Origin of the sequence: Streptomyces sp. NPDC017056 (assembly GCF_044332485.1) — a bacterium.
In the GTDB taxonomy this organism is placed as follows: domain Bacteria; phylum Actinomycetota; class Actinomycetes; order Streptomycetales; family Streptomycetaceae; genus Streptomyces.
This window is the reverse complement of sequence record NZ_JBIRPD010000005.1, coordinates 169128-282654: the sequence shown is the minus strand read 5'-3', so window position 1 is coordinate 282654 and position 113527 is coordinate 169128. Positions and strand designations below refer to the sequence as shown.

Here is a 113527-nt window from a genome sequence, read left to right as displayed (position 1 = left end):
GCCGGGTCAGGCGGACGCGGGGTGCTCCGCCGCGTGCACGCGGAGCAGGAAGGCGATCCAGCTCCGGTAGGGCTTCCACCGGTCGGCGATCCGGGCCAGCCGGGCCACGTCGCCGGGGGCCGGGAGGCCGAGCCCGTACGCGGCGGCGACGGCTTGGTGGACGCGGGGTTCGTGGCGGGGGAAGACGTCGGGGTGTCCCGCTCCGCGGATGAGGATCAGCTCGGCGGAGAAGGGCCCGATGCCGGGCAGGGCACGCAGGTCGGCGAGGGCGTAGTCGGTGGGCAGGGCGCGCAGGCGGGCCGCGTCGAGCTGTCCGTCGAGGGCTGCTTCGGCCAGCGTGTGCAAACGCTGGATCTTGATGTCGGTCAGGCCGGGCACGTGGGTGACGGCGCGCAGCGCGGCGGGGGTGGGGAACGCGTGCAGGGTCTGGCCCGCCACGTGAACGGGGAGCCCGTACCGGCGGGCGATGTGGGCCTTGACGGCCGCTGCCTGCGTCTTGCGGACGCGGTTGCCGATGACGGCCCAGGCGGCGGCTTCGTAGGGCGAGTGGAAGCACACCGGGCGCAGTCCCGGGTGGTCCGCCATGAGCCGGGCCGCCACCGGGTCCGCGGCCAGGGCCGGGAATCCGGTGCCGTCGACGTCGAGGGAGAGGATCCGGGCGAGCTGGGCGCGTACCGCCTCGTCGGCCGCGGGCCCGGAGGCCGCCGCCTGCCCCGGGGCGCCGGGGTGCACGGTGAATTCGGCCCGGACCGTGCCCGTGCCGCCGTCCGCCCCCGCCTCCTGCCGGACGGCCGCCGCGACGACGGATGCCGTGTCGTCGGCGGGGAAGGCCAGGCGCAGGATCCCGTCCGCCGCGCCGCGGTAGCTCGCGGGGGTGAAACTCTCCAGGAACCGGATGCCGGAGGCGAGCGAGAAGGGCCCGGCCGGGGCGAGGGAGACGGCGTTCACGGTCAGCCTCCGTGCGCGGTGAGCACGTAGCCCTCGGGGCCTTCGAAGGAGAACTTCGGCCCGAAGGGGCTGTCCTCGATCGGGGTGAGGACGGTGACCCCGGCGGCGGTGAGCCGGTCGTGGAGCTGGTGGGCGTCCGGGGTCGGGAACCAGAGCACCACGCCGAGGCCGGGCCGCGCGGTGCCGGAGAGGTCGACGCCCGGGAGGGGCTCGCGGACGGCGAACGCGACGGGCTTGGTGTCGAACACGACCGCGTGCGGCGGCGAGACCGCGGCCCGGCGCAGACCCAGGTGCTGCTCGCAGAATGCTGCCGCCGCGTCCAGGTCGCGGACTTGCAGGGCGATGAAGTCGGGTCCTTCGATGCTGGCAGACATGGGTCTTCCTCGTTCCTAGTGTCAGGATTTTGACATGCCTGACAGTAGGGTGCCGGGGTTCCTATGTCAAAGTACTGACATGTGAGGGGTGGGGCGCCGGCCGGTCCGCTCGGCCGGCGCACGGGTGGTCACGGCTCAGGAGGCCCCTCGTCCGCCGGGTCCGCCACCTCGCTCATCTCGGCGGCCGCCGGGTCGAGCACCCGGGCCAGGAACGTCCGCGTCCGCTCGTGCCGCGGCCGGCCCACCACCTGCTCGGGGGAGCCCTCCTCCACGATGACCCCGCCGTCCATGAACACCACCCGATCGGCGACCTCCCGCGCGAAACTCATCTCGTGGGTGACGACGAGCATCGTCATGCCCTCCTGGGCCAGCGAGCGCATCACCGCCAGCACGTCGCCGACCAGCTCCGGGTCGAGGGCCGAGGTCGGCTCGTCGAAGAGCATCAGCTCCGGGTCCATGGACAGCGCGCGGGCGATGGCCACCCGCTGCTGCTGGCCGCCCGAGAGCTGCGCCGGGTACGCGGACTCCTTGTCGCGCAGGCCGACCCGGTCGAGGTTGGCGCGGGCGATCCGCCCGGCCGCCGCCCGGTCGCGGCGCAGCACCCGACGCTGGGCGAGGGTCAGGTTCTCCAGCGCGGTCAGGTGCGGGAAGAGGTTGAAGGACTGGAAGACCATGCCGATACGGCGCCGTACCCGGTCGATGTCCACGTCCGGGTCGGTGACCTCGGTGCCCGCCACGGTGACCCGTCCGGCGGTCGGCTCCTCCAGCAGGTTCACACAGCGCAGCAGCGTCGACTTGCCGGACCCGGAAGGACCGATGACGCACACCACCTCGCCCCGCTCGACGGAGAAGTCGATGCCCTTGAGGACCTCCAGCGCGCCGAAGGACTTGTGCAGCCCCTCGACCTCGATCGCACGGCCGGCTGCCGCCGGCGCCCCCTCGGTGCCCACGGCACTCACCTGGCCTTCGCGGTACGGGCCTCCATCCGCCGGACCAGCTGGCCCAGGGGGAGGGTGATGACGAGGTAGAGCAGGCCGGCGATGAGGATCGGCGTCAGGCTCTTGTGTTCGTTCAGGGCGTCCCGCCCGAAGTTGGCCAGCTCGAACTGGCCGAGCGACAGGCCGAGCAGGTACACCAGGGAGGAGTCCTTGGTGAGCAGGATCAGCTCGTTGGTCAGCGGCGGCAGCACGATGCGGAACGCCTGCGGGATGACGACCGACCGCATCGCGCGGCCCTGCGACATGCCCAGCGAACGCGCCGCCTCCGTCTGCCCCTTGGGTACGGCCTGGATGCCGGCCCGGATCGTCTCCGCCATGTAGGCGGCGCCCACCAGGCCGAGCGAGAGCATCACGGTGATGTTCATGTCGAGCGCGACCTCGAAGGCGAGCGGCACGCCGAAGCCGAGCGCGATGAACACCAGCAGCGCCGGAACGCCGCGGAAGAACTCGATGTAGGTGACGGCGATCCAGCGGTACGGCGGCACCTGCGACAGCCGCATCAGGGCCAGCACCAGCCCCAGGCCCAGGCCGAAACCGAAGCCGAGCAGGGTGTACAGAACGGTGTTGACCAGCGCGGTGGTGATGATGTCGGGGAACAGCGCCTTGGCGACCGCCACGTCGAAGAAGGCGTGGCGCAGCGTTCCCCAGTCGGCGACCAGGGCGAGGACGAGCACGGCGGCGGCCAGTACGGCGTACTGGCCGCCCCGGATCAAGCGGGCGCGCCGGCGTCGGGACAGGGGCATCGGTGTGCGGCTCCTCTTGCTGGCTGCGGGGTCAGGGCGCTTCTGATGGCTCTCCGCGGCATCGCGACGCCCGGCACGCACCCTCGCCGCACGGCGCAAAGGGACAGGTGGCTCCGCCACATGACCCTTCACACCGCACTCCCCCAAGCTCTTCGGGCAGGGGGGACCCCCAGCGCACGCACCGAACGCCGCTCCGTCCTCCACGGAGACCCATCAGAAACGCCCTAGCCCTGCTGCGGCGCGGTGCCGAACCACTTCTTGTAGATCCGGTCGTAACTGCCGTCGGCCCTGGCCTTCTTCAGGACCTCGTTGATCTTCTTGCGCAGCGCGTCGTTGCCGGTGCGCACGCCGATCCCGTAGTGCTCGCCGGTGTCGAACTCGGCGGTCACCGCCGTGTCGGGGTTCTGCTTGACGTAGTCGAACAGCACGCCGTTGTCGTTGATGCCCGCGTCCACCTGCCCGGCCTTCACGGCGGTGAGCAGCAGCCCCAGGTCCTCGTACTCGACCAGTTCGACGCCCTGGCCGTGCTTCTTGGCGTACTCGGCTCCCGTGGTGGCCTTCTGGTAGCCCAGCTTCTTGCCCTTGAGGTCCTCGACCTTCTTGTAGGGCTTGCCCTTCTTGGTGATGAGTGCCTGGGTGGCGTTGAAGTACGGGTCGGAGAAGTCCATGACCTTCTCGCGCTGGGCGGTGATCGTCATGCCGGCGGCGGCCAGGTCGCACTTGCGGATGTTGAAGTCCTGGCCGGTCTCGATGCCTTCGAAGGGCGTGTTGACGATCTCCTGGGGCACCTTGAGCGCCTTGGCGACCAGGTCGACCAGGTCCACGTCGAAGCCGACGATCTTGCCTTCCTTCTTCACCTGGAAGGGCGCGTACGGCAGATGGGTGCAGGTCTTGAGGGTGCCGGGGGACACCAGCTGGATGCCCGAGGCCGACTCTCCGCCGGAACTCCCGCCGGCCTTCGTGCTCGTGCACCCCGCGGCGAGCAGGGCGGCGGCCGCCGCGAGGGCGGCCGTGGCGGACGTCGATGAGCGAACGGACACGGGTCCTCCGGGTCGGTATGCAGCTCAACACTCTCCGGGCGGAGATGAGTTGGCTGCATCCTGCCACCGGCCAGGGCCGCTGTCGCCGCCGCTCGGGTTGCGACCGGGTAACGACGCCGCCCCGCACCCGCCGGGTGCGGACGCGGCCCCTCAGCCCGCCAGCAGCCCGGCGAGCGCCGCCACCGCGTCCGGCCCCACCCGGCAGCAGCCGCCGACGAGCCGGGCGCCCCCGGCGGTCCAGGCCGCGACCCGGTCCGCGTCGAAGGCCGGCGTACCGCACCAGGCACGCGCCCGCGCGTCCCAGCTCTCGCCGCTGTTCGGGTAGACGACCACCGGCTTGCCGGTCGTGCGGGCCGCGACCGCCACGGCCAGGTCCGCGTCGTGCGGGGTGCAGCAGTTCACGCCCACCGCGATCACCTCGGGGACGTCCGCCGCGAGCGCGAAGGCTTCCGCCAGCGGCTGCCCGGCCCGGGTGCGCTCCCCGGCGGCGCTGAACGACAGCCAGGCCGGTACGCCGAGACCGCGGACCGCCCGCAGCAGGGCGCGCGCCTCGTCCGCGTCCGGCACGGTCTCCAGCGCCAGCACGTCGGGGCCCGCCGCGGCCAGCACCTCCAGCCGCGGGCGGTGGAAACGTTCCAGCTCGGCCACCGACAGCCCGTAGCGGCCCCGGTATTCGGAGCCGTCCGCGAGCATCGCGCCGTACGGGCCGGCCGAGGCGGCGACGTACAGCGGCCCGGTGGCCGTCCCCGCCGTTGTGGCCTGCCGCGCCGCCTCGCGCGCCAGCTCCACGCTGCGCCGCAGCAGCCCGGCGGCCTCCGCCGCACCGATGCCCCGCGCGGCGAACCCCTCGAAGGTCGCCTGGTAGCTGGCGGTGATCGCCACCCGCGCACCCGCCTCGTAGTACGCGCGGTGCGCCGCGACCACGGCCGCCGGCTCCTCGGCGAGCAGCCGCGCCGACCACAGCGCGTCGCTCAGGTCGTGCCCGGCGGACTCCAGCTGGTTGGACAGCCCGCCGTCCAGGACGAGCGGGCCCGCGGCGAGGGCGGCGGCGAACGAAGGGGGAGAAGAGACGCTCATGGCGTCCACCCTCGCACCCTTGCCGGGCTCACTGGTCCTGGACGGCCTGGATGTCCAGCTCGACGCGGATCGTGGCGCCGATGGCCGCGATGCCCCTGGCGAGCATCTTGCGCCAGTCCAGCGTGAAGTCCTCGCGGTGCAGTTCGGTCACCGCGCTGCACGCCGTACGGGTCTCGCCGCCCATGCCGGTGCCGATGCCCAGGTAGCGGGTGTCCAGCTGCACCGACCGGCTGACGCCGTGCAGGTGCAGCACGCCCTGCACGGCCCAGCGGGCGCCGCCCTTGTGCACGAACCGCTCGCCGGCGAACTGGAGGTACGGGTAGCGCGCCACGTCCAGGAACTCGGCCGACCGCAGGTGGTCGTCGCGCATCTTCACGCCCGAGTCGATGCTCGCCGCGTCGATGGTCACCTCCACCCGCGAGTCCCGCATGTCCGGCGCGATCCACAGACCGCCCTCGAAGTGGTTGAACCGGCCGTGGATCTCGGCCAGCCCGATGTGCCGGGCGGTGAAGCGGATCGAGGAGTGGTCGGGGTCCAGCCGCCACCGGCCCGGCGTGGGCATCGGCACCGCGGGGGCCGGCTCCAGGCCCAGCGGCCGGGGCGCGGTGCGCTCGCCCGCGGTGACCAGGCTGTCGAACCGCTCGGGGCGGAAGCCGTCGCAGGTGATCACCACGTGGTAGGCGGCGGGCGCCAGCGTCGCGGTGAACATGCCGTTCGGGTCCGTCTGCCCGCGCGTCACCTCGGTGCCCTCGGCGTTGCGCACCGACACCCCCGCGCCGGCCATCGGCAGGCCGACGGGGTCCTGGACGCTGAGGTCCAGCGCCCCGGCACCGCGGGGCATCGGGGCCGGTGCGGAGGCGGTGCGGGGGGAGCGGTCACGAAGACGGTTGAGGATGGCGAGCGCCATGGCAGGACGGGGCCTCTCGGTCAGTTGCGTCGAAAAAGGTGCATCTCCATCCTGTCATTGGTTTAGACCGCCGAGGACAACCGCTGTCAATACCCGATGAAACGTGAAATTCATCGCAGTGGATGCAAGATGACGGCGAACCGGGCGGGGGCCGCCGTCAGCTCGTACTGCGGCAGCACTCCCGGGCCGCAGGAAGCGCTGCCGATGCCGTGCAGGGCGTGGTCGAGGTGGAGCCAGACATGGTCGCCGGGAACGAGATCAGTGGTGTGCCGGGCAGCATCCAACTGCTCGCTCGTCCAGCGGCGCGCGGAGAACCAGAAGGCCGGCTCGCCTTCGGCGCGCAGCCCCGAACCGTCGCTGCGGGCCAGCTCCACCCACCGCACGTCCGCGCGCGCCCCGTTCTCCTGCGGCCGTACGTACGGCGTCTGCAACGCCTCCACCGGCATGGTCCACAGCCCCGTCCGCGCTGCCGCCCTCGTGTCCGGATACGCCTCGCCGGGCCCGCCGCCGTACCAACGCGCCGTCGCGAAGCTGGCGCACAGGCCCATCCGCAGGCCGAGCCGCGGCAGCGGGCAGGGCCAGTCGCCGTACGGCCGTACCGACACCTCCAGCCGCAGCCGCTCGTCGTCCGCGCTCCAGCGGTAGTCGGCGCCGAGGGCCAGGTCCGTGCCGGCGGGCGCCACCCGGGTCCGTACCACCAGGGCGTCGCGGCCGCGCTCGACGGACTCCACCCGGTGCCGCATACGGTGCAGCCCGATGCGGCGCCACTGCTCGGCGCGGTGCGGGCCCGGCTGCCAGGGCGCGCCCTCGTCGTTGTCGGTCGGCGCCCGCCACACGTCCAGCCGCGGGCCCGCCAGCCGGCAGCCGTGCAGGTACCGGAGCACACCGGTGGTGGCGTCGAAGGCGCCGGGGCCGAGGAGGATGAGATTGCCCTCGCCGCGCCGGGGCGTCGCGCTCGGTACGAGCGGGCGGGACACGGTACGCCGCGGCGCCGGCGTGGCGGGCAACTGCCCCCAGGCGACCTCGTGGCCCGCCGCGCCCCAGGCGGTGTCCCCGGCCAGGACGGCACGCACGGTCCACAGGGCTTCGCGCCCGCACCGGCCGGCGGGCTCGGGGGGCAGCGCCACCTCGGCGGACGCTCCGGGCGCCAAGGGCGGTAAGTCCAGCGGGCCTTCGGCCAGCACCTCGCCCTCGGCCTCGTAGGACCAGCGGAAGGCGAGGTGGGAGAGGTCGGCGAAGTCGTGCAGATTGGTGACCAGGACCGCGCCGGGCGCGCCGTCGCCCCGCTCGTCCGCTGCGCCGATCCGTACCGGCTCGACCACCTTCTTGAACTCCGCCAGCCCGGGTGACGGCGTCCGGTCGGGGAAGACCAGCCCGTCGCAGACGAAGTTGCCGTCGTGCAGCTCCTCGCCGAAGTCGCCCCCGTAAGCGTGAAACAGCTCGCCCCGCTCGGTGCGCTGCCGCAGCCCGTGGTCGATCCACTCCCACACGAAGCCGCCCTGGCAGCGCTCGTACGTCTCGAACAGCCGCTGGTACTCGCTCAGGCCGCCGGGACCGTTGCCCATCGCGTGCGCGTACTCGCACAGGAGGAACGGCAGGGCGCGGCGCCGGGCGTCGGCGGCCGGGTCGGCGAGCGGCTCCTCCTCCCGCCGGCCGATCCGGGCGACCTCGGCGTGGTCCGCGTACATCCGGGAGTACACGTCGGTGTCGGCGCACCCCGGGTCGCCCTCGTAGTGCAGCGGGCGGGACGGGTCGCGGTCGCGCATCCAGGCGGCCATGGCGGACAGGCCGCGGCCGGTGCCGCACTCGTTGCCCAGCGACCACATGATCACGCTGGGGTGGTTCTTGTCGCGTTCGACCATGCGGCGCGCGCGGTCCAGCAGCGCCGGCGTCCAGGCGTCGTCGTCGACCGGGTTGTCCCGCCAGCCCTGCTGCTTGAAGCCGTGCGTCTCCAGGTCGCACTCGTCGACGACCCACAGGCCCAGCTCGTCGCAGAGGTCGAGGAAGGCGGGGTGCGGCGGGTAGTGGCTGGTGCGGACCGCGTTGACGTTGTGCCGCTTCATCAGCAGCAGGTCGCGGCGCATCGCCTCGGGGCCGATCGCGCGCCCGTACCGCGGGTCGAACTCGTGCCGGTTGACGCCGCGGAACAGGATCCGGCGGCCGTTGACCTTCAGCAGGCCGTCCTCGACGCGGACGGTACGGAAGCCGACGCGCAGCGGGACGCGCTCGCCGGGCGTGCGCAGCTCGGCGTCGTACAGGTGCGGCGTCTCGGCGGTCCAGGGCGTCACCGGCACCGTGGCGCTCTCGCCCGTCGCCAGGTCGAGGCCGAGCGCGGGCACGGTGACCCGGCCCGCCGGCGCGCAGTCCACGCGCAGGGTGCCGCGGCCGGTGCGGTGGTCGTAGGAGGCGTGCACGAAGTGGTCGAGGACCGCGCCAGGGGGCCGCTGGTGCAGCGTGACGTCACGGAAGACGCCGGGCAGCCACCACTGGTCCTGGTCCTCCAGGTAACTTCCCGAGGACCACTGGTGGACGCGGACCGCGAGCACGTTGCGGCGCTCGCGCAGCAGGTGCCCGACCTCGAACTCGTGCGGCAGCCTGCTGCCCTTGAAGTGCCCCAGCTCCCGGCCGTTGAGCCACACGCGGGCGCAGGACTCCACACCCTCGAAACGCAGCAGCGCGGGCCCGGGTTCCCACCCCGCCGGGAGGTCGAAGGCGTGCCGGTGGTCCCCTGTCGGGTTCTCGTCGGGCAGCCGCGGCGGGTCCACGGGGAACGGGTAGCGGGCGTTGGTGTACGCGGGCGCGCCGTGGCCCGCCAGGACCCAGTGCCCCGGCACGCGCAGGTCGGCCCAGTCCGTGTCGTCGAAGTCCGGGCGGGCGAAGGAGGTGTCCGCACAGCGGGCGGTGGGGGAGAGGCGGAAGCGCCACGCGCCGTGCAGCGACATCCGGCGGGCGTCCGAGCGGGCGTACCAGGCGCGCGGCGGGCGGCAGCCGCTTCCGGGAGTCACGTCTTCGTAGTACGGCAGCCGGTGCGCGGGGCGCGGGTCGGGGAGTCCGGCGCCTGCCGCGGGGCCGGTGTGCCCGGTGGCTTCGGGTGGTGCGGCGTCGCGGGGTATGTGGTGGCCGGCGTGCTGGGCGTCGGGCAGGGGCAAGGGTCCTCCTCGCTGCGGGGACACGGCGGGGGCGTGGGGGATCAAGCCAGCGAACCACGCGCGGCGCCGCGCCGCGACCACATACGGATGATTGACCGCTGAAGTACTCTCCGCCGCGCCGCACATGCCCGGAGCGCCCGGATTCGCGCCTCAGGGCCCGGGAACAACGGGCGGTACACAGGCCCGACCGGCCGCTTCACCCCGTCCGGTGAGAATCCGCCGTGTGCGGGCACCCAGGCAGCATGAACGATTCACCGAAGAACCCGGACCCGGTACCGGAACGCACCACAGGTCTGGAACCGGGCGGCGGGGTGCCACCCGGCGAGACACCGCCCGCCGAGGGCAGCACCCCGGACGCCGGGCCGCTGGAGACCCACAACCCCACCCGTGGCTGGTCCAAGGGCCCGGTGCTGGCGCTCGCCGTCGTGGTCGTCCTCGTCGCCGCCTTCTTCATCGCCCGGATCTGGGGCGCGTAGCCGCGCGATCCGGGGCGGGCAGCCGTCAGGACGGCTCGCGCAACGGTCCCGTGTAGTCGCGGAACAACAGAATCCGGCCGTCCCGGATGCGGAAGAGCTGCACCGAGCGGCCCTCGAACGCGTCGCCGCGCCCCGACGACCCCTTGGCGAGCGTCTCCGCGATGACGACCTCCGGGTCCTCGGTGCGGTGGACGGCGAGCGTCACGAGCGAGTCGACGCGCATCGCGGCCATCGCCGCCCGGGCGAACGTGCGGATCGTCTCCCGGCCCTCGATGCGGTCGGGTACGTCCGTGCCCGCGAAGGGCAGCTCGATCACACCGTCCGGCGCGAACAGGTCCGCGAAGGCGTCCGCGTCCTGCCCCGTGACCGCGGCGCGCCGCTGTTCGAGAACGTCCAGGGGGCTCAGGGCAGGCACGGTCCCTCCGATCGGCCGCACGCCGGGCCGGCGGTCCGCGCGCCGGCCCACTGACGCGGTGCAGCGTAGCGCCGGGGCGCGCGGCAGTCAGCAGAAGCGGCGTCGGGGGCGCCCCGGGCTTGGACCGGTTACCGGACGCCTCCGATCCCGGCGTCTCCGGTTCCGGCGTCTCCTGCCCTGGCGCCTCCGGTTCCGGGGCCTTCGGTCCCGGCGCGGAGTGCCGCGAGCGCCGTCGCCGGGTCCTCGGCGGCCGGGCCCGCCGGTGCCCACTGCCCGCGCTCCTTCCGGTACGGCCACCAGCGCCCGTCGCGCCCGTACCGGAGCTGGGCGTCGCCGCCGGTCACGGTCCAGCGGTTGCGTTCGTGCCGCAGCCGCGGCTCGTCCTCGTCCCAGGCGGCGGCGAGCTGTGCGACGGCGCGGGCCATGGCCGCCGGCTCCGGCGTCCACTGCTCCTCCAGGACCGCGAGCGCCGGTGCGCCGCCGTACTCCCACGCCCGCACGGCCAGGGCCAGCGCCTTGGCCGTACGCCCCGAGCCGGCCGCCAGCCGGGCCGTGACCCGGGCGTCAGGACCGGCCGCCGCCAGTCGTACGGCGTCCTCTGCGCAGGTCAGTGGCGCCTGGGGCGGGCTGTCCTCGTGCCGGGGCGCCAGCGCGTCGGCCAGCAGGCGCTGAGCGCGCGCCGCCGTGTCGGCTATCAGGAACTCCAGCGCTGCCACTTCCACGCCGGGCGCAGGATCGCTGCCCCCGCCGAGAACCGGCGCGGTGCCAGGCTGGTCCACGGCGTGCGGGGGCGCGGGCAGCGGCGGCAGGATGTCGCGTGCCGCGTACGCCTCGTCAGCCGGTACGCCTTCGGGAGCGGATTCCGGTGCCGCCGCAGACGTGTTGGGTGCGAGCCCGTCCGCCACCTCCTGCGCGCGCGCAGCGCTGCGCGCCTGGAGTTCGCGCAGCAACTCCTGCTCGCCTCGGCCGCGCATCAGCAGCAGCACGAAAGGGTCCTCGTCCAGCAGCCGTGCCGTTTGATGGCAGAGCGCGGCGGTGTGCGCGCAGTGGTCCCACGCCTCACAGCCGCACTCCGCCTCCAGATCGCCGATCCCGGGCAGCAGTTCGATGCCGGCGGCTGCCGCGTCCTCCACCAGATGCGGCGGCATGTCGTGGTCCAGCAGCGCCGCGATGTGCCCGGCCCGGTCCGCGACCAGGTCCAGGAACCGGTCCCAGTCCGCCGCGCTCAGCTCCTGGAGCAGGACGTCGCAGCGGTACGGCGTGCCGTCGTGGTCCTTGACGACCGCGGTGAGCCGGCCGGGTCGTACGGACACCGCTCCCACCGCCCCGGCCCGGGCGTGCCGGCGGCCCTCCTTGACCTGCCTGCCGTCGAGCGCGCTGTCCTCCAGCGCCTTCAGCCAGGCCCGCCCCCACCAGGTGCGCGCGAATCCCCGCCCGGCCGTCGGCGGCAGCGTGGCGAAGATGCGTTCCGCACGGTGTCCTGTCACGTGTCCGTCCTCGTCCTGGTGTTCGCGGGGCAGTCCGTTTCCGTGGGTACCGGTCATCGCTCGCTCCCGCGCAGCCCGACCAGGTCGGCCAGCTCGGCGTCGGTCAGTTCGGTCAGCGCGGCCTCGCCGGAGCCGAGCACCGCGTCCGCCAGCTGCTGCTTGCGCGCGAGCATGGCGGCGATCCGGTCCTCGACCGTGCCCTCGGCGATCATCCGGTGGACCTGCACCGGCCTGGTCTGGCCGATCCGGTACGCGCGGTCGGTGGCCTGCGCCTCGACCGCCGGGTTCCACCAGCGGTCGAAGTGCACGACATGGGAGGCGTTGGTCAGGTTCAGGCCGGTGCCTGCCGCCTTCAGGGACAGCAGGAACACCGGGACCTCGCCGCTCTGGAAGCGCCGCACCATCTCCTCGCGCCGCGCGACCGGCGTACCGCCGTGCAGCAACTGCGTCGGTACCCCGCGCCCCGCCAGGTGCGTTTCGAGCAGCCGCGCCATCTGCACGTATTGCGTGAAGACCAGCACACTCGCGTCCTCGGCGAGGATCGTGTCCAGCAGCTCGTCCAGCAGTTCGAGCTTCCCGGAACGCCCGGCGATCCGCGGCCGTTCCTCCTTCAGGAACTGCGCCGGGTGGTTGCAGATCTGCTTGAGGGAGGTGAGCAGCTTGACCACCAGGCCGCGGCGCGCGATGCCGTCCGACTCCGCGATCTCGCCGAGCCCCTCGCGTACCACCGCCTCGTACAGCCCGGCCTGCTCCCTGGTCAGCGCGACCGCGCGGTCGGTTTCCGTCTTGGGCGGCAGTTCGGGCGCGATGCCCGGGTCCGATTTGCGGCGGCGCAGCAGGAAGGGGCGTACGAGCCGGGCGAGCCGTTCCGCCGCGGCCGGGTCCGTGCCGCCCTCCACGGTCCGCGCGTAGCGCTCCCGGAACCGGCCCAGCGGGCCGAGCAGGCCCGGCGTGGTCCAGTCCAGGACGGCCCACAGCTCGGACAGGTTGTTCTCGACCGGCGTGCCGGTGAGCGCGACCCGCGCCCCCGCCGGCAGGGTGCGCAGCGCCTTCGCCGTCGCGGAGAACGGATTCTTCACGTGCTGGGCCTCGTCCGCGACGACCAGCCCCCAGCGCGTGTCCGCCAGCTTCGCCGCGTCCAGCCGCATGGTGCCGTACGTGGTGAGCACGAACTCGCCGTCCGCCAGGTCCGCGAGGCTGCGCCGGTCCGCGTGGAAGCGGCGTACCGCGGTGCCGGGTGCGAACCTCTCGATCTCGCGCTGCCAGTTGCCCATCAAGGAGGCCGGGCAGACGACGAGCGTGGGCCCGGCGGAGGCGGGATCGCCCTGGCGGTGCAGGTGCAGCGCGATGAGGGTGATGGTCTTGCCCAGCCCCATGTCGTCGGCGAGGCAGCCGCCGAGGCCGAGCGAGGTCATGCGGTGCAGCCAGCCGAGGCCGCGCAGCTGGTAGTCGCGGAGGGTGGCGGCGAGGGCCGGCGGCTGCGGCACCGGATCCGCTTCCTCCGTATCCGTGTCCGTGCCGGCCGTCTCCGGTGCGGCGAGGCGGTCGCGCAGGCGGGCCAGCCACCCGGACGCCTGCACCTCGACGCGCTCGCCGTCCTCGGACTCGGCGGTTCCGGTCAGTGCGGCGCCGAGCGCGTCGACGGGCGTCACCTTGCGGTCCTCGCGGCCGCGGGCCGTCCGCAGCGCCTCAGGGTCGATCAGCACCCACTGGTCGCGCAGCCGTACGAGCGGCCGCCCGGCCTCGGCCAGCCGGTCCAGCTCCGCGCGGCCGATCTCCTGTCCGCCGACGGAGAAGCGCCAGCTGAACGAGAGCAGCGCGTCGGCGGACAGGAGGGAAGGGAGGCCGGACCCGCCACGGTCCCGGCCTCCCGCGGACCCGTCCGGTGCGTCGTCCGGTCCCGGCGGCCCGACCACGGCACGGGTGCCGAACCCGCGTACCAGGTCCTTCGGCCAGTGCACCTGGACGCCGGCGGCGGCCAGCGCGCGGGACGCCGGGCCGAGCAGCTCGGCGATCTCCTCGTCGGCGAGGCCGACGGCGTCCGGCACGGCGGCCGACAACAGGGGCGCGAGGGGCGGCCAGGCCGTGGCGGCGCGGCGCAGCGTGAGCAGTGTGTCCATACGGGCCCGCGAGCCGAACGCCCGCCCGGCGGAAGAGGTTCCCGCCCAGACCTCCGACACATCGGCCACCAGGGTGGGATCGGTGAGGCTGTGCACCTGGAGAACGGCGCTGAAAGTGCAGTGCGCCGTGGCGGCGTCCTCGTAGGCGGTCGGGTTCCCGGCGTCGCCGGCGGTGTCCGGGGCAGGCAGGCCCGCGACCTCGACGCGCAGGGAGATCCGTACGCCCGCGTCGTGACCGGCCGCGACATCCGCGGCCCAGGCGCGCTGCTCGGGGATGTGCTGCGGTGCGCGCGCCGCGTAGGCCGGCCCGCCGGTGACGAGCGCGGCGGCGGGGGAGCGGGGCAGCCCGTCGGCCACCGCGTCCAGGAAGTCGCGTACCAGGCGCTCGGGCTCGGGAAGCCGTACGGGGTCGTCGGAGCCGGGGAGCGGCACGGCGTGTGCCTGCGGCGGCAGCGAAGCGGCCAGCTCGCGCAGTCGCTCGAAGTCGCCGGGGTCGAGCGGGCCCACGCGCCAGGCGTCATGACCGGAACGGCTCAGTCCGGGCAGCAGCCGTCCGCGGGCGACGAGTTGGAGGGCCAGTACGGACGCGGCGCCCCAGAAGGCCGCCGCCGGGTCGGCCGCGGAAGCCGTACGGGCTCGGGTGAGGACGGGGAGGGCGTCGGCGACGGGCAGCACGACGGCCGGGACGTCGCGGACCTCGACGCCGGAGCCGGGTGCCGGGACGGCGACGGTCAGCTGCCGCGTCGGCCGGTCGTCGAAGGGGGTGCCGTCGGGCCGCCAGAAGGCGACGCGTCCGGTACGGGGCGGTTCGGCGGGCAGGAAGACCGCGGCACAGCGGGCGAGCGCGGAGGCCGGAGCGGATGGTGCCGTGGGGGTGGATGCCACGTGCAGCGAACTCCTCAAATTTGACTACTGATGACCGGAGCGCCCGAGGGTACAGCACCACCGGGCGGAACGCCGACCACCGGTCCGGGGCGTGGGCGCTGCCGCCGGGCGCCCCGGTGCCGGGCGTTCCGCCACCGGGGCGGCCGGGATGCCGCGTGACCCCTGACGTGCCGGTCCCGGATGGAACCTGTGGGGCCGAAAAGGCGTTCAATGGGGTACAGAGAGCGCGGCATCCGCCGCGGAAGGGACGTGAAGGATGTCCACGAACGCGAAGGTCGCCGTCGGCGGCGGCGTGGCAGTGGGACTGATCCTGCTGTGGCTGCTGCCGATCTGGGCGGCGCTGCTGGTCATGGTCGGAGTGCCGGCCGTGGCATACCTGACACTGGATCCGTCGCAGCGGCGCAGGCTGCGCCGCGTGACCCGCAAGGAGATAGGGCACTAGTTGCCCGGCGTGGTGAGCCGGGTCGCGGACGGCGTCTCCGTCAGCGGGCCCGTGGACCGGCGGTCCGCGGGTGGGACGTTGCCGTGCGGCCCCGTGCGCCGGCTCTCAGGACGGCCGGGCCGCCAGCCCCTCCAACGCCGCCAGCAGCCCCGGAAGTTCGGGGCCGCGCCCCACCGGCAGTATCTCGCCCGGCTGCTCGTCCAGCAGGACGAACGCGATGTCGTCGGTCCGCGCCACCATGCTCCAGCCCGGACCGTCCACGCGCAGCGTACGGGCCTCGCCGTCCGCGAAGGACGAACGGACCCGCCCCGGCGGCGGGGGCTCCGCCACGTAACCGCGTGCCTCGGCCAGCGCGCGCCGCACCCCGGCGTGCGGCTGGGTGCCCGGATCGACGAACGTGACCTCGCCCTCGACCTGCTCGCGCCACGCCGCCCACCGGAGCGCGATCTCGTCGGCGCCGAGCCGTCGCTGCGCCGGGCCCCACTGCGAGGCGTCCGGCGGCGTGAGCACGGCAGGGCCGCCGTCCTCCGGCGCGGGGTCGTGCGGCGCCGGCACGCCCGGTGCCGCGACGGCGAGCGCGAGCGGCCAGCCGGGCAGGGCGGCCACCATGCCGTCCTCGCCGGGCGAGAGGTCGAACTCCATACCGCAGTCCCAGGCCGCGATGGCGCACGCGACGAGCGAGACGTCCTCCGTCACCGCGGTCCAGCGCGCGCCCTGCCCGTCCTGGCCGAGCACGAGCCCGTAGCCCTCCGCGTACGGTTCGAGCCCGAGCCCGGCGCACACCTCGGGATAGTCGTCGCCGAGCACGCTCGGGAACTGCGCGGGCGTCAGCAGCACCGCCGTCAGCACGAGCAACTGGTCGTCGTCGGCGGCCTGCCCGTCCGGGCCGCCCGGCCCGGCAGTGGACGTTCCGGCGCTGTCGGTCGACACGCGGGCCTCCCCATCCGATGCGCTCTGACCGGGCGGCCCCGGACCGCCGGGCCCGCACCGACCCGATCGTTCCGATCAGTCGTCGGCGCACCATAGTTGGACCGGGAGCCGCTTGTCACCAGCCGTACGCCCGCGGACCGGGATCCCCGGCCCCGGCCGCCCTCAGGCCGCCGGCAGATTCAGCAGGTCCCTGGCCACGGCCTGCGGCGACTCGCGGCGCTCCCGGGCCAGCGCGATCACCGCCCGGCAGGCCAGCTCGTTGATGCCGAAGGCGAGGGCCTCGGGGGAGACCCACTCCGCCGTCTCGGCGCTGCGCTCGTCGTCGTCCTCGGCGCAGGCCGCCACATGCGCCGCGGCGGCCTCGAAGATGTTGTGCGGGCGCCCTTTCGTCCCCGGCGCCCGGGGCTCGCCGCCGCCCGGCATCCGCAGGGCCGTTCTGATCTGGGCGAAAAGGTCCTCAAGACCGCGGAGCAGCCCGGAGGTCCCACGCAGGAATCCGGCCATCGTGTCCCCCATTCCCGGTGCCCGTTCCGGTCGTTCCAGTGTGCCCTGAGTGCTTACGATTGGAACTTCGGCGACGAAAGGGCGGACACTCGGTGCGGCGATATGACTGGCTCAAGGAGATCCAGCGGCTGGATCCGGAACGGGACTTCCTGCGCATCCACCGCATCACCACGACGTACGAATTCCCGTGGGATGTCGCGCGCGCCCTGGAGTTGGCGCTCTACCGCACCTACGCCGTTCCGGCCATCGGGCGGCTGCTCGCGGAAACCGCCGAGCTGACGGACCGTACGCAGAAGCGCTACGACGACACCGCGCTCCTCCTGGACACGGTGATGGAGCACGGCTTCGACGCGGAGGAAGGCCGGACCGCGATCCGCCGCATCAACCAGATGCACCGCAGTTACGACATCAGTAACGACGACATGCGGTACGTGCTGTGCACTTTCGTGGTGATTCCCAAGCGCTGGCTGGATCTGTACGGGTGGCGGCGGATGAGCGAGCACGAGAAGCACGCCTCGGCCGTCTACTACCGGACGCTCGGCCGGCACATGGGCATCACCGGCATCCCGCAGGACTTCCAGGAGTTCGAGCGCTTCCTGGACGACTACGAGCACGAGCACTTCGGCTGGGACGAGGGCGGCCGGCGGGTCTCCGACGCCACGCTCGGCCTGATGGCGGGCTGGTACGGCCCGCTGGCCCCCGTGGTGCGCGGCGCGAGCATGGCACTGCTGGACGACGCGCTGTTGCACGCCTTCCGCTACGAGCCCCCCAAGCCGGCCGTCCGGGCCGTGGTGCAGGGCGCACTCCGGCTGCGCGCCAAGTCGGTACGTTTGCTGCCGCCGCGCCGCCGCCCGCACTACGCCCGCCAGAACCCGGAGATCAAGGGCTACCCGAACGGCTACCGCGTCGCCGACCTGGGAACCTTCCCCAAGGGGAGCCCCGCGGGCGGCTGTCCGGTACTGCCCGAGTACCCCGAACGGTCCGCGTAGCCCTCACAGCGGCGAAGACTCCCAGAGGTCAGAGGCCCTGCCGCACCGCCACGGCCAGGTAGCGCGCGTCCTCGTCCACGTAACGCGCCAGGTCCCACCCGCAACGGGCGAGCAGAGGACGCAGGTTGGGCTCGGCCCGTACGTCCTCGGGGGTGAGCCGGCGGCCTTTGCGGGCGGCCAGCGCCGCGCGGCCGACGGGGTGGAACAGCGCCAGCCTGCCTCCGGGCCGCACGGCCCTGGCCAGTTCGGCGAGGCCGGCCCCGGGGTCGGGCAGGTGGGACAGCAGCCCGGCGGCGAACACCGCGTCGAGCGACCCGTCCCGCAGGGGAAGCCGGCTCACGTCGGCCAGCAGGAGGGGCGCCAAACGCCCCCGTCCGGCCCGTACTGCTGCCGCCAGCATCTCGGGTGTCAGATCGGCGCCCAGTACCGTGCCGCGCGCCCCGACGGCCGCCCGCAACGCGGGCAGTGCCCGGCCCGTACCGCAGCCCGCGTCCAGGACGCGGTCGCCCGCACGCAGCCCCAACGCGGCGACGCCCGCCTGATAGGCGGGACCGTCGTCGGGAAACCGCGCGTCCCAGTCGTGCGCCCGGGAACCGAAGAACTCCCGCACGTCGTGCGCTTGCCCGGCGCTCTCCGCCACCCGGGCGGTCTCGTCGTTCATACGGGCACTGTAGGGAACGCTGCGCGTTCCCGCTCACCGGCCCGACGACGGCGACGACCGCCTGGACGGCGGCGGTGGTTGGCGCCGGCAACTGTTTCGCTTCGATGCCTTTCCCTCCCGGCCGACCGGCGTAATCATGCAGACATGACCGACACGGGGAAGTGGAATTTCGTCGACCATTTCGGTGCCGACCCAAAGGGACTCGTCGACGCGGCACATCTCCTGCAGAGCGCGGTGACCACCATTTGCGCCGCCGGCGGCGGAACGCTGGTGATTCCTCCGGGCCGCTATCTGGTCCACAGCACCGGGACCGTGGTGCCGGACTCCGGAAACCTGACCGTGCTCGCCCACGGCGCTCATATCGTCCGGAGCGACACCTCCGCGATCGACACGCTGTGGGGCGGCGGGTTCTCCCACAACGGCTACAACGGAGCGTCCAACATCAGCATCCGGGGCGGGCTGTGGGACGGCGGCGCGAACAATCCGCTGCACCTGGACATGTTCGCCTTCTGCTCCGCCGAGAACATCCTCTACGAGGACCTGGTGGTGGACAACATTCCGGACTGGCACGCGATCGAGTTCCACGGCATCCGCAACGGCACGGCGCGCAACTGCGTCTTCAAGGGCTTCAAAGCGACCACCCCGACGCGGTTCTTCTCCGAGGCGATCGAGGTGCAGGAGGCGCCGGACGGCACGCACAGCGTCAACATCGTGGTGGACGGCTGCTCGGCCGACGGGTACGGAGCGCTGGTGGGCACGCACACGGCCACGTTCCCCGGCCGGTTCCACGACGGGATCCGGGTGGTGAACAACAGGATCACCGGAGCCAAGAACTACGGAATACGCGCCCAGAACTGGCGCAACGCGGTCATCTCGAACAATATTCTGGCGGACTGCAACAGCGGAATCCAGGTGCAGGTAGACCCGTCGGCGCAGTACCAGTCCTGGTTCTGGTCGCAAACCGAGGACATCGTCATCGCGAACAACGTCCTGACGCATACGGGCCTGGAGAACCAGCCGGGCCAGGGCCCCCGTTACGCCACCATCGGCGTGTACGGAATGTCGGACACGCCGATGGAGAACGTCGTCGTGAGCGGGAACATCATCCGCGACTGGGCGAGTGCGAACGGGATCGTGCTGCAATACGTCCACGAAGGCGTCGTCACCGGAAACGTCGTGAAATACAGCCGGGGCGGCGACGGCACCGGGATCCTTTTCGCCTCCTGTTCCGGCGGCACGGCCACGGGAAACAACATCCGCTACGCCGGGTCGGGCATCGTCGGCGCCGAGGTGTCCGCCGGAAACAGGATCAGCCTGCCGTGAGCACCCCTAAGCGATCACGCGGGCCAGCGCGAACCCGTCGTACCCCTTGACGCCCACCGTCTGCAGCGCCGTGGCCGACAGTTTCGGATTCTCGGCGAGGAGTTCCAGGAAGCGCCGGGTGCCGCGGATCGACGGATCCGTACTGCCGGCGTCGACGACGTCCCCGTCGCGCACGACGTTGTCGCCGACGATCAGGCTGCCGGGACGCGTCAGTTCGAGGGCCCGCTCCAGGTAGTGCGGGTTGTTCGGCTTGTCCGCGTCGATGAAGACCAGGTCGAACGGCTCGGCGCCGTCCGCGATCAGTCGGGCGAGGCTGTCGAGCGCCGGGCCGACCCTGACCTCGGTCCGGTCCGCGAGCCCGGCGCGGGCCAGGTTGGCGCGGGCGATCTCGGCATACGAGGCGTTGGCTTCCAGCGAGATCAGGCGGCCGTCGGCAGGCAGCGCCCGGCCGAGCCATATGGTGCTGTAGCCGCCGAGCGTACCGATTTCCAGGATGCGCCTGGCGCCTTGGATCCGGGCCAGCAGGTGGAGCAGCTTGCCCTGGTTGGGGGCCACGCTGATGCGGGGAAGACCGGCCGCCTCGATGTCGCGCAGCGCGGCCCGCAGTGCTTCGTCGGCCGGGACGAGCAGGGAGTTCAGGTAGTCGTCGACAGTGTTCCACTGCTGTTGGGACATGAGACCCTTTCGCCTGCCTAGTTAGGTAGGCTAATCAAGTTAGCAGGAGCAGGTGCGGCTTTCGGTCTGGTTCGGGTAAAGCGGGACGGTGGTCTCACGGCAGATGCCCCCGCACGTGATGCGGCGTGAGGTAGTCGCACAGTTCGCACCGGGGCGCGCCGCGGGCGGCTCTGATGCCGAGCAGGGGCTCGCCGCAGATGGCGACGAGCGGCCGCACGGGTGACTCCCTCGGATGGCAGATGCGGCAGAGGTTGTGCCAGGGCCCCGCCTCGTTGTCGCCCGCGGCGGGAACGGCGGCGATGCCCGTGCCGGTGCCGGTGGCCTCGTGAGTGGACATCATCGGCCTTCTTTCTCGTGCTCCGCCGGTGCGCCGACCGGTTCCCGGTACAGGCTTCCCGCTGGTGGCATCCGGCCGGACCGTGACCGGGGTTTCTACCGAAGCGTACGAACTTGTCAACTCCGAGCCACGCTGTGTAGCGAAAGGAGTACGGTCCTCGCCATGGTTTTCGAGTCGTACGACGAGCCCAACGACGTACCCGAAGCGCCCGCGGCCGGGCCGGCGGACCCCTCGGACGACACCGCGCTGACGTTGAAGATCCTGGTGGCGGGCGGCTTCGGTGTCGGCAAGACGACCCTGGTCGGCGCCGTGAGCGAGATCAGGCCGCTGCGTACGGAGGAACTGCTCAGCGAGGCGGGTGCGGCGCTGGACGACGCGGGGGACGTCGTCCGCAAGACGACGACCACCGTGGCGATGGACTTCGGGCGCATCACCATCAGGGCGGGGCTGTCGCTGTACCTCTTCGGTACGCCGGGGCAGGACCGGTTCTGGTTCCTGTGGGACGACCTGGCGCGCGGCGCTCTCGGTGCCGTCGTGCTCGCCGACACCCGCAGGCTGGAAGACTGCTTCCCCGCCGTGGACTACTTCGAGAACCGCGCGATCCCCTTCCTGGTGGCCGTCAACTGCTTCGCGGACGCGCGTGCTTACGGGGCCGACGAGGTGGCACGGGCGCTCGACCTGGACCGGGGCACTCCAGTGGTGCTGTGCGACGCGCGGGACCGGGATTCGGGCAAGGAAGTGCTGATACGCCTGGTCGAGCACGCCGGGCGGGTGCACACCGCCCGGCTGCTGGACTCGGTGGGGTGAGACGTGCCGGCCGCCGGCCGGGCTCGCGCGCCCTCGCGGGGCCGGGAACGCGGCCGGCGCGTCAGCCGGCCAGGTCGGCGACCGCGACGACCTTGTCGATGCGGACTCTCACCAGCAGTTCACCCGGGACGCCGTTGCGCGCCCCGTACTCCTCCGCGCGGTCCTCGCCCATGTAGCGGGCCGCGATGCGCGTGGCCCAGCCACGCACCTCGGCGAGATCGTCGCTGACCTCGGCCCGTCCCTCCACGACCGCGAAGCTGAACGGCGGCCGCTCGTCGTCCACACAGAGCGCGACCCGGCCGTCCCGGGCGATATTGCGCCCTTTGACCGTGTCGGCTCCGGTGTTGAAGACGAGGTCGTCACCGTCCAGGAGAAACCACACCGGTGCGACGTGCGGGCTGCCGTCGGCCCGTACGGTCGAGAGCTTGCCGGTGCGCGTGCCCTCGGCCAGGAAACTCCGCCACTCGTCCTTGCTCATTTTGTGTCCCATGCCGCCATCCTGAGCCATCCGGCGCGTGCGGGCGCCGCGAGGCACGCCGACCGGCCGTGCCGCTTGCCGGGGCGGCGCGGGTGGGCCAGGCTGGCACGGCAGTTGCCCACGGGGACACGGGGAGGAAGCGCGATGGCGCTGAACAGCGGGCTCGACTGGTTGCTGGACGACCTGACCGAGCGGATGGACCAGGTGCGGCACGCGCTGGTGCTGTCCAACGACGGACTGGTGACGAGCGCGAGCGAACGGCTGGCGCGGGAGGACGCCGAGCACCTGGCGGCGGTCGCGTCGGGCCTGCACAGCCTCGCCAAAGGGTCGGGCCGGCACTTCCGGGCCGGACAGGTGCGGCAGACGATGGTCGAGTTCGACGACGGCGTGCTGTTCGTGACGGCGGCGGGGGACGGCAGCTGTCTGTGCGTGCTGGCGGGGCCAGAGGCCGACATGGGGCAAATCGCCTACGAAATGGCACTGTTGGTCAACCGGGTGGGTGAACACCTGGGGGTCGAGGCCCGCCGATAGGAGAGTTGTCCACAGCGCTGAGGCTGGGGGTTGACCGGCTGTCGTACCTCGCGGCTATCGTCGTCACTGTCGGTAACGAACCGACGCGGAACCCGGACGGGATCCGTGACGAAGTCGACGACGGGGGAGTGCGACATGACGGTGCTGGACGAGAAGCGGCAGGCGTACGCGGCGCAGGAGCTGCTCACCGCGGAAGAGACGCTCGCGCCGGGACGGGCGGCTCGCGAACTGGGGCTGCGCAGCGGGGAATTCGAGCTGGCGGCGCAGCTGGGGGAAATCGCCACGGTCCCCCCGGAGCCAGGGTCGGGGCCGGGATCGCGGACGGGGCCGGGCGGGCCGTGGGCGCGGCGCCGGGTGCCGGTGGCCGAGGTCCGGCGGCTGCGCGCCGAGGAGGGTTTCCCCGAAACGCTGCGTGACCGCCTCCGGACGGTCGGCACGGCCGAGGCCGCCGACCTGATGGGCATCGGAGCGGGCCGGTTCCTGCGGCTGGCCCGCGCGGGGTGCTTCGGCCCGGTCCGGTTCTACGTGAACCGCTACGGCGTCGTGGTGTGGCTCTACCTGGCGGCGGAGCTGACCGGCTTCGCCGACCGCGAGCCGGAGCTGATGCGGGGCAGCGTCCCCGCGGCGATGCGGGCCATGCTCGGCAGCGGTCAGGACTGGCGCGGCCGGCAATGGCGCAGCCGCCGGGTCGCCCAGCTGATGGGCCAGGCGGCCGACCCCTGGGAGTCGGCCGCGGTGATCGCGGCCGTACTGCCCCCGGAAGAGCTGGCCTCGGTCGCCGAAGACCCGCTGGAACGGTCACTGCTGCGCAGGCTGCGCCCCACCCTGGCGCCGCCCGCCGCCGTACCGACGGCCGGGGAGGCCGTCGAGCGGGCGACGACGGCGGAGGAGTTCGACGAGGTGCTGTGGTACCGCGTCAACCTCTCCCGCTCCCTGGACCAGGCTCGCCGCGGACAGCCGGCGACCGGCCGGCTGCGGAGCCCCGCCGCACCCGCCGCCCCGCCCGGAGGCGGGGATCAGGCTCCGGCGGCAGGCGGGGTGTGCGGCCGGAACAGGCCCTCTTGGACCACGGACACGAGGAGGTTGCCGGTGCGATCGTAGATGCGGCCGCGGGCCAGGCCGCGACCGCCGGTCGCGACCGGGGACTCCTGGTCGTAGAGGAACCACTCGTCCGCGCGGAAGGGGCGGTGGAACCACATCGCGTGGTCGAGGGAGGCCATGTCGAAGCCGCGCGGGCCCCACAGCGGCTCGATCGGGATGCGCACGGCGTCCAGCAGCGTCATGTCACTGGCGTAGGTCAGCGCGCAGGTGTGGACGAGCGGGTCCTCGCCCAGGGGGCCGGCCGCCCGCATCCACACCGCGCTGCGCGGCTCCGCGCCCTCGATCTCCTCCGGCGTCCAGCGCAGCCGGTCGACGTAGCGGATGTCGAACGGCATGCGGCGGGCCATCCGGTCCAGCGCCTCGGGCAGCCCGCCCAGGTGCTCGCGCACCTCGTCCGCGACGGTCGGCAGCTCCTCGGGAGCGGGCACCTCGCGGCGCGGTGGCAACTGATGTTCGAAGCCCGGCTCGGGCTTGTGGAAGGAGGCGGTCAGATTGAAGATCGTGCGTCCCTGCTGGACGGCGACGACCCGGCGGGTGGTGAAGGACCGGCCGTCGCGCACCCGCTCCACCTGGTACACGATCGGCACCCCGGGCCGGCCCGGGCGCAGGAAGTACGCGTGCAGCGAATGCACGGGCCGGTCACCCTCCGTGGTGCGCCCGGCCGCGACCAGCGCCTGGCCGGCGACCTGCCCGCCGAAAACGCGCTGGAGGCTTTCCTGCGGGCTGCGGCCGCGGAAGATGTTCACCTCGATCTGCTCCAGATCCAGCAGATCGACCAGGCGCTCGGCGGGGTTGGTCATGACCGTGGGTCCTCCATCGGGTGTCGCGGCGCCGTCACAGCTGGCCCACGTCGGTGACGCGCACGACCGCGCGCCCCTCCTCGTCGGAGGCCGCCAGGTCGACCTCGGCGGAGATGCCCCAGTCGTGATCGCCGTTGGGATCGGCGAAAGTCTGCCGCACCTTCCACAGCCCGTGCGCGGGCTCCTCCTGAATCTGCAACAGCTTGGGGCCGCGCGCATCCGGACCGGTGCCCAGCTCCTCGTACTCGTCCCAGTAGGCGTCCATCGCCTCGCCCCACGCGTCCGCGTCCCAGCCGGACTCGGCGTCCATCTCGCCGAGCTCCTCGACCTTGTCCAGCGCCGCCAGCTCGACCCGCCGGAAGAGGGCGTTGCGCACCAGCACCCGGAAGGCCCGGGCGTTCGCGGTGACCGGCTTGACCTGGTCCGCCCGCTCGGCGGCCTCCTCGGCCGTCTCCTCCTCCGGGTTGGCCAGCTGCTCCCACTCGTCCAGCAGGCTGGAGTCCACCTGGCGGACCATCTCGCCCAGCCAGGCGATGATGTCCTCGAAATCCTCGGATTTCAGGTCGTCCGGCACGGTGTGGTCGAGCGCCTTGTACGCGCTCGCCAGGTACCGCAGGACGATGCCTTCGGTGCGCGCGAGCTCGTAGAACGAGGTGAACTCGGTGAAGGTCATCGCGCGCTCGTACATGTCGCGGATGACCGACTTCGGCGACAGCGGGTGGTCGCCGACCCACGGGTGGCTCTTGCGGTAGAGGTTGTACGCGTGCGAGAGCAGCTCCTCCAGCGGCTTGGGGTACTCGACGTCCATGAGGCGCTCCATGCGCTCCTCGTACTCGACGCCGTCGGCCTTCATCAAGGCCACCGCCTCGCCCTTGGCCTTGTTCTGCTGGGCCGCGAGGATCTGCCGCGGGTCGTCGAGGGTGGACTCCACGACCGAGACCATGTCCAGCGCGTAGGAGGGCGACTCCGGGTCCAGCAGGTCGAACGCCGCCAGCGCGAAGGTGGACAGCGGCTGGTTGAGCGCGAAGTCCTGCTGGAGGTCGACGGTGAGCCGGACGATCCGCCCCTCCGCGTCCGGTTCGTCCAGCCGCTCGACGATCCCGCCGTCCAGCAGCGAACGGTAGATGGCGATGGCGCGGCGGATGTGCCGGAGCTGGTTGCGGCGCGGCTCGTGGTTGTCCTCCAGCAGCTTGCGCATTGCCTCGAAGGCGTTGCCCGGCCGTGCGATCACGGACAGCAGCATCGCGTGGGTGACGCGGAAACGGGAGGTCAGCGGCTCGGGCTCGGAGGCGATCAGCTTCTCGAAGGTGTTCTGGCCCCAGTTGACGAAGCCCTCAGGCGCCTTCTTGCGCACGACCTTCCGGCGCTTCTTGGGGTCGTCCCCTGCCTTGGCGAGAGCCTTCTCGTTCTCCACGACGTGCTCGGGTGCCTGGGCGACGACGAAACCCGCGGTGTCGAAGCCGGCCCGCCCGGCGCGGCCCGCGATCTGGTGGAACTCCCGCGCCCGCAGCGTGCGCACCCGCGTCCCGTCGTACTTGGTCAGGGCCGTGAACAGCACGGTGCGGATGGGGACGTTCACGCCGACGCCGAGCGTGTCCGTACCGCAGATGACCTTGAGGAGGCCGGCCTGGGCGAGCTTCTCGACGAGCCGGCGGTACTTGGGCAGCATGCCGGCGTGGTGGACGCCGATGCCGTGCCGGACGTAGCGGGACAGGTTCCGTCCGAACTTGGTCGTGAAGCGGAAATTGCCGATGAGCGCCGCGATCTGGTCCTTCTCCTCGCGGGTGCACATGTTGATGCTCATCAGCGCCTGCGCCCGCTCCACGGCCGCGGCCTGCGTGAAGTGCACGATGTAGACGGGGGCCTGCCGCGTCTCCAGCAGCTCGGTCAGCGTCTCCGTCATCGGGGTGGCGCGGTACTCGTACGACAGCGGCACGGGCCGGGTCGCGGACCGCACGACCGAGGTCGGCTTGCCGGTGCGCCGGGTCAGGTCCTCCTCGAAGCGCGACATGTCACCGAGCGTCGCCGACATCAGGACGAACTGCGCCTGCGGCAGTTCCAGCAGCGGGATCTGCCAGGCCCAGCCGCGGTCCGGCTCGGCGTAGAAGTGGAACTCGTCCATGACGACCTGGCCGATGTCGGCGTCCTTGCCGTCCCGCAGCGCTATGGAGGCGAGCACCTCGGCCGTGCAGCAGATCACCGGGGCGTCCGCGTTGACGGAGGCGTCGCCGGTGAGCATGCCGACGTTCTCGGTCCCGAAGAGCTTGCACAGGTCGAAGAACTTCTCCGACACCAGGGCCTTGATCGGCGCGGTGTAGAAGGTGACCTGGTCGTTGGCGAGCGCGGTGAAGTGCGCACCGGCCGCGACCAGACTCTTTCCGGAGCCGGTGGGGGTGGACAGGATGACGTTCGCCCCCGAGACCACCTCGATCAGCGCCTCCTCCTGGGCAGGGTAGAGCGCGATGCCCTGCTGTTCGGCCCAGCTCGAAAAGGCTTCGAAGAGGGCATCGGGGTCGGCGTCGTTCGGGAGATGATCGATGAGGGTCACGCCCCCATACTGCCTTGGCCCGGTCCGGATGAGACAACCGGCGGGTCAGACCTAGATCATCTGACGCTACGCTGTGTCGCCGACCCGGCGTCAGAAACCGGGGATCCGAGCAATGGATCTAGTCAATCCGGGATGGGGAACGACCATGATGGGACCGGCGCACTCGCTGTCCGGGGCTGCGGCCTGGCTGGGGGTGGGCGCGGCGACGGCGGCCGCAGGGTATCCGATGCCCTGGCCGGTGCTCGTCGTCGGCGCGCTGATCTGCGCCGGTGCGGCGCTCGCCCCCGACCTGGACCACAAGTCGGCCACCATCTCGCGCGCCTTCGGACCGCTCTCGCGGTCGCTGTGCGGCGTTGTCGACACCATCTCGCACGCGGTCTACAAGGCCACCAAGATGCGCGGCGACTCCCACCGCTCCGGCGGGCACCGCACCCTCACCCATACGTGGGTGTGGGCGGTTCTGGTCGGCGCCGGCATGTCCCTCCTGGCGGTCCAGGGCGGCCGCTGGGCGGTGCTGGGCATCCTCTTCGTCCACATGGTCCTCGCCATCGAGGGGCTGCTGTGGCGGGCGGCCCGGGTCTCCAGCGACGTCCTGGTGTGGCTGCTGGGGGCGGCGACAGCCTGGATCCTCGCCGGCGTCCTGGACGAGCCGGGGAACGGTGCGGGCTGGCTGTTCACCGAGCCGGGGCAGGAGTACCTGTGGCTGGGCCTGCCGATCGTGCTGGGCGCGCTGGTCCACGACATCGGCGACGCGCTGACCGTCTCCGGCTGCCCAGTCCTGTGGCCCATCCCGATAGGCCGCAAGCGCTGGTACCCGCTCGGCCCGCCGAAGGGCATGCGGTTCCGTGCCGGGAGCTGGGTGGAGTTGAAGGTGCTGATGCCCGCGTTCATGCTGCTGGGCGGCATCGGCGGGCTGGGGGCCCTGGGCTACATCTGACCGACGCCGGGCGGGCGCCCCGGCCGGTGCTGCCGCGCCCGGGCCAGGGCCCGGCGTGCGACGGGCCTCCGGCCCGCAGGGCTCCCTCAACGGTGACGGCGGCCCCGGAACCGCCGTCCGGCGCCCTTCCCGGGACGCCCGCCGACCGGTCCGGGGCAGCGCGGCTACCCGTGCCAGGAACGCCACAGCGCCGCGTAGGCGCCGTCCGCGGCGACCAGTTCGTGGTGGCTGCCGAGTTCGCTGATCCGGCCCTCCTCGACCACCGCGATCACATCCGCGTCGTGCGCGGTGTGCAGCCGGTGCGCGATCGCCACGACCGTGCGGCCGTCCAGCACCCGGCCCAGCGAGCGCTCCAGGTGCCGGGCCGCGCGCGGGTCCAGCAGCGAGGTCGCCTCGTCCAGGACGAGCGTGTGCGGATCGGCCAGCACCAGCCGGGCCAGCGCTATCTGCTGGGCCTGCGCCGGGGTGAGGGTGTGGCCGCCCGAGCCGACCTCGGTGTCCAGGCCGCCGTCCAGGGCCCGCGCCCAGTCCGCGGCGTCCACCGCGCCGAGCGCGGCCCACAGCTCGGCGTCCCCGGCGCCGGAGCGGGCCAGCAGCAGGTTGTCGCGCAGCGAGCCCACGAAGACGTGGTGCTCCTGGTTGACCAGTGCCACATGTTCGCGCACCCGCTCCGCCGGCATCCGGGACAGCTCCGCGCCGCCGAGGGTGATCTCGCCGGTGCGCGGGGCGTAGATCCCGGCGAGCAGCCGCCCGAGCGTCGACTTGCCCGCCCCGGACGGACCGACCAGCGCCATCCGCGTGCCGGGGCGCACCCGCAGCGAGACCTCGTGCAGGACGTCGACGCCCGCGTGGTAGCCGAAGCGCACGTCGTCCGCCCGTACGTCCCGGCCCGCCGGCGCCACCCGTGCGTCGCCCGCGCCCGGCTCGATCTCCCGTACGCCCACCAGCCGCGCGATGGACACCTGGGCCACCTGGAGCTCGTCGTACCAGCGCAGGATCATCGAGACGGGCTCGCTCATCATCTGCGCGAGCAGCGCGCCCGTCGTCAGCTGGCCGGGCGTGAGCCAGCCGCGCAGCACGAACAGGCCGCCGAGCAGCAGCACCGAACCCAGGATCAGCACGTGCGTCACGTTGACGACCGGGAAGAGCACAGAGCGGAGAAAAAGGGTATATCGCTCCCATTGTGTCCATTCCCGAATGCGGCGTTCGGACAGCCGCACGCGGCGCTCGCCGAGCCGGTGCGCCTCGATGGTCCGGCCCGCGTCCACCGACTCGGTCAGCGCCGCCGAGACCGCGGCGTACCCGGCCGCCTCCGAGCGGTAGGCGTGCGGGGCCCGCTTGAAGTACCAGCGGCAGCCGACGAGCAGCACGGGCAGGCCGACGAGCACGGACAGGGCCAGCGGGGGAGCGGTGACGGTCATGCCGCCGAGCAGCAGCGCGATCCAGACCACGCCGATCGACAGCTGCGGCACGGCCTCGCGCATCGCGTTGGACAGCCGGTCGATGTCCGTCGTGATGCGGGACAGCAGGTCACCGGTCCCGGTGCGCTCCAGCACCCCCGGCGGCAGGGCCACGGACCGTACGAGGAAGTCCTCGCGCAGGTCCGCCAGCATCTGTTCGCCGAGCATCGCGCCCCGCAGCCGTACCAGGCGTACGAACGCGGTCTGGACGGCCAGCGCGAGCACGAACAGGCCGATGACGGGCGTCAGGTGGAGGTCGCGGACGCCCTTGTCGAGGTCCTCCACCAACCCGCCGAGCAGGTACGGCCCGACCATGGAAGCGAGCACGGCGGTGGCGTTCACGGCCACCAGCAGCACGAAGGCCCGCCGGTGCCGGCGGATCAGCCCGCCCACGTAGGCGCGTACGGTCGCGGGCGAGCCGACCGGCAGGGTCGTGGCCGTCCGCGGGGCGTCCGGATCGTGCTCCGGGGGCGCCAGGCCGATCATGCGGTCTCCTCGATCTGGTCGGTGCCGGTACGGGCGAACCGCGGGCCGGACGCGGCCCGGCCCGCCAGGGAAGCGGACGCGGACCCGCCCGCCGGGTGGCCGGCCGGCCCGCCTTCCTCGTCGTCCTCGGTCTCGCGGGTGACCACGGCGCGGTACGCGGCGTCGTCGTGCAGGAGCCGGCGGTGGGTGCCCGTGCCCGCCACCCGGCCCTCGGCGAGGAAGACGACGTGTTCGGCGCGGTCCAGAAGCAGCGGGCTGGAGGTGAGGACCACGGTCGTGCGGCCCGCGCGAAGCTCCCGCAGCCCGTTCGCGATACGGGCCTCGGTATGCGAGTCGACGGCGCTGGTCGGCTCGTCCAGGACCAGTACCCCGGGGTCCGTGACCAGCGACCTGGCCAGGGCCAGGCGCTGCCGCTGCCCGCCGGACAGGGACCGGCCGCGCTCGGTGATGTGGGTCAGTGCCGGGTCGCCGGAGTTGTCGGCCGAGCCCTGTGCCAGCGCCGCCAGCACGTCGCCGCACTGCGCCGCCGCCAGCGCGTCCTCGGCCCGCACGGACCCGGAGGACGGGACGTCCAGCAGTTCGCCGAGCGTTCCGGACAGCAGGACGGGGTCCTTGTCCTGGACGAGTACGGCGGCGCGGGCCGTGTCGCGTGGCACGTCGTCCAGAGCGGTGCCGCCCAGGAGGACCGACGGCGTGCCTTCCGGGGCGTCCGCGGGGTGGCCGCCCAGCCGGTCGGCGAGCCGCCCGGCCGCGTCCGGGTCGCCGCACACCACCGCGGTCAGCTGCCCGCTCGGCACGTGCAGACCGGTGACCGGGTCGAACAGGTCCCCGCCGAGCGTCTCGGGCGCGGCGACGCGCCCGTCGGCGGGCCGGCTCAGCGCCAGCACGCGGGCCGCGCGTTTGGCCGAGGGCTTGGAGAAGGAGTAGGCCATCGCGATCTCCTCGAAGTGCCGCAGCGGATAGAGGAGGAAGGTGACGGCGCTGTAGACGGTGACGAGTTCGCCGACCTGGACACGGCCGTCCAGGGCGAGCCCGACGCCGTACCAGACCACCGCGATCAGCAGGAGCCCCGGGAGGACGACTTGCACGGCGGAGATGACGGACCACATGCGGGCGCTGCGCACGGCGGCCCGGCGGACGTCCTGGGAAGCACTCCGGTAGCGGTCGAGGAAGAGCTCCTCGCCGCCGATGCCGTGCAGCACGCGCAGCCCCGCGACGGTGTCGGAGGCCAGTTCGGTCGCCCGGCCCGCCTTCTCGCGCTGCTCGTCGGCGCGGCGGGTCGCGGGCGGCAGCAGCGGCAGGACGGCCAGTGCCAGCACGGGTACGCCGACGGCCACCACCACGCCCAGTGCGGGCTGGTAGACGAGCAGGGCCACGCAGACGCCCACGGAGGTGAGCGCCGCGGCGCCGAACCGGGAGACGGCCTCGACGAACCATCCGATCTTTTCCAGATCGCCGGTGCTGACCGCGACGATTTCTCCCGCGGCGACCCGCCGGGTCATGGCGGACCCCAACTCCGTCGTCTTGCGCGCCAGGAGCTGCTGGATGCGGGCGACCGACGTGATCCAGTTGGTGATGGCGGCACGGTGCAGCATCACGTCGCCGACCGCGACCAGGACGCCGAGCAGCAGCAACAGGCCGCCCGCGAGCAGCAGCCGGGGGGCGGAGCGGTCCACCACGGCCTGGACCGCGAGGCCCACCGGCACGGGGAAGGACGCGACACCACCGGTGTGCACCAGCCCCCAGCACAGCGCCTTGGTCTGTCCGCCGAGCTGCTGCCGGTACAGCCACAGGAGCAATCGGCCACCGGAGCGGACGTCCGGGACCCCTGGGGCGGCATGAGGAAGATCGCGAATGTGCATGATGTCCAAGGGAGTCAGGATGCGGATGCGATGCGGTGATGCCTGGATCTGGTGTTGCCGGGCCGTGCGCTGCTGCCGAGTCGTGCGGACGCGCGTTCGGGAAGCGGGCGCGGGTGTGGGAAGGTCATGGAAGACTGGCGCGTCAAGGCGTCCCGATTCAACCGGTTTTCCGCGCGCCCGCGCACAACACGCCGCGGGCGCCCCGCTCGTACGCGCCGCGGGCACCCCGCCCGTATGTGCCGCGGGAACCCCACCTGTACGCATCGCGGGTACCCCGTCCTTACGCGCCGCGGGCGCCCCTCTCGTACGCGTCGTAGGCGCCCTGCTCGATCGCGCCGCGCGGTGCGACCATGGGAGTCATGCGAACAGCGGGCTGCATGGTACGGAGGGCGGCGCTCGCCGCGGTGGGGCTGACCCTGCTGGCGGGCTGCGGCGGAAACGGCGGAGCGGCACGGGACGAGGGAAAGGGCGGCGGCCGGACCGCGGGTGCACCGGCCGGGTACACGAAGACCGTGCCGGGCGTGGGCGCACAGCTGCGGGCGCGCATTCCGGGCGGAACGCGGCAGGTGGTGGCCGTGTACGGCAAGGGCGCCGACTCGCCGGACGCCACGATGGTGCTGTACACGAAGGCGGCCAAGGGGTGGCAGCGTACGGCGAGTTGGCCGGCGCACAACGGCAGGAAGGGCTGGACCACCGACCACCACGAGAACGACCTGCGCAGCCCGGTCGGCGTCTTCGGCCTCTCCGACGCGGGCGGGGTGCTGCCCGACCCGGGCGCGAAGCTGCCGTACACCCACTCCGCGGCCTTCACCCCGCCCCCGTACTGGGACAAGAGCACCCGGCACGACTTCGACCACGTCATCGCGGTCGACTACAACCGCGTCAAGGGGACCTCGCCCCTGGACCCGACCCGGCCGCAGGGCCAGGCCAAGGGCGGCGGCATCTGGCTCCACCTGGACCACGGCAGCGGCACGTCCGGCTGCGTGAGCATCTCGAAGGCGGGCATGGTGTCGCTGCTGCGCACGCTCGACCCGAAGCAGCGTCCCGTCGTGGTCATGGGCGACGCCGCGCACCTGACGGCCTGAACCGGCACCGGCACCAGGAAGCCCAGGAAGCCCAGGAAGCCCAGGAAGCCCGGAAAGCGGGGGCCGGGCGCGGTTCCGTGTCCGCCCGGCCCCCGCCCGGTCACGCCTGCGGCTTGGGAGAGTCCACGCCCTGCCGCGGCTTGTGCCACAGGCCGCGGGTGAAGTCCGGGATGGGCTGCGGCGTGCCGTTCGCCTTGATGGAGGCGTCGCTCAGCTGCACCGGCGCGCTCCAGGTCGCCCCGTCGTAGACGTCGAAGTCCGGTACGAGCCCGAGGTGGAAGCACTGCACCAACCGGAACAGCATGATGTAGTCCATGCCGCCGTGCCCGCCGGGCGGGTTGGCGTGCTCCTTCCACAGCCAGTGGTCCCACTCCGCGTACTTGCCGAAGTCGCCCCACTGGTCGTCGGTGTGGTCGGGCTCGATGTAGATCCGCTCCGGGTAGTCCTCGAAGACGCCCTTGGTGCCGCCGAGGCTGTTGATGCGGCTGTAGGGGTGCGGCGTGGAGACGTCGTGCTCCAGCCGCAGCACCCTGCCCTTGGCGGTCTGGATGAGGCTGAAGGTGCGGTCGCTCTCGATGTACGACTCCTTCCAGCTCGGGTCGCCCGGCGGCATGTGCGCCTCGCGGTACTCGGCGAGCCCGAGGGCGGGGGTGCCGAAGCTGGATATGCGCAGCACCCGGTCGCCGCGGTTGACGTCCATGTAGTTGGCGATCGGCCCGAAGCCGTGGTTCGGGTAGAGGTCGCCGCGCAGCCGGGTGTGCCACAGCCGCCGCCAGGGCCCCTCGTAATACGTCGGGTCGAACATCAGCTGGCGCAGGTCGTGGTTGTACGCGCCCGCGGCGTGCAACAGCTTGCCGAAGCGGCCTCCGTGCGCCATCCGCAGGACGCGCATCTCGTTGCGCCCGTAACAGCAGTTCTCCAGCTGCATGCAGTGGCGGCGCATGCGCTCGGAGAGGTCGACCAGCTCCCAGAGCTGGTCGATGCGCAGGGAGAGCGGACATTCCACGCCCGTGTGCTTGCCGTTGAGCAGTGCCGACTTCGCCATGTCGAAGTGCCAGTCCCACGGCGTGGCGACGTACACGAAGTCGAGGTCGCCGCGCTTGCACAGGTTCTCGAAGTCGTGGTCGCCCTTGGTGTAGACGGCCGGCGCCGGCTGTCCGGCGGCGGTGACCAGCTGCGCCGCCTTGGCCGCCTTCTCCTTGACCGGGTCGCACAGCGCCACGACCCGGACGCCGGGGATGGCGAGGTAGAGGGGGAGCATGCCCATGCCGCGGTTGCCCAGGCCGATGATGCCGATCCGCAGCGTGCTCCGCTTCTCGAACGGTACGCCGATCATGGTCTTGTACTTGCGCTTCGGTTCCGCTGCCGCCGCCTCGGCGGCTGCCGCAGCCGCTGCCGCCGACCCCTGGCCGGAGCCGGCTGCCGCGGCGCTGCCCGCGCCCAGCCCGCCGATTCCCAGCCCGGCACCCGCCGCTCCGGCGGTCCACAGGACGGAGCGTCTGCTCGGCCCCGCCTCTTCGGGTCTGGCGCGGTGGTCGTCGTGCTCGTGGGGCTCAGGGTGCTGTGATGGTGCCTCGTTCATCGGTCCTCCATAGGAACGGATGGTGCGTGGCGGAAGCGTGAACCTCGCTGAGGACCTTGACGGTTGTGCGGCATGAGGCACAAGAGGGCCGCTCGGACTGATTTTTCGTCCGGACCCGGTCGCCTGCCCTGTGGGCTCCTGAGGGGCTTGCCCTGCAGGGGCCTTGGTCATCCGCCCCGTACGGACCGGCGGTGGCGGAAAGTTTCTTGCGCAAGCGATTGGAATTTCTTGCGGAACCTCTTGACGCGCCAACGGGCGGAAGGGCAGGCTCCGTCGCGACATCCGACCCCCCACCACACCCCCCCACGGCAGCCCTGCACGCGCGCGGAACGCTGGCCGGAGTGCTGGCCGCCGCCGGCCTCACCACGTACGCCCCCTGGACCTCGCAGGCGGCCCCGCCGGGCGCCAAGTCCGTCACGGCCACCCTCTTCGAGCGGCCGTTCGCGCAGGTCGCCGAGGTCTGCACCGAACAGCTCGGCCCGGCCGGGTACGGCTACGTCGAGGTGTCGCCCGCCACCGAGCACATAGCGGGCGGGCAGTGGTGGACGTCGTACCAGCCCGTCGGTTACCGGGTCGCCGGCCGGCTGGGCGACCGTAAGGACTTCGAGCACATGGTGGACGCGTGCCACTCGGCCGGCGTCAAGGTGATCGCCGACGTGGTCGTCAACCACATGGCGGCCGGGTCCGGTACGGGCACCGGCGGCACCTCGTACACCAAGTACGGCTATCCCGGCCTCTACCGCGACCAGGACTTCCACGCCTGCCGCAAGGACGATGAAGGACCCCGGCTTCTGGGTGCAGGAGGTCGTGTACGGCGAGGGGGAGGCGGTGCGGCCGGAGGAGTACACGGGCACCGGCGACGTCGACGAGTTCCGTTACGGGACACACCTCAAGGCCGCCTTCCAGAGCGGGAACCTCGCGCAGCTGAAGTCCGTGGCCGACGGCAAGCTGAGCGGCGACCGGGCCCGTACGTTCATCGACAACTGGGACACCGAGCGCAACGGTTCGACACTCACCTACAAGGACGCGGGCCCGCCCTCCGGCGCCGACGGCTGGACCGGCATCCACGCCAAGCGCGAGATCACCGGTATGGTCGGGTTCCGCAACGCGGTGGGCCCCGCCGGGATCACCGACTGGTGGGACAACGGCGGCGACGCGATCGCGTTCGCGCGCGACGGGAAGGGCTTCGTCGCCCTCAACGACGGCGACCGCGCGCTGGACCGTACGTTCGCCACGTCGCTGCCCGCGGGAACGTACTGCGACGTCGTCCGGGCCGCGCCCGAGGCGTGCGACGGGCACACGGTCACCGTCGGCGACGACGGGACGGCACGGATCTCGGTACCGGCGAAGAGCGCGGTGGCGCTGCACGTACGGGACTGACGCGCCGGGCGGCCCCCGCCCTCACCCCGCCGGCCGCGTCGCCCGCTCCAGGGCGAGCAGGGCCGAGTGGTAGCCCCGGCCGCCGGTCGCGTGGTCCATGCCCACCTCGCACATCCGGTTCGCCGACAGGTGCGCGTCGAACCGCCGGGAGGTCACCTCCGCCGCCTCCTTGGCGGTCGCCGCCTCCGTCAGTTCCTTGTGCAGCATGCCGCGGTCGCCCGCGAAGGCGCAGCAGCCCGCGTCGTCCGGAACGACCACCTCCGCCGCACACGCCTCGGCGACCGCGCGCAGCTGCGCCTCGTCGCCCAGCTGGCGCATGGAGCAGGTCGGGTGGAGCACCGCGGAGCCGACCGTCCGCAGGATCTCCAGGCGCGGCAGCAGTTCCTCGGCCGCCCAGACCACGGAGTCGACGATGGTCAGCTCGCCGTGCAGTTCCCTGTTGTGCTCGGTGAGGTACGGCACGACCTCGTGGGCGATGCCGAGCGTGCACGAGGAGGCGTCCACGACCAGCGGCAGCCGCCCGCCCGCGGTCCAGCCCCAGGCCGCCTCGACGATGCGGTTGGCCATCACCGCGTTGCCCTCGTCGTACCCCTTGGAGTGCCAGATGGTGGCGCAGCAGGTGCCCTGCACGTCGGAGGGGATCCACACCGGCCTGCCCGCGCGCGCCGACACCGCCACGACGGCCTCGGGCAGGGAGGGCCCGTCGAAGCCGTCCGGTTCCCCGAAGATGCGGTTCACGCAGGCCGGGTAGTAGACCGCGGCGGCGCCCACCCGCCGGGTGGCGGGCAGCTTGCGGGCCGCGGCGCCGGGGATCTGCGGCAGCCATTCCGGTACGAGGTCGGGGCGTACGGCCTTGCGGGCCGCGCCGGTCAGGGACCGCAGCAGCCGGTCGGCGCGCCCGTCGCCGATCCGGTTGCCGATCTTCGCGGCGGCGGCCACCGCCAGCCGTGCCGACCGCTCGACCACCGTGAAGTGCCGGGCGGTCAGTGCCGCCGCGCGTTCCTCCTTGGGGGAGTGGCGCCGGTGCCGGAAGTCCTTCATCATCGCGCCGGTGTCGATGCCGACGGGGCAGGCCAGCTTGCAGGTCGAGTCGCCCGCGCAGGTGTCCACCGCGTCGTACCCGTACGCGTCCAGCAGGGCGTCCGTGACGGGCGACACCGGTGTCTGGCGCATCATCTCGCGGCGCAGCACAATGCGCTGGCGCGGCGTCGTGGTCAGGTCCCGGCTGGGGCAGACCGGTTCGCAGAAGCCGCACTCGATGCACGGGTCGGCGACCGCCTCGACCCGCGGGATGGTCTTGAGGCCGCGCAGGTGGGCCTTCGGGTCGCGGTCGAGCAGGACGCGCGGGGCCAGGATGCCGTGCGGGTCCACGGTCTTCTTGACGCGCCACATCAACTCCGTGGCGCGCGGGCCCCATTCCCTTTCCAGGAACGGCGCGATGTTGCGGCCGGTGGCGTGCTCGGCCTTGAGCGACCCGTCGAAGCGCTCGACGGTCAGGGTGCAGAACTCGTCCATGAAGGCGGCGTAGCGCTCCACGTCGGCGGGCCGCGCGGCGTCGAAGGCGAGCAGGAAGTGCAGGTTGCCGTGGGCGGCGTGGCCCGCGACCGCCGCGTCGAAGCCGTGCCGGTCCTGGAGTTCCAGCAGCGCCACGCAGGCCTCGGCGAGCCGGGACGGCGGTACGGCGAAGTCCTCGGTGATCAGCGTCGTACCGGAGGGGCGGGAGCCGCCGACCGCCGTGACGAACGCCTTGCGTGCCTTCCAGTACCCGGCGATGGTCCCGGCGTCGCGGGTGAACTCGTTGGTGACGGACGCGACCGGGGCGACCAGGTCCAGTCCCGCCAGCACCTCGCGCGCGGCCTCCTCCTGCGCTTCCCGCGCCGCCTCGTCCGGCGCGCGGAACTCGACCAGCAGCGCGGCGGTCGCCTTCGGCAGCTCCGCCCAGTCGGCCGGCACCCCGGACACGCGCACCGACGCGCGCAGCGTGTTGCCGTCCATCAGTTCCACGGCGATCGCGCCGGCCTCGTTGAACAGCGGCACGGCGGCAGCGGCGGCGCTCAGCGTCGGGAAGAACAGCAGGGCCGACGAGGTGCAGCGGTTCAGTGGAAGCGTCTCGAAGACGGTCTCCGCGATGAAGCCGAGGGTGCCCTCGGAGCCCACCGCCAACCCGCGCAGGATCTCGGCGGGGGTGGAGCCGTCCAGGAAGGCGTCCAGGCGGTAGCCGTTGGTGTTCTTGATCTCGTACTTGGCGCGGATCCTGGCCACCAGCTCCTGGTCCGCCTCGATCTCCGCCTTCAGCTCCATCAGGCCCCGGCACAGGGCGGGCTCGGCGTGCGCCAGTTCCTCGTCCGCCGCCGGGTCGCCGGTGTCCACGATCGTCCCGGAGGGCAGCACGAGCGTGACCGAGGCGAGCGTCCGGTAGGAGTTGCGGGTGGTGCCGGCCGTCATGCCGGAGGCGTTGTTGGCGACCACGCCGCCGAGCGTGCAGGCGATGGCGCTGGCCGGGTCGGGGCCGAGCAGCCTGCCGTGGCGGGCGAGCGCGGCGTTGGCCCGTACGACGGTGGTGCCGGGCCGGATACGGGCGCGGGCGCCGCCGTCCAGCACCTCGACGCCCGCCCAGTGCCGGCGCACGTCCACGAGGATGTCCTCGCCCTGCGCCTGCCCGTTGAGCGAGGTGCCGGCGGCCCGGAAGACGATGTTGCGGCCTTTGCCGTGCGCGTAGGAGAAGACCGCGGAGATGTCGTCGACGTCCTCGGCGAGCACGACGACCTGCGGGACGAAGCGGTACGGGCTCGCGTCGGAGGCGTACCTGACCAGGTCGGAGATCTTGTGCAGCACCTTGCCGGGTCCGAGCAGCGCGGTCAGCTCGTCGCGCAGCCGCTCCGGTGTGCCGGACGCCTGCCCGTCGGCCACCCGGTCGTGGTACGGGCCTTCGGTGGCGGCCGGCCGCAGGGTCCCGGGCTTCGGCTCCAGCAGGGGCATGACGTTCTACCTCCGGTCTGCTCGGGCCCGCTCCGGCCTCCGGAGCGGCCACCGGGCCAGTGTTTCAGCAGCGCGCCGCCGCCCCGTCGACCAGGGTGGACAACAGGCCGCCGAGGACGTCCCGCTGTTCGGCGGTCAGTGGCGCCAGGATGTCCTGTGCGGCGGCCCGGCGCGCGCCGCGCAACGCGCGCAGCGTCGAACGGCCGGTGTCCGTCAGCTCGATGCGTATGACGCGGCGGTTGGCGGTGTCGGGCACCCGGCGGACCTCGTCCTTCGCCTCCAGCGCGTCGACCAGCGTCGTCACGGCCCGCGGTACGACCTCCAGGCGCGCGGCCAGGTCGGCCATGCGGGGCGGCGCGTCGTCGGGGTAGTGGTCCACGATGCGCAGCAGCCGCAGCTGTGCGGGGGTCAGCGCGATGTCTAGCGTTTCCAGGTGCCGTTTCTGCGCGCGGTGCATCCGGCGGGTGAGCCGTACCAGCTGCTCCGCCAGGTCGTGGTCCGCGGTGGCCGGGTCGGGGGAGGACATGGCCGGAGAATATCAGGACCACATTCATTGTGAGTATAGGTAACAATTGGTTATGCTCGGCTGCCCGACCTCCCTGCCTCCCGAAGGAGCCCATGCGCCCCGACGAACCCCAGTGGACCCCGCCGCCCAAGGACCCGGCCCAGCCGGCCCAGGTGCGGCGCATCCTCGCGCTCTTCAAGCCCTACCGCGGCCGGCTGGTCACGGTGGGCCTCCTGGTGGCCGCCTCCTCCCTGGTCTCGGTCGCCTCCCCCTTCCTGCTGCGCGCCGTCCTCGACGTGGCCATCCCCCAGGGCCGTACCGGCCTGCTGACCCTGCTCGCCACGGGCATGATCGTCACCGCCGTGCTGACCAGCGTCTTCGGTGTCCTGCAGACCCTGATCTCGACCACCGTCGGCCAACGCGTCATGCACGACCTGCGCACCGCCGTCTACGCCAAGCTCCAGCGCATGCCGCTGGCGTTCTTCACCCGCACCCGCACCGGCGAGGTGCAGTCCCGCATCGCCAACGACATCGGCGGCATGCAGGCCACCGTCACCTCCACCGCCACCTCCCTGGTCTCCAACCTGACCTCCGTGGTGGCCACCGTCGTCGCCATGCTCGCCCTCGACTGGCGGCTGACCGCCGTCTCGCTGCTGCTGCTCCCGCTCTTCGTCTGGATCAGCCGCCGGGTCGGCAACGAACGCAAGAAGATCACCACCCAGCGGCAGAAGCAGATGGCCGCGATGTCCGCGATGGTCACCGAATCGCTGTCGGTCAGCGGCATCCTGCTCGGCCGCACGATGGGCCGCGCCGACTCCCTCACCACGAACTTCGCCACCGAGTCCGAGCGGCTGGTCGGCCTGGAGGTCCGCGCCAACATGGCCGGCCGCTGGCGGATGGCCACCATCGGCATCGTCATGGCCGCCATGCCCGCCGTCATCTACTGGTCGGCGGGCATGGTCCTCCGGATGGGCGGCCCGGCCTTCTCCATCGGCACCCTCGTCGCCTTCGTCACGCTCCAGCAGGGGCTGCTGCGCCCCACCGTCTCGCTGCTGTCCACCGGCGTGCAGATGCAGACCTCCATCGCGCTCTTCCAGCGCATCTTCGAATACCTCGACCTGCCGGTGACCATCACCGAACCGGACCACCCGGTACGCCTGGCCGCACCGCGCGGCGAGATCCGCTTCGAGCACGTGACGTTCGCCTACGACAACCCCGAGCGCGGCCCCGGCACCGGGCCGGCCCCGGCCACCCTGCGCGACATCGACCTGACCGTCCCGGCCGGCGGCAGCCTGGCCGTCGTCGGACCGACCGGCAGCGGCAAGAGCACCCTGAGCTACCTGGTGCCGCGCCTGTACGACGTGACGGCCGGCCGGGTCACCCTGGACGGCACCGACGTGCGCGACCTGGACTTCGACACCCTCGCCCGCGCGGTCGGCGTGGTCTCCCAGGAGACGTACCTCTTCCACGCCTCCGTCGCCGACAACCTCCGCTTCGCCAAGCCCGACGCGAGCGACGAGGAGATGGAGCGCGCCGCCCGCGCCGCGCAGATCCACGACCACATCGCGGCCCTGCCGGACGGCTACGACACCCTCGTCGGCGAACGCGGCCACCGCTTCTCCGGCGGTGAGAAACAGCGGCTGGCCATCGCCCGCACCATCCTGCGCGACCCGCCCGTCCTCGTCCTCGACGAGGCCACCAGCGCGCTGGACACCCGCACGGAGCACGCGGTGCAGCAGGCCATCGACGCCCTCGCCAAGGGCCGTACGACGATCACCATCGCGCACCGCCTGTCCACGGTCAGGGACGCCGACCAGATCGTCGTCCTCGACGCCGGACGGATCGCCGAACGCGGCACCCACGACGAACTCCTCGCCGCCGACGGGCGGTACGCGGCCCTGGTGCGGCGTGACGCACACCTCGCCCCCGGCGGTGAACAGGCCCTGTCCGCCGACCTGACCCGCCGGTAAGGTCGGCACCGACCGCACCGGACCGATCTGGGGAGCGCCCCGTGGCAGCCGCCGACCGAACCGCCGACCGTTCCGCCCTGCTGATGGCCCGGCTGCTCGGCGGGATGGGGGCGCTCCACTTCCTCGCCCCCAAGCCGTTCGACGCGATCGTGCCCAGGGCGCTGCCCGGCTCCCCGCGCACCTGGACGTACCTCAGCGGCGCCGCGGAACTCGCGGTGGCCGCCGCGGTCGCCCTGCCGCGCACCCGCCGGACCGGCGCGCTGGCCGCCGCGGGCCTGTTCGCCGCCGTCTTCCCCGCCAACGTCAAGATGGCCCGCGACTGGCGGCACCGCTCCGCGCCCCTCAAGGCCGTCGCCTACGGCCGCCTGCCGCTCCAGGCACCCATGGTGGCCTGGGCGCTGCACACGGCACGTGCCGCCGGACGGGACGACCGCCCCTGAAATACGCGGGCGTGCCCCGAAGCGGCCCCTCTAGGGTGAGCCGTATGCCGGCCCACGACTCCCTGCCGCCCTTCGAGTTCGCCTTTCCGGGACCGCTGCGCGACCGGCTCGTCGCCGCCGTGCTGTCCGGGGCCAAGACCACCACGACGGGCCTGGTGGCGGACTACGAGCACGCGGGCGACCCGCTGCCGCGCGCCGGCGACCGCTACCGGGTGCCCGGCTCCGACGGACGCTCCGTCGCCGTCGTCGAGGTGACGGACGTACGCGTGCTGCGCCTGGCCGACGTGGACCTGCGGCACGCCGTGGACGAGGGCGAGGGCCACGAGACGGTCGCCGGCTGGCGGGCCGACCACGAGGGTTTCTGGCAGGGCCCGGAGATGCGCGAGGCACTCGGCGACCCGGAATTCGCGGTCGGCGACGACACGATGGTCGTGGCCGGACGGTTCCGGGTCGTCGAGCGCCTGTAGGCGGCGCGCCGCGGCCGCTCAGAGGGCCGTCAGGTCGACCGCCGCGGCCATCGCCCGGTACCCCGCGTCGTTCGGATGCTTGCGGTCGCCGCTGTCGTACGCGGGGAGCAGTGCGTCGGGGTCGGCGGGGTCGGCCAGCGCCGTCGCGAAGTCGGCGACCGCGTCGAACGCGCCGGAGGTGCGGATCCAGGTGTTGATCTCCCGGCGCTTCGCCTCGGATGCCGGCGTGTGGTACTCGGCGCCCCGGAACGGCAGGATCGTGCCGCCGACGACCCGTACCCCGGCCGCGTGCGCCCGCTCGATCAGCTCGCGGTGGCCGTCGACGACCTGTGCGGCGGACAGCTGCGGGTTCGGTTGGTACGTCGGGAACGCGGCCTCGTCCACCTCGCTGAACCCGATGTCGTTGAGGCCGACGAGCACGATCACGGTCCGTACCCCTGGCTTGTCCAGGACGTCGCGTGTGAAGCGCGCGCCGGCCCGTTCGCCGAACCAGTCCGAGTCGTTGAGCAGCAGGTTTCCGCCGATCCCGGCGTTGAGGACCGGGCGTGCCAGGCCCGCTTCGGCCAGCCGCCGGGCGAGCGCGTCCGGGTAGCGGCGGTCGGCGTCGGTGGTCGAGGCGAAGCCGTCGGTGATCGAGTCGCCGAACGCCACCACGGTGTCCCGCCGGGCCGGGTCGCCCGTCAGTTCGACGTCGGCGAGGAGGTACCAGGACAGCGACGTCTCGGTGAAGACCGCCGGGTCGGCGGCGGCGAGCTGGTCGCCGGCGGTTCGGTAGGAGGTGGTGAACGCCTGGGCGTGGAAGGTGGCGGGCCCGGTCGGCCGCGCGAAGTACAGGCCGACCGTCAGCCGGTCGAAGGGCGCCACGTCCGTCTCGGCCGCGTCGCTCCAGACCTCGCCGCCCGCCGGTATCCGTACCGAACCGGCGCCCCCGAAGGTCAGCCGGCGCGTGGTGCCTTCCCGCACGGCCGCGCCCCGGTCCGTGCGGGCGAGCGTGGCGCCGGAGACCTCCAGCTCGCCGGTGCCGAAGCGGTTGGAGAGCCGGACGCGGGCCGCGGTGCCGGAGCCGGTGACCCGTACGACCTGGCGGACCGTCTGGTCCGCGAAGCCCTCCTCGGCCCAGTTCTTGTCGAATCCGGTGCTCGGGCGCTGTACGGCGGCGCTCCAGCCGGCGCTCCACACGGTGTCGTTGCTCATGGCGGCCACTCGTTTCTCTCGTCGGTGCGGTGAGCACGAGCCTGCCGCGCGGGCGTGCGGCCACCCAGCCCCCCGGGCTGCGTACGCACCGGATGCCTACCAACGCGGGGGTCACCCTGCGGCCGAAGGCGGGAGCCGGGGGTGGCGAGCGGGTGAGAGGCGCGGCGCCGCCCGCCCGGTCGGAGTTGGCGCGATCTTGATCGTGATAGGGCAGTCAGCGTGCCGAGCGGAGTTTCATCCGGTCGCACCCGGCAAGGCGCACGGCACCACTTCCCCACTGGCCGCACGCACACCCCTACGCACACACGGAGACGACGTGGTCGACAGCGCACCCGACGGCACGACCGGCGCGGGCGGCCGCCCACCGCGCGAGCTGGGCCGCCGCGGCGCCCTGGCCGCCACCGCCGCGGCCGGCCTCGGCCTCCTCACCGCTTGCGGCGGCACCGCGGACAGCGACGCCTCACCGCCCGGCGCCCCGCAGCCCCGGACCCCGGGGACCGGGAGCGGCGCCTCGGCCAGGCCGGCCAGGAAGCGCCCCCAGCTCCCGCGCGGCGGCCGGGAACTGTTCCCCCGTCACCGGCTCGTGGGCTTCTGCGGCCTGCCCGGGTCCCCCGTCCTCGGCCGGCTCGGCAAAGGCGACCTGGACGAGCGCGCCCGGGAGATCGAGAAGCTCGCCCACACCTACGCGGGCGACCGCGAACCGCTGCCCGTACTGGAACTGCTGGCGACGGTCGCCAACGCCGAGGCGGGCGACGACGGCACCTACCGCTCCCGCACTCCCGCCGGCACCGTCCGCCGCTTCCACGAGGCGGCACGCAAGCACCGCGCGCTGCTGCTCCTGAACATCCAGCCGGGGCGCGCCTCCGCGCTGGGCGAGGTCAAGGCGCTGCGCGAGTGGCTGGTGCACCCGGACGTGGGCCTCGCCCTGGACCCCGAGTGGGAGATGGGCCCCGGCGAGAAGCCGGGTGACTCCTACGGGAGCACCGACGGCCGCGAACTCACCGAGATCGCCCGCTACCTCTCCGGACTGGTCCGCGAGCACGACCTGCCGGAGAAGCCCTTCGTCTTCCACCAGGTGGCGACCTCGGTCGTCGAGGACCAGCACGCGTTCAGGCCGCAGCCCGGCGTCGCCGCCGTCAAGTGCGCCGACGGCATCGGTTCGCCGGACCTGAAGCGGGAGACCTGGGAGTACCTGGTCAAGGACCTGCCCCGCGGCATGCGCACCGGCTTCAAGCTCTTCTACGACGAGGACGCCAAGGACAGCCGCCTGATGACCCATCAGGAAGTCCTCGCCCTGCGGCCGCGGCCCGAGTACGTCATGTACGAGTAGCGCCCCGCCCCGTGCCCCAGTCCCCGCGTCACGCGGGCCGCAGCCGGTACGCGTAGCTGTAGGGCCGGTCGGCACGCAGCAGGTACTTGTCCAGCGGCGGCGCGCCCCACGAGTCGTTGCCGCCGACGCCCGTCTGCCGGTGGTTGACGCCGAGGGCCGTCTCCGCGCGCCGCTTCAACTCGTACGGGTGCTCGTGCCGCTCGCTCTCCAGATCGAAGGGCGTGTAGTGCAGAGCGCTCAGCTCCAGCAGCGGCGCGCCGTCGCCCGGTTCGGCGCTGACGGCCAGCCCCGCACCGTCGCGGCCGGTGAGCGAGGCGCTGCGCACATCGGTCACGTTCCCGGTCTGCTGGGGCCGGACGTACGGCCCCAGTTGGGCGTCGACGCTGCTGCGGTAGCGGCCGACGAAAGCCGACGTGCGCCGGTCCCAGTAGTTCTCGTGCGGCCCCCGCCCGTACCAGGCGAACGTCTCCAGCCCGGCCGGTACGGTCAGCAGCGCGCCGACCAGGGGCAGGTCGGGCAGCCCGGCGCCCGGCGTGAGGGTGTGCCGTACCCGTACCTCGCCGTCGCCGCGCACGGTGAAGACGGTGTCCCAGCGGGAGGCCGCGGGCGCGGTGGGCAGCGTGGCCGTGACCTCGACGGTCACCTCGGAGGCGGACGTACGGGTGGCCCTGACCCCGGTCACCGTGCGCTTGGCGCCCGCCTCGCGCCAGGTGCGCAGCGACTTCTGTGCGCCCCGCCCGATGTCGTTGTCCGTCGGCCCGCGCCAGAAGTTGGGCACGGGGCCGCCGGTGAGCAGTGCCCGGCCGCGGTGGCGGTAGGCGGACAGGGTGCCGGTGGCCTTGTCCAGGACGAGTTCGAGGCCGCGTCCACGCACCGTGACCGCACGGTCCGACTCGGCGAGGTCGAGCGGCGGCAGCCCGGCGGCGGAGGGCTCGGCGGGCGCGGGGGCGCGCCAGGGCAGCGCGAGCTGTTCGGCGGCGACGCTGTGGCCGGCATCCGCCCAGGAGGTGGCGTGGCGCAGTACGAAGGAGAGGTTGAGCCAGTACTCGGCTCCGGGCTCGGGTCGCTCGGGCCGGGAGAAGGGAATCCGTACGGTCGCGTCCTGCCCCGGCGCGGCCTCGGGTGCGGGCAGCGTGCCGTGCTGGACGCGTTCGCCGTCGCGGGTGACCTCCCAGCGCAGCTCGTAGGCGTCCAGGCCCAGGAACAGCTGCCGGTTGGTGATCCGTACCGTGCCGGCGGCGAGATCTGCGGCGGCCGTGCGGATCGCCTGGTAGACCTTCTTGACCTCGTGGATGGCCGGGTGCAGCACGCGGTCGGCGGAGACGATGCCGTTGCAGCTGAAGTTCCAGTCGGTGGGGTAGCCGGGGTGCCAGTCGCCGCCGTAGGACAGGTAGGTGCGCTTCGGGTCGCCGGGGACGGGCAGGCGGATGGCCTGGTCGACGAAGTCCCAGATGAAGCCGCCGTGCAGGTTGGGGTAGCGCTCGAAGACGTCCCAGTACTCCTGGAAGTTGCCCGTGCTGTTGCCCATGGAGTGCGCGTACTCGCACAGGATGAACGGCTTCGGGTTGCCGGACTTCCCGTACCGCTCCACTTCCTCCGGCGTGCTGTACATCCGGCTCTCGATGTCGGCGACGGCGTTCATGCCCTCGTAGTGCACCGGTCGGGACGGGTCGCGGCGGCGCGTCCAGTCGGCCATCGCCCGGAAGGTCAGGCCGCGGCCCGCCTCGTTGCCGAGCGACCAGACCACGACGGACGGGTGGTTCTTGTCCCGTTCGACCATCGACCGCATCCGGTCCAGGCAGGCGCCGGTCCAGGCCGGCAGGCTGCCGGGCAGCCAGTCGCGCACCCCGTGCGTCTCCAGGTTGGCCTCGCCGACGACATACAGGCCGTACTCGTCGCACAGGTCCAGCCAGCGCGGGTCGCCGGGGTAGTGGGAGGTGCGGACGGCGTTGATGTTGTGCTGCTTCATGATGCGGATGTCCTGGAGCATCCGCTCCTCGGGGACGGCCTGCCCGTGGTCGGGGTCGGTCTCGTGCCGGTTGACGCCGCGGAAGACGACGGGCCGGCCGTTGACGGTGAGCTGGCCGGGCCCGTACGTGACGGAACGGAAGCCGATCCGGGTGCCCTGCACGTCGACGGTGCGGCCCGCCGGGTCGGTGAGGGTCAGGACGAGCGTGTAGAGGTGCGGGGTCTCGGCGGACCACAGGTCGGGGGCGCGGACGGTGGCCGTCGGGGCGACCGTGGCGTCCGGCCCGCCGGTGAAGCGGACCGTCGCGGTCAGCGGGGACGGCAGCGCCGGACGCCCGCGGCCGTCGTACAGCTCCGCTCTGAGCCGGTGTTCGCCCGCCGCTGCCGCGCCCCGGTTGCGTACCGTCGCGGCCACGGTCAGTTCCGCGTCGCGGTGGGCGGCGTCCAGGGTGGTGCGGACGTGCAGGTCCTGGAGGTGCACGGGTGCGATGGAGTACAGGTACACGTCGCGGAAGATCCCGGACAGGTCGATCATGTCCTGGTCCTCCAGCCAGCTGCCGTCCGACCACCGGTAGACCTCCACGGCCAGCACGTTCGTGCCGGGCCGCAGCCGCTCGGTGATGTCGAACTCGGCCGGGGTGTAGCTGTCCTCGCTGTAGCCGACCCGTTCGCCGTTGACCCACACGAAGAACGCCGATTTCACGCCTTGGAAGGAGAGCAGGGTGTGGCGGCCGTCCCAGGAGCCTGGCACGGTGAAGGTGCGCCGGTAGGAGCCGACGGGGTTGAAGCCGTGCGGGACGTGCGGCGGCCGCGGGTCCTCGTAGCCGATCCACGGGTACTTGACGTTGAGGTAGATCGGCTCCGGGTAGCCCTCGATCTCCCAGTTGGAGGGCACGGTGATGCGGCCCCAGGCGCTGTCGTCGTACCGCGGCGCGAAGAAGTGGCGGGGCCGCTCGTCGGGGTTCTTCGACCAGTGGAAGCGCCAGCTGCCGTTGAGCGAGCGGTAGTACGGGGACTCGGTGAACCTTCCGGTCAGGGCCGAGCCGGTGTCGCCGTACGGGACGAGGCGGGCGCGGGCCGGTTCGCGGTTGACCTGGAAGATCCGCGGGGCGGCGTCCCACTCGGTGGTGGCGGTGGCAGCGAAGGAGCGTTTCTGCGCGGCGAACGCGGCCCAGCCGGCCAGGGCGGCGCCGGTGGCGAGGAACGACCGGCGGCCGATGCGGCGTACGTTCATGAGGGGGCTCCGAACGTAAGGCAACAGGAAGCGTCAGGGTCGAACGTTGGCGGTGCGCATGACAAGGCTTCCGCGCGCCACTTCCCGCCGCCGGGCCCTGCGCGTCACTCCGACAGCAGCACGACCTCCAGCTTCCGCGGCCCGTGCACCCCCTCGACCCGGTCCAGCTCGATGTCGCTGGTCGCCGAGGGCCCCGAGATCCAGGTCAGCGGCCGCGCCGGATCGAGGCGTTCGAGCGCCTGCGGCACCGAGTCGACCACCTGGTCCGGTACGCGCACGACACAGATGTGGTGGTCGGGAACGAGCGAGATCCGACGGCGGCCCTGGTCGGGCGAGCCGTCCAGCACGAGGGTGCCGGTCTCGGCGATCGCCACCGCGCAGCCGGTGACGACGCTGTCCACCCCGTCCAGTTCGCGTGCGGTGCTCGCCGCCCGGTCGTGGATGCGGGTCTGGTCGGCGGCGGCCATCCAGAACGGCTCCAGCCACGGCGGCACGAGCACCGTCCGCGCACCGTGCTCGTTCAGCAGACGCATGATCAGCATCGCCAGGCCGTCCCGGTCGCTGTGGTGCACCAGCGCCCGGTACTCGGCGAGGTTCTCCGCCAGCAGCGCCGCGGTCTCCTCCGGCGTACGCGTACCGTGTACGCGCAGGTAGTCCCGCGGGACCGGCGTATCGTCCGGCCACTCGTCGCGCGGCACGTCCGCCAGCGCCCGGCGCACCCGCGCCAGTACCACGTCCCGGCTGCTCACTTGCCCTGCTCCTCTCCACGGGTACGCCGCCACCAGTCCCGGAACGACTCGGCCGGCACCCGCGGCAGGTCCCGGCTGTCCGACCAGGCCCGCCCGGGCCCCGGCAGCCGGCGCGGATGCAGCCGCCGGGTACGCGCCGCCAGCCGCTGGCCCGTCCGCAGCACCCCCGGATGCCCGAAGGCGAAGCCCGCCGCGCGCATCGCGGCCCGCTCGGCGGCGTGCCCCCTGGCCGGCTTGACGACGGTCTTCACGCCGCGCCGCGTGACCGGGCCGCCCTGCACCACCCGCTCCCGCAGGTGCACCAGCACCTCCGGGATGTCGATGGCCACCGGGCACACCTCGTAACAGGCGCCGCACAGCGACGAGGCGTACGGCAGCGAGGCGTCCAGCTCGCTGCCCGTGCCGCGCAGCTGCGGGGTGAGGATCGCGCCGATCGGCCCCGGGTACGGCGACCCGTACGCGTGCCCGCCGGCCCGCTCGTACACCGGGCACACGTTCAGGCAGGCCGAGCAGCGGATGCAGCGCAGCGCCTGCCGGCCGACCGGGTCGGCGAGGGTGTCGGTGCGCCCGTTGTCCAGCAGTACGAGATGGAAGGCGCTCGGGCCGTCCCCGTCCGTGGTGCCGGTCCACATCGAGGTGTAGGGGTTCATCCGCTCGGCCGTCGAGGACCGCGGCAGCAGCTGGAGGAAGATCTCCAGGTCCTGCCAGGTCGGCACCACCTTCTCGATGCCGACGACGGAGATCAGCGTCTCCGGCAGGGTCAGGCACATCCGGCCGTTGCCCTCGGACTCCACGACGACCAGCGTGCCCGTCTCGGCGACCATGAAGTTGGCGCCGGACACGCCGACCTTCGCGTTCAGGAACTTCTCGCGCAGGTGCAGCCGCGCCGCCTCCGCCAGCTCGGCCGGCGAGTCCGAAAGCCCGTCCGGCGCCGGGCGCCCCCAACGCCCCATCCGCTCGCGGAAGATGTCCCGGATCTCGCCCCGGTTGCGGTGGATCGCCGGCACCAGGATGTGCGAGGGCAGATCGTCGCCCAGCTGCACGATCAGCTCCGCGAGGTCCGTCTCGTACGCGCTGATGCCCGCCTCGGCCAATGCCCGGTTCAGTCCGGTCTCCTGCGTCGCCATCGACTTGACCTTGACGACCTCGCGCTCGCCGGTCTCCCGCACCAGCCGGGTGACGATGGCGTTGGCCTCGGCGGCGTCCGCCGCCCAGTACACCCGCCCGCCGGCGGCCGTCACGGACTCCTCCAGCTGCTCCAGGTAGTGGTCGAGGTGGCGCAGCGTACGGTCCTTGACGGCGGCGCCCGCGGCCCGCAGCCGGGCCCAGTCGTCCAGCTCCGCGACCGCCTTGGCGCGCTTGTCGCGGATGGTGTGGGTGGCGTGCCGCAGGTTGGCGCGCAGCCGGGTGTCCCGGGTGGAGGACGCGGCGGCCGCGGGGAACGCGGGCATGCCGAGGTATGTGCCGCTCATCGGGGGCTCCCTTCCGTACCGGTTTCCGCGCCCGGCTCCGTGGCGGCCAGGATCTCCGCGATGTGCACGGGCCTGACCCCGGCGCCCTGCCGCGTGAGCGTGCCGCCGATGTGCAGCAGGCAGGAGTTGTCGACCGTGCAGACCGCTTCCGCGCCGGTCGCGCGGATGTTGCGGGCCTTGTCCGTGCCCATCGCGGCCGACACCGCCGGGTTCTTCACCGCGAACGTGCCGCCGAACCCGCAGCACTCCTCGGCCCCCGGCAGCTCGCGCAGGTCGAGCCCCCTGACGTGCTCCAGCAGCCGCCGCGGCCGGTCGCCCAGCCCGAGCATGCGCAGGCCGTGACAGGTGGGGTGGTAGGTGACGGTGTGCGGGTAGTAGGCGCCGACATCCGTCACTTTCAGCACATCGACCAGGAACTCGGTCAGTTCGTACGTCTTCGGCACGGCGCGCGCCGCCGCCCCGGCCAGCTCCCGGCCGCCGCGCCCCTCGGCCGCAGCCCGCTCCGCGATCCGCGGGTAGTTGTCCCGCACCATCGCCGCGCACGAACCTGACGGGGTGACCACGTAGTCGTAGTCCGCGAAGGCCCGGTCGTAGCGGCGCACCAGCGGCTCCGTGAGGTGCCGGTAACCGGTGTTGAACTGCGGCTGGCCGCAACAACTCTGCTCCGGCGGGAATCCCACGTCGACACCGAGACGTTCCAGCAGCGTGATCACTGCCCGGCCGGTGTCCGGGTAGAGCGTGTCGTTGATGCAGGTGACGAACAGTGCTACGCGCACGTTGCCATCTCCTTTCGGCTGCCGTCAACCGCTGGCGGTGGACCGTCTCACCGGTACATGATCACCTGTCGGCTCATCCTGCCCCAGCGGCGGGCGAAGGAGAAGGACCCGGAGCGGAGGACCATGACGCGTGCGGAGCAGGCCGAGGACGTGCGGCGGGAGGGGGCGCCGGACGGCGCGCCGCGGCAGGTGTCGCAGCTGCGGCAGCTGGCCGCCGCGTCGGTCGGCAACGCCGTGGAGTGGTACGACTGGTACGCGTACTCCTTCCTGGCCGTCTACATCGCCGACCGGGTCTTCCCCAAGGGCACCGGCAACTCCCTGGTGCCGCTGCTGTCCACCTTCGCGGTGTTCGCGGTCGGCTTCTTCATGCGCCCGGTCGGCGGGCTGCTGATGGGCGCGGTCGCGGACCGGCGCGGCCGGCGGACGGCGCTGACCCTGACGATCCTGCTGATGGGCGGCGGCAGCCTGCTCGTCGCCGTCACCCCCACCTACGCGGCCGCCGGCGTGCTGGCGCCGATCGTGCTCGTCGTCGCCCGGCTGGTGCAGGGACTCTCGGTGGGCGGCGAGTTCGCCGCCTCCACGACCTTCCTCGTCGAGTCGGCGGGGCCCGGCCGGCGCGGGCTGTTCTCCAGCTTCCAGTACGTCTCCACCACCGCCGGCCAGCTGCTCGCGTCCGGCACCGCCGCCCTGCTCGCGGGTGTGCTGACCGACGGGCAGATGGGGGAGTGGGGCTGGCGCCTGGTCTTCCTGATCGGCGCGGTGTTCAGCCTGCTCGGCCTGTGGGTCCGCAGCGGGGCGCGCGAGACGCAGAGCGCGCGGCAGCGTGCCGCCGCGCGCCCCGGCCTCTTCGAGGCGCTGCGCCGCTACCCCCGCCAGTCCCTGCTGATCTGCGGCATCACCGCGGGCGGCACCCTCGCGTACTACACCTGGACCACCTACCTGCCCACGTACGCGCAGGTCAACGTGGGCTTCGACAAGAGCGAAGCGCTCACCGCCGGCACCCTGTCCCTGCTGTTCTTCGCCCTGCTCCAGCCGCTCGGCGGCCTGCTCTCGGACCGCGTCGGCCGCAAGCCGCTGCTACTCGGCTTCGCACTGGGCTTCGCGCTGCTCGCCGTGCCGCTGCTGCACCTGGTGACGGACGCGTTCTGGTCGCTGCTGCTGGTGCAGTGCGCGGGCATGGTGCTGCTGACCGGGTACACCGCGGTGGCCGCCGCCGTGAACGCCGAAGTCTTCCCGGCACGGGTGCGCGCCGCGGGCATCGGGTTCCCGTACTCGCTGACCGTGGCCCTCTTCGGCGGCACCGCCCCGTATGTCGGCACCTGGTTCAAGCAGGCCGGGCACGCGGACTTCTTCCCCTGGTACGTCTCCGCGCTCTGCCTGGTCTCCTTCGTCGTGTACCTGACCCTGCCGGAGACCGCGAAGCAGAAGCTGGACACCTGAGACGGGCGTGCGCGCGGGCCGTCCGCGGTCCGCGCGCACACCGCGAACGGCCCGCTTCCCGGTCACTCCGGAAGCGTCACTTGCGGGCGACGATGGCCGCGTTGGCGCCGGGCGCCTCGAACGGGACCTTGCGGACCTCGGCGAACCCGGCGTCGGTCAGCCAGGAGCTGTACTCCGCCGCCGTGTAGTTGCGGCCACCCTCGGTCTCCACCAGCATGTTCAGGCTCATCAGCGCGGCCGGCGCCGGCCCGGTCAGGTCGTCGTCGACCATCAGCTCGCTGATCACCAGCGTGCCGTCGGGCGGCAGCGCCGCACAGCACTTGTCCAGCAGGGTGCGGTTGGTGTCCTCGTCCCAGTCGTGCAGGATCATCGACAGCACGATGACGTCGTGCCCGCCGGGCAGGTCGGGCTCGGCGAGGAAGTCGCCGGGGTAGGTGCCGACGCGGTCGGCGAGTCCGGCGTCGGCGATGTTGCGCTCCGCGATGGGACACACCCTCGGCAAGTCGTACACCGTCGCCTTGAGCCCGGGATGCTGCCGGCACAGCTCGATGGCGTACGCGCCGGAGCCGCCGCCCAGGTCCAGCAGCCGCGTCCCGGCGGTGAGGTCCACCACCTCGCCGAGCCGCTGCGCGGTCCACGACGACACCGCGTGCATCGCCTCCCAGAAGACGGAGAGCAGCCCCGGGTCCTCGGTGTCGAAGAGGTGCGGCTGCTTGTCGGGGTCCCAGGTGGTGGGGCGGTTGGTGCGCACGGCCTCGCCGAGCCGGCCCCAGCCGGGATACAGCCGCTGGTCCAGCATCCGCAGCCAGCCGCTGAAGTGGTACGGGCGGCCCGGCACCAGATAGGCGTCGGTCAGCGCCGAGTTGACGAAGCGTCCGTCCCCGCGGCGCTCCAGCAGGTCCAGTGCCGCGCAGCCGGTCAGCAGCATCCCCGCGGGCCGGGTGCCGATCTCCAGCTCCTCGGCGCACTCCTCGACCGTGCCGCCGCCGAGCCGGTCGAGCAGCCCGAACAGGCCCAGCTCGTCGGCGGTGGCCAGCGTCTTGAACGCCCAGAACCCGGTGGCTAACTGCATCAGCGGCAGCGGGGACGCGATCGGCGCGGCGGGATGCGGGGATGCCATGGGATGCCTCCATGAGTCGTTGCGTGCGTGATACGGGGGACGTACGGAAAACGCACGGGAGTTTACGGACGCGAACATGTGTCCGCGTCCGTGATCACTACCACCGCCGGGAGGCTGTCACACACGGAAAACGGGCACCGTGGGCCGGTGCCCGTCAAGGGGGCGAAAAAGCGGCGCCGCCGCGCGCGGGGGAAGCCGGGGCAGCGCCGTGAGCGGGGACTTTGCAGCTGTCAGGGCGAGTGGCCGTGCGCACCTCCTGTCTCGATGGTGCCGCCGAGGCGGTCGCGCAGCGGGAACAGCGCAGCCGCCGTAGGGCCGGTGACCGACCATCGGGTACCGACCAGGTACGTACCTCCGTACGCCTGCGCCTCGGTGAGCCAGGCGCGTTTCTTGCTGTCGCTGCTGAAAGTCAGGATGCGGAAGACGCCGCGACCGGTGGTGCAGCCGCCTTCGCGCAGCTCCCGGGCGTCGACGATGACGTCGGCGCGGCAGCCCAGTGCGGAGGCGATCCGTGCCATGGAGGCGGGGGCGCCCGGCGCGGCGGGGGAGGGGGCGGCGGGCGGGGAGCGCCGGCCGTCCGGTGCCGGGCCGCCGCCGTTCGCGTAACCGGCGACGACGATGGTGCAGGACAGGCCGCCCGCGACCAATAGGGGCAGTAACGGACCGGACGGGAGCTTCACGGCGGGTCCTCTCCTCTCAACGTCGGTTCAACAGCGGCTCAATGGCGACTCAATGGCGACTCAACGACGGCTCAACGGCAGTCGCGGCCGGAATTGATGCAGTCCACGGCCCGGCGCATCAGCTGCCGCGGCATCACGTTGACGAAATCACCGTGGTCCGTCACCGGGTTGTGCAACTGGTCGGGGAAACTGTCCACCGCGTAGAGCGTGTTCTGCGGAATGGCGTACGTCAGCCGCTGCACCAGCCGGGGAATGGCCTGGAAACCGCTGCGGCACCGGCCGTCGGCCCCCGGGAAAACGACGTGGGTACGGTGATTGGCACTGTCGATGTTGCGCCCGTCCCAGCAACTGGGAAAGGCCAGGGACCGTACGACGTTGCTGCCCCGGGGGCAGAGCGGATATTTGTTCCCGAGCTGCCGGTCTTCGAATCCCGTGCAGCTCCACGAGGCATGGGCGTTGCCCGTACCGTTTGTCAGCGCTTTCGCGTCGCCGGTGAGATTCCGCAGGAACGGCGGCATTTCGGTGACCTTGCCCGCCGCGTTGCCGTCGAACTCCAGCGATACGGAAGCGGGGCGGAGGATCGTACCGACATTGCCGTCCCGGCCGCCGCCCGGCGCGTCGGCGTCGCGTTCCCGCCCGTTGTCGCGGAGCCGCAGCACCGGCCAGTAATAGGCGGACCGGTCCCCGTTGCCGCACGTCGTGCCCGCCCCGGCCAGTTCGTTGTCGGAGGAGAACGCGTCCGTCTCCAAGTTTCCGACATAGTCGTGCAGATGATGGGCGCCATTGCGCACGCCCGGCGCGACGATCAGGTTGTCCGGGTTGTTGTGGCCGTTTTCGTTGCGCCCGCACTCCGACAGGAAGGAACCGCCGGCAGCGCCCTGCCCGCCGCCTCTTCCGTTGCCCGGCGCATTCGGCCGTACGGTCCGTATGTCCACGAAATCGTCGCGGAAAGGACCGTTGTCCGCGCTGTTTCCGTCCTGCGCGCCCCTGGGCGCGTTCAGGGCGGCGGCGGAACCCCGCGTGGTCCGGCACGTACTCAGGCCGTCCAGCGCCTCGGGCCGCTCACCGGCCTTGCGCAGCGCGTCCGTGATGCGCCCGATCGTGGCCTTGCGGTCCCGATCCAGCGTACGCAGCACCCGGTCCTGCGCGCCCGGATCCGCCGACCACTGCTGGAACGCCTCGGCAACCTGGGCTTCCAGCCGCCCCAGGTCCCGGTTCACCGTGGGCGCCGCTGCCGGCGGGAGGCGGCGCAACCGCTGCCCCACGTCCGGACAGCTGATGGTCCGGCCGGCCGCCGTCGTGCCCCCGCCACCGGGCCCCGCACCGGCGGGCCCTGCCAACGCCTGGGCGGCGATCACCGCCGTACCGCCGCAAGCGGCCAGCGCGGTGGCGATCAGCACGCCGCTCTGTTTGGTGAGGCGGGTTCTTTTGTGCGTCCGCGTCGATGCCTGCTGTTGCCGCCGGTATTGCTGCCGTTTCATGTCATCACTTCTCTTAGGAGTTGCGGTTCTCTGAGCGCGGCTGGATCACGACCACGGCCGGATCACGAGGACGGCGGGGGCGCCGGCTGCTGGGCGGGCGGCGCAACCGTAACCGCGCCCGGCCCGGCGGACGGCTGTCCGTCGGCGAGTGCCCCGAAGTCGACCAGTCCGGTTTCCTCCAGGGCCGTGATGTGATCGAGCACGACGGAATTGGCCCGGGTGGCCAGGTCACGGATCACGGAATTACGGGTGCCGGCCCGCACCTGGGCGACGAGCGAGAAGACCTTGCCGTGCGCGCGGCGGGCCAGATTCGCGAACAGCCGCTCATAGGCGTCGCCCCGGGCCGCTCCCAACTGGTCGAGCCAGCCCTGCTGCTCGGGAGTCGGCCGGCCGGGCAGGGTGATGTCCAGCATCCGCCCGACATCGGCGGCGCGTTGATTGAGATCGGTGTGCCCCTCCATCAAATGCCGCCCCGCGTGTTTGACGGCCGGACGCGTCCCGCGTTGCAGCGCCTGCCGGCCGGCGGGCAGTTCCCACAGCCCGGCCTGCCGCACCTTCCGGACGAATTCCCGGTCGAGCGGGGACAACGGGCCCGACGGCGTGTTCCACACTCCGAGCCCGTCGTCCTGCGCGGCAGGGGCGGCGCCGTTCGCCGCGCTGCTGCCGGTGCTCGCGAACAGCTGCACCGGCAGCAAAATGGCCACGGCGGTCAGGGAAAGCCCGGCGACGACCAGCCCGGTGCCCACCGAAAACCGCGACCGGACACCGCCGATCACCGAACGCCGCCGTCCGACGCTTCGCAAAGTGCCCTCCTTCTCCGGGTGACGGGAAAGAGGACGCTAATGCGGCGCGGACCGTTTTTCCGTTGCTTGGCACCAACCGGACAAAGACCCGCCGCGGCCGCCTCCGCTTGCTAGGGTGCCGGGCCGCGCAGGTCCCGGGGCGCCCGTACGGCCGCCTGCCGCCCATACGCTTCCGCGGCACCCGTCGCCCCGGCCGACACGCCCGGAATGTCCGGGCCATCCGGGTGATTTGCTGGCGTGGGACGTCGCACCCGGAACAGGGAGTGCATATCTGTAGCAAACACAGCAACGCTGCCGGTCCGCCATGGCGGCCGTAGCCGTACGTGAAGGAGACGTCCCCATGTCCGCACCGCGCCGCCTGTTGACCACGGCCTGTGTGACCGCACTCGCCCTCACCGGGCCACTGGGCGGCAGCATCTCGCTGGCCTCCGCTCCGGACGGCCCGCGCCCGGCACCGGCGCACCGGGCGGAGCCGATCCGCGTGGGCAAGGGCAGCGGCGACTTCTGCCTGACACCCGGGGCCACCCGCGCCCTCGCCAAGGCGCACGTACGGCTGACCGCGATCCGCCCGGCCCGGCTGACCGGCAACCGCGAACGGCTCTGCGCCACCACGCCGATCACCGGCGGCTCGGTCAACCGCAGCGCGACCAAGGGCGAGATCGACTTCGACGGCGGCTTCGACTTCACCCGGGGCGGCCGCCATCTGCGGGTCAACCACCTCAAGGCCGACTTCGCCACGGGCCGGGTTTCCGGCGACGTCCGGGGCGCCCGGCCCGCCAGGACGGCGTTCCTGGCGTTCAAGCCGGACCCGAAGAAGGTACGGTTCCGCGCCGGCAAGGTCACGGCTCGTACCGAGTTCACGCTGACGAGCCACGGCGCTGCGTCCTTCAAGAGCGCCTTCGGCACCGCGCCGGTCGCGGCGGGCGAGCAGCTCTTCGAAGGGGACGGCACGGCGGACGTCCAGCTGCCGCACCCGCTCCACACCCTCCGCCCCGCCAGGCCGACGCTCGACGTCGTGCAGTGACTTCGTAGCGCAGTGACTTCGTAGTGCGGTGATTTCTTAGTGCCGTGACTTCGTAGCCTTCCACCGCCCCGGCTCCTGCGGCAGAGCCGGGGCGGTCCGCGAGCCGGTCAGGCGGCAGTCCGGACGGCCGGACGCAGGAGCTGCCGGATGTCGCGTACGGCCGCGCGTCCGGCGCGGTTGGCGCCGACGGTGCTGGCGGAGGGGCCGTATCCGACGAGGTGGACACGGGGGTCGCGGACCGCGCGGGTGCCGTCCAGGCGGCTGCCGCCGCCCGGTTCGCGCAGGTGGAGCGGGGCCAGGTGGCCCAGGGCCGGGCGGAAGCCGGTGGCATAGAGGATGGCGTCGGCGTCGACGCCGGTCACGCCGTCGTCCCGTACGCCGTCCGCCCAGCGGACACCGGTCGCGGTGACCCGGTCGAACATCGGGTGGCGGACCAGCACGCCCCGCTCGCGCGCCCGCCGCATGGCCTCCGTCATCGGCAGGCCCGTGACGGACACCACGCTCCGCGGCGGCAGCCCCCGCCGGACCCGGTCCTCGACCAGTGCGACGGCCGCGCGGCCCTGCTGCTCGTCGAACGGCCCCTCGCGGAAGAGCGGCGGGCGGCGGGTCACCCAGGTCGTCCCCGCCGCGACCTCCGAGATCTCCAGCAGTTGCTGGACGGCCGACGTGCCGCCGCCCACGACGATCACGCGCTGTCCGGCGAAGTCCCGCGGCCCCCGGTAGCCGGAGCTGTGCAGCTGCCGGCCGCGGAAGTCCGCCTGGCCGGGCAGCCGCGGCCAGAACGGACGGTCCCAGGTCCCGGTCGCGTTGACGAGGGCCCGCGTGGCGTACGCGCCCTCCGAGGTCTCCACCAGCAGGCGGCCGCCCGCGCCGTCGCGCACCGACCGGACGTCCACCGGCCGGTGCACCCGCAGCCCGAAGGTCCGCTCGTAGGCGTCGAAGTAGGCGCCGATCACCTCGGCGGACGGGCGGTCCGGATCGGCGCCGGTCAGCTCCATACCGGGCAGCGCGTGCATCCCGTGGACCTTCCCGTACGTCAGGGTGGGCCACCGGAACTGCCACGCGCCGCCCGGCCGCGGCGCGTGGTCCAGCACGACGAAGTCCCGGTCCGGCTCGTACCCCGTCCGCCGCAGGTGGAAGGCGGCGGCCAGGCCCGCCTGCCCGGCGCCGACCACCACGACCTCGGCTTCGCGCACCCCGCTGTTGTTCATGCTTCTACCAACCAGGGCGCGGGCCGGAATCTTCCGCGCCCCGCGCGGCCCCGCTCAGCGGCCGCCCGCGACGAGCAGGGGCGCCCCGCCCGGCGCCGAGGCCGGCCGGCCGTTGGCCGCAGGGACGCCGGACAGGGGCGGGCGGCCGGCGGGCAGCAGCCCCCTGGCGGCCAGCTCCGGCCGTACCCCCTCGCCGAACCAGTACGCCTCCTCCAGGTGCGGGTAGCCGGAGAGCACGAAGTGCTCGATGCCGAGCGAGTGGTACTCCTCGATCCGGTCGGCCACCTCCGCGTGGCTGCCGACCAGCGCCGTCCCGGCCCCGCCGCGTACGAGACCCACACCGGCCCACAGGTTCGGCGCGATCTCCAGCCGGTCGCGTGAGCCGCCGTGCAGCGCCAGCATCCGCTGCTGGCCCACCGACTCGCTCTTGCCCAGCGCCTGCTGCGCGGCGGCCACCGTGTCCGGGTCCAGATCGTCCAGCAGCTGGTCGGCCGTGGCCCACGCCTCCTTCGCCGAGTCGCGCGAGATGGTGTGCAGCCGGATGCCGAAGCGGACCGTACGGCCCTCGCGCGCGGCCAGGCCGGAGATCCAGTCGATCTTCTGCTTGACCTGCTCGGGCGGTTCGCCCCAGGTGAGGTAGACATCGACGTTGCGGGCGGCGACCGGCCCAGCGGCGGCCGACGAACCACCGAAGAAGATCTCCGGGAGCGGGTCGGGCGGCAACGCGGTCAGCCCGCCCTCCACCTGGTAGTGCGCACCCTGGAAGTCGAACGGAACGCCGCCCCACACCCCCCGCACGATCTGCAGGAACTCGTCCGTCCTGGCATAGCGCCGGTCGTGGTCCAGCGCGTCCCCGAAGCGCCGCTGCTCGGTCGAGTCCCCGCCGGTCACCACGTTCAGCAGCAACCGGCCGCCGGAGATCCGCTGGTACGTCGCGGCCATCTGCGCGGCCAGCACAGGGGAGATCACCCCGGGCCGGAAGGCCACCAGGAACTTCAGCCGGTCGGTGACCTGGGTGAGCGCCGCCGTCGTCAGCCACGCGTCCTCGCACCACGTACCCGTCGGTGTGAGCACCGCTTCGAACTCGAGCTGCTCGGCCGCCTTGGCGATCTGCGTCAGATACCCGATGTCCGGTGCCCGTACGCCGCTGACCGGGGTGATGCGGTCGCGCTTGATCCCGCCGTCGGTGTACGCGTGCCGGTCGACGAGGGAGCGCCCGTCGCCGCCGGTGGGCAGGAACCAGTGCAGATGTACGGTCATGATGATCAGCCGGCCTTTCCGTCGGTGCCGTAAGTACGTGGTGCCGTGCTCGAAGGCGGCAGGGCGCCGTTGAAGCGGGTGTCGACGAAGGACGAGAAGTCGAAGCGTCCCGGTATCAGCTTCAAGTCGGCGAAGGTGTCGGCTATCTGCTGCTCGGAGGCGACGGCCGCCCGGTCCAGGGCGACCGTCACCGCCGTACCCCGGGTGCGCTTGACCGCGGCCAGCGCCACCTTCCGCGGCAGTCCGGTCTCCTCGGCCCACACCTTCGCCCACGCGTCCGGATGCCGGTGCACCCAGTCCTGCGCGCGCCGCAGCCGGTCCACGTAGTCCTTGAGCGCCGCGGACTTCTTCCCGTCGGCCAGGGCGGCGGGCGCCGCGACCTGGAAGCTGAGGCCGTTGACGACGCCCTCCCCGGTGGTCAGCACCCGCGCGTCCGTCTGGTCGAGCGCCTGCGAGGTGTACGGGTCCCAGATCGCCCAGGCGTCCACCCGGCCGCGGCTGAACGCGGCCAGCGCGTCGGCGGGCTGGAGGTAATTGAGGGTCACGTCCTTCGGCGTCAGCCCGGCCTTCTTCAGCGAGGCGACGAGCTGGTAGTGCGCGGAGCTGCCCTGCGCCACCGCGACCGACTTGCCCTTCAACTGCGCGGGCCGCGTGAGCGGGGAGTCCTTCTTCACCAGGATCGCCTCGCCGGCGGAGGCGCCGTGCGTGGCCGCGATCACCTTGATCTTCGAATGCGCGGCGGCGGCGAAGACGGGCGGCGTGTTGCCCACCGCGCCGATGTCCACGGCCCCGGCGTTGACCGCCTCCAGCAACGGCGGCCCGGAGGTGAAGGTCGACCACTGGATCCGGTACGGAAGGTCGTCCAACTCCCCGGCCGCCCGCAGCACGGATGCCGAACCCCCTTTCTGGTCACCGACGTTGAGGGTCACCGAGCCTTTCCCGTCGGTCCCGCCACGGGTCCCGCCCCCGGAGCCGTCCGCCCGGGACGCCCCACCGCAGGCGGCGAGCAGCAGGACGAGGGGCAGCAGCAGGGCTGCCGGGGCGAGGCGGCGTCGCGGTATGGGTGGTGTGGGCGGTGCCCACCGTTCAAGCGGTGTCATACGTGATCCGTTCCGTTCTTTCTTCCGTACGTCGGGGTCGCCTCACGCGGGCCTCACGCGGACCTCGCGCGGGTCTCACGCGGCCTCACGCGGCCGAAGCCGCCGGCCCCGCGTCGTCCGCCGCCACCCCCAAGCGGTCCAGCAGCCGTGCGCGCAGCGCGGCGAAACGCGGATCGGCGACCTCGCGCGGCCGCGGCAGGTCCACCTCGCTCTCGTACGCGATCACGCCGCCCTCCATCACCAGCACACGGTCGGCGAGCAGCAGGGCCTCCTCCACGTCGTGCGTGACGAGCAGCACCGCGCACCCCCGCTCCTGCCACAGTTCGGCCACCAACTGCTGCGCTTTGATGCGCGTCAACGCGTCCAGCGCGCCGAACGGCTCGTCCAACAACAAGAGATCGGGCTCACGCACCAACGCGCGCGCCAGCGAGGCGCGCTGAGCCTCGCCCCCCGACAGCGTCTTCGGCCACGCGTCCACCCGGTGCCCGAGCCCCACCTCCTCCAACGCCGCCACCGCCACGCCACGTTCGGGGTTGCCCGGCAAGCCGAGCAGCACATTGCGCCACACCCGCTTCCACGGCATCAGCCGCGGCGCCTGGAAGGCGACGGCCCTGCGACGCGGCACCAGCACCTGGCCCGAGATCTCCCGGTCCAGCCCGGCCAGCACCCGCAACAGCGTGGACTTGCCGCAGCCGCTGCGCCCGAGCAGCGCGACGAACTCGCCCGGCGCCACCTCCAGCCCGAGCCGGTCGATGACGGCCCGCCCGCCGAAGGACCGGCTGAGCCCCCGCACCCGTACGGCAGCCCCCTCGGCCGTCCCGTGTTCCGCGGTTTTCACTGCCCTGTGAACGTCGGCCGCCATTGCAGCAACAACCTCTCCAAAGTGCGGACGATGAAATCGGCGAAGAGCCCGAGGACCGCGTACACGATCAGGCACACCACGATCACATCGGTACGGAAGAACTCCCGGGCCTGATTCATCAGGAACCCGATTCCGTCGTCGGCGTTGACCTGTTCACCGAAGACGAGCGCCAGCCAGGCGGTGGCGAGCGAATAGCGCAGTCCCGTCATGGCCCCGGGCAGCGCGCCCGGCAGCACCACATGCCGGACCAGCCCCCAGCGCCCGAGCCCCAACGAGGTGCCGGCCTCCACCAACTGCGCGTCCACACCGCGGATTCCGGCGTACACGTTCAGGTAAAGGTGGAAAGCCACGCCCAGCGCGATCAGTGCAATCTTCGGCGCCTCGCCGATACCCAGCCAAATGATGAACAGCGGAATGACGCCCACCCACGGCACGGACCGCAACATCTGCACGACCGGATCGACGAGATCCTCGCCCAGCCGCGACAGCCCGGACAGCAGTGCCAGCCCCACGCCGGCGACCGCCCCCACCGCCAGCCCGACGGCGACGCGTTGCAGGGACACCGACATCGCCGAGGGCAGCGTCCCGTCGGACACCAGCGTCCCGGCCGTACGGGCGATGGTCCCCGGCGAGGCGAGTATGTCGCCCTCCAGCACCCCGCTCGCGCTCAGCACCTGCCACAACGCGAGCAGGAACACCGGCACCACGGCCCGCCGCACCCACCGCGGCACCGACCGCCGGCGGGCCGACACCGGCACGACGGGTTCCAGCTCCGGCCCGGTACGCGGCCCACCCGCCGGCCGCCCGGCGACCGGCCGCGGCACACCGGGCAGCGCCTGGCCGACCGCGGCCTGATCAACACTCATGAACGCTCCAGAATCGACAAGTCGGTGATCCGCGGTCAGGAAAGGGAAAGCGCTGAGGCGGCGCTGACAACACGGAAAGACGCACGCAGGAAAACCGACCGGCCCGGCACCCGCACAAGAAACGCCGCCGACCTCGGCAAACCGTCAGCTGGTCAGCGTGCTGATACGTGCCCGAAAGGGGCCTGGCGCGGCTCGGGAAAACCGCCCGGCGCGGCCTGGTACAACCTCAGCAACCGCGGCGACACGCGGCGGACGCCACCCGCAGCAGGTCGATGTGACCGCGCGTGATGAGCCGAGCTGACGTAGACATGTCGCAGAACGTAGCGGCGCCCCCGAAGACCGGTCAAACGCCGTCTCGCCTGCTGGACCTTTGTTGCGGCGACATTGCCCGCACCGCCGACGCACACCTGCGCGGATTCACGGCGCACCCGTACGAAAATGGACCCATGACCAACGCATTCAAGACCCGCACCCTGGACCTCACCACCGGCACCAAGGAAACCGTCGCCGACATCACCGACGACTGCGCCGCCTTCCTCCGCGACGTCGCCGGCGACGCCTCCGGCCTCCTCAACGTCTTCGTCCCGCACGCCACCGCCGGCATCGCCGTCATCGAAACCGGTGCCGGCAGCGACGACGACCTCCTCGGCGCCCTCCGTGACCTCCTCCCCGCCGACGACCGCTGGCGCCACCAGCACGGCTCCCGGGGCCACGGCCGCGACCACGTCCTCCCCGCCTTCGTCCCGCCCCACGCCACCCTCCCCGTCATCGACGGCCGCCTGGCCCTGGGCACCTGGCAATCGGTGTGCTTCGTGGACACCAACAGGGACAATCCGGAGCGTCAGGTGCGGCTGAGCTTCCTCGGGTAGGTCCGGCGGCTGCGTGCTACGGCAGCGTGAAGTAGATCATCGGGTTGTGGTCACCGTCCCGGACCGGTTCGTCGAGGCCCAGGTCCCTTTTGGCAAGGGCGAGTTCCCGTGTCACCCCGGGCGCCTTGGCGGTGGACGCCGTGAAGAATGCGATGTCGTTACCGGCCAGCCACCTGACGATGACCGAGCCCTCGCTGAAAGGTTTGGGACGCCGGCCGTGGAAGACGTCGTGGACACTGGCCGGCGTGCCCGGGGGGACGGCCGGGAAGAGGGTGTCGATGTACCAGCGGGCGAACCGGGCGCCGTGGTCGGCGTCGATGAAGAGGTAGTCCACCTCGGCGGGGACCTTGCCGGGGTGCTTGCGGACGTCGCCCTTGGTGAACGTCCAGCGTTCCGCGGAGAGTTCGGCCGGTACGTTGCGCACGACATGGTCGACGATGTCGAACGAATGGAGGTGCCCCGTCCCGTTGTCCCGCAAGGCGCTGAGGATCCACATGGTGGACCAGCCGTAAAAGGTGCCGATCTCCACCACCACCTCAGGGCGCAGATCGCGCAGGAGCAGGTAGGTGATTTCGGCCTCGTAGTCGTCGAGTTGCGCCTTCATCGAGTTGCCGCGGTCGCGGAGGAGCCGGCGCAGGTCGTCGCGTACCGTCCGCAGGTCTTTCTCGTACTTCTGGTAGAGCGCGCGGATGTGGTCGGTGGTTATGGTGTCCATGCATTCCTCCAATGGGCAGGGTCGGTCGGCCCGGCAAGCCGGGCATGGTGGACAACTGGAAAAGGGATGGGGGATGTCAGGCGCCCGGGACCGCTCTCACGCCGCCGATTCCCGCCGGCCCGAGGCGTCCCGTTCCACCTGCCGGAAGGCGGCGCACAGCGCGAGGAGCGCCACGGCGAAGACCGGAATCCAGGCGCAGCGGGCAGCCGCCCACACAGGGGTGTCGGGACTGGTGTGCAGCCCGGGGAGCGGTGCGCCGAGACTCAGGGTGAGGGTGGTCACGGCGAGCATGGCGGTCTGGTGCCAGAGGAACACCGTGATCGCCGAAAGGTTCAGTGCCGCCACCGCCGCCCACAGCATCCGGGCCGGGTGGACACGCGGCCGGGCGCCCGCCGGCGCTCCGGGGCCGAGACTCGGCGCCGTCACCGCCCGTCGCAGCGGGCGGCACAGCAGCAAGGCGCCGCCGCATTGCGCCAGGCCGAACGTGACGGCGGCGAGGGAGACCGGATTGAGGTTGGACAGCTGCGAGCCCGGTACGCCGACCATGGATGCGGGGTAGCCGCCCCACAGGACCAGCCCGGCGGTGGCCAGCGTGCCGCCGGCGAGCAGTGCGACGGCGGACCGGCGGCGGGCGAACGCTCCGGCGGACCAAGCGGCGCCCAGGCAGTACGGGACGAGCCAGCCGGCCAGGGTGTTGACCTCGCGGAGCTGTCCGACCCAGGCCGGGCCGCCGCCCGCGAAGTGCGCGATGTCCAGCAGGGCCACCACCGCACAGGCCGCGACGGCGATCCGGGCGCCGTGGCGGTACAGCAGTGGGGTGGCGGCGGTCAGCGCGGCGAAGACCAGCAGGAACCACAGCGGCGAGACGACGAGGCCGAGCAGCGTGCGGACCGTCTCGTGCGCGGCGCCCGTGGCCGCCGCGCCCACCAGGACCAGCGCCCACAGAACGAGCAGCGGCACCGCGGGGCGCACCAGCCTGCGGGCGCGCCGGGCGAGCCAGGGCCGGTAACGGACCTCGCGCAGGCGGGCACCGGCGTACCCCCGGGCCGCGACCCGTCCGCCGACGAAGAAGAACACCGCCAGCGGCTGGAGCGCCCACGTCAGCGGGGTGAGGGCGGGCATGCTCCGGAGCGGGCTGGCGCCGATCAGGTGATGGTCGGTGTGCAGCACGATCGCGGTGACCAGCCAGTGCCCGAGGACGACACCGAGGATGGACAGGGCCCGTAGGACGTCGATCGCCCGGTCGCGCTCCGGCGGGGTCGCCGCGTCGATGCGGAGCACGGCCCGGTGCAGCCGGCCGGTCGGGCGCGTACGGGGCTCGATCCCCTCGGCCACGTGGGTCTGCCCGGATGCTGCGGCGGGGCGCACGCACGACTCAGCCACCGGACACCACCGATCCGCGGCCGAGACCGATCAGGGCGAGATTGCGCAGGGCGGCGCTGCCGGGCTCCAGGTAACCGCTGTGGCCGCTGTTCCCGGCGCCGAAGGGGCGGGCGCCGAACGACGGGCTGGTCGGGTCGGTGCCGAAGCCGAGGGTGGTGCCGAAGGCACTCCAACTGACGTGCGGGGCGCGGGCGATCCAGTCCCGGGCGCCTCGGCCTGCCCACACGGGGACGCGGACGGGCAGGCGGGCGGCGGAGCGCAGGCCGGTGCCGGGGCTGCCGAAGACGGCGACGCCGGCGAGGCCGGCGGACGTCCGGGGGCTCATACCGCCGAGAGCGCGGCCGCACACCACCGAGCCGTACGAGTGGCACAGGAAGACGACGGGCGCATGGGCGTTGGCGGTGCGCAGCTCTCCGAGCAGGGTGGTCAGGCGGCGGCCGCCCTCCTCGGCGCGGGCGGTGGTGGCGACGTCGCGGCTCATGGTGCGCGGGGCCCGGTAGCCGTACCAGGCGAGCACGGCGACGGAGGAGCGGGAGAGCCGCCGCATCTCGTCGTGGAGGGCGTGGGCGCCGCCGCTGAGGGAGGCGTGGCGCGAGCCGAGGTGGTCGAAGGTGTCGAGGGTGGTGTCCGCGCCGGGCACGAGTACGACGATGCGGTCGGCGGTGGCGAGGTCGCCGAGTACCTCGACGGCCTGCCCGTCACCTTGGGCGTCGAAGGAGAGGAACTGCCTGACGGGAGAACCCAATTGACGCAGGTGGCTTTCCCTGTAGGAGTCCCCCAGGCGATGGGCGGCGCGCTCTGCGTCCGCGATGTAGCCGCGGTTCACCGCGTACCGCTCGCCCAGTGTCTGCGCCTGGATTGGGGGCAACTGCGGCGGGGCGGGGGTGCCGGGGACGGGTGACGCGGCGCCGGCGGTGACCGACCCCACGATGGCTGCGGCAACGGCCACCGTCAGCCCGCCTCTCCTCCACCTGGCAGCTCGCACTGTGCCCTTCCTTTCCACCTTCACGAGTTCCGCTCGTTCCGTTGCCCGACTCTGCTGAGTACGGCTGTTTTCGAACCTAGAATTCGCGGCCGGAAAGGACGTCACGCGCAGGAGCCATCTTCGGGAGTAGCTCTTAGGTATGACGTGCCGCGAAGGGAACGGGGCAGCGCCGTCGCCCGGAGCGGGCCCGCTGCGGTGTCACTGGTGCCCCGTACGATGGGCGCGTGACAGGGGAATACCCGAACGTACTGACGGGGCCGGGAGCGCACCCGGGTGAGCGAAGGCGCCCGGGGGCCGTTCTGCGGGCGACGGGACGCGAGTTGTGCCATGTTTCCCGCCGGACCGCACCCCCTTTCCGGGGTGCGAAGCACCGGTTCCTGCGGCACTTGCCGCTTGCGTTCACCGTGCTCGTCGCGGTGGACCTGGCAGCCGCCGGGACGGTCATCGTCGCGGAACGGCTGCGCCTGCCGTGGTGGGCCGCGGCGCCCGTCGCCGGTGCCCAGGCGCTGCCACTGGTGCTCGCGCTGTTCCGCCCGGTCGCTGCCTGGTGGCTGTCGCTCGCGGCGTCGCTGCCGTACGCGATCGGCGTGGCCCTCGACGACTCGGCGGCCCGGGCCGAGGTGCCGTGGCCGTGGACGGAGCCGGGGCTCCTCGCCTACCTGGGGGTGACGTTGCTCGTCGCCTACCGGGTGCGGACCGGGGTGTCCGTCTCGCAGTGGCTGCTGACGCTGCTGCTCGGCGGGGTGCTGACCGTTGCCCTGTCGCCGCCGTCGTTCATCGGCGACCTGCTGCCGCTGGCGGTGCTCTCGGTGTGCGCACTGGCCGTCGGCGCGACCCTGCGGGGGCGCAGCCAGGCACGCCGGGACCTGCGGGAGCAGGAAGCCCTGACGGAGTTCGAACGGACCCGGCGGACGCTGCTGGAGGAGCGCACCCGCATAGCCCGCGAACTGCACGACGTCGTCGCGCATCACATGTCCGTCGTCGCGGCGCAGGCGGAGGCGGCGCCGTACCGCGTGGCCGAGCCCCCGCAGGAGCTGACGGACAGTTTCGCGAGCATCCGGGAGAACGCGGTGGGCGCGCTCAGGGAACTCCGGCACATCCTGGGAATGCTGCGGTCCTCTGAGGAGAATCCGCAGCCCCGTCACGCGCCGCAGCCGACGCTGGAGAACATCGACGACCTGGTGGCCAATGTCAGGGCGGCGGGGCTGCGCGTCGACACGGTGATATCCGGCGAAGCGCGGCCGGTGCCGCAGCGGGTGGAGTTGTCGGCTTTCCGGATCACCCAGGAGGCGCTGAGCAATGCGCTGCGGCACTCGCCGGGGTGCCAGGCCGAAGTGGAACTGTCCTACGGCCGCAGCGGTATCGGAATACGTGTGGCCAACAGCCCGGCCGTGGCCGGCGCGACAGGTGAAAAGGGCACGGGGCACGGCGTGGTGGGCATATGGGAGAGAACGTCCATGCTCGGCGGCTCCGTACGGATCGGGCCACGCGAGGACGGCTGGTTCGAGGTCATGGCGTCCCTGCCCACCGGCGAGCGGGAGTGAGGGCGCATGACGATACGGGTGCTGATCGCAGACGACCAGAAACTGATCCGGGAGAGTTTCGGCATCGTGCTGAACGCCCAGCCGGACATCGAGGTGATCGGTGAGGCGGTGGACGGCCAGGACGCGATCGACCGGATCGCCGCGCTGAGCCCGGACGTGGTCCTGATGGACATCAGGATGCCGGTGCTCGACGGCCTTGAGGCGACCCACCGCATCACGCGGAGTTTCCCGGACGTCAGAATCGTCATGCTGACGACGTTCGACGAGGACGAGTACGTGTACGAGGCGCTGCGGGCCGGCGCGAGCGGCTTCATGTTGAAGGACTCCTCGGCGCAGCAGCTCGCCGAAGCGGTCCGCACGGTCGCCACGGGCGGCGCGCTGCTCGCCCCCACCGTCACCAAGCGGCTGATCGAAGAGTTCACCAGGGGGAGATCGCCGCGCACGGTGCCGCGCGGCCGGGTGGCGGGGCTCACCGAACGGGAGACGGAGGTGCTCCGCCTGATCGCACAGGGCCTGTCCAACTCCGAGCTGGCCGAGCGTCTGGTCATCGCCGAGCAGACGGTCAAGACCCACGTCAGCCGCATGCTGGTCAAGCTGGGGCTGCGGGACCGCACGCAGGCGGTGGTCTTCGCCTACGAGACGGGCCTCGTACGGGCCGGGGACTGAGCGGCTGCGTCGAACCGCTGACGGGGCGGGCTCTCAGGCCCTGGCGGACTTGGCGTCGGACCGGCCCGCCCGTTGCGGCTTGGCTTCCGGCCGTCCCGCCACCGGTACCTCCAACGGGCGGGCCAGGCCCGCGACGCCCTCGTCGAGGCGTTGGAGGTGGCGCAGGACGCGGTAGGTGACGGTGCCGGCGTGGGGGGTGGAGGTGGTGTCGGATTCGAGGAGGGAGGCGATGGTGGCGCCGGAGTTGACCTTGGCGTCGGTGTGTTCGCCCCGTATGTGGGTGGCGATGGTCTCGATGTTGTGGGCGATGCGCCGGCCGACGCGTTCCAGGCGGGGGTCGGCCGCGATGGTCTTGCTGTAGGGGAGCAGTTCGGCCGTCGCGGCCAGGGAACGGGCGTGGTAGGCGCAGGTTTCCAGGAGGGCGACGAGGTAGCGGACGGTCTGGCGGCGTACCCGCAGGGGACTGATCGGGTGGGTCAGCGGGCGGGTGGAGGCGCGGAGGTCGTCGAGGGCGGTGTCCAGGTCGCGGGAGAGGCCCAGGAGGTCGGTGGCGGGGCCGCCGCTGAGCTGGTCGACGGAGGCCGATACGACGTCGTCGAGCTTGCCGAGGACCGTGCCGAGGAGGTCGTCGGTGCGCCGGTCGGTGTGCACCGGCAGGACGACGACCGCGGCGATGATGCCGCAGGCGGCGCCGAGAGCGGTTTCCTCGATGCGCAGGATGAGGACGTCGAGGCTGTAGGTGTTCAGGAGGGTGTACAGGAGGCCCAGCATCGCCGTGACGAAGAAGGACATCAGGGCGTAGGAGAGGGGCGCCGTGAAGAACATGGCGAAGACGAAGAGCAGGATCAGCGCGAACGCCGTCCAGGTGTGGTTGCCGACCAGGCCCGCGAGCGCCACACCGGCGATCACACCGAGGACCGTGCCGAGCAGCCGCCGGTAGCCCTTGATGATGATCTCGCCCGTGGAGGCGGTGTTGAGGAAGACGACCCAGCAGGTCAGCACGGCCCAGTACCACCGCTGGGCGGAGAGGAACTCGCCGCCGACGATGGCGAGCGTGGAGCCCACCGCGATCTGGAACGCGGCCCGGGTGGTGGGGCGCTGGAGGCCGGTGCGGTCGTCCTCCTCGGGCTCGTCGGCGCCGGCGAGCGCGACGTCCTCGGCGTCGAACTCCTCCCGGGAGCGGGTCGTCGCCGGGGAGTCGTCCGATTCGTCCTGCGGCCCGTCCAGCGCGAGCCGCAGGCCCAGGACGGAACGGGCGGCTTCGCCGATGCCGCGGAAGACGTCCTGGACCGCGATGGAGGCGCGCGGCAGGTTGTCGTCGTCGCGGTAGCCGAGGAGCCGGTTGCGTACGTGGGCGACCGCCGTGCCCGGGCGGTCGGATGCCGGCCGGGACACCAGCAGGTGCAGGGCGTTGAGGTCCCGGCGCAGGGTGACGGTCGCGTCGTCCTCGGCCCGCATCAGGTTCTTCGCCGTGGGCAGCGGCGCCTGCGGCAGGTGCAGGGTGAGGGTGTCGGCGCGTTCGGCGCTGCGGGCGTTGAGGAGCAGGACGCCCAGCCGTTCGGTGGCGATCTCGGCGTCCGCGACGCGGCGCTGCAGGAGGGCGGCGGTGGCCGGGTCGCGGGTGCCGTCCTCCAGGCGGCCCTGGATCATCAGTGCCGACTCGTGCAGCCGGGCGGTGTGCCGCCGCAGGTCGTCGAGGACCTTGTCCAGCTGGTCGGGGCCGGCGTCCAGCAGCTCGATGTGGGTGGCCACCAGCTGGGCGACCCGGGCCCGGAAGGCACCGCGCAGCCATTGCAGGATGCGCTGCGGCGTCTCCGGCACGACGGTGAACCGTACGACGGCGCTGCACGCGAAGCCGATGGCCAGGGTCAGCGCCAGCACGGGCAGGGCGGACAGGGTGGCGCCGACGAACAGGGACACGAAGTAGGTCTGGAAGCCGATCAGGCCGAGGGCGGTGCCGCGGTCGCCGAAGCGGCGGCAGTAGACGGCGCCGAAGATCAGGGCGACGAAGAAGACGTCCCCCGCGATGATGCGGCTGTGCAGCAGCGCGCCGAGGGACACCGCGGCGAGCGCCACGGGCAGGCCGAGCGCGAGGGTGACCGCCTGGCCGCGTACCTGCTTCTCCTTGATCGCGAAGGTGGCGACCATGGCCGTCATGGCGCCCGCGACCAGGTGCGTGACATCGGTGCCGAGCACGGCGAGGACAACGAGGGTGAGCGCGATGGCCGCCACCGTACGCAGTCCCGCCATCAGCCGCAGCAGACCTGGGTCGGACGCCGCGAAGCGGTCCCACACACCGGTCAAACTCCGTCGTATCACTGCCCCCACGCTGTCGTACTCTCCCGTCTCTGCCGTGATCTGCCAACGCTTCAGCATCCCACGGCCGGGAATTGCCCGGCGGCGTCTGCCGGTGCGAACGCGGGGTTTGTGGCGGGGTTGTGACGATCCTAGGAAAAGCGCCGGCGATGAGGTTTACCGGTTTAGCAGCTCGCTTATGCCGGGGTTTTCGCCGTGGCGGTGGCCCATGGTTATGGCCGCCGAGTTCGCGGAGTTTCCGAGCGAAGCCCAACTTCGTGGGAGAACTCGGTCGTTCGCCCGACGGAGTCCGTGTTTTGTCGTAGGAAAAGGGCTTTAGGCGGCCTCCGGGTCAGGCTCCGAGGACTTCCGACAGGTTGTAGCGGACCGGTTCCTCCAGCTGCGCGTACGTGCACTGCTCCGGCTCGCGGTCGGGGCGCCAGCGGCGGAACTGGGCGGTGTGCCGGAAGCGGTCGCCCTGCATGTGGTCGTAGGCGACCTCCAGGACGCGTTCCGGGCGCAGCGGGACCCAGGACAGGTCCTTCTTGCCCGTCCACCGGCTGGGCCCGCCCGGCAGCCGGCCCGCCGACTGCGCCTCCTCGCTGGTCCACTCCTCCCACGGATGGCCCGCGACGGAGTCCATCCGCAGCGGCGCCAGCTCCTCCATCAGCTCCTGGCGCCGGCGCATGGAGAAGGACGCGCACACGCCGACGTGCTGGAGCCGCCCGCCCTCGTCGTACAGGCCCAGTAGCAGGGAGCCCACCACCGGCCCGCTCTTGTGCGGGCGCAGCCCCGCCACCACGCAGTCGGCGGTCCGCTCGTGCTTGGTCTTGACCATGACCCGCTGGCCCGGCCGGTACGGCACGGCGGGCGGCTTGGCGACGACCCCGTCGAGCCCGGCCCCCTCGAAGTGCTCGAACCAGTCGCGGGCCACCTCGATGTCGTGGGTGACGGGCGCGGTGAACACCGGGTCGGCGGCGTCGCGCAGCGCCGCCACCAGGGCCTGCCTGCGGTCCCGCTGCGCTTCGGCCATCAGCGACTCGTCGCCGAGGGCGAGCAGGTCGAAGGCCACGAAGGCGGCCGGTGTCACCTCCGCCAGGTGGCGTACCCGGGAGTCGGCGGGGTGGATGCGCTCCAGCAGGGCGTCGAAGTCCAGGTGCCCGTCCCGGGCGATGACGAGCTCGCCGTCCAGTACGCAGCGCGGCGGCAGCTCCTCGCGCAGGGCCTGGACCAGCTCGGGGAAGTACCGGGTGAGCGGCTTGCCCGAACGGCTGCCCAGCTCCACTTCGTCGCCGTCGCGGAAGACGATGGCCCGGAAGCCGTCCCACTTGGCTTCGTACTGTATGCCGGGCGGAATGTCCGGAGCGGCCTTCGCCAGCATCGGCTGCACCGGGGGCATCACGGGGAGGTCCATGGGGGCGATTGTGCGGTGGGCCGCCGGGGCGATCGGTGGTACGCGCCCGCTCGACGGGCGGGGGGTGCCCGTACGGCCTAGCGTGGGTGCATGGCAGAGTCGCTGGAGCTGGTGACGGGTGGGCGGACGGTGCGGGTGTCGCACCCGGACAAGGTCTACTTCCCGCAGCGCGGCTTCACCAAGGCCGATGTCGTCCGCTATTACCTGAGCGTCGGCGACGGGATCCTGCGCGCTCTGAAAGATCGGCCCACCACTTTGGAGCGCTACCCCGACGGAGTGGAAGGCGAATCGTTTTTTCAGAAGCGGGCGCCCAAGAACCTCCCCGACTGGATCCCCACCGGCCGCATCTCCTTCCCCAGCGGCCGCTACGCCGACGAGATCTGCCCCACCGAACCCGCCGCCGTCCTGTGGGCGGCCAACCTCGGCTGCCTGACCTTCCACCCCTGGCCGGTGCGCAGGGGCGACACCGAGCACCCGGACGAACTGCGCATCGACCTCGACCCGCAGCCGGGCACGGACTACGCGGACGCGGTACGGGCCGCCCTCGCCCTGCGCGACGTCCTCGACGGGCTCGGCCTCGCCGGCCGGCCCAAGACCTCCGGCGGCCGCGGCCTGCACGTCTTCGTCCCCATCGCGCCCGACTGGACCTTCACCCAGGTCCGGCGCGCGGCGATCGCGGTGGCCAGGGAGCTGGAGCGGCGCGACCCCGAGCGCGTCACCACGTCCTGGTGGAAGGAGGAGCGGGGCGCCAAGATCTTCGTGGACTACAACCAGACGGCGCGCGACCGCACGATCGCCAGCGCCTATTCGGTGCGCCCCTTCCCGCACGCGCCGGTGTCCGCGCCCCTGCGCTGGGAGGAGCTGCCCGACGCCGTACCGGAGGACTTCGACATCCTCACCATGCCGGCCCGCTTCGCCGAGCACGGTGACCTGCACGCCGGTATGGACGCCCACCCCTGCCGCCTGGAGGCGGCCCTCGAACTCGCCGACCGCGACGAGCGCGAGCACGGGCTCGGCGACCTGCCGTACCCGCCGGAGCACCCGAAGATGAAGGGCGAACCGAAGCGGGTGCAGCCGAGCCGCGCGAAGAAGTAGCGCACGGCCCGGCCTGCGCGCCGGCGTCTCAGAAGGCCCCCTGTTCGAAGGACTTCTGTCCGAAAGCCCCCCGTCCGAAAGTCCCGTGCCCGGCAGTCTCCTGTCAGAAGGCCCCCCGTACGTGCAGTCCACCGCCTGCCGACCCGGCCGACGCCGCGTACGAGTCGTCCTTGGCGTCCCGGCCGCCCTCCGCGTGGTTGTACTGCCCGGCGAAGACGTGCTGCCCAGCGGGCACGGTGCGCCCCGGCTTGAGCGTCCACCGGTAGACGAGCACGCCGTCACGTTCGCCCACGGTCACCGTGAAGTCGGACTCGGGCCGGGTGCTCCAGTGGCCCGTGTCCGCCACGCCGCCGGTCTGGGCGACCCGCAGCTCCACGGTGAGCGCGGTCAGCGGGCGTCCGGTCTTGAGGGTGACGTTGCTCTGCGCCCAGTAGATGTTGCTGTGCGGGTCGATGGAGCCGTCCGACCACAGCGGGCCGTCCTCCGTACGGGGTGCGCCGCGGGACGCGTCCCCGGGAGGCGGCCCGGCGGGCGGCAGCGGACGGGTGGTCACCTTCCCCGGCGGGCCGGGGGCTTCGGCGATCGACGCCACCGCGTACCCCCCGGCGACCAGCGCGCCCATCGTCGCGGCGGTCGCGAGGGCGACGCGCGGCCACGAGCGGGCCGGTGCCGGGCCGCGGCGCCTGCCCGCACGGGCCTCGGCGCCGCCCGCCATGCCGCGCTCCACCCGCGCCAGCATCCGGGTACGGTCCGGCCGGTGTGCCCGTGCCGCCGCGCGCAGTTCCCCGCGCAGGTTCTCGTCCGCCATCAGTGCCTCCTCCCGGCGAGGTCGTCCGCGGCTCCCTCGCCCAGGTGCCGCTGGAGCTCCGCCATGCCCCGGGAGGTCTGGCTCTTCACCGTACCGACGGAGACGCCCAGGGCGAGGGCGGTGTCCCGCTCCGACAGGTCGAACGCGTGCCGCAGGACGACGCACGCACGCTTGCGGAAGGGCAGCCGTTCCAGTGCCTGGCGGACGTCCACGACCGCGGCCACGTCGGGGCCTTCGGACCGCTCGGCGCGCTGTGACCAGAACAGGGCGACACGGCGCCGTTCGCGCACGGTGCTGCGGATACGGCCGCGGGCCATGTTGGCGACCACCCCGCGGGCGTAGGCCACCGGGTGTTCCGCGCCGCGCACCCGGTCCCACCGGTGCCACAGGGCGAGCAGCGCGTCCGCCGCGAGGTCGTCGGCGGCGTCCGCCTCGCCCGTGAGCAGGTGGGCCAGGCGGGCCAGTTCGGCGTGGTGGCGCTCGAAGAAGGCGTGAAACTCCGCGGACGCGGCGTCGGTACCGGTGGCGGCGCCGGTGGTGTCGCGTGCGGTGCTCATGCCGAGCGAAGGGGCGGACGGGATCATGCCAACCCTTCGGTTCGCGGTGGTTGCGGCCGGTGACCGGGGCGGGCGGAAAGGCCGGGAAGGCTGAGCACGGCGCGGGCTTCCTTGGTCGGGGACACTCTGTCAGCCCCCAGTTGCCGCCGCCGGGCGAAAGGTTGCCGCCGCCCGCCACCGAATTCCGCCGCAGCCGGGGCGCCGTGCCTGAGGGGCGGCCGGAGCAACCCTTTCCGGCCCGGCGGCAACGAGGAAGCACCGACCCCGACCGGAAAGGCCGTCCCATGGCAGCACCTGGCCGGTCACTGCTCGTCCCGCAAGCGCTTCCTCGCCGCGACGCTCGCCGCCGCCATCGGCGGCGGAGCCTTCTTCGGCCTCGACGCCTCCTCCCATTCCGCCCGCGCGGCGGACGGCTGCGCGCCGAACGAATCCATCCGGCGCCACGGGACTGCCGGTACGCCTGTCCGCGAAGACTCCGGTACGCGCGAAGTGGACGTACGAGGTGAAGGAGACCAAGGCGGGTGCGTACAACGTCGCTTACGACCTCTGGCTCTACGACAGGCCGGACACGGACTGGCAAAGCCGTCCCAAGCACGAGGTCATGGTGTGGCTCGCCAAGGGCGGCGGCGCCGCTCCGCCGTCCGTCGCGGCGCGGTGGCGAAGACCGACTACCTCAGCGGCGTCGAGGCCGGCACGGAAGCCTGCACGGGCAAGGCGCAGTTGGACACGGCCGCGTACTCGGCCGACGTCGGCCGAGCCGCGGGCAGCCGGGCGGCCGGGCGGCCGGGCGGTTCGCCATCCGGCGTGATCAGTAAGATGCGGCGCATGTCGTCCCGCCCAGAAGTGACCATGCAGGAGTTCCCCGTGTCCGGGCCCGGCGCCGGGCCGTACGCGTTGGCCACCGGGGCGGACGGGGCCTTGTGGTGCACGCTGGTGCACCAGGGGCGCATTGCCCGGGTCACGACGGCTGGGGAGGTCACCACCTGCCCGCTGCCCACCGCCACCGGCGGGCCGACCATGATCGCTGCGGGTGCCGACGGCGCGCTGTGGTGCACCGAGTTCAAGGAGCACCGCATCGCCCGTATCGTCCCCGGCAGCGGCAGCGACGGCAGCGCGTCCGGGGCGACGGTGGAGTCCTTCACCCTGCCGACGGCGGACGCCGGCCCCATCGGCATCACCGCGGGGCCGGACGGCGCGGTCTGGTTCACCGAGTCCGCCGCCGACCGCATCGGCCGCATCACGGCGGACGGCACGGTCACCGAGTACGAGCTGCCGGTGCGCGGCGCCTTCGCCTCGGTGATCACGGCGGGGCCGGACGGCGGCCTGTGGTTCACCGCCAACCAGGCCAACGCGGTCGGCCGGACCGGGCTCGACGGCGAGACCGTCCTGTACGACCTGCCGACGCCCGGTGCCGCCCCCGTCGGGATCACGGCGGGGCCCGACGGCGCCCTGTGGTTCGTGGAGATCGGTGCCGGGCAGATCGGCCGCATCACCACCGATGGCACCATCGGCAGCTATCCGCTGCCGGACCGGGAGTGCCGCCCGCACGCGATCGCCGCGGGCGCGGACGGCGCCCTCTGGTTCACCGAATGGGGCGCCGGCCGCATCGGCCGGATCAGCACCGACGGGCGCATCGACGCGTACGACCTCCCGGACCGCGCCGGCGAACCGCACGGCATCGCGCCAGGGCCCGACGGCGCGATGTGGGCGGCGCTGGAGACCGGCTCGCTGGTGCGCGTCGAGGTGCGGCACCCGTAGCGGCGGACACGTAACGGCGCACCGGTAGTGGCGCATCAGTAGTGGCGCCGCCGTAGCGGCGTTCCGCTCCGGCGGCGGAGGCCCGCATCCGGTCCGGCCCCTGCCCCCAGGAGCCGGGCGCTCAGGGCATCGGGTCGGTGTGGCGCAGCCGGCGCGGGAACTGCTCGACGAGCGTGCCCCAGCCGCCGAGGGGGAGGAACACCGTCACCCACGAGCCGTCGGCGAAGCCGATCTCGTGCGTGCCGTGCCGTACGTCCTTGCGGTCCCGCAGCCAGGTGATGTCCTGGCGGGCCACCGCGCAGGCGTGCTCGACGGCGCCGGCCACCTTCTTGCCGTCCGAGGAGAGTTGTACGCGCACCACGTGCAACCCGACCCCGGTGAGCAGCAGCACCGACAGGTACTTCTTCTCAGTACGCGGGCGCAGAGCCGCCGCCAGCCGCCCTGCCGCGCTCTGCCAGCCGCCGTGCCACTGCGCGCTGCGGTCCTCGCCCCGCCGGTCCCAGGCGTCCAGCGCCGCATTGAAGGGATTGACCCGGTCCAGCGCCAGTTCGACGCGCTCCGCGCCGTTCAGCACCCGGTCGCCGGCTGTGGGCCGGATGCCGAAGGCGTCCACCCGGTACGGCTTCGGGGGGTGCGGCACCCGCTCGCCCGGCTCGACGGTGTGGCCGTCCACCACCGTCTCGCCGGGCGGCAGCAGCGCCGCTGCCCGCGCCTTGGCCTCGCGTACCAGCGCGTGCCGGTCGGGCGGTGTCACCCACGCTTTGAGGCCGGACCACAATGCCCCGCCGATGCTCATCCGAACGCCTCCCGGACGGACTTCCCGGCCTGGTCGGGATTCTGCCCCATGCGCTCGTCGAAGGTCTGCGACGGCGGCCTGGTGCCGTACTCGACGGCCTCTTCCGCGAGCGCGGGGCCGTTCTCCACGGCCGAGCCGGTCACGGCGCCGCCCATGTCGACGCCGAGCACTCCCTTGGCCAGCTTCTTGCCCTGCTTCCACGCCATGTACTGGGCGAGGTCGGTCATCTCGGGCCGCTCACCGCGCAGGAGGCTCCCCGCGACCCGCCGCTTCGCGCCCTTCCACTCCTTGATCTTCGCCCGGTCCAGTCCGCGCAAGTAGCGGCGCAGCCGGGAGAGTTTGGCCAGGGCCTGCGTCTGGCGGGCGATGTCGGCGAGCTTGTCGGCCAGCTTCGCCGCGATCCGGGTCGCCTTGGCCGCCCGGTACGCCACGTTCGCCGCGCCCGCCAGCGGGCCGATCGCCGCCGCGGCGCCCGCCGTCAGCACCGACAGGATCGCGGTGGTCGCGGCGGTGACCATCAGCGCCTCGACGATCTCGACGAGGAGATCCATCATCGCCTGCTCGGCGATCGCGCAGGCCGCCCCCGCCATCTCCAGCAGCTCGGCGACGGTGTCCATGTCGTCGGCCTCGCCGAGCAGGGCCTGTTCGAAGTCGGTCATGGTCTTGCCGAAGCCCTGGGCGGCCTCGCTCTCCCACACCCGCTCGACGCTCCTGCGCTCGGCGACCAGGTCCGCCACGACGTCCCGCAGGTCGCGGGCCGCGTCGCGCCACTCCTGCGCCGTCTTCTCCAGCAGTTCGCTGTCCCCGGTGACCCAGTCGAACCAGTCGTCGGCGCCGCACTGCTTGAGGATCGCCTTGATGACCTCGTCGAGGGTGGCCGCGAGGGGATTGCTCCAGTCCAGTACGTAGTTGACGCGGTCGAGGGCGCTGCCCGCTGCCTGGCCGACGCCCATCAGGCACTGCCCCCGAAGCCGCTCGCCGTCTCGTCCTCGTTGGCGTCGTAGTTGTCCGCGGACCCGCGCACGGCTTCGGCGATGGAGCGCAGCATCTCGGCGCTGTCCTCCAGGTCCGTACCGGACTGGTCCTTCTGCTCCATGTAGTCGGCGCGGAGGCTGTTGGCCTCCGGCAGCTGCCCGAAGGTGCCGTCCGACAGCTCCAGCGCGGCCGTACGACTGCGGATCTTCGCGATCCGGTCGGCCGCGCTCTCGGCGGCGCGCGCGTAGGCGCGCAGCGCGTCGCTCTCGACGTTGGTGCCCTGACTCATGAGACCCCCGTTGCCAGTCCTTTGCCAAGTCATGACACACGAGCCCCTCGCGTACGTCAATCCAGGCCCCGGCATTCGGGGTGTTGGCCCCTTTTTCGTCCGATGTGGAAGCGCCGGTCTGCTCTTCGCGGCCGCGCTCGGCCGCGCTCGGCCGGGTTCAGACGCCGGCGCTGAGCCACCGGTACGCGGCCTGCGCCGTGAACTCCCCCCGGCCGCCCGCGAAGAGCAGACCGGCGCTGCGGAACGCGGGATCGGTGGCCGCCTCCGGCGCGTACGGGATCGCGATGCACCGCATCCCCGCCCGGCGTGCGGCCTCCGCGCCCGGCGGCGCGTCCTCCAGCACCACGCACCTGTCCGGTGCCGCGCCCAGCCGCCGCGCCGCCTCCAGGAAGACATCGGGCTCCGGCTTGCCGCGCCCGACCTCCTCGGCGGACACGAGCACGGTCAGCCGCGCCTCCAGGCCGGTCCCGGTGAGCACCGCCTCTATCGCCGGCCGTGAGGAGCCGGAGGCCACCGCCAGCGGATGCCCGGCCGCGTGCAGCAGCTCCACGAACGCACGCATCTCGGGGAAGACCTCGGTGTGCGCCTGCGCCAGCTCCAGGTAATGGCGGTTCATACGGGCCAGCAGCTCGTCGAGGGGCGTGTCGATGCCGTGCTCCCGCTTCAGGACCTCCAGCGTCTCGCGGGTGCCGATGCCGATGAAGCGGGTGTGGTGCTCCCAGGTGAAGCCGGTGACGCCGTGTTCGGCGAGCACCCGGCGCCCCGCTTCGTAGTAGTTCGGCTCGCTGTCCACGAGCGTGCCGTCCAAGTCGAAGAGGACCGGAGCGGGGGAGGAGGCCAGGCGGCAGGCGGGGGCCGGGGAGGCGCCGGCGGGAGTGCTCATGGCCCCCAGCATGCCAAGGAGGTCAGCGGCGCGGCTTCGCGGCACCGCCCACGGCTTCGACCAGCGGCAGCATCCGGTGCGGCACCCGTTCGCGCAGGGCCACCTCGGTGCGCGTCCGGACCACGCCCGGGATCTTGATCAGCTGCTGGATCACGTCTTCCAGGTGCGCCGCGTCCCGCGCGACCACCCGCGTCAGCAGGTCCCCGCCGCCGGTCGTCGAGAACGCCTCGATGATCTCCGGCACCTCGGACAGCGCCTCGGCGACGTCCTCCAGGTGCCCCTGGGTGACCTCGATGTGCACGAAGGCGAGGACCGGGTGGCCGAGCGCGGCGGGGGACAGGCGCGGCCCGTACGCCGTGATCACCCCGTCCCGCTCCAGCCGGTCCAGCCGCGCCTGGACCGTGCCCCGGGCGATGCCGAGAATACGGGCGTACTCCCGCACGCTGGTACGCGGCTGCTCCAGCAGCAGTCGCAGGATCTTCGCGTCGAGCGTGTCCACGGCCACGGGCCAACGGCCTCCTCAGAGTCGGCGCAGGTCCCCTCGACCGTACCAATGGCCCACCTGCGGAGGAGCCGGGTGGGCCATCGGCCCGTTTCCGTGGTGCCCGCCCTCCATCGTCAGCAGACACCGTCGCCGGGCTTCGGATTGGCCAGCCGGAAGGCGGGGCGCAGCTTCAGTCCGGCCCAGGTGCCGAGCAGGGCCGTCGCGCCCCAGATCCAGCCGTGCAGGCTGCCGGAGGCGATGCCCGCGAGGTAGGCGCCGATGTTGCAGCCGCCGGCCATCCGGGCGCCGACGCCCATCAGGACGCCGCCCACGACGGCCGCGACCGCGGTGCGCCAGGGCGTGCCCCGGTGCAGCGCCCAGGTGCCGCCCAGCGCGGCGGCGACCGCGGCGCCGATCATGATCCCGATGTCGGTGAGGCTCGTCCTGTCGGCCAGCACGGGGCCGGCGAGCGCGTGCGCGTTGCCGGGCTTCTGCCAGTACGACCAGGTCTCCGGGTGCCCGCCCAAGGCGCTCACCAGCTTCGCGCCCCACAGGCTGAACGCGCTGGTCACACCCCAGGCACCGCCGGAGACGAGGAGCACGCCCCCGCCCAGCAGCGCCAGCACCACCGCGCCGGCGGCCAGCGGCCAGGACCCGCGCAGGATCCGGGCCGCCGGGGTCTTCGCCGTGGGGACGGGGCCGGTCGGCGGCGGGTTGCGGCGCGCCTGGACCGCACGGCTGACGACCACGACGGCGACCAGCGCCAGTACGGTGACGGCCCACGACCCGAACCAGCCGATGTGGTCGGCGAACACGACCGGCTCGAACGCCGGCAGGTCCCGCCACAGGTCGAACTGCCAGGCGGCCAGCGTCGAACCGGCGATGAAGCCGCCCAGCGTGAGCACGATGGAGGTCTGGCCCGAGCCCACCGCGAACAGCGTGCCCGAGGCGCAGGCGCCGCCCAGCTGCATGCCGACGGCGAAGACGAACGAGCCGATGATCAGGCCCACGCCCAGCGGCCCGCCCGAAGGCGCGGGCACCGACCCGAACAGCCCGGTACCGGTGCCGATGACCAGCGCGAACAGCGTCGCCGTCGTACCGAGCAGCAGTGCGTGGGCGCGCAGCCCGGTGCCGTTGCCCACCGCGACGAACTGCCGCCAGGCCGAGGTGAACCCGAAACGCGAGTGGAACAGGGCGACCCCGAGGCCGAGGCCGAGCAGCAGGAGGACGCCCGGCTTCGCGCCGTACGAGGCGAAGACGTAACCCGCCAGCGCGACGGCGAGCAGCAGGCCGACGGCGAGCGGCACACGGCGCACCGGCGGCGCCGCGGGAGCCGCGGGCCGGGGCTCGGAGGTGGGCGCGGGGGCGAGCAGGACCGGGGCGGGCCGGGGCGTTTCGATCAGCGGATCGGGTGGAGCTGTGGTCACAGCGGGCTCCGTGAGGTGAGCGGTGGTGCGTGCGCCGGGGGCGTGCCGAAGGCGCACGTCACCCCGGGAAGGCGCGGGGAAGGGGAGTCGCGGGTGCCGGGGCCGTGCCGGGTGGCGCGGGCGGGCAGGCGTCAGCGGGGACAGAGCCCGTCGTCGACGCACCAGGCCGAGTTCGCGAAGAGCGCGAGACAGAGAAGGCGTGCGGGTGCGGACATGGCGTCGAGAGTAATGCGTGGAAGGTGCACGCGGTGGTGTCGTTCCGCGATGCGGACACGAAGGTGAGACGAAGGCCATTGGCCTCCCTCTGGCGCGGCCGCACCGCCCCTCGCTGTACCAATGGCTCACCACTCACGCGCTCTGTTGAGCCAACAGCAGTGTTGATGTTGTCATAGCCCCGTCGATGGCGCTGCGGATTTCCGCGGCGCCTTTTTGATGCTGGCGGACAGAAGGGTGGGAAACCGTGTTGAAGAGGGTGTTCGTGGCGCCGGATCCGGGACGGCTGCGGCTGCGCAGCGCCGCCCGGGCCGTTCTCGGCGTCGGCCTGGCGGTGGCCGTGTGCGGCGTCGTCGGCCACTCGCTGATCGGCGCCGTGGTGGGCGGGCTCGCCGCGCTGCTCGCGCTCTTCACCGTCGCGGACACGACCATCCGGGGCCAGGTGGTCACCACGGCCCTGCTGCCGGCGGTCGGCTTCCCGGTACTCGCCGCCGCGGCGGTGCTGCACGACCACCCGCTCGTACGGGACACCGCCTTCCTCGCCATGGTCGGCGTGGGCGTCTACGCCCGCCGGTGGGGGCCGCGCGGCAACGCCCTCGGCATCTTCGCGTTCATGTCGTTCTTCGAGGCCCAGTTCCTGCGCACGGTGCCCGAGCAGCTCCCCGAGCTGTACGCCGCCACCGCGCTGTCCCTGGTGGCCTGCTCGGTCGTCCGCTTCGGGGTGTGGTGCTACGAGCGCCGGATGCCGCCGGCCGCCCTCCCCGCCCTGCCGAGCGGCAAGGGCTTCGCCCGTTCGACGACCCGCCAGGCGGTCCAGGCGACCGCCGCCGGCGCGTTCGCCCTGGCGGCGGGCCAGGTGATCTCCCACGAGCGCTGGTACTGGGCCGTCGGCGCCACCTGGTGGATCTTCGTCAACACCGCCTCGCGCGGCGAGACCGTGGTCCGCGGCTTCCGCCGGATGGCCGGCACGCTCCTCGGCATCCCCGCCGGCCTGCTCGTCGCCGTACCGCTGGACGGCGCCGTGGCGCCCACCGCCGCCCTCATCGCCGTCTGCGTCTTCTCGATCTTCTACGCGTCCCCGGTCTCGTACACCTGGAACATGCTCGCGGTGACCCTGATGGTCGGGCTGCTGTACGGGCTGCTGGGCGTCCTGGACCCCGCCCTGCTCGCGCTGCGTCTCGCGGAGACCGGCGTCGGCGCGCTCAGCGCGGTACTGGCCGTGCTCCTGGTGCTGCCGGTCACCACCCACGCCACGACCGACGCCTGGATCCAGCGCGCCCTGCGCTGCGTGCACCACTGCACCTCCGAGGCCGCAGCGCGCATCGCGGGCCGCGAGAGCGCCGATCCGGCCCCGCTCGTCGCCGAGCTGGAGGTCCTGCTCCGCCGGGTACGGCTCTCGCTGTCCCCCCTGGTGCACCCGCTGGCGCCGATGCGGGCCCGCAAGGGCCGGGCGCGGCAGGTGCTCGCGCTGCTCGACGACTGCGCCCGCGAGGTGCGCGGCCTGGCCTCCATCGCCGCCGACCCGGAGGCGTCGCACGACGCCCGCCTCACCGCCGCCTGCCAGCGCGTGGAAGCCGCCGTCGAGGCGCTCACCGCGCCGCGGCAGCCCCGCGAGACGGGGGCCGCCACGGCCTTCGCTCCGCACCCGCCCGCCCTGGAGCCCGCGCTCGCCCACCTGCACGGCCTGGAACGGGCCCTGGCCGAGCTGGCCGCACCGCTCCGCAGCTCTCCGCGGGCACCGCTGGCCGACGCCTGAGGCCGGGCCGCCGCCCGCGCAGAGTGGCGGCGATCAGCCTGGCCGTCTCACGTAGTGGACCCACGCGGACGCCACCGCGAACAACACGGTGGCGCCCGCGAGCACCAGGGCCGCCGCCCCGGCCGCCCACCGGCCCAGCACCGGCAGCAGCAGAGTGGCGCCGGCCAGGAGCGCCGCGGCGGTCCCGAAGGCGGCACGCGGGCACCGTCCCACGCGCCCGCCCGCCAGGACCAGAACCCGCCGATGGCGATACCGACCAGCACGCGGGAGACCGGCACTCCCCGTAGGCCGGGGCCGTGGCGGCGAGCAGGCCGGCGCGGTCAGCATCAGTCCCGCCTGCCCGTCGGAAGGGGATTCGGGGACTCGGCGAGTTCGGCGGGTGCTGAAGACGGTGCTGGAGACGGTGCGGAAGGCAGGGACACTGTCGCATTTCCGCCGGGCCGCCCATCGGCCGGACCGGTGCGCCCGGTGGGCTGTTAGCGTCGGCGCGTACATCTCCATGCGACGCGCAGGGCGGACGAAGGGCAGGCACAGCGCCGATGAGTGAGCCGACGGGTACGGCAGACGGCGGGCAGCGGGCGTACATCGGGTCGTTCACGTCGGCGGGCGGGCATGGCGTCGTCACGGCGGCGGTCGACGCGGAGACGGGCGCGCTGACCCCGCTGCACGCCACGGACGCGGTCCGCAACCCCTCCTACCTCGCCCCGGCGCCGGACGGCCGCCACCTGTACGCGGTGAGCGAGACGCCCGACGGCGCGGCCGCCGCCTTCGCGCTCACGGAGAGCGGACCGGTGCTGCTCGCCGGCCCCGTGCCGGTGCAGGGCGCCGACCCCACGCACCTCGCCCTCTGGGCGGGGCACCTGTTGACGGCCAACTACAGCTCCGGCAGCGTCACCGCGCTGCCCGTGCGGCCCGACGGCGCCCTCGCGGAGCCGGCCGCCGTGCTGCGGCACGAGGGCGGCGGCCCGAACCCCGACCGCCAGGAGGGTCCGCACGCGCACGCCGTCCTGCCCGACCCCACCGGCCGCTGGCTGCTCAGCGTCGACCTGGGCACCGATTCCGTACGCGTCTGCGAACTCGCTCCGGCGGGCGGGAAGCTGACCGTACGCGACGAGGTACGGCTGCGTGCGGGCAGCGGGCCCCGGCATCTGGCTTTCCACCCGCGCGGCGACCACGCGTACGTCGTCAACGAGCTGGCCTCGACGGTCACTCCCTGCCGGTGGGACGCCGCCACCGGCACCCTCACCCCGCTGACGGAGACGGCGATCCTCCCCCCGGCGGTCACCGCCGAGAACTACCCCTCCGAACTGGTCGTCTCGCCCGACGGCCGCTTCGCCTGGGCCGCCAACCGGGGCCACGACAGCATCTCGGTCCTCGCCACCGACGCGTCGGGGGACGGGGTCTCCCTGGTCACCACCGTGCCGTGCGGGGGCCACTGGCCCCGTGACCTGGCGCTGCACCCCGGAGGGCGGCACCTCTACGCGGCCAACGAGCGCTCGGGGAACGTGGCCTGGTTCACCGTCGACCCCCGCACCGGAGTGCCGGAGCCGGGCGGCTCGGCCGACGTTCCGGCCGCCTCCTGCGTGGTCTTCGCCTGACGTGCGCGTACTACCGTGAGCCCGAAGGGCCGCTCCCCGTACGGGAAGCGGCCCTTTTGCGATCGTGACGTGTCAGAGGTCCGTGACCACCCGCGAGCGGGCGGCGGTCGGCAGCCGCCCCTCGGGGGTCACCGCACCGGCGCGCCCTGTCCCGCCGACTGCAGCGTGATGCCCAGCGCCGCCGCGTAGTTCGACAGCACGAGGCGGCCGACCGTGCCGTAGGCGCCCAGGGGCTCCGCCGCCGAGCAGCCCGCTTCCGCTGCCGCCGCCCCCACCAGGCCGTCGGCGATCTCGGGACCGATCAGGTACGGGGCCAGGGCCAGGTGCTGCGAGCCCGAGGAGCGCAGCTGCTCGGCGGTGCGGGCGATCGCGCCCTCCTCGTCCAGCGCGGCGGCCAGCACCGGCACCGCCAGGCGGGCGGAGAGCAGCATGCCGGTGATCCCGGCGGCCTGCACCGCTTCCTCGCCGCCGACGGTGGCGAGGATGATGCCGTCAGCGGCCGTCGTGACCGTGAACAGGCGCGCCCGGTCGGCGCGGGCGAGCCCGGCCTCGGAGAGGCGCACGTGCAGGGCCTCGGCGAGCAGCGGGTGCGGGCCGAGGACGTCGGTCAGCTCGGCGGCCGAACCGCTGTTCATGATCGCCTGGCGTATGCGGCGGAGCAGCGCGCTGTCCGGTCCGGCCAGCAGCGGCACGACCACGGCGGGCGGCCCCTGCGGCTCGGGCTGCGAGCCGTCGCCGGTACGGGCCTTGTACTCGCCGGCGGCCTGCGCCAGCACGGCCTCCAGCGCGGGGAACTCCGCGTCGCCGCCGTCCACGTAACCGACCCGGGCGTTCAGGCCGGGCAGCTCGGAACGGGCGATGCTGGTCACCTCCGACGCCAGGCCGCGCGCGGCGGCGGTGGGGGCGCCGGGCACGGCGAGGACCAGCGCGGGCGCGCCCTCGGGCGCGGCGGCGGGCTCCGGACGGCGGTGCCGACCGGACTGTCGGGGACGCGGCATTCGTACAGGCAGGCCGGGTGCGGCGTCGCCCGGGCTCGGAGAAACTTCGTCAAAGCGGGGCGAGCCGGGTGCGGGCCCAGTGGGGGAACTCATGGCGTCGCATGCTAATGCCTCGGGGGTCCTCCGCGCGGCGGGAGGGTTCGGTCGGGAGGTATACGTGCCGGTTTGTCCCGCGCGCCGTATGAGCAGGTCAGAGGGTGGATGGGGTGGTTCGGGAGGGGGCCGCCGAGGCTCGTGGGGCGGAGCCGGACGACCGGTGGCGACTGCTGAGCGAACCGCGACGCTCGCTGCGCGAAATGCGTCGGTTCGGGGATGGTCGGCGGCGGCGCGGTGACCGGTCGTGACTGGTGTCGCAGGCATGGCAAACGAAGACACGCGTCGCGTGCTCCGCGGCGGCCCGCGCCGCCGACGGTTCAGGTGACCCGCAACAACTTCTCGTCGGCCGGCAGCACCAGCCGGTCGGCGGCCAGCGCCGCGGCGACGCGCAACGCGCCGTCCAGCGGGTCTCCCGCAGGTTCGACGCGGCGGGCCTGCGGCAGCAGCTCGGCGAACGCGGCGCGCAGCGGCGCCAGCAGCGGCTCGCCCAGGCGCAGAAGGCCGCCGGTGAAGGCCACCGCGCTGCCCGGCGCCGCGGGGCAGACGGCGGCTGCCGACTCCGCGAGGTGCCGCGCGGCCTCCCGAAGGATCGCTGCCGCCACGGCGTCGTGCCCGGCGCAGGCGGCCACCTCGGGCGCGAAGGACGCCAGTACGGCCGTACGGTCGGCGCGCGGGTACAGCGCGCCGGGCAGCTCGGCCGCCGGACCGAACACCGCCTCCATACGGTCCAGCAGCCCGTCCGAGCCGCCCGGCCGCCCGTCGTGGGCGCGCAGCGCGGCCTCCAGCCCGGCCCGGCCGATCCAGGCGCCGCTGCCGCAGTCGCCCAGCAGGTGGCCCCAGCCGTCGGCGCGCCGCCAGCCACCCTCCGGGGTGAGGTCCGTACCCGTCGCGATGACCCCCGTACCGGCGGCCACCACCGCGCCCGGCGCCTGCCCGAGGGCCCCGGCGTACGCGGTCACGGCATCCGCGGCCAGCGCGAGACGCCGTACACCGAACGCCTCGGCCAGCGCCGAGGGCAGCTCGGCGCGCAGCTCCGTACCGAGCGTGGCCATGCCCGAGGCGCCGACGCACACCGCGTCGAAGCGCCGCGCGCCGGTGTCCCGCATCAGGTCCTGGGCGGCGGGCACCAGCTGTTTGAGCAGCTGATGGGCGTCCATGCCGTTCGGTCCGGTGCCGATGGGCTCCTGGGAGGCGTACGCGGCGAGCGGCCGCGCGTCGTGCTCGTCCGCGCGGGCGACGGCGATCCGCAGGCCCGAACCGCCCGAGTCCACCCCCAGGACGTGGCCGGGTGCCGGGTGCGGCGCGCTGCCCGCCGGCTCAGCCGAACCCACGGGCGTCCTGTTTGAGCGCGGTGTCCACGGTCAGCGCGGTGGCGACGACCAGGCTCCGCAGCGGCTCGGGCAGTTGGCAGTGGATCTGCAGCACGTAGTTGTCCGCGGTGGTGAACATCGTCTTGGCCAGGCCCTCCCAGGTCTTGGTGATCCGGGCGACCTCGGTGTCGGCGTGGTCGACGATCGCGAAGTTCCAGGCCCGCCAGTTCTCCGCCCTGATGGCGCCGACCTGCTGCCCGCCCGCCATCATCGCGAAGTTGATTTTGCCGATGGCGTTCTGCTGCACGATCTCGCCGATCGGCTGCCCGTCGGGCCGCTCCACCAACACCTTCGACTTGATGAACTTCGCCGGACGGGTCAGGACCAGCTGCGGCTGTCCGTACGCGTCCCGGATCTCCAGCCGGTGGGTCATGTACTGGTCGAGGCTGGAGACGATCCGCAGCACCTTCTTGGCGGTGCTCTGGCCGACCTGCACGACCGTGCCGAGGGTGTTGCCGTGCTGGTCGAACACGCTGTACTCGTTCGAGACCTCGATGAGCTTGGCCTTCTGGTTCACCACCAGGACCGGCTCGGTGAACAGGGACCCGCCGCCCTGCGCGGTCGGCGCGACGCCGGCCTGCTGCTGCACCTGGTACTGCACCTTGCCCGGGTCGCCACCCGGCTGCCCGTACCCTGCCTGGCTGCCGGGCATCTGCTGGCCGACGCCGACGGGAACCTGCTGACCGGCCTGCGGCGCGTACTGCTGCTGCGGCATCGGCTGCCCCATGCCCTGCTGCTGCGGCATCGGCTGTCCGGCGCCCTGCTGCTGGGGCGCGTACCCCTGGCCGAGACCCTGCTGCCGGCCGGGAACCTGCTGCCCGACCGCCTGCCGAGCTGCCTGGGCCTGCTCCTGTCCCTGCGCCTGCCGGCCGGGGTGTGTGTGCTCGGTCCACCGGGAGCCGTCCCACCAGCGCAGCTGGTCGGGCGTGCCCTGCGGGTCGGCGTACCAACCCGCAGGGATGTTCGCGTTCGTCATGCGGGAACACTATCCCGCACGCTCAGGGCAGTCTCCAGTCCACCGGCTCCGCGCCCTGCCGCGCCAACAGGTCGTTGGTCCTGCTGAACGGACGCGAGCCGAAGAAGCCCCGGTCCGCCGACATGGGGGAGGGGTGCGAGGACTCCACCGCGGGCAGGTCGCCGAGCAGGGGCCGAAGATTGCGCGCGTCGCGGCCCCACAGCACCGAGACCAGCGGGCGGCCGCGCGCCACCAGCGCCCTGATGGCCTGTTCGGTGACCACCTCCCAGCCCTTGCCCCGGTGCGCCGCCGGTTTGCGCGGCGCCGTCGTCAGCGCCCTGTTGAGCAACAGCACACCCTGCTGCGTCCACGGCGTGAGGTCACCGTTGGACGGCCGCGGCAGCCCCAGGTCCGAGGACATCTCGCGGAAGATGTTCTCCAGGCTCCCGGGCAGCGGGCGGACGTCCGGCGCGACGGAGAAGCTCAGCCCCACCGCGTGCCCCGGGGTCGGATACGGGTCCTGTCCGACGATGAGCACCCGGACGTCGTCGAAGGGCTGTTGGAAGGCCCGCAGCACATTGCCGCCCGCCGGCAAGTACGTGCGCCCCGCGGCGATCTCCGCCCGCAGGAACTCGCCCATCGAGGCGATCTGTCCGGCGACCGGCTCAAGTGCCTTGGCCCAGCCAGGTTCGACGATTTCATGAAGAGGTCGTGCAGCCACGCCGTCACCCTACTGGCCGCAAGGCGATCCTCTTCAACCGATGGCCCGACCCCACGCCCGACCCCACGCCCGATCCGGCCGCCCGCCCGGCCCTTCTCCCGTCCCCATACGATCGCTCACCCAACGGCGGCTGCCCGTACGCACAGCACATCCGGGAGGTGCGAGGCCAGTTGCCGCCAGCTGTCGCCGTCGTCCGCGCTGGCGAACAGCTCCCCGTTGCGGTTGCCGAAATAGACGCCCGCCGGGTCGGAGTCGTCGACGCACAGCGCGTCCCTGAGCACCGTGCCGTAGTGGTCCTCCCGCGGCAGGCCGTCGCTCAGCGCCTCCCAGCTCGCCCCCGCGTCGCCGGTGCGGTACACCCGGCACCGGTGGTCCGCCGGGACCCGGTCCATGTCGGCGGTGATGGGAAAGACGTACGCGACGCCGGCCCGGCGGGGGTGCGCGGCCGTGGCGAACCCGAAGTCGGAGGGCAGCCCGCCGCCGATGTCCGTCCACCGCGCGCCCGCGTCGTCGCTCCGGTAAACGCCCCAGTGGTTCTGGAGATAGAGCCGGTCCCGGTCCACCGGGTCCTGTGCGATCTTGTGCACGCACTGCCCGAACTCGGGGTCCGGGTCCGGCAGGAACACGGCCTTCACGCCGCTGTTCGACGGGGCCCAGGTCGCGCCGCCGTCCCTCGTACGGAACACGCCGGCGGCGGACACCGCGACCGTCACCGCGTCCGCGTCCCGCGGGTCCGTGATCACCGTGTGCACCGCCAGGCCGCCGCCGCCCGGCTCCCACCGCTCCCTGGACGGGTGGTCCCACAGCGGGCGCACGAGCTCGAACGTCTCGCCCCCGTCCTCGGAGCGGAACAGCCCGCCGGGCTCCGTACCGGCGTAGACCACGCCGGGCGCGGCCGGGCCGGCCGGGTGGAGCTGCCACACCCGCTCCAGCGAAGTCCCGGTGTACGGCGGGTACTTCACCGCCGGCCTGGCCGGCTCCTGCCAGGTCTCGCCGAGGTCGTCGGAATGGAAGACCGAGGGCCCCCAGTGCGCGCTGTCCGCACCGGCCAGCAGCCGGGGCACCGGGCCGCGGGTGTCGATGCCGATCGAGTACACCGCCTGGGCGGCGAAGTGCGGGCCGCGCAGCTCCCAGTCGCCGCGCCGCCGCCGGCCGATGAAGAGCCCTTTGCGGGTGCCTACCGCGAGTACTACGTCTGCCTTGCCGGATGTCATCTCGAACACCTCCGGGACGCCGTTGTCTCAGGTATTGGCCAGTCTGCACCCGACCACTGACAACGGCCCTCCGGCCCACCGTCCGCGCAGGTCAGCGCACGAAAACCGGCCCCCTGCGAGCAGGGGGCCGGTCACTGCCGCCGACCGGGCGGCCTCACCTCAGCGCTGCTGATTGCGGCCGAGTGTCACGCGGTAGATCGCCAGGACGATCACCGAGCCGACGATGGCCGCGATCCACGTCGAGAGGTGGAAGAAGCCGTTGATCGACTCCACACCGAAGATCACCTTGCCGAGCCAGCCGCCCAGCAGACCACCGACGATGCCGATGAGCATGGTGACGAGGCATCCGCCGGGGTCCTTACCCGGCATCAGTGCCTTCGCGATCGCGCCTGCCAGCAGCCCGATCAGGACCCACGCGATGATTCCCATGGCAGCTTCACCTCGTTCGCAAATAAGATCAAAACGCTTCAGCTCTGGTGTTTCCCCGTTTTGCGGATCGAAACACTGCAAGCGGTTCGAGCCTGTGTACGACACCGTGCGCACGCCGCCTGTGCCTTTGATTTCAAGGCTTCCGGCGGTGCCGGTGCGTGGTCCACCGGTGCGGCTGCCGCCGCGGTCGTGCTCAAGATGGCGGCACGTTGCAGCTGCGCACGCCCCGCCGGGCCGGATGCGAACGGTCCGAGGGTTCGAACAGCTCGCCGCCCGGGTCCCACGCCGCGTACGCGCCGCCCCTCGCGCCGTCAAAATTCGCTCGAAGGAGGAAAGCCGGTCCCCTTATCGTGAGCCGGTCGGCCCGGGAGCGGTGCTCCCGGGCGGGCCGCCGGTCGCGGCGGTACGGGGGTACGTCGCGAGCCGGCCGGAACGGCGGCAGACGGGGGAGGCGCGACCATCTTCCGAGGCCGAGCTCGATACGCGGGGCCGGACCCACCAGGGTCCGGCCCCGACGCATGTACGAGACCCTTCGTAGTTTGACAACCGCCGTACTACGAGGTTTATCGTATGAAGCGTCAAGCAGGAGCAACCCCGACAGCGGGAGTCAACCGTGAGCGCACTGTTCGAGCCCATCACCCTTCGGTCGCTGACCATTCCGAACCGCATCTGGATGGCTCCCATGTGCATGTACTCGGCGGCTCCGGACGGCCCCGACCAGGGCGCGCCCAACGACTGGCACTTCCAGCACCTGGCGTCGCGCGCCGCCGGCGGTACGGGGCTGATCCTGACCGAGGCGACGGCGGTGAGCCCCGAGGGGCGCATCAGCCCGTACGACCTGGGGCTGTGGAACGACACGCAGACCGCCGCGTTCCGCCGGATCACCGACTTCCTGAAGGCGCAGGGCAGCGTCCCGGGCATCCAGATAGCGCACGCCGGCCGCAAGGCGTCGACCGAGCGCTCGTGGGTGGACCGCGGCGCGCCGATCGCCCCCGGCCAAGGGTACGGATGGCAGCCGGTGGGGCCGAGCCCGCTCGCGTTCGACGGGGCGTCCACCGCGCCGGCCGAGCTGTCGGCCGACGAGATCCAAAAGATCGTCGGGCAGTTCGCCGCCACCGCCCGGCGGGCGCTGGAGGCCGGCTTCCAGGTGGCGGAGATCCATGGTGCGCACGGCTACCTGATCAACGAGTTCCTCTCGCCGTTCACCAACCGCCGCACCGACGAGTACGGCGGCTCGTACGAGGGGCGCACCCGGTTCGCCCTGGAGGTCGTCGACGCGGTCCGGGCCGTGTGGCCCGAGGACCTGCCGGTCTTCTTCCGCATCTCGGCGACCGACTGGCTGTCGGAGAACGCGGACGACGAGCGCGAGGGCTGGACGGCCGACGACACCGTACGCTTCGCCGCCGACCTCAAGGCGCACGGCGTGGACCTCCTGGACACCTCCACCGGCGGCAACGCCCCCGACGCCAAGATCGCCGCCGACCCGGGTTACCAGGTGCCCTTCGCCGAGCGGGTCAAGAAGGAGACCGGTCTGCCGGTCGGCGCGGTGGGCCTGATCACCGAGGCCCGGCAGGCCGAGAAGATCGTCGGCGACGGCCAGGCGGACGCCGCCCTGATCGGCCGCGAGCTCCTCCGCGACCCGTACTTCGCCCGCAACGCCGCCCGCGAGCTGGGCGCCGACATCCACGTCCCCAACCCCTACCACCGCTCCTGACCGGGAGCGCCACCGGGCGCTGCCGACCGAGCGACGACGCGCCGTACCGGGCTGCCCGGTACGGCGCGTCGCCGTATCCGGACGCGGCAGAGGCCCTGCCTTCTCCCGGCGGGGAACTTTGACTTAGGTATGCGGTCATACCTATGCTCGCCCGTATGTCCGCTCCCAGCGCGTCCCCCCAGGACACCCGCCGCATCGCCTCCGGGCTCGCGGCCGTCCTGCCCGCGCTGCACCGGGCGGTCGACCGTCGCATCGCCCAGGACTTCCCGCACCCGAAACTTCCCGAGGGGCAGCTCGCCCTGCTGCGGTTCGTCGGCCGGCACGACGGCGTCACCGTGCGCGCCGCGGCCGACGCGCTGATGCTGAAGCCGAACAACGCGAGCGCCCTGGTGACCCAGCTGGTCGGCCTCGGGCTCCTGGAACGCAGGCAGGACGCGGCCGACAAGCGGGTGGCCCACCTGCACCTGACGACCGTGGCGCGCAGCCGTCTCGACGAGGTCGCGAACCTGGTCGAGGGCTACTTCGCCGAAGCGCTCCACGCGCTCACCGACGGCGAACGGGACGCCATCGGCTCCGCCCTCGGCGCCTTGCAGGGACTGGCCCAGCGGGTGCACCCCGCTGCCGGCTGACGGCCCTTCACCGTACGCCGCCCTCCGCAGGCATCCCTTTCTCCCGGCCCGCCGCGGCCGGGCATCTCCCTTTTACGAAGAAAACAGGCATCGCCATGTCCTCCACCGCCGTGGATCGCTCATCCCTGCCCGTATCCTCCCTCCCGCAACGCCCCGCCGGCCGCCGGGGCCGCCCCTGGCTGACGCTCGTCGCGGTCGCCTTCGGCCTGTTCATGGTCGGGCTCGACGGCTCCGTCGTATCGATCGCCAACCCCGAGATCGGCCGGGACCTGAACGCGTCCACCGCCGATCTCCAGTGGGTCACCAACTCCTACCTCCTCGCCCTGGCCGCCACGCTGATCCTGGGCGGCAAGCTGGGCGACCGCTTCGGGCGGCGTACGTACTACCTCGTCGGCGTCGCCGGCTTCACCGCCTCGTCCGTGGCCATCGGACTGGTGGGCAACATCGAGGGCGTCATCGCGTTCCGCGCCTTGCAGGGCTTCTTCGGGGCGCTCCTCATGCCGAACACGCTCGGACTGCTGCGGGCGGCCTTCCCGCCGAAGAAGTTCGGTATGGCAGTGGGCATCTGGGCGATGGTCTCGTCCGTTTCCACAGCGCTCGGCCCCATCGTCGGCGGCCTGCTCGTCGAGCACGTCAACTGGGAGTCCGTCTTCTACATCAACGCACCGATCGGTGTCGTCGCGCTGGTCTTCAGCGGCCTGGTGCTGCCGCAGAGCAAGAACTCCACGGGACACCACAGGTTCGACCTCCCCGGTGTCGTCCTGCTCGCGCTCGGTCTGCTGGGCGTGGTGTTCGGCGTGGTCAAGGGCGAGACCTGGGGCTGGACCTCGGCAGGCACCCTCGGCACGATCGGCGCGGGCCTCGTGCTCCTGCTCGTCTTCGGCCGGTACGAGACCCGCGTCGCGCACCCGTTGCTCCCGATGCGCCTGTTCCGCAACCCGGCCCTGACCATCGGCGCGGTCATCACCACGGTCAACTTCTTCGTCCTGCTCGGCGTGATCTTCTTCGTCATGCTGTACCTGCAGAACGTCCGCGGCTTCACCCCCGTCGAGGCGGGCGTCCGCACCCTCCCGCTGAGCCTCGCCTCCGTGGTCGCCTCACCGATCGGCGCGGCGCTGACCGAGCGGTTCTCCGCACGGCTGGCCATGCCGCTGGGCATGGTGCTGCAGGCGGCCGCGTCCTTCTGGACGCTGGCCTGGGACGCGCACTCCCCGTACGCCGTCATGTGGCCGCCCTTCGTCGCGCTCGGGCTCGGCGTCGGCATGGTGATGGCGGCCTCCTCCGACGCGATCGTCGGCAACGCGCCGGTGCGGGACGCCGGTGTCGCGGGTGGCTTGCAGGCCACCTCCCTACAGGTCGGCGGCGCGCTCGGCACCTCGGTCCTGGTGTCGCTGATCAGTGGCAAGGTCGGGTCCACCCTGACCGGCGAGCTGACCGCGGCCGGCGTCCCGGACACGGTCGCGACCGGTTTCGAGAAGGCGAAGGACGCGGTGGCCATGGGCGTCTCGCCCGTGTCCCCGGACATGCCCGCGCAGCTCAGGGCCGCCGTCGTCGAGGGCAGCGGCAACGCGTTCATGAACGGCGTGCACGCCGCCGTCCTGACCACGGGCGTGCTGTGCGTCCTCGGTGCCGTACTCGCCGCGATCGGCGTGCGACGCGTCCCGGCGGCCCCCGACCGGCACTGACGGGCCGACGGACGACCGGCCTGGTCGGTGTGGCGAGTACCGCGTGGACGGATCCGCACTGATCACTTAGCGTTCCGCGCATGACAGAGCGACGTTCCATACTCAGCGGCTCGACCTTCGAAGAGCAGATCGGCTACGCCCGCGCCGTGGTCGACGGAGACTGGGTGCACGTGTCCGGGACGACCGGCTTCGACTACACCACGATGACGATCTCCGACGACGTGGTGGAACAGGCCGAGCAGTGCCTGCGCAACATCGAAGCCGCGCTGGCCGAGGCGGGGCGCACCCTCGACGACGTGGTGCGGGTGCGCTACCTGCTGCCGGACCGCGCCGACTTCGAGCCCTGCTGGCCGGTACTGCGCCGTGCGTTCGGCGCGGTCCGGCCGGCTGCCACGATGCTCGTGTGCGGCCTCGCCGACGTCCGGATGAAGATCGAGATCGAGGTGTACGCACGGCGGGCCGCCGCGTAGCCGCCCGGAACGTGCTCCGTCGGCCGGGTCTACCCGGCCCGTTCCCGCTCTGCGAGGCCGGCGAGCCGCCGCTGTACGTGCTCCGCCTCCGCTGACCGGTGCTGCGCCTGGTAGAGCTCCAGCGCCTGCCGCCAGGCTTCCCTGGCCTGAGCGTGCCGGCCCAGGGCGTCGTGGGCCTGTCCGAGGCAGTCCAGGACGAGCGCTTCGTAGAAGGTGTTGCCGATGTCGCGGAACAGGGCGAGGGCGCGCAGGCCGTAGTCCAGGACCTGGGTGTGCCGGCCGGTGCACAGGCCCAGGAAGGCGTGGACGCTCAGCGAGAGTGCCTCGCCGTTGCGGTTGTGGTGGCGGCGGTGCAGGAGCAGGGCGCGCTCGGCGTGGGCGCGGGCCTGCTCGAAGTGGCCCAGTTGCGCGGAGTAGTAGGCCGTCTGGTTCAGGCCGCGGGCCTCCCATTCCTGGTCGTCGAGCGCCTGGAACAGGCTCAGGGAGTGGGCGGCGTGGTCCAGGGCCGATTGGATCTCGCCCTGCTGCCCCCAGGTCCACGCGAGCACGCGGTGCGTGTGGGCCTGGCTCGGCAGGTCGCCGGCGCGCTTCGCCAGGGTGAGGGCTTCGTGGAGGTGCTCCAGGGACTCGGTGTGCCGGTCCACCAGGGCGCAGATCTCGGCGAGGAGGCGGTGCGCAGGTGCCTGGATGGCCGGGTCGCGCAGCTGCCGGGCGGCGGCCAGACCGGCGCGCGCGAGGGTGACCTGGTCGGCGAGCAGCCCCCGCCGCCAGTGGTACGTGTGCAGCGCCGGGGCCAGCTGCCACACCTGTGTGTGCCACCCCCGCTCGACGGCCAGGCGCTGCGCGGCCAGCAGGCCGGGGTGTTCGGCGTCCAGCCACGCCAGTGCCTTCGCCTCGTCCTGGAGCGGATGGGGGCGGCAGCCGGGTGCGGGCGCGTCGAGCGCGACCGACTCGCGGTGACGGTCCAGGACCTGGTCGCCGGTGTAGGCCGTGTGCAGGTAGAAGTCCACCAGCCGCCGCAGCGCGTCGTCGCGGCTGTCCTCGGTGTGGTGGTGGCGCGCTTGGTCGGAGGCGTAGAGGCGGATCAGGTCGTGCAGCCGGTAGCGCCCGGGCGCCGGCTGGGCCAGCAGGTGCGCGGTTTCCAGCTCCCGCAGCAGCGCGCGCACGCGGGCCGCCGGGAGTCCGGCCAGGGAGACGGCGGCGGGCAGGCTGATGTCCGGGCCCGGCGCCAGGCCCAGCAGCCCGAGCAGCGTGGCCGCCTCGGGGCACAGGGCGTGGTACGAGGACGAGAACGCCGCCCGCAGGTTCAGCGGGATCTCGCCGGCGTCCAGCTCGTCGAGCCGGGTCGCGTGGTCGCGCAGCTCCTCGGCCAGCATGCTCAAGGGGAAGTCGGGGTGTGTGGTGGCGCGGGCGGCCACGATGCTCAACGCGAGCGGCAGCCCCGCGCAGCAGGCCAGGAACGCTTCGACGGCATCCGGCTCGGCGGCCGCCCGCTCGGCGCCCAGGTGGGCGGTCAGCAGCCGGCGCGCCTCGGCCTCGGGCAGGACGCCCAGGTCCAGCGACCGGGCACCGTGGGTGGTGACCAGGCCGGCCAGCCGGCGGCGGCTGGTCACCAGCACCGTGCAGGCGGAGTTCCCGGGCAGCAGCGGGGCCACGTGGGTGGTGTCGCGGGCGTTGTCCAGCACGATCAGCATGCGGCGGTCGGCGACCAGGCTGCGGTAGAGCCCCGCCTGGGCGTCCGGGTCGGTGGGAATTGCGGACGGTTCGACGCCGAGGGCGTGCAGGAATCCCCGTACCGCTTCCCCGGCGGGCATGGGTTCTCCGAGCGGGGTGAAGCCCCGCAGGTCCACGAACAATTGGCCGTCGGGAAAACGGTCGATGTTCCGGTGTGCCCAGTAAAGGGCCAGCCATGTCTTACCGATTCCGCCGGCTCCGCCGATCGCCGAAATGGCCACCGTGGCGCCGGAATGCGCCGCCTCGTCCAGCGCGGTGGTGAGCGCCGCCAGCTCCGGCGCCCGGCCGGTGAACCACCGGGGCGCGGCCGGCAGTTGGCGGGGCACCGCGGTGTGCTCGCGCCCGGGGTGCAGATGGACGTCGCCGTGAATGGCCCCGGCCTGCACCACGTGCCCGCGGACCGGCGCGCGTACCTCGTTGCGGACGCGCGGGACCGTGGGGTCCTGGTCGCTTGTCGTGTGTTCCGTCGTCCTCGCCTCCGATGGCGTCCCGGCAACCGGAATATGCCCAGTCTGCTGCGGGCGGGAGACGGCGAGGCGCGTCATGCTTAATTGCACTCGTGTGAGTGACGGTTATTTCCCGTGGGCGGCGCTTTTCCCTATCCCCAGACAATGCGCGAGGCGGGATCCGGAGCGTAAGAGCAGTACGCGCCCGTCCGAATACTGCGCTCCAGGTGCAATCCCAGCACGGGGTCGTGCACGGCGATACGTTTCACCGCCGACTTCAGGGCTTTGGTGACGCTCAGCCTGGCCCGCTCGCTGTCGGAGGCGGCCCTGCGGTCGCGGCCGCCGAGACCGACGGCGCCGGCGAGTTGCTCGGTGACGGCGTCGAGCTCGACCCGGGCGCGCTCGGCACGGGCGGTGTCGTTGAAGCGCTCGGCCTCGTCCAGCTCTTCGGCCAGCTCCCGCAGGCGCCGGCGGTAGGCGGCCTTCGCCCTGGCGTCGAGGGCGGGGCCCGCGTCGCCGGGCCCGGAGGACGCGGGCCCCTCAGGGGCGACCGGCGTGCCGCGGGGCGCCCCGCGTTCGGCCGCCGCCAGGTCGCGCGCCAGGAACTCCCGGTCGGGTTCGCCGAGCAGCCGGGCGAGGTAGCCCAGGCCCACCGCGTGTTTGAGGTGGATGACGTGGCCGCCGTGGGCCAGGGCCCAGTAGTCGCCCTGCCGGCGCAGCGTGGCCTGTTGCGGCGCCTCGGCGGACGCGTCGCGGGCGCCGGCTGCCGGTGCCGGGGCGGTCGCAGGCGGTGGCGGCAGCGCCGTACCGAGTTCCGCCGTGGCGGCCAGCACGGCGGCCTCCAGCGGCCACCGGCGCCCGTGTTCGCGTGCCGTGTCGAAGCGCTGCCCGCCGAGTTCCGCCCGCGCCTTGGCGATGCCGGCCGCCCGCCACCGCTTGAGGAAGGGCAGCAGCGCGGCGCCGGACTGCTTGCGTGCCGTGTCCGACGCGCCGAACAGCGCGGCGGCCCGTTCCCAGTGGTGTACGGGCAGGGCCAGCATGGCCGTGATCTGGAAGACCTCGGCGAGGCCCCACGGGGCGTCGAGCTTGTGGAACAGGCGCAGCGCCTCTCCCGTACGGGCACGGGCGTCCTCGATGTCGCCCAGGCCCCAGGAAGCGGTCCCCAGGGTGAGTTCGGCCCAGGCGATGCTTTTCGGCTCACCGGCCTCGCAGAGCAGTCCGAAGGCGGTCCTGCCGTGGCGGACCGCCCGGGCGAAGTCCCTGCGGGTGACCTCCACCATGGCCAGGAACAGGTACGACCAGCCCACCAGCCACGGTTCGCCCGTCTTCAAAGCGGCGTCCAGCGACTCGCCGAGTACCTCCACCGCATGGTCAGGATTGCCCAGGAGCAGCGCGCCGAACCCGAGGTACTGCAGGGCGCAGACCAGTCCTTGCAGGTCGCCGTCGCGCCGGGACAGCTGCTCGGCCTCGGAGCAGGAGTGCCAGGCGCGTTCCAGGTCCCCCTGGATCACCGCCAGGAGCCCGAGCCCGATCAGGGCCCGTACCCGGCCTTTCGCGGTGCCGCCGTGGTCGGCGCCGAGCGCGCGCCCGAGCCAGACGCACCCCTCGGCGTAGCGCCCTTGCACGTCCCAGAAGGAGGCGAGGGCGCCGGCCAGCCTTACGGCACCGTCGACGTCGCGCGAGGCGAGGAGCCATTCGAGCGCCGCCCGCAGGTCGTCGTGCTCGGATTTCAGCCGGTTCAGCCACACCGCCTGGTGCGGGCCCCGGAACCGTTCCCACGCCTGCTCGGCGAGGTTTTGGAAGTACGCGGCGTGCTGCGCGGACAGCGTTTCGAGTTCGCCTCGCCGGCGCAGCCTCTCCAGGCCGTAGGCCCGCAGGGTCTCCAACAGCCGGTACCGGGTCGGCGTGTGCTGCGGGACGACCGTCACCAGCGACTTGTCGACCAGTTGGAGGATCAGCCCGCCGAGTTCGGCGGCGCCGTCCGCGTCGGCGGCGGCCACCGCCTCGGCGGCTTCCAGGGTGAAGGCTCCGGCGAACACCGCCAGCCGCTCGAACAGGGCCCGCTGGGCCTCACTGAGCAGGTCGTAGCTCCACTCGACGACCCGGTCCAGGGTCCGGTGGCGGGGGAGCGGGGCCCGGGACTCCCACGCCAGCAGCCGGAACCGGTCGTCCAGCCACTTGCTGAGCTGCGGTGCGTCCAGCGCGTTCGTCCGAGCGGCGGCCAGTTCGATGGCCAGCGGCAGCCCGTCCAGCTTCCGGCAGATCCGCGCCACCGCGGCGGCGTTCGAGCCGGTGACCGCGAACTCCGGTTCGACCGCCGTGGCCCGGTCCACGAACAGGCGCACCGCGTCGTACTCCATGACGCCGGCCTCGCCGACGTGCTCCGGGGGAGCGGCGAGGCCCGCCACCGGCCAGAGGGCTTCGCCGGGAACGCCGAGCCGTTCCCGGCTCGTCGCCAGTACCCGCAGGTGCCGGCAGGCGGACAGCAGCCGGAGGACGAGTTGGGCGACCGCTTCGACGAGGTGCTCGCAGCAGTCCAGGACGAGCAGCAGCGCCGCGTCGCGAAGCCGCTCCGTCAGGACCTCCGGCAGCGCTCTGCCGGCCTGCTCCGGTACGTCGAGACCGGCCGCGACGGCGTGGGTGAGCAGCAACGGATCGGTGAGCCCCGCCAGTTCGACGAACCACACCCCGTGCCGGTAGCGGGCCTTGAGAGCCGTGGCCACCTCTATGGCGAGCCGGCTCTTCCCGGCGCCGCCGGGCCCGGTCAGGGTGACCAGCCGGCCCCGCTCCAGACGCGCGCAGACCCCGGCGGCTTCGCGCCGACGGCCTACGAAGGTCGTCAGCGGCGCGGGCAAGTCTTTTGGTCCTCCGGCTGACACCATCATCAACGCTCCAACCGAACGGCGCGTTGGGGCGTGCACCCCCCGCCGCGAGGATAGGTTCGCGCCCGGCGCCGAACAATCGAATGGGGTTTCGCTTGCCCCGATTCGGCGCTCCGACCTGGCGGTTGCTCCCGGCCGCTGCCCGCGGGGCCGGGACCGGCGGGGGTTCCGGTACGCCGGTGAACCGAGGCGCCGCGGCGTCCCCTGCGGCGTCCCCCGCGGCGGGCGGGAAGGCGGGGCGGGTACGTACGGCGGGCTGCGGGGGCGTACGGACGCTACGGCCGCCGGACCCCCGCGCGCGGTCGATCCTGCGGCAGTCGGCCCAGCCGTTACGTGAATTTTCACGTTGTTCCTCTGCCGTTCACGCCAGGTCGGTGAGGCACCCGGTCCACCGGTGCACGCCGATCACCACCTCCGAGGAGGTCACGTGGTGGGAAAACCCGCAGAGGCAGCGGCAGGCCCGACGACCGTCCCGCACCCGCACGAAGGCGCAGGACCGGCGGCCGGCACGGAGACCGCGCTGGCCGCCGTGCTGGCGGACGTCGTACGCGTCGAACGGGTGCCGCCTGAGGCCGACTTCTTCGCCGACCTCGGCGCCGACTCGCTGGTCATGGCCCACTTCTGCGCCCGGGTCAGGAAGCGCGCCGACCTGCCGTCGGTGTCGATGAAGGACATCTACCGGCACCCGACGATCGCGGGCCTGGCGGCAGCGCTCGAAACCACCGTGCCGGAGCCGGTCCGCCCACCGGCCCCGGCGCCCACCGAGCAGACGCGCCCGGTCGGCACGGCCGCCTACGTCCTGTGCGGAACGCTGCAACTCCTGACGCTCCTCGGCTACTCCTACCTCGCCGCGGTGGTCACCACGCTCGGCTACGACTGGATGGCCGCCGGCTCGGGAGTCGGCGGCATCTACCTGCGCGCGGTCCTGTTCGGTGCCGCGGCCTTCCTCGGTACGTGCGTCCTCCCGGTACTCGTGAAGTGGACGCTCGTCGGGCGGTGGAAACCGCGTCAGATCCGCATCTGGAGCCTGGCCTACGTCCGCTTCTGGGTCGTCAGGACGCTGGTCCAGGCGAACCCCCTGGTCCTGTTCGCGGGCTCCCCGCTCTACGTGTGCTACCTCAGAGCACTGGGCGCGAAGATCGGCCGTGACGTCACGGTCTTCTCCCACCACGTGCCCGTCTGCACCGACCTGCTGTCCGTCGGGGACGGCACGGTCATCCGCAAGGACGCGTTCTTCACCTGTTACCGGGCGCACGCCGGTCTGATCCGGCCGGGCACGGTCACCATCGGCAAGGACGTGCTCGTCAGCGAGGCAACGGTGATCGACACGGGTACCTCGCTGGGCGACGGGGCCCAACTGGGGCACGCCTCCTCGCTCCACACGGGCCAGACCGTGCCCGCAGGGGAGCACTGGCACGGGTCTCCCGCGCAGCGGACCGAGGTCGACTACCGGACGCTCGCCGCGGCGGACGGCGGCCGCGGCACCCCACGCGCCGCCTACAGCCTCCTGCAACTGCTGACCACGCTGTTCGTGTACCTGCCACTGGCCATCGGCGGCGTGAGCATGCTCCTCGCCGAGGTCCCGCGGCTCGCCGCGCTCCTGGAAGCGGGGCCACTCGCCTTCACGACCTGGTCGTTCTACGGGGAGGCGCTCGTCACCTCCCTCGCGCTGTTCTCCGGCGCACTGCTCGCCGGCCTCCTCGTGGTGGCCACGGTGCCCCGGCTGCTCCACCTCGCCCTCGAACCGGGCAAGGTCTACCGGCTGTACGGCCTGCACTACTCGCTGCACCGGACGATCGCGCGGATGACCAACGTCACATTCTTCACGACGCTGTTCGGCGACAGCTCCTACATCGTCGGCTACCTGAGCCGCCTCGGGTACGACCTGTCCCGCGTCGAACAGACGGGGTCGAACTTCGGCACCGGCGTGAAGCACGAGTCCCCGTACCTGAGCACGGTCGGCAGCGGCACGATGGTCGCCGACGGCCTGTCGGTCATGAACGCGGACTACTCCAGAAGCTCCTTCCGGCTGTCGCGCGTCGCGATCGGGCCCCGCAACTTCCTCGGCAACACCGTCTGCTACCCGCCGGGCGGCAGGACGGGCGACAACTGCCTGCTCGCGACGAAGGTCGCGGTCCCCCTCGACGGGCCCGTACGGGAGGGGACCGGCCTCCTCGGCTCGCCCTGCTTCGAGATCCCGCGGTCCGTCGAGCGCGACGCCGCGTTCGACCACCTCCGGGACGGCGACGCCCTGCGCCGCCACCTCACCGCCAAGAACGCCTACAACATCCGCACCATGGGCCTGTTCCTGCTGGTCCGCTGGGCGCACGTGTACGCCGTCACCCTGCTGGCCTGGGCCGCCGCCGACCTGTACCCCACGCTCGGTGCCGTGGCGGTCGCGGCGGCTTCGGTGCTCGCCGTCCTGTTCGCCGTCGGATACTCGGTGGCCGTCGAACGCGCCGTCAACGGGTTCCGGCGCCAGACCCCGCGGTACTGCTCGATCTACACGCCCTACTTCTGGCGGCACGAACGTTTCTGGAAGCTCCACGCGGCGCCCCTGCGCTTCCTGAACGGCACCCCGTTCAAGAGCCTCTTCTGGCGCGCGCTGGGCGTACGGCTCGGCAGGCGGCTCTTCGACGACGGCTGCGACATGCCGGAGCGCTCCCTCGTCACGATCGGGGACCACTGCGCCCTCAACGCCGGCAGCGCCATCCAGTGCCACTCGCAGGAGGACGGCACCTTCAAGTCCGACCGCACCACCCTCGGCACCGGCTGCACCCTCGGCACCGGAGCGCTCGTCCACTACGGCGTCACGGTGGGCGACGGCGCGGTGCTCGCGCCCGACTCCTTCCTCATGAAGGGCGAGGACGTGCCCCGGAACGCGCACTGGGGCGGCAACCCGGCCCGGGAGCTGCCCACAGCCATACCCGACAGCGGGCGGAGGACACCGTGATGGCCAGGTCAGCAGACGAAGCCGACCGCGAGTACTGGCGCGGCGTGCTCGGCGCCGGCGGCTTCGCCGCCATTCCGCGGTGGACGCGCCGCCCCGTGCCCGGCACCGCCGAGCACGAGGCGGTGGTCCCCGACGACCTCGCGGCGGCGTTGCGCAAGGTGGCGGGCGAACTGGCGGTGCCGCTGCGCTCCGTACTGCTGGCCGCGCTCGCCAAGGTGCTCGCCGCGCTGACCGGCGAGCCCGACGTCACCACCGGCTACGTCGTGGCGGCGGGCGGGCAGCCGCTGCCCTGCCGGCTGACGACCACGCCGGGCTCCTGGCGGGCGCTGCTGCTGCACACCCGGCGGGCCGAGTCACGGCTGCTGGCGCACCAGGACTTCCCCGTCGGCGACCTGCAACGCCAACTCGGACTGCACGGCGCGCTGTTCGAGACCGTGTTCGACCCGGCCGACGCCGGTGCCGCGCTCGACGGCCCGGTCGTGCTGTCCGTCGGCTGCACACCCCGCCGCGACCGCCTCACCTTGCGGCTGCGCCACCGCACCGACGTGCTCGACGCGGAGTGCGCCGCCAGAATCGCCGGATACCACCTCACCGCGCTCGCCCGTATCGCCGCCGACCCGCACGCCGAACACGGCCGGCAGACCCTGCTCTCCGCCGGCGAACTCCGCCTCCAGATCGAAGGGCTCGCCGGGCCCCGCAGGGTGCTGCCGGACCGCCGCGTACACGAACTCTTCGAGCGGCGGGCGGCGGCCCACCCGGACACCGTCGCGGTCGTCCACCGCGGCCGGAGACGGACGTACGGAGAACTCAACGCCCGCGCCAACCAGCTCGGCAGGGCCCTGCTGGCCAGGGGGCTCGGCCGCGAAGAAGTCGTCGCGGTGGTCACCGGGCGCACGCTCGACTGGCCGGCCGCCGTCCTCGGCGTCTTCAAAGCCGGCGGCGTCTACCTGCCCGTCGAGCCGCACTTCCCGGCGGACCGCATCGCGGCCATGCTCACCCGGGCCGGGTGCACCCTCGTCCTGGCCGAACGCGGCAGCACCGGCACCCTCGACCAGGCACTGGACACGCTGCCCGGGGTCCGCCGCCTGTGCACCGACACGGCGTTCGCCGAGCGGCACGCCGACGGCGACCTCGGCATCGGCGTGCCGGCCGGCCAGCTCGCCTACATCTACTTCACCTCCGGCTCCACCGGCGAGCCCAAGGGCGCGATGTGCGAACACGCGGGCCTGCTCAACCACCTCTACGCCAAGATCGACGACCTGGAGATCGGCGCGGGCCAGGTCGTCGCCCAGACGGCGCCGCAGTGCTTCGACATCTCGCTGTGGCAGCTGGTCGGCGCGCTCCTCGTCGGCGGGCGCACCCTCCTGGTCGAACAGGAGGCGATCCTGGACGTACCCCGGTTCGTCGACCGGATCACCGAAGGCCGGGCCGGCGTCCTCCAGGTCGTGCCGTCCTACCTGGAAGCCGTCCTGTCCTACCTGGAACAGCACCCACGGGAGCTGCCGGACCTGCGGTACGTCTGCGCGACCGGCGAGGCGCTCAAGACGGAGCCGGCACAGCGCTGGTTCGCCGCCCAGCCCGGCATCGCCCTGGTCAACGCGTACGGGCTGACCGAGACCTCGGACGACACCAACCACGAGGTGATGCGCCGCGCGCCGGACGGGCCCAGGGTGCCGCTCGGCCCGCCCGTCGGCAACGTGCACCTCTACGTCGTCGACGAACACCTCTCGCCCGTCCCGCTCGGCGCCCCCGGCGCGATCGTCTTCTCCGGCGTCTGCGTCGGCCGGGGATACGTCAACGACCCGGAACGCACCCGCGCCGCCTTCCACGCCGACCCGCACCGCCCCGGCCGGCGGCTGTACGAGGGCGGCGACATCGGCCGCTGGCGGCCCGACGGCAAGCTGGAGTTCCTCGGCCGCCGGGACGGCCAGGTCAAGGTGCGGGGCTTCCGCATCGAGACCGGCGAGATCGAGAACACCCTGCTACGGGTGCCGGGCGTCCGCGACGGCGCGGTGGTCGTCACCGAGCGGGCCGGCCACGGCGCCCGCCTGGTGGCCTTCTACAGCGGCCCGAAACCGCTCGAAGCCGACGTGCTGCGCGGCCGGCTGGGGCGCACACTGCCCGCGTACATGGTTCCTTCGGCCTTCCACTGGCGCGAAGGCGCGCTGCCGCTGACCGCCAACGGCAAGACCGACCGCAAGGCACTGGCCGCCCTCGCCGCCGGGCTCGACGACGCGGAGGACCGGCACGAGGCGCCGGGCACGCCGACCGAACGCCGGCTCGCCGCCGCGTGGGCGCGGACGCTCGGCATCCCCGAGGCCCGCATCGGACGCCGGGACCACTTCTTCGACCGGGGCGGCAGCTCGCTGTCGGCGGTCAAGCTGGCGATCCTCCTGGACCGTGCGGTGTCCCTCGGGGACGTCACCCGGCACCCGGTGCTCGCCGAGCTGGCGCAAGTGGTGGACGGCAGGTCCGGTGCGGGCGGGGAGCGGGCGCGGCAGTGGCCGGGCCCGGACCTGCTGCGGACGCTGTCGGTGCCGGGCGGCGCGCGGGACGGCGCCCTGGTGTGCTTCGCCTGGCCGGGCGGCGAAGCAACGGACTACCAGGCGCTGGCCGATGCCCTGCGGGGGAGCGGCCGGGCGGTTTACGGGGTCGGGTGGCACGGTGCGGAGGGGGCCGGCGGCGCCGGACCGCCCGCGTCGCCGCCGCAGTCCGTCGAACACGTCGCCGAACGGGCCGCCGCCGAGATCGCCCGGCGGGGCCTGACCGGAGTCCTGCTCTGGGGGCACGCCGAAGGCGCCGCGTACGCCGTGGAGACGGCCCGGCGGTTGGCGGCGCGGGGAACGGAAGCCCGGAGGATCTTCATCGGCGCGCAGCTGCCGGAAGGCACGTTCAGCAGGCCCACCGCCGCCGGCGGACCGGCAGGAAAGCTGGCCACGCCCGTCACCGTCGTCGTCGCGGCCGACGACCCGCGGACGGCACGCGTCCGCCGCCGGTACCGCGACTGGGCGCTGCTCGCCGAACACGTCGACCTGTACGTCCTGCCGGCAGGCGGCCACCGCTTCCCGCACTCCCGCCCCGCCGAAACGGCCCGAGCCGTCCTGCGCGCCGCCGCCCTGCCGGCCGCCCCGTGACGGCCCCGGCCCGGCCGCCACCACGAACCCCGAAAGGAACCCGCCATGCCCGTACCGCCCGCCCCCTCCTCACCGGCATCCGACGTGAACCTGCTGCCCGGCAGGCCCCCGGTCCTCCTGGCCGAACCCACCGGCGACGCGGCCGGCTGGGCCGCCGGATACCGGGACACCCTGCGGTCCCTCGTCGCCGAGTACGGCGCGGTACTGGTGCGCGGCCTCGGCCTGCACGACCCCGACCAGGCCGGCGCCGTCTTCCGGCACCTGGCCACCGGCCTGCTGACGGAGAAGGAGGCCTTCGCGCCGCGGCGGGAGTACGCCGACGGCGTGTACTCCTCCACGAAGTGGCCCGCCGGCCAGCCCATGTGCATGCACCACGAGCTGAGCTACACCCTCACAGCCCCCGGCCTGCTGCTCTTCGCCTGTCTCACCGCGCCGGACAGCGGCGGCGCCACCGCGCTCGCCGACGCGCCGACCGTACTCGACGCGCTCCCCGCCGAGCTGGCCGAACGCTTCGAGCGGGAGGGCTGGCTGCTCACCCGCAGCTACAACGACGAGGTCGGTGCCACCTTCGCCGAGGCGTTCGGCACGGACGACCGCCGGGCCGTCGAACGTTACTGCCGCGGCCACGCCATCGACTTCGCCTGGCAGCCCGGCGGGGGCCTGCGCACCCGGCAGCGGCGGAGCGCGGTGGTACGCCACCCGGTCTCCGGCCGCCGCTGCTGGTTCAACCAGATCGCCTTCCTCAACGAATGGACGATGGAACCCGAGGTGCGCGAGTACCTGGTGGACGTCTACGGCGCCGACGCGCTGCCGTTCAACACCCGTTACGGCGGCGGCGACCCGATCGGCGAGGACGTGGTCCGGCTGCTCAATACCGTGTACGAGGCCCACACCACACGCGAGCCGTGGCAGGCGGGCGACCTGATGCTCGTCGACAACGTCCGCACCGCGCACAGCAGGGAGCCCTACGAGGGGCCGCGCGACGTGCTGGTGGCGATGACCGACGCGGTACTCCTGACCGCCTGCCGCTGAAAGACGAACGCTTCGTTCCGGTGCGGGGGCCGCACCGGCGCGGAGGAAAAAGCGAGTGCACTTCCACGGAGACGACTGTGTGCACTGCTGAACGAGGGGGGACGAAGTGCCAGTCATATCCATGCCTTTGGACTTCAACGAGGAGGACCTCTACGTCGACCTGCGGGCGACGTTCGGGCACCCGCTCTACCTGAAGTGCGAGGGATTCAATTTCGCGGGCTCGATCAAGCTCAAGGCCGCGACGGAAATGGTGGCGGCCGCCGAACGCAACGGCGTGCTCACACCGGGAGCCACCCTGGTCGAATCCTCGTCGGGAAACCTGGGCGTGGCGCTGAGCATCATCGCGGCCAGCAAGGGATACGCATTCCTGTGCGTGACGGACGCCCGCTGCAACCTGTCGGCCCGGCGGATGATGGAGGCATTGGGCAGCCGGGTGCACATCGTCACCGAGCCGGACGCCATGGAGGGTTTTCTCGGCGCGCGCATCGACTACGTACGCAAGCTGACCGCATCCGACAACCGTTACGTGTGGCTCAACCAGTTCGCCAACCCGGACAACTGGAAGGCGCACTACCGCAGTACGGCACCGGCCATCGCCCGCCAGTTCCCGCACCTGGACGTCCTGTTCGTCGGGGCGGGCACCACCGGCACCCTCATGGGCTGCGCGCGCTATTTCCGGAAATGGCACCGCCCGGTGCGCGTCATCGCCGTGGACAGCGTCGGCTCGGTGTCCTTCGGAGGCGCTCCGGGCCGCCGGATGATCCCCGGGCTGGGGGCCAGTGTCCCGCCGCGCCTGCTCGACGAGGCGTACGTGGACGAGGTGATCCGCGTCGAGGAGTCGGACACCATCCGCACCTGCCACCGCCTGGCCGGCCGCGGCTTCCTCTTCGGCGGCTCCACCGGCACGGTCGTCAGCGGTGCGGCGAACTGGCTGACCCGCCACCGCCCGCACCGCCTCACCGCCGTGGCCATCGCCCCCGACCTGGGCGAACGCTATCTGGACACCGTCTACCAGACCACCTGGCTGCAGGACTTCTACGGCGCCGACCTGCTCGCCGCCGAGGGGCTGGCAGGGGCGCGGTCCGCCTGATCCGTACGTCGTCGCAACGCCCAGGGCCTGAGGCGCGCACAGTCACTTGAAAATCGTGTATCTTGGAAATCAAGGTAAATGCGGAGTGAGGGGACGTGCGGAGCGTGGCCGAGGAGACCCAGTCGATCGAGGCCGCCCTGGGCAGGGCGGTGCAGGCGTACCAAGGAGCCGTCGACGACTTCGACCGGGAGATGGCGCGCCTGCTGGGCGTCAACGAGACCGACCTGCGGTGCCTGGAACTGCTGCTGAGCGCGGACCGGGCGACCCCCGGCGAGCTGGGCAGCCGGCTGGGGCTGACCACGGGCAGCGTGACCGCCATGATCGACCGCCTGGAGAAGCGCGGCCACCTCACCCGCACCCCGCACCCCACCGACCGGCGCAGCACCCTCGTGCAGGTCACCCCTGCCTTCCGGGAGCGCGCTTCCGCGCTGATCGAACCCTTCCTCCGCGACTCCGCCGCGGAGGTCTTCGCCCGCTACACCGCCGCACAGCTCGCCCTCGTCGCGGACTTCCTCGACTTCTCGCGCGGCATCCAGGAGCGCCACACCGAGCGCCTGCGCGCCGTACCCGCGCCGAAGCGGGGCGGCAAGGCCGGCCCGGCGCCCGCGTAGCGACGGCACCGGCGGGCCGGGTGCGGCCTCGCGTCTCGTACGGCAACCCACCAGGAACAGAAGGCAGGACCCATGCGCGTGATCATCATCGGTGCCGGCACCGGCGGCCTCGCCCTGGCACACGGGCTCCAGCGCGCCGGCGTCGGCTGCGCGGTCTACGAGCGCGACCGGACCCGTGGCGGCGGACTGCAGGGCTACCGCGTCGGCATCGACCACGACGGCAGCCGGGCCCTGTCGCAACTGCTGCCGCCCGGCCTGTTCGCGACCTTCGCGGCCACCTGCGCCCGCACTCCCGACCGCTTCAACATGTTCACCGAGAAGTACAAGGAAGTGCTGTCCCTGGACGGCTTCGCGCGGGCCAGCGCCGACGGGGCGGGCGCGGAACGCTCCGTCTCCCGGATGACGCTGCGTCAGGTGCTGCTCACCGGCCTCGAAGACCTGGTGCACTTCGACAAGGTCTTCACCCGCTACGAGAACAACCCCGACGGCACGGTCACCGCGCACTTCGAAGACGGCACCACCGCCACCGGCGACGTCCTGGTCGGCGCGGACGGCTCGCAGTCGCCGGTCCGCCGCCAGTACCTGCCGCACGCCGAACTCAAGGACGCCGGGATCGCCGCCGTCGCGGGCAAGGTGCCGCTGACGGCCGAAACCCGCGCCCTGCTGACCGACCGGACGATCGACGGCGTCAACCTCTTCTTCGCGCCCGGCGGATACTCCCTGATCCTCCACGTCATGCAGTTCCCCTGGGACCAGGACGGCGCCCCCAAGAGCGGCATCGGCGCCAGCGACGCGGACCTCATCAAGAACTGGCCGGGCCTGCAGTACGACAACACCCGCGACTACATCATGCTCGGTCTCAGCGGCGCCAGGCAGAACCTGCCCGCCGACGTCATGGCGCGTGACGGTCACCAACTAAAGGACCTCATGCGGGAGCTGATGCGCACCTGGGATCCGCGCCTGCGCGCCCTCGCCGGACTCGTGGACCCCTCCACCTGCTTCCCGATACGCATCCGCACCTCGGTGCCGATCGACCCGTGGCCCGCCGGCAACATCACCCTCATCGGTGACGCCATCCACACCATGACCCCGGGCCGCGGGGTCGGCGCCAACACCGCGCTGCGCGACGCCGTGCTGCTGTGCCGCAACCTGACCGCCGCCCGCGACGGCCGGATGCCGCTGGTCTCCGCGGTCCGCGACTACGAGGCCCAGATGATCGACTACGGCTTCGACGCGGTGCGCAAGTCGCTGGCGCAGATGAGCGGCGACGACCCCATCCACAAGCCCGTCATCGGACGCGCCGTGCTGGCCGCGATGCGCACCGGCATGCGCGTCGTCAACCACCTGCCCCCGGTGAAGCGCAAGATGGCCGCCTCGCAGCAGGCTTACCGCGGCCAGGACCGCGAGGAAGGGTAGGCGCGGTCCGGCCTCCCGGTGGCATGATTCCCTTCATGTCGAACACTTCATCGATTACGTATACGCGGATAGGCGCGATCCTGCACGAGATCGGCATGGTGTCCGAGGAGCAGCTGCGCAGCACCCTCGAAGAGACCGCCAACTACGCGGACGAGGAGGTCGAGGACCACTACGAAGTGGCCTGCGCCCTGGAAGAGTTCAAGGTGGCGGTCTCGGTGCACGCCGACGACATCGACTCCATCCACGACGACTACGGGAGCCTCCTGCAGGATGCCGCGGAGGTCGCCGGCGGCAGGGTCGCCATCACCGGCGTCCGGCTCGTCGAGGGCGAAGGCGAGCTGGCAGGCGGCCGTTTCGACACCTTGGAGTTCGAACGCGACGGCGAGCCGGTGTCCATCGAGGCCGAGCACTTCGCGGACGACTACTACGACCACGAGGCGGCCTGCGAGGCCATCACCATGACCGCCCACGACGACGACCCCCGCACCTGGCGCTGCCTCGACTTCGAGCGCAAGCCGAACGCCGGCTACGACAGCATCATGGTCCTCGCCACGCCCGAGCAGGCGAAAGCGCTGCGCGAGCGCCTGGGGTTCACGTTCCTCAGCGGCGACGTGTGATCCGCTCGCGCGTCACCCGCCCTCGGCGTGACGGGCGCGCGACGCCCTGACCTTGTGGCGGTTGCCGCAGTGTTCCATGGAGCACCAGCGGCGTCGGCCGGGCCGCGAGGTGTCGACGTAGACGAGGTGGCAGTCCTCGGCGGCGCAGGTGCGGATGCGGTGTGCGAAGGGGCCGGTGAGCAGGTCGACGGCGTCCCGCGCGACGGTGGCCAGAAGATGGGTGCCGGAGGCGGGCCCGGCCCACCGCCGGTCCCCGTCCGGCCCGATCAGGGGCGCCAACGCGGGTTGCGAAGCGGCCGCGTTGACGACCGCCAGGTCTTCGGGCGGGTGCGGTTCGCCGCGCGTGTGGGCGAGAACCGTACGGAGCAGGGCGTCGCGCAGCCTCCGGGCGTCCGTCACCTCGGCTTCGGTGACGTCCAGTACGGGGGTGGGGGCCAGCCGCGAGCGGCCCGCCCAGGCGGTCAGATCGGCGGGTTGGTGCAGGACCTCGTAGCGGCGGTAGGGGCCGGGGCCGCCGGTGGGCAGCAACTCCAGGCACAGCGCGCCGGGGTCGAACCGGTAGGCGGCTCCGGTGTGGGAGTGGAGTACGAGCCCTCTGGTTGCGTCGGAGTCCATGTAACCAATATAACTGGTTACATGACCTTGACGTGGAAGTTGGTTGTCGACAGCACGAACGCGCCCGTCCTCGCGGACTTCTGGGCAGCGGCCCTGGAGTACGAGGTGGAGGACCCCAGCGCACTCGTCGGGCAGTTGCTGGCCGCCGGGCACATCGGCGAGGAGGCGGTCACCGAGCGCGACGGCCGCAAGCTCTTCCGCGGTTACGCCGCGATCCGCCACCCCGAGGACCCGTTCGACGCGACCAGCGGCGTCGGCCAGGGCCGGCGGCTGCTCTTCCAGGACGTGCCCGAGAGCAAGTCCGGCAAGAACCGCCTGCACATCGACGTGCACGCAGGACCCGGCGGCCTTGAGGAACTGGTGGCCCGCCTGGAGGGACTGGGGGCGACCCGCGTCAGCGAGATCGACAAGGGCCCGGCCGGGCACTGGTGGCTCATGCGCGACCCGGAGGGCAACGAGTTCTGCGCCGCGTAGCCGACGGGGCCGCCTACGGCTGCTCCGCCGTGACCCGCACCAGCATCTTGCCGGTGTTGGCGCCGCGGAGCATGCCGAGGAACGCGTCCACCGCGCCGTCGAAGCCGTGGGCCACGGTCTGCACGTCGCGGACGCGCCCCGCTTGCAGGTGCGGGACGAGAAAGTCCTCCAACTCACCCTGCGCGTCACGGTGGTTGCGTACGAGAACGCCCTCCAGGCGCAGGCTCTTCCCGACGATGTCGAAGAGGTTGCGGGGCGCGGCGGGCGGCCGGGTGCTGTGGTACTGCGCGATCGCGCCGATCCAGGCGATCCGCCCGAACTCGCGCAACCCCCGGATGGCCCCTTCGAGGTGGTCGCCGCCGACGTTGTCCAGGTAGGCGTCGATGCCGTCCGGGGCGGCCTCGGCCAGGAGGTCGCCCACGGGCCCGTCGTGGTAGTCGAAAGCCGCGTCGAACCCCCATTCCCCGGTCAGCCGCCGGACCTTGGCCGGTGACCCCGCGCTGCCGACGACGCGGCCCGCTCCCAGCAGCCGGGCGAACTGGCCCGCGGCGCTGCCCACCGCGCCCGCCGCCGCGGAGACGAAGACGCTCTCGCCGGGCTGGAGGCGCACCGTACGGGTGAGCGCCACGTAGGCGGTCAGCCCCGTACCGCCCAGGAGGCCCAGGTAGGTGTGGGCCGGAACGCCGTGGTGGTCGGGCAGGACGCGCGCCTCGTCCGGTGTCACCAGGGCGTGGGTGCGCCACCCCTTGCGGTGGAAGACGGCCGGGCCGCCCGGTCTCACTTCGGGGCCGGGGTGGGCGGCTGACCCCATGGCGTCTCCAGTGCCGCCCGCAGTGCGTCGACCGCCTCCCGGCCGATCCGCCCGGCGAGCCGCTCTTCGAGCTGTTCGAGGATGCGGACGGCGCGGCGGTGCGCGCGTTCGCCTTCCTCCGTGCGCCGGATCAGCCGCTGTCGTGCGGAGGCGGGGTCGGGGACCTGTTCGAGCAGTCCGGCGGCGATCAGGCCGTGGACGGCCTGGTGCGCGGTCTGGCGGGTGACGCCCATGCGCCGGGCCAGCTCCGACGCCGTGGTGCCCTGGTCGTCCAGCGCGGCGAAGAGCTGGGTCTGGGTCGGTGACACCGGTGTGGCGCCGCCCGCTTCCAGGGCGGCCAGCAGTCCTTCCTCGAACCAGCGGCGGGCGTCGCCGAGCAGCTGGGGGAGGTTGCGGTGGAGGTCCTGCATCTGTTCCTCACGGTGGCGGAAGGGGGGAAGGGGAGGTGGACCG

General features: G+C 72.7%; 97 protein-coding genes and 1 pseudogene. 35 read left to right on the top strand and 63 right to left on the bottom strand.

The features are described 5' to 3' along the window. Positions 1–6: 6 nt before the first annotated feature. The 8 genes from ACH4OW_RS12020 to ACH4OW_RS11985 form a co-directional block, all read right to left on the bottom strand. Positions 7–948, bottom strand: a complete 942-nt coding sequence (locus ACH4OW_RS12020) for a DNA-3-methyladenine glycosylase family protein (RefSeq protein ID WP_398027038.1) — start codon at positions 946–948, stop codon at positions 7–9. Positions 949–950: 2 nt separating this feature from the next. Then, positions 951–1322 carry a VOC family protein gene (locus tag ACH4OW_RS12015; protein WP_360128449.1) on the bottom strand — a complete coding sequence of 124 codons (372 nt, stop codon included), beginning with the start codon at positions 1320–1322 and terminating at the stop codon, positions 951–953. A gap of 128 nt (positions 1323–1450) precedes the next feature. Next, positions 1451–2272 carry an amino acid ABC transporter ATP-binding protein gene (locus tag ACH4OW_RS12010; protein ID WP_398027036.1) on the bottom strand — a complete coding sequence of 274 codons (822 nt, stop codon included), beginning with the start codon at positions 2270–2272 and terminating at the stop codon, positions 1451–1453. A 5-nt stretch (positions 2273–2277) separates the two neighbouring features. After that, positions 2278–3063, bottom strand: a complete 786-nt coding sequence (locus ACH4OW_RS12005; protein ID WP_398027034.1) for an amino acid ABC transporter permease — start codon at positions 3061–3063, stop codon at positions 2278–2280. Between the two features lie 224 nt (positions 3064–3287). Beyond that, the gene (locus tag ACH4OW_RS12000) at positions 3288–4103 is read right to left on the bottom strand and encodes an ABC transporter substrate-binding protein (RefSeq protein WP_360128457.1); all 816 of its coding nucleotides are present in this window, start codon (positions 4101–4103) and stop codon (positions 3288–3290) included. A gap of 150 nt (positions 4104–4253) precedes the next feature. Then, on the bottom strand, positions 4254–5180 hold the full coding sequence (gene mmuM / locus ACH4OW_RS11995) for a homocysteine S-methyltransferase (protein ID WP_398027031.1): 927 nt from the start codon (positions 5178–5180) through the stop codon (positions 4254–4256). Between the two features lie 28 nt (positions 5181–5208). Continuing rightward, entirely contained in the window at positions 5209–6087 is an 879-nt protein-coding gene (locus ACH4OW_RS11990; protein WP_360128463.1) for a YceI family protein, read from the bottom strand. Positions 6088–6197: 110 nt separating this feature from the next. After that, complete coding sequence (locus ACH4OW_RS11985) at positions 6198–9236, bottom strand: glycoside hydrolase family 2 TIM barrel-domain containing protein (protein WP_398027029.1); 3039 nt, start codon at positions 9234–9236, stop codon at positions 6198–6200. Between the two features lie 242 nt (positions 9237–9478). Between ACH4OW_RS11985 and ACH4OW_RS11980 the strand changes: the two genes are divergently transcribed. Then, positions 9479–9712 (top strand): DUF6480 family protein, encoded by a 234-nt coding sequence (locus tag ACH4OW_RS11980; RefSeq protein WP_360128466.1) that lies wholly within the window; start codon positions 9479–9481, stop codon positions 9710–9712. A 25-nt stretch (positions 9713–9737) separates the two neighbouring features. Here the strand turns inward: ACH4OW_RS11980 and ACH4OW_RS11975 are convergent, their stop codons facing one another. The 3 genes from ACH4OW_RS11975 to ACH4OW_RS11965 all read right to left on the bottom strand — a co-directional run bounded on the left by ACH4OW_RS11975 (position 9738) and on the right by ACH4OW_RS11965 (position 14619). After that, a complete protein-coding gene (locus ACH4OW_RS11975; protein ID WP_398027027.1) occupies positions 9738–10127 on the bottom strand; it encodes a nuclear transport factor 2 family protein in 390 nt (129 codons plus the stop codon). Between the two features lie 128 nt (positions 10128–10255). Then, the gene (locus ACH4OW_RS11970) at positions 10256–11671 is read right to left on the bottom strand and encodes an SWF or SNF family helicase (protein WP_398027025.1); all 1416 of its coding nucleotides are present in this window, start codon (positions 11669–11671) and stop codon (positions 10256–10258) included. After that, positions 11668–14619 (bottom strand): DEAD/DEAH box helicase, encoded by a 2952-nt coding sequence (locus ACH4OW_RS11965; protein WP_398027023.1) that lies wholly within the window; start codon positions 14617–14619, stop codon positions 11668–11670. The genes ACH4OW_RS11970 and ACH4OW_RS11965 overlap by 4 nt, the downstream gene beginning before the upstream one ends. Positions 14620–14875: 256 nt before the next feature. Between ACH4OW_RS11965 and ACH4OW_RS11960 the strand changes: the two genes are divergently transcribed. Beyond that, positions 14876–15061: a hypothetical protein gene (locus tag ACH4OW_RS11960; protein WP_360128477.1), complete on the top strand. Its 186-nt coding sequence runs from the start codon at positions 14876–14878 to the stop codon at positions 15059–15061. A gap of 105 nt (positions 15062–15166) precedes the next feature. Here the strand turns inward: ACH4OW_RS11960 and ACH4OW_RS11955 are convergent, their stop codons facing one another. Further along, entirely contained in the window at positions 15167–15991 is an 825-nt protein-coding gene (locus ACH4OW_RS11955; protein WP_360128480.1) for a hypothetical protein, read from the bottom strand. 162 nt (positions 15992–16153) lie between these two features. After that, entirely contained in the window at positions 16154–16414 is a 261-nt protein-coding gene (locus tag ACH4OW_RS11950; protein WP_360128830.1) for a hypothetical protein, read from the bottom strand. Between the two features lie 173 nt (positions 16415–16587). Between ACH4OW_RS11950 and ACH4OW_RS11945 the strand changes: the two genes are divergently transcribed. Next, positions 16588–17484 carry an oxygenase MpaB family protein gene (locus ACH4OW_RS11945; protein ID WP_398027020.1) on the top strand — a complete coding sequence of 299 codons (897 nt, stop codon included), beginning with the start codon at positions 16588–16590 and terminating at the stop codon, positions 17482–17484. 28 nt (positions 17485–17512) lie between these two features. Here ACH4OW_RS11945 and ACH4OW_RS11940 read toward each other — a convergent pair whose 3' ends face one another. Continuing rightward, complete coding sequence (locus tag ACH4OW_RS11940) at positions 17513–18145, bottom strand: methyltransferase domain-containing protein (RefSeq protein ID WP_360128485.1); 633 nt, start codon at positions 18143–18145, stop codon at positions 17513–17515. 144 nt (positions 18146–18289) lie between these two features. Between ACH4OW_RS11940 and ACH4OW_RS11935 the strand changes: the two genes are divergently transcribed. Continuing rightward, positions 18290–19468, top strand: a complete 1179-nt coding sequence (locus ACH4OW_RS11935; RefSeq protein WP_360128487.1) for a NosD domain-containing protein — start codon at positions 18290–18292, stop codon at positions 19466–19468. 6 nt (positions 19469–19474) lie between these two features. Here ACH4OW_RS11935 and ACH4OW_RS11930 read toward each other — a convergent pair whose 3' ends face one another. Both ACH4OW_RS11930 and ACH4OW_RS11925 read right to left on the bottom strand, forming a co-directional pair. Next, positions 19475–20143, bottom strand: a complete 669-nt coding sequence (locus ACH4OW_RS11930; RefSeq protein WP_398027018.1) for an O-methyltransferase — start codon at positions 20141–20143, stop codon at positions 19475–19477. 94 nt (positions 20144–20237) lie between these two features. After that, positions 20238–20483: a hypothetical protein gene (locus ACH4OW_RS11925; protein WP_360128493.1), complete on the bottom strand. Its 246-nt coding sequence runs from the start codon at positions 20481–20483 to the stop codon at positions 20238–20240. Positions 20484–20642: 159 nt separating this feature from the next. Here ACH4OW_RS11925 and ACH4OW_RS11920 point away from each other — a divergent pair, with 159 nt between their 5' ends. Further along, on the top strand, positions 20643–21287 hold the full coding sequence (locus ACH4OW_RS11920; protein ID WP_360128496.1) for an ATP/GTP-binding protein: 645 nt from the start codon (positions 20643–20645) through the stop codon (positions 21285–21287). 61 nt (positions 21288–21348) lie between these two features. Here ACH4OW_RS11920 and ACH4OW_RS11915 read toward each other — a convergent pair whose 3' ends face one another. Beyond that, a complete protein-coding gene (locus tag ACH4OW_RS11915) occupies positions 21349–21777 on the bottom strand; it encodes a PPOX class F420-dependent oxidoreductase (protein ID WP_398027015.1) in 429 nt (142 codons plus the stop codon). Between the two features lie 132 nt (positions 21778–21909). Between ACH4OW_RS11915 and ACH4OW_RS11910 the strand changes: the two genes are divergently transcribed. Together ACH4OW_RS11910 and ACH4OW_RS11905 are read left to right on the top strand one after the other, a co-directional pair. Further along, positions 21910–22296: a roadblock/LC7 domain-containing protein gene (locus ACH4OW_RS11910; RefSeq protein WP_360128502.1), complete on the top strand. Its 387-nt coding sequence runs from the start codon at positions 21910–21912 to the stop codon at positions 22294–22296. A 105-nt stretch (positions 22297–22401) separates the two neighbouring features. After that, on the top strand, positions 22402–23397 hold the full coding sequence (locus ACH4OW_RS11905) for a DUF6397 family protein (RefSeq protein ID WP_398027013.1): 996 nt from the start codon (positions 22402–22404) through the stop codon (positions 23395–23397). Here the strand turns inward: ACH4OW_RS11905 and ACH4OW_RS11900 are convergent. Then, a complete protein-coding gene (locus ACH4OW_RS11900) occupies positions 23313–24197 on the bottom strand; it encodes an acyl-CoA thioesterase (protein ID WP_398027011.1) in 885 nt (294 codons plus the stop codon). The two genes, ACH4OW_RS11905 and ACH4OW_RS11900, sit on opposite strands and share 85 nt — an antisense overlap. A gap of 34 nt (positions 24198–24231) precedes the next feature. Continuing rightward, complete coding sequence (locus ACH4OW_RS11895; protein ID WP_360128508.1) at positions 24232–26745, bottom strand: DUF3516 domain-containing protein; 2514 nt, start codon at positions 26743–26745, stop codon at positions 24232–24234. A 145-nt stretch (positions 26746–26890) separates the two neighbouring features. Between ACH4OW_RS11895 and ACH4OW_RS11890 the strand changes: the two genes are divergently transcribed. After that, positions 26891–27682 carry a metal-dependent hydrolase gene (locus ACH4OW_RS11890; protein ID WP_360128511.1) on the top strand — a complete coding sequence of 264 codons (792 nt, stop codon included), beginning with the start codon at positions 26891–26893 and terminating at the stop codon, positions 27680–27682. Between the two features lie 164 nt (positions 27683–27846). On the opposite strand, the gene ACH4OW_RS11885 is transcribed toward ACH4OW_RS11890, so the two are convergent. After that, on the bottom strand, positions 27847–29628 hold the full coding sequence (locus ACH4OW_RS11885; protein WP_398027008.1) for an ABC transporter ATP-binding protein: 1782 nt from the start codon (positions 29626–29628) through the stop codon (positions 27847–27849). Further along, positions 29625–31490 carry an ABC transporter transmembrane domain-containing protein gene (locus ACH4OW_RS11880; protein ID WP_398027222.1) on the bottom strand — a complete coding sequence of 622 codons (1866 nt, stop codon included), beginning with the start codon at positions 31488–31490 and terminating at the stop codon, positions 29625–29627. Before ACH4OW_RS11880 ends, ACH4OW_RS11885 begins: the two co-directional genes overlap by 4 nt. A 350-nt stretch (positions 31491–31840) precedes the next feature. Here ACH4OW_RS11880 and ACH4OW_RS11875 point away from each other — a divergent pair, with 350 nt between their 5' ends. Beyond that, entirely contained in the window at positions 31841–32575 is a 735-nt protein-coding gene (locus tag ACH4OW_RS11875) for a L,D-transpeptidase family protein (protein ID WP_398027006.1), read from the top strand. Between the two features lie 100 nt (positions 32576–32675). Here the strand turns inward: ACH4OW_RS11875 and ACH4OW_RS11870 are convergent, their stop codons facing one another. Further along, positions 32676–34157, bottom strand: a complete 1482-nt coding sequence (locus ACH4OW_RS11870; RefSeq protein WP_360128520.1) for a Gfo/Idh/MocA family oxidoreductase — start codon at positions 34155–34157, stop codon at positions 32676–32678. 314 nt (positions 34158–34471) lie between these two features. Between ACH4OW_RS11870 and ACH4OW_RS11865 the strand changes: the two are divergent. After that, positions 34472–35537: pseudogene (locus ACH4OW_RS11865) on the top strand (alpha amylase C-terminal domain-containing protein). A 21-nt stretch (positions 35538–35558) separates the two neighbouring features. Here the strand turns inward: ACH4OW_RS11865 and ACH4OW_RS11860 are convergent. Next, positions 35559–38516 (bottom strand): FAD-binding and (Fe-S)-binding domain-containing protein, encoded by a 2958-nt coding sequence (locus tag ACH4OW_RS11860; RefSeq protein WP_398027004.1) that lies wholly within the window; start codon positions 38514–38516, stop codon positions 35559–35561. A gap of 64 nt (positions 38517–38580) precedes the next feature. Continuing rightward, positions 38581–39042, bottom strand: coding sequence for a MarR family transcriptional regulator (locus ACH4OW_RS11855; protein ID WP_360128526.1), 462 nt, complete (start codon positions 39040–39042; stop codon positions 38581–38583). 92 nt (positions 39043–39134) lie between these two features. Here ACH4OW_RS11855 and ACH4OW_RS11850 point away from each other — a divergent pair, with 92 nt between their 5' ends. The 3 genes from ACH4OW_RS11850 (at position 39135) to ACH4OW_RS11840 (ending at position 41898) form a co-directional block, all read left to right on the top strand. Further along, on the top strand, positions 39135–40991 hold the full coding sequence (locus ACH4OW_RS11850) for an ABC transporter ATP-binding protein (RefSeq protein ID WP_398027001.1): 1857 nt from the start codon (positions 39135–39137) through the stop codon (positions 40989–40991). A gap of 83 nt (positions 40992–41074) precedes the next feature. Continuing rightward, positions 41075–41431, top strand: coding sequence for a hypothetical protein (locus ACH4OW_RS11845; RefSeq protein WP_398027221.1), 357 nt, complete (start codon positions 41075–41077; stop codon positions 41429–41431). A gap of 44 nt (positions 41432–41475) precedes the next feature. Next, a complete protein-coding gene (locus ACH4OW_RS11840) occupies positions 41476–41898 on the top strand; it encodes an ASCH domain-containing protein (protein ID WP_398026999.1) in 423 nt (140 codons plus the stop codon). Positions 41899–41916: 18 nt separating this feature from the next. On the opposite strand, the gene ACH4OW_RS11835 is transcribed toward ACH4OW_RS11840, so the two are convergent. Continuing rightward, the gene (locus ACH4OW_RS11835; protein WP_398026997.1) at positions 41917–43092 is read right to left on the bottom strand and encodes an SGNH/GDSL hydrolase family protein; all 1176 of its coding nucleotides are present in this window, start codon (positions 43090–43092) and stop codon (positions 41917–41919) included. Positions 43093–43408: 316 nt separating this feature from the next. Here ACH4OW_RS11835 and ACH4OW_RS11830 point away from each other — a divergent pair, with 316 nt between their 5' ends. Further along, positions 43409–44422: a hypothetical protein gene (locus ACH4OW_RS11830; protein WP_398026995.1), complete on the top strand. Its 1014-nt coding sequence runs from the start codon at positions 43409–43411 to the stop codon at positions 44420–44422. A gap of 28 nt (positions 44423–44450) precedes the next feature. On the opposite strand, the gene ACH4OW_RS11825 is transcribed toward ACH4OW_RS11830, so the two are convergent. From ACH4OW_RS11825 to ACH4OW_RS11810, 4 genes are all read right to left on the bottom strand, one after another. After that, positions 44451–47624 (bottom strand): glycoside hydrolase family 2 TIM barrel-domain containing protein, encoded by a 3174-nt coding sequence (locus tag ACH4OW_RS11825; protein ID WP_398026994.1) that lies wholly within the window; start codon positions 47622–47624, stop codon positions 44451–44453. A gap of 104 nt (positions 47625–47728) precedes the next feature. Beyond that, a complete protein-coding gene (locus tag ACH4OW_RS11820) occupies positions 47729–48373 on the bottom strand; it encodes a lactate utilization protein C (protein WP_398026992.1) in 645 nt (214 codons plus the stop codon). Beyond that, a complete protein-coding gene (locus ACH4OW_RS11815) occupies positions 48370–49845 on the bottom strand; it encodes a lactate utilization protein B (protein WP_360128547.1) in 1476 nt (491 codons plus the stop codon). Before ACH4OW_RS11815 ends, ACH4OW_RS11820 begins: the two co-directional genes overlap by 4 nt. Beyond that, a complete protein-coding gene (locus ACH4OW_RS11810; protein WP_398026990.1) occupies positions 49842–50621 on the bottom strand; it encodes a (Fe-S)-binding protein in 780 nt (259 codons plus the stop codon). Before ACH4OW_RS11810 ends, ACH4OW_RS11815 begins: the two co-directional genes overlap by 4 nt. 123 nt (positions 50622–50744) lie before the next feature. On the opposite strand from ACH4OW_RS11810, the gene ACH4OW_RS11805 reads away from it, so the two are divergent. Then, on the top strand, positions 50745–52061 hold the full coding sequence (locus tag ACH4OW_RS11805; protein WP_360128553.1) for an MFS transporter: 1317 nt from the start codon (positions 50745–50747) through the stop codon (positions 52059–52061). A 76-nt stretch (positions 52062–52137) separates the two neighbouring features. Here the strand turns inward: ACH4OW_RS11805 and ACH4OW_RS11800 are convergent, their stop codons facing one another. The 4 genes from ACH4OW_RS11800 to ACH4OW_RS11785 form a co-directional block, all read right to left on the bottom strand. Then, positions 52138–53181, bottom strand: a complete 1044-nt coding sequence (locus ACH4OW_RS11800; protein ID WP_360128556.1) for a methyltransferase — start codon at positions 53179–53181, stop codon at positions 52138–52140. Positions 53182–53411: 230 nt separating this feature from the next. Next, a complete protein-coding gene (locus ACH4OW_RS11795; RefSeq protein WP_398026987.1) occupies positions 53412–53861 on the bottom strand; it encodes a hypothetical protein in 450 nt (149 codons plus the stop codon). A 71-nt stretch (positions 53862–53932) separates the two neighbouring features. Further along, positions 53933–55342, bottom strand: coding sequence for a DUF1996 domain-containing protein (locus tag ACH4OW_RS11790; RefSeq protein ID WP_398026985.1), 1410 nt, complete (start codon positions 55340–55342; stop codon positions 53933–53935). Between the two features lie 62 nt (positions 55343–55404). Next, a complete protein-coding gene (locus ACH4OW_RS11785; protein ID WP_360128565.1) occupies positions 55405–56145 on the bottom strand; it encodes a DUF4142 domain-containing protein in 741 nt (246 codons plus the stop codon). A gap of 340 nt (positions 56146–56485) precedes the next feature. Here ACH4OW_RS11785 and ACH4OW_RS11780 point away from each other — a divergent pair, with 340 nt between their 5' ends. Beyond that, complete coding sequence (locus ACH4OW_RS11780) at positions 56486–57169, top strand: hypothetical protein (RefSeq protein WP_398026983.1); 684 nt, start codon at positions 56486–56488, stop codon at positions 57167–57169. Between the two features lie 107 nt (positions 57170–57276). Here ACH4OW_RS11780 and ACH4OW_RS11775 read toward each other — a convergent pair whose 3' ends face one another. From ACH4OW_RS11775 to ACH4OW_RS11755, 5 genes are all read right to left on the bottom strand, one after another. Next, on the bottom strand, positions 57277–58380 hold the full coding sequence (locus tag ACH4OW_RS11775; RefSeq protein WP_398026981.1) for an NAD(P)-binding domain-containing protein: 1104 nt from the start codon (positions 58378–58380) through the stop codon (positions 57277–57279). 54 nt (positions 58381–58434) lie between these two features. Further along, the gene (locus ACH4OW_RS11770; RefSeq protein ID WP_398026979.1) at positions 58435–59640 is read right to left on the bottom strand and encodes an LLM class flavin-dependent oxidoreductase; all 1206 of its coding nucleotides are present in this window, start codon (positions 59638–59640) and stop codon (positions 58435–58437) included. A gap of 5 nt (positions 59641–59645) precedes the next feature. After that, entirely contained in the window at positions 59646–60740 is a 1095-nt protein-coding gene (locus ACH4OW_RS11765) for an ABC transporter substrate-binding protein (protein ID WP_398026977.1), read from the bottom strand. Between the two features lie 85 nt (positions 60741–60825). Beyond that, positions 60826–61602: an ABC transporter ATP-binding protein gene (locus ACH4OW_RS11760; RefSeq protein WP_360128580.1), complete on the bottom strand. Its 777-nt coding sequence runs from the start codon at positions 61600–61602 to the stop codon at positions 60826–60828. Beyond that, positions 61575–62468, bottom strand: coding sequence for an ABC transporter permease (locus ACH4OW_RS11755; protein WP_398026974.1), 894 nt, complete (start codon positions 62466–62468; stop codon positions 61575–61577). Before ACH4OW_RS11755 ends, ACH4OW_RS11760 begins: the two co-directional genes overlap by 28 nt. A gap of 446 nt (positions 62469–62914) precedes the next feature. Between ACH4OW_RS11755 and ACH4OW_RS11750 the strand changes: the two genes are divergently transcribed. Further along, positions 62915–63337, top strand: a complete 423-nt coding sequence (locus ACH4OW_RS11750) for a secondary thiamine-phosphate synthase enzyme YjbQ (RefSeq protein WP_398026972.1) — start codon at positions 62915–62917, stop codon at positions 63335–63337. 16 nt (positions 63338–63353) lie between these two features. On the opposite strand, the gene ACH4OW_RS11745 is transcribed toward ACH4OW_RS11750, so the two are convergent. The 3 genes from ACH4OW_RS11745 to ACH4OW_RS11735 form a co-directional block, all read right to left on the bottom strand. Further along, positions 63354–64052 (bottom strand): class I SAM-dependent methyltransferase, encoded by a 699-nt coding sequence (locus ACH4OW_RS11745; protein WP_398026970.1) that lies wholly within the window; start codon positions 64050–64052, stop codon positions 63354–63356. A gap of 96 nt (positions 64053–64148) precedes the next feature. Beyond that, a complete protein-coding gene (locus ACH4OW_RS11740) occupies positions 64149–65387 on the bottom strand; it encodes an acyltransferase (RefSeq protein ID WP_398026968.1) in 1239 nt (412 codons plus the stop codon). Between the two features lie 40 nt (positions 65388–65427). Further along, entirely contained in the window at positions 65428–66384 is a 957-nt protein-coding gene (locus tag ACH4OW_RS11735; RefSeq protein WP_398026966.1) for an alpha/beta hydrolase, read from the bottom strand. A gap of 422 nt (positions 66385–66806) precedes the next feature. On the opposite strand from ACH4OW_RS11735, the gene ACH4OW_RS11730 reads away from it, so the two are divergent. Then, positions 66807–67964 (top strand): histidine kinase, encoded by a 1158-nt coding sequence (locus tag ACH4OW_RS11730; RefSeq protein WP_398026964.1) that lies wholly within the window; start codon positions 66807–66809, stop codon positions 67962–67964. Between the two features lie 6 nt (positions 67965–67970). Further along, complete coding sequence (locus ACH4OW_RS11725; RefSeq protein WP_398026962.1) at positions 67971–68630, top strand: response regulator; 660 nt, start codon at positions 67971–67973, stop codon at positions 68628–68630. Positions 68631–68663: 33 nt separating this feature from the next. On the opposite strand, the gene ACH4OW_RS11720 is transcribed toward ACH4OW_RS11725, so the two are convergent. Then, on the bottom strand, positions 68664–71006 hold the full coding sequence (locus tag ACH4OW_RS11720) for an FUSC family protein (RefSeq protein ID WP_398026961.1): 2343 nt from the start codon (positions 71004–71006) through the stop codon (positions 68664–68666). Positions 71007–71277: 271 nt separating this feature from the next. Beyond that, positions 71278–72339, bottom strand: coding sequence for an ATP-dependent DNA ligase (locus ACH4OW_RS11715; RefSeq protein WP_398026959.1), 1062 nt, complete (start codon positions 72337–72339; stop codon positions 71278–71280). A gap of 90 nt (positions 72340–72429) precedes the next feature. Between ACH4OW_RS11715 and ligD the strand changes: the two genes are divergently transcribed. Then, a complete protein-coding gene (gene ligD, locus ACH4OW_RS11710; protein ID WP_398026957.1) occupies positions 72430–73434 on the top strand; it encodes a non-homologous end-joining DNA ligase in 1005 nt (334 codons plus the stop codon). 103 nt (positions 73435–73537) lie between these two features. Here the strand turns inward: ligD and ACH4OW_RS11705 are convergent, their stop codons facing one another. Both ACH4OW_RS11705 and ACH4OW_RS11700 read right to left on the bottom strand, forming a co-directional pair. Further along, positions 73538–74242: a hypothetical protein gene (locus tag ACH4OW_RS11705; RefSeq protein ID WP_398026955.1), complete on the bottom strand. Its 705-nt coding sequence runs from the start codon at positions 74240–74242 to the stop codon at positions 73538–73540. Then, on the bottom strand, positions 74242–74799 hold the full coding sequence (locus tag ACH4OW_RS11700; RefSeq protein WP_398026953.1) for a SigE family RNA polymerase sigma factor: 558 nt from the start codon (positions 74797–74799) through the stop codon (positions 74242–74244). Before ACH4OW_RS11700 ends, ACH4OW_RS11705 begins: the two co-directional genes overlap by 1 nt. A gap of 606 nt (positions 74800–75405) precedes the next feature. On the opposite strand from ACH4OW_RS11700, the gene ACH4OW_RS11695 reads away from it, so the two are divergent. Then, positions 75406–76557: a virginiamycin B lyase gene (locus ACH4OW_RS11695; RefSeq protein ID WP_398026951.1), complete on the top strand. Its 1152-nt coding sequence runs from the start codon at positions 75406–75408 to the stop codon at positions 76555–76557. A gap of 121 nt (positions 76558–76678) precedes the next feature. Here the strand turns inward: ACH4OW_RS11695 and ACH4OW_RS11690 are convergent, their stop codons facing one another. The 6 genes from ACH4OW_RS11690 to ACH4OW_RS11665 form a co-directional block, all read right to left on the bottom strand. After that, positions 76679–77353, bottom strand: coding sequence for a hypothetical protein (locus ACH4OW_RS11690; protein WP_398026949.1), 675 nt, complete (start codon positions 77351–77353; stop codon positions 76679–76681). Continuing rightward, on the bottom strand, positions 77350–78306 hold the full coding sequence (locus ACH4OW_RS11685; RefSeq protein ID WP_398026947.1) for a WXG100 family type VII secretion target: 957 nt from the start codon (positions 78304–78306) through the stop codon (positions 77350–77352). The genes ACH4OW_RS11690 and ACH4OW_RS11685 overlap by 4 nt, the downstream gene beginning before the upstream one ends. Next, positions 78306–78617: a hypothetical protein gene (locus ACH4OW_RS11680; RefSeq protein ID WP_398026945.1), complete on the bottom strand. Its 312-nt coding sequence runs from the start codon at positions 78615–78617 to the stop codon at positions 78306–78308. Before ACH4OW_RS11680 ends, ACH4OW_RS11685 begins: the two co-directional genes overlap by 1 nt. Before the next feature lie 157 nt (positions 78618–78774). Next, positions 78775–79500 carry an HAD family hydrolase gene (locus tag ACH4OW_RS11675; protein ID WP_398026943.1) on the bottom strand — a complete coding sequence of 242 codons (726 nt, stop codon included), beginning with the start codon at positions 79498–79500 and terminating at the stop codon, positions 78775–78777. Positions 79501–79522: 22 nt separating this feature from the next. Further along, positions 79523–80005 carry an Lrp/AsnC family transcriptional regulator gene (locus ACH4OW_RS11670; protein WP_360128633.1) on the bottom strand — a complete coding sequence of 161 codons (483 nt, stop codon included), beginning with the start codon at positions 80003–80005 and terminating at the stop codon, positions 79523–79525. Positions 80006–80118: 113 nt separating this feature from the next. Beyond that, a complete protein-coding gene (locus ACH4OW_RS11665; protein WP_398026941.1) occupies positions 80119–81411 on the bottom strand; it encodes a YeeE/YedE family protein in 1293 nt (430 codons plus the stop codon). Between the two features lie 460 nt (positions 81412–81871). Here ACH4OW_RS11665 and ACH4OW_RS11660 point away from each other — a divergent pair, with 460 nt between their 5' ends. Next, complete coding sequence (locus ACH4OW_RS11660) at positions 81872–83380, top strand: FUSC family protein (RefSeq protein ID WP_360128639.1); 1509 nt, start codon at positions 81872–81874, stop codon at positions 83378–83380. 33 nt (positions 83381–83413) lie between these two features. On the opposite strand, the gene ACH4OW_RS11655 is transcribed toward ACH4OW_RS11660, so the two are convergent. Continuing rightward, entirely contained in the window at positions 83414–83593 is a 180-nt protein-coding gene (locus tag ACH4OW_RS11655; RefSeq protein ID WP_398026940.1) for a hypothetical protein, read from the bottom strand. Positions 83594–83919: 326 nt separating this feature from the next. Here ACH4OW_RS11655 and ACH4OW_RS11650 point away from each other — a divergent pair, with 326 nt between their 5' ends. Next, positions 83920–84978, top strand: coding sequence for a lactonase family protein (locus ACH4OW_RS11650; RefSeq protein ID WP_398026938.1), 1059 nt, complete (start codon positions 83920–83922; stop codon positions 84976–84978). 128 nt (positions 84979–85106) lie between these two features. Here the strand turns inward: ACH4OW_RS11650 and ACH4OW_RS11645 are convergent, their stop codons facing one another. The 6 genes from ACH4OW_RS11645 to ACH4OW_RS11620 all read right to left on the bottom strand — a co-directional run bounded on the left by ACH4OW_RS11645 (position 85107) and on the right by ACH4OW_RS11620 (position 90761). Beyond that, positions 85107–86069, bottom strand: a complete 963-nt coding sequence (locus tag ACH4OW_RS11645) for a sirohydrochlorin chelatase (protein ID WP_398026936.1) — start codon at positions 86067–86069, stop codon at positions 85107–85109. A gap of 320 nt (positions 86070–86389) precedes the next feature. Next, positions 86390–87403 (bottom strand): BadF/BadG/BcrA/BcrD ATPase family protein, encoded by a 1014-nt coding sequence (locus tag ACH4OW_RS11640; protein ID WP_360128651.1) that lies wholly within the window; start codon positions 87401–87403, stop codon positions 86390–86392. Beyond that, positions 87390–88418 (bottom strand): phospholipid scramblase-related protein, encoded by a 1029-nt coding sequence (locus ACH4OW_RS11635; RefSeq protein ID WP_398026933.1) that lies wholly within the window; start codon positions 88416–88418, stop codon positions 87390–87392. The genes ACH4OW_RS11640 and ACH4OW_RS11635 overlap by 14 nt, the downstream gene beginning before the upstream one ends. Positions 88419–88440: 22 nt before the next feature. After that, on the bottom strand, positions 88441–89118 hold the full coding sequence (locus ACH4OW_RS11630; protein WP_360128657.1) for a uracil-DNA glycosylase: 678 nt from the start codon (positions 89116–89118) through the stop codon (positions 88441–88443). 116 nt (positions 89119–89234) lie between these two features. Further along, positions 89235–90332 (bottom strand): WD40/YVTN/BNR-like repeat-containing protein, encoded by a 1098-nt coding sequence (locus ACH4OW_RS11625; protein ID WP_398026931.1) that lies wholly within the window; start codon positions 90330–90332, stop codon positions 89235–89237. Positions 90333–90491: 159 nt separating this feature from the next. After that, entirely contained in the window at positions 90492–90761 is a 270-nt protein-coding gene (locus ACH4OW_RS11620; RefSeq protein ID WP_360128663.1) for a GlsB/YeaQ/YmgE family stress response membrane protein, read from the bottom strand. Positions 90762–91374: 613 nt separating this feature from the next. On the opposite strand from ACH4OW_RS11620, the gene ACH4OW_RS11615 reads away from it, so the two are divergent. The 4 genes from ACH4OW_RS11615 (at position 91375) to ACH4OW_RS11600 (ending at position 95259) form a co-directional block, all read left to right on the top strand. Beyond that, positions 91375–92475: an NADH:flavin oxidoreductase/NADH oxidase gene (locus tag ACH4OW_RS11615; protein WP_398026929.1), complete on the top strand. Its 1101-nt coding sequence runs from the start codon at positions 91375–91377 to the stop codon at positions 92473–92475. A 155-nt stretch (positions 92476–92630) separates the two neighbouring features. Further along, complete coding sequence (locus ACH4OW_RS11610) at positions 92631–93104, top strand: MarR family winged helix-turn-helix transcriptional regulator (protein ID WP_398026927.1); 474 nt, start codon at positions 92631–92633, stop codon at positions 93102–93104. 95 nt (positions 93105–93199) lie between these two features. Beyond that, on the top strand, positions 93200–94789 hold the full coding sequence (locus tag ACH4OW_RS11605; RefSeq protein WP_398026925.1) for an MFS transporter: 1590 nt from the start codon (positions 93200–93202) through the stop codon (positions 94787–94789). An 80-nt stretch (positions 94790–94869) separates the two neighbouring features. Then, entirely contained in the window at positions 94870–95259 is a 390-nt protein-coding gene (locus tag ACH4OW_RS11600; protein WP_360128675.1) for a RidA family protein, read from the top strand. Between the two features lie 29 nt (positions 95260–95288). Here the strand turns inward: ACH4OW_RS11600 and ACH4OW_RS11595 are convergent, their stop codons facing one another. Further along, the gene (locus ACH4OW_RS11595; protein WP_398026923.1) at positions 95289–97538 is read right to left on the bottom strand and encodes an ATP-binding protein; all 2250 of its coding nucleotides are present in this window, start codon (positions 97536–97538) and stop codon (positions 95289–95291) included. Between the two features lie 53 nt (positions 97539–97591). Then, complete coding sequence (locus ACH4OW_RS11590; RefSeq protein ID WP_398026921.1) at positions 97592–100294, bottom strand: ATP-binding protein; 2703 nt, start codon at positions 100292–100294, stop codon at positions 97592–97594. A gap of 454 nt (positions 100295–100748) precedes the next feature. On the opposite strand from ACH4OW_RS11590, the gene ACH4OW_RS11585 reads away from it, so the two are divergent. The 7 genes from ACH4OW_RS11585 (at position 100749) to ACH4OW_RS11555 (ending at position 111174) form a co-directional block, all read left to right on the top strand. Further along, positions 100749–103274 carry a Pls/PosA family non-ribosomal peptide synthetase gene (locus ACH4OW_RS11585; RefSeq protein ID WP_398026919.1) on the top strand — a complete coding sequence of 842 codons (2526 nt, stop codon included), beginning with the start codon at positions 100749–100751 and terminating at the stop codon, positions 103272–103274. Beyond that, on the top strand, positions 103274–106408 hold the full coding sequence (locus ACH4OW_RS11580) for an amino acid adenylation domain-containing protein (RefSeq protein WP_398026917.1): 3135 nt from the start codon (positions 103274–103276) through the stop codon (positions 106406–106408). The genes ACH4OW_RS11585 and ACH4OW_RS11580 overlap by 1 nt, the downstream gene beginning before the upstream one ends. Before the next feature lie 45 nt (positions 106409–106453). Beyond that, positions 106454–107440 (top strand): TauD/TfdA family dioxygenase, encoded by a 987-nt coding sequence (locus ACH4OW_RS11575; RefSeq protein WP_398026915.1) that lies wholly within the window; start codon positions 106454–106456, stop codon positions 107438–107440. Between the two features lie 106 nt (positions 107441–107546). Then, the gene (gene sbnA / locus ACH4OW_RS11570) at positions 107547–108530 is read left to right on the top strand and encodes a 2,3-diaminopropionate biosynthesis protein SbnA (RefSeq protein ID WP_360128689.1); all 984 of its coding nucleotides are present in this window, start codon (positions 107547–107549) and stop codon (positions 108528–108530) included. 104 nt (positions 108531–108634) lie between these two features. Then, the gene (locus tag ACH4OW_RS11565) at positions 108635–109141 is read left to right on the top strand and encodes a MarR family winged helix-turn-helix transcriptional regulator (RefSeq protein WP_398026913.1); all 507 of its coding nucleotides are present in this window, start codon (positions 108635–108637) and stop codon (positions 109139–109141) included. 72 nt (positions 109142–109213) lie between these two features. Further along, complete coding sequence (locus ACH4OW_RS11560) at positions 109214–110557, top strand: FAD-dependent oxidoreductase (protein ID WP_398026911.1); 1344 nt, start codon at positions 109214–109216, stop codon at positions 110555–110557. A gap of 35 nt (positions 110558–110592) precedes the next feature. Then, the gene (locus ACH4OW_RS11555) at positions 110593–111174 is read left to right on the top strand and encodes a hypothetical protein (RefSeq protein ID WP_360128698.1); all 582 of its coding nucleotides are present in this window, start codon (positions 110593–110595) and stop codon (positions 111172–111174) included. A 12-nt stretch (positions 111175–111186) separates the two neighbouring features. Here the strand turns inward: ACH4OW_RS11555 and ACH4OW_RS11550 are convergent, their stop codons facing one another. Beyond that, entirely contained in the window at positions 111187–111789 is a 603-nt protein-coding gene (locus tag ACH4OW_RS11550; RefSeq protein ID WP_398026909.1) for a CGNR zinc finger domain-containing protein, read from the bottom strand. Between the two features lie 21 nt (positions 111790–111810). Here ACH4OW_RS11550 and ACH4OW_RS11545 point away from each other — a divergent pair, with 21 nt between their 5' ends. Continuing rightward, complete coding sequence (locus ACH4OW_RS11545) at positions 111811–112263, top strand: VOC family protein (protein ID WP_398026907.1); 453 nt, start codon at positions 111811–111813, stop codon at positions 112261–112263. Positions 112264–112276: 13 nt separating this feature from the next. Here ACH4OW_RS11545 and ACH4OW_RS11540 read toward each other — a convergent pair whose 3' ends face one another. Both ACH4OW_RS11540 and ACH4OW_RS11535 read right to left on the bottom strand, forming a co-directional pair. Further along, positions 112277–113074, bottom strand: a complete 798-nt coding sequence (locus tag ACH4OW_RS11540) for a zinc-binding dehydrogenase (RefSeq protein ID WP_398026905.1) — start codon at positions 113072–113074, stop codon at positions 112277–112279. Further along, positions 113041–113484 carry a MarR family winged helix-turn-helix transcriptional regulator gene (locus ACH4OW_RS11535; RefSeq protein WP_398026903.1) on the bottom strand — a complete coding sequence of 148 codons (444 nt, stop codon included), beginning with the start codon at positions 113482–113484 and terminating at the stop codon, positions 113041–113043. The genes ACH4OW_RS11540 and ACH4OW_RS11535 overlap by 34 nt, the downstream gene beginning before the upstream one ends. Positions 113485–113527 lie beyond the last annotated feature (43 nt).

Bases quoted from the DNA above. Each gene is read 5' to 3' on its own strand.
- ACH4OW_RS11890 (WP_360128511.1), top strand. From the start codon at position 26,891: ATGATGGGACCGGCGCACTCGCTGTCCGGGGCTGCGGCCTGGCTGGGG.
- ACH4OW_RS11745 (WP_398026970.1), bottom strand. From the start codon at position 64,052: ATGGACACCATAACCACCGACCACATCCGCGCGCTCTACCAGAAGTAC.
- ACH4OW_RS11920 (WP_360128496.1), top strand. From the start codon at position 20,643: ATGGTTTTCGAGTCGTACGACGAGCCCAACGACGTACCCGAAGCGCCC.
- ligD (WP_398026957.1), top strand. From the start codon at position 72,430: ATGGCAGAGTCGCTGGAGCTGGTGACGGGTGGGCGGACGGTGCGGGTG.
- ACH4OW_RS11770 (WP_398026979.1), bottom strand. From the start codon at position 59,640: ATGACCGTACATCTGCACTGGTTCCTGCCCACCGGCGGCGACGGGCGC.
- ACH4OW_RS11940 (WP_360128485.1), bottom strand. From the start codon at position 18,145: ATGAACGACGAGACCGCCCGGGTGGCGGAGAGCGCCGGGCAAGCGCAC.
- ACH4OW_RS11685 (WP_398026947.1), bottom strand. From the start codon at position 78,306: ATGGGCGTCGGCCAGGCAGCGGGCAGCGCCCTCGACCGCGTCAACTAC.
- ACH4OW_RS11845 (WP_398027221.1), top strand. From the start codon at position 41,075: ATGGCCCGGCTGCTCGGCGGGATGGGGGCGCTCCACTTCCTCGCCCCC.
- ACH4OW_RS11650 (WP_398026938.1), top strand. From the start codon at position 83,920: ATGAGTGAGCCGACGGGTACGGCAGACGGCGGGCAGCGGGCGTACATC.
- ACH4OW_RS11900 (WP_398027011.1), bottom strand. From the start codon at position 24,197: ATGACCAACCCCGCCGAGCGCCTGGTCGATCTGCTGGATCTGGAGCAG.
- ACH4OW_RS11605 (WP_398026925.1), top strand. From the start codon at position 93,200: ATGTCCTCCACCGCCGTGGATCGCTCATCCCTGCCCGTATCCTCCCTC.
- ACH4OW_RS11930 (WP_398027018.1), bottom strand. From the start codon at position 20,143: ATGTCCCAACAGCAGTGGAACACTGTCGACGACTACCTGAACTCCCTG.
- ACH4OW_RS11625 (WP_398026931.1), bottom strand. From the start codon at position 90,332: ATGACATCCGGCAAGGCAGACGTAGTACTCGCGGTAGGCACCCGCAAA.
- ACH4OW_RS11800 (WP_360128556.1), bottom strand. From the start codon at position 53,181: ATGGCATCCCCGCATCCCGCCGCGCCGATCGCGTCCCCGCTGCCGCTG.
- ACH4OW_RS11720 (WP_398026961.1), bottom strand. From the start codon at position 71,006: ATGCTGAAGCGTTGGCAGATCACGGCAGAGACGGGAGAGTACGACAGC.
- ACH4OW_RS11700 (WP_398026953.1), bottom strand. From the start codon at position 74,799: ATGAGCACCGCACGCGACACCACCGGCGCCGCCACCGGTACCGACGCC.
- ACH4OW_RS11575 (WP_398026915.1), top strand. From the start codon at position 106,454: ATGCCCGTACCGCCCGCCCCCTCCTCACCGGCATCCGACGTGAACCTG.
- ACH4OW_RS11765 (WP_398026977.1), bottom strand. From the start codon at position 60,740: ATGACACCGCTTGAACGGTGGGCACCGCCCACACCACCCATACCGCGA.
- ACH4OW_RS11805 (WP_360128553.1), top strand. From the start codon at position 50,745: ATGACGCGTGCGGAGCAGGCCGAGGACGTGCGGCGGGAGGGGGCGCCG.
- ACH4OW_RS12015 (WP_360128449.1), bottom strand. From the start codon at position 1,322: ATGTCTGCCAGCATCGAAGGACCCGACTTCATCGCCCTGCAAGTCCGC.
- ACH4OW_RS11855 (WP_360128526.1), bottom strand. From the start codon at position 39,042: ATGTCCTCCCCCGACCCGGCCACCGCGGACCACGACCTGGCGGAGCAG.
- ACH4OW_RS11705 (WP_398026955.1), bottom strand. From the start codon at position 74,242: ATGGCGGACGAGAACCTGCGCGGGGAACTGCGCGCGGCGGCACGGGCA.
- ACH4OW_RS12005 (WP_398027034.1), bottom strand. From the start codon at position 3,063: ATGCCCCTGTCCCGACGCCGGCGCGCCCGCTTGATCCGGGGCGGCCAG.
- ACH4OW_RS11675 (WP_398026943.1), bottom strand. From the start codon at position 79,500: ATGAGCACTCCCGCCGGCGCCTCCCCGGCCCCCGCCTGCCGCCTGGCC.
- ACH4OW_RS11835 (WP_398026997.1), bottom strand. From the start codon at position 43,092: ATGAGCAACGACACCGTGTGGAGCGCCGGCTGGAGCGCCGCCGTACAG.
- ACH4OW_RS11645 (WP_398026936.1), bottom strand. From the start codon at position 86,069: ATGAGTTCCCCCACTGGGCCCGCACCCGGCTCGCCCCGCTTTGACGAA.
- ACH4OW_RS11690 (WP_398026949.1), bottom strand. From the start codon at position 77,353: ATGAGCATCGGCGGGGCATTGTGGTCCGGCCTCAAAGCGTGGGTGACA.
- ACH4OW_RS11535 (WP_398026903.1), bottom strand. From the start codon at position 113,484: ATGCAGGACCTCCACCGCAACCTCCCCCAGCTGCTCGGCGACGCCCGC.
- ACH4OW_RS11760 (WP_360128580.1), bottom strand. From the start codon at position 61,602: ATGGCGGCCGACGTTCACAGGGCAGTGAAAACCGCGGAACACGGGACG.
- ACH4OW_RS11635 (WP_398026933.1), bottom strand. From the start codon at position 88,418: ATGACGAACGCGAACATCCCTGCGGGTTGGTACGCCGACCCGCAGGGC.
- ACH4OW_RS11860 (WP_398027004.1), bottom strand. From the start codon at position 38,516: ATGCCCCTGCTGGAGCCGAAGCCCGGGACCCTGCGGCCGGCCGCCACC.
- ACH4OW_RS11935 (WP_360128487.1), top strand. From the start codon at position 18,290: ATGACCGACACGGGGAAGTGGAATTTCGTCGACCATTTCGGTGCCGAC.
- ACH4OW_RS11620 (WP_360128663.1), bottom strand. From the start codon at position 90,761: ATGGGAATCATCGCGTGGGTCCTGATCGGGCTGCTGGCAGGCGCGATC.
- ACH4OW_RS11715 (WP_398026959.1), bottom strand. From the start codon at position 72,339: ATGGACCTCCCCGTGATGCCCCCGGTGCAGCCGATGCTGGCGAAGGCC.
- ACH4OW_RS11550 (WP_398026909.1), bottom strand. From the start codon at position 111,789: ATGGACTCCGACGCAACCAGAGGGCTCGTACTCCACTCCCACACCGGA.
- ACH4OW_RS11915 (WP_398027015.1), bottom strand. From the start codon at position 21,777: ATGGGACACAAAATGAGCAAGGACGAGTGGCGGAGTTTCCTGGCCGAG.
- ACH4OW_RS11755 (WP_398026974.1), bottom strand. From the start codon at position 62,468: ATGAGTGTTGATCAGGCCGCGGTCGGCCAGGCGCTGCCCGGTGTGCCG.
- ACH4OW_RS11555 (WP_360128698.1), top strand. From the start codon at position 110,593: ATGTCGAACACTTCATCGATTACGTATACGCGGATAGGCGCGATCCTG.
- ACH4OW_RS11600 (WP_360128675.1), top strand. From the start codon at position 94,870: ATGACAGAGCGACGTTCCATACTCAGCGGCTCGACCTTCGAAGAGCAG.
- ACH4OW_RS11950 (WP_360128830.1), bottom strand. From the start codon at position 16,414: ATGCCGGGCGGCGGCGAGCCCCGGGCGCCGGGGACGAAAGGGCGCCCG.
- ACH4OW_RS11540 (WP_398026905.1), bottom strand. From the start codon at position 113,074: ATGGGGTCAGCCGCCCACCCCGGCCCCGAAGTGAGACCGGGCGGCCCG.
- ACH4OW_RS11880 (WP_398027222.1), bottom strand. From the start codon at position 31,490: ATGCACATTCGCGATCTTCCTCATGCCGCCCCAGGGGTCCCGGACGTC.
- ACH4OW_RS11790 (WP_398026985.1), bottom strand. From the start codon at position 55,342: ATGAAACGGCAGCAATACCGGCGGCAACAGCAGGCATCGACGCGGACG.
- ACH4OW_RS11870 (WP_360128520.1), bottom strand. From the start codon at position 34,157: ATGAACGAGGCACCATCACAGCACCCTGAGCCCCACGAGCACGACGAC.
- ACH4OW_RS11850 (WP_398027001.1), top strand. From the start codon at position 39,135: ATGCGCCCCGACGAACCCCAGTGGACCCCGCCGCCCAAGGACCCGGCC.
- ACH4OW_RS11780 (WP_398026983.1), top strand. From the start codon at position 56,486: ATGTCCGCACCGCGCCGCCTGTTGACCACGGCCTGTGTGACCGCACTC.
- ACH4OW_RS11960 (WP_360128477.1), top strand. From the start codon at position 14,876: ATGTCCACGAACGCGAAGGTCGCCGTCGGCGGCGGCGTGGCAGTGGGA.
- ACH4OW_RS11885 (WP_398027008.1), bottom strand. From the start codon at position 29,628: ATGATCGGCCTGGCGCCCCCGGAGCACGATCCGGACGCCCCGCGGACG.
- ACH4OW_RS11545 (WP_398026907.1), top strand. From the start codon at position 111,811: ATGACCTTGACGTGGAAGTTGGTTGTCGACAGCACGAACGCGCCCGTC.
- ACH4OW_RS11610 (WP_398026927.1), top strand. From the start codon at position 92,631: ATGTCCGCTCCCAGCGCGTCCCCCCAGGACACCCGCCGCATCGCCTCC.
- ACH4OW_RS11560 (WP_398026911.1), top strand. From the start codon at position 109,214: ATGCGCGTGATCATCATCGGTGCCGGCACCGGCGGCCTCGCCCTGGCA.
- ACH4OW_RS11595 (WP_398026923.1), bottom strand. From the start codon at position 97,538: ATGACGCGCCTCGCCGTCTCCCGCCCGCAGCAGACTGGGCATATTCCG.
- ACH4OW_RS11910 (WP_360128502.1), top strand. From the start codon at position 21,910: ATGGCGCTGAACAGCGGGCTCGACTGGTTGCTGGACGACCTGACCGAG.
- ACH4OW_RS11875 (WP_398027006.1), top strand. From the start codon at position 31,841: ATGGGAGTCATGCGAACAGCGGGCTGCATGGTACGGAGGGCGGCGCTC.
- ACH4OW_RS11680 (WP_398026945.1), bottom strand. From the start codon at position 78,617: ATGAGTCAGGGCACCAACGTCGAGAGCGACGCGCTGCGCGCCTACGCG.
- ACH4OW_RS11825 (WP_398026994.1), bottom strand. From the start codon at position 47,624: ATGAACGTACGCCGCATCGGCCGCCGGTCGTTCCTCGCCACCGGCGCC.
- ACH4OW_RS11990 (WP_360128463.1), bottom strand. From the start codon at position 6,087: ATGGCGCTCGCCATCCTCAACCGTCTTCGTGACCGCTCCCCCCGCACC.
- ACH4OW_RS11815 (WP_360128547.1), bottom strand. From the start codon at position 49,845: ATGAGCGGCACATACCTCGGCATGCCCGCGTTCCCCGCGGCCGCCGCG.
- ACH4OW_RS11750 (WP_398026972.1), top strand. From the start codon at position 62,915: ATGACCAACGCATTCAAGACCCGCACCCTGGACCTCACCACCGGCACC.
- mmuM (WP_398027031.1), bottom strand. From the start codon at position 5,180: ATGAGCGTCTCTTCTCCCCCTTCGTTCGCCGCCGCCCTCGCCGCGGGC.
- ACH4OW_RS11980 (WP_360128466.1), top strand. From the start codon at position 9,479: ATGAACGATTCACCGAAGAACCCGGACCCGGTACCGGAACGCACCACA.
- ACH4OW_RS11925 (WP_360128493.1), bottom strand. From the start codon at position 20,483: ATGATGTCCACTCACGAGGCCACCGGCACCGGCACGGGCATCGCCGCC.
- ACH4OW_RS11970 (WP_398027025.1), bottom strand. From the start codon at position 11,671: ATGACCGGTACCCACGGAAACGGACTGCCCCGCGAACACCAGGACGAG.
- ACH4OW_RS11775 (WP_398026981.1), bottom strand. From the start codon at position 58,380: ATGAACAACAGCGGGGTGCGCGAAGCCGAGGTCGTGGTGGTCGGCGCC.
- ACH4OW_RS11580 (WP_398026917.1), top strand. From the start codon at position 103,274: ATGGCCAGGTCAGCAGACGAAGCCGACCGCGAGTACTGGCGCGGCGTG.
- ACH4OW_RS11725 (WP_398026962.1), top strand. From the start codon at position 67,971: ATGACGATACGGGTGCTGATCGCAGACGACCAGAAACTGATCCGGGAG.
- ACH4OW_RS11840 (WP_398026999.1), top strand. From the start codon at position 41,476: ATGCCGGCCCACGACTCCCTGCCGCCCTTCGAGTTCGCCTTTCCGGGA.